Here is a 115,343-nt window from a genome sequence, read left to right as displayed (position 1 = left end):
TCTATGGAGTATGTTTTTTCAACTAAAGTAGATTAATTTTTTAAGATAACTGCACGCTTATACGCAAGCATACTTGCTATTGTTTCACGTGCAGCATAGCAGTAACTAAAGCTGCTTCTACTTCCCCGGTCGTCAATTTCGATATTCCTCCAAAGACTTTACCACTCTATGACAAGCCTAATTAAGCATTCTCTATCACTTCTAATCATTCTCGATCAAGAAATATAAATTTCTCTTTACCATACGATTACCTCGCTTTTCAAGTCATAAAGGAGTTGCAGATAATTTATTCTCTACTTGTTGAATTGCTTGGTCTAATAGATTTAATAAATCTCTTAATTCCGCTTGGCTTATGGATAAAGGAGGTGAAAATACAACAACATCCTGACCATCTAGTACCACAGCACGGCATATTAAGCCTACCTTAGCTGCCTCTAAAACTATTTGAGGGGCTAGTAAAGTTCCTTCTGAGGTGATTTCAAGACCCGCCATTAAACCTAAGCCTCTTGTATTTGTAATAAATGGATACTTAGACTGCAATGCTTCTAACCCTTCTAAAAGCTCTTTACCTCGAGCAGCTGAATTTGCTACTAAGTTTTCTTTTTCTATAATTTCAATATTTTTCAATCCAACTGCACAAGCCATTGGATGTCCACTATACGTGTATCCATGCAATATTATCCCTTCTGAGAGTTCGGAAAAATCTTTGTGCATTCTCTCTGTTATCATCACACCGCCCAATTGTGCATATCCACTAGTAACTCCTTTTGCAAAGCACATCATATCTGGTACTACATTATAATGTTCCATCGCGAAAAACTTACCTGTTCTACCAAAACCAGTAATAACTTCATCTGTTATCATTAAAATTCCATATTCATCGCAAATTTCACGGATTTCTTTGAAGTAATTTTCCGGGGCAACATGCACTCCCCCTGCACCTTGGACTGGCTCCGTTATGAAAGCAGCAATTGTTTCAGGACCTTCAGCTTCTATTAAGTTTCGTAATGCCTGTGTTGAGAAATTGTCTGCATATAAAAAATCCGGTGCATTCGAATTGGTAAAATCTCGAAATGCTTTTAAACCCGTTGCACTTGTAGCTCCCATTGCTACCCCGTGATAAGATCTTGACCTTGAAATTATTTTCTTACGAGACGCTTCTCCTTTTAGTATCCAATAATGACGTGCCAATTTATAGGCACTATCATTCGATTCAGATCCACCAGACGTAAAGAAAGTTGTACTTAAATCTCCCGGCGCTAGTTCTGCTAACTTTTCTGCTAATAGAATTGCAGGTTCATTACTAAACGTTGCAAAACAAGAGCTGTAAGCGAGTTTATCCATTTGTTCTTTTGCTACTTCACCAAGTTCTTTTCTGCCATGACCGATATTCACATTCCAAAGGGATGACATCCCGTCAATGACTTTTTTACCAGTAATATCATACAGATAAATACCTTTTCCTTCTGTAAAGATGAAAGCTGGTCCATTTTCCGTCTTTACTGGTGAAGTAGGGTGTAGAAAATGCTTTTGATCTAACGCTCTAAGTTCTTCGATAGAATAATTTTTTTTCATAAAATCCATCCTCTCAGCTAATTGTTGTTGAACTATACACATAAGTAATAAGCAAGAAGCATGCCAACTTTTAAAATACGACTTACATGTATTAAAAATATAAATTAATTTAATTTTTAATCAATTCATAATTTTAAGTTGATTTAATTCTTAATCTTAATTAAGATATTGATTAAGATTATTCAACATCTAAGGAGACCAAATGATGGAAGAATTAATTTTAGATAAGATTATTGAAACATCAAATAATAATATTACAGTTATCAATAGGGAAGGAATAATTATCCATTCTAATCCAGAGCATTGGGTGAACTATGGTATGCAGCCTGGAACATATAAAGGTACATCTATTTATGATCTTGAAAAAGAAGGGTTATTAGCTCCCTCTATTGGTGCAATTGTATTAAATGAAAAAATAAAAAAAACCATTTTACAACATACTAAAACTGATCGAGTAATCATGTCTACAGGTTACCCCGTCTTTAATGAAAAAGAAGAATTATTATTCGTTTTAATTTATAGTCATGATCAGACTGAGATCTTAGAGTTACAGCAACAATATGAAAAAATGGAAAGGAAAGTGAAGGGTTATCAAACCGAAGTGGAAGAATTGCGTGAGAAGGAATTTGAGCAAAATGGTATTATCGCCCGGAGTAGTGCAGCACAACATATTTTAAAAACAATCTATAACATTTCCAAAACAGATGCAACAGTGCTTCTCTTAGGTCCATCAGGTGTTGGAAAAAGTACGTTTGCGCGTATTTTGCATAGCCATAGCAATCGTAAAAAAGAGCAATTTATTGAAGTGAACTGCAGTACGATCCCTGAAGGGCTATTTGAATCTGAAATTTTCGGCTATGAAACTGGAGCTTTTACAGGTGCGAATAAACAAGGAAGCGAGGGATTAATTGAACAAGCGGATGGTGGAACATTGTTTTTAGATGAAATTGGAGAACTACCGTTATCTATGCAGGCGAAACTATTAAAAGTATTACAAGAAAAAAAAATAAAACGGCTTGGCGGTAAAAAAGAACGCACAATCAATTTTCGTTTAGTTACGGCGACAAATCAAGATTTAGAAAAAATGGTACAAGAAGGACGTTTTCGTTTAGATTTATACTATCGTCTAAATGTCATCCCATTACAAATTCCATCTTTAGAAGAACGAAAAGAAGATATTTCTTATTTGATTCAAGATTGTCTGCAAAAATTTAACAACACCTATAATGTAAATAAAAGAATTCATCCATCAACCTATGATGTCTTAATCAACTATAACTGGCCAGGTAATATAAGAGAGTTAGAGAACTTGATGGAACGCCTAATTCTTACTATTGAAGATGAAGTTTTATATCCTTCTCAACTACCTGCAAACTTTAACACTTTACAAGCAAATAGTGATTTCTCTTTAGTTAATATAGAACTGCCATTAACAGAAACAATTAATTTAAAGGAAACATTAGAAAACACCGAAATGCAAATCATTCTAAAAGCTTTTAAAAAATGCAAAACAACGTATGAAATGGCTACTTATTTAGGAATTAGTCAGCCAACAGTTATCTATAAGTTAAAAAAATATAAAAATAAATTTTGATCAATCTTAGACCAATTTAAAATACCTCCGAATTGTGTATTCAATTACAATGGGATGGTATTTGGGCTTAGTCTTACTTCAACGGCGTAAATCTTAGGAAAATATAAAAGATCCCGTTGAAACTTTGATCAAAGTTTAACGGGATCAAAAAAACTTTCTACATTTAAGAATGCTCTTACCCTTCCTAACTACTAAAAAAATGAAACGTCTATTTATCTTTTCGTTTCTTTCCTTTGTCTTCATAAAAAATACTAAAATCCGGATCAATGGTGCCAATATTTAAATACCTTGCTTTATAATCTCGAAGTAATTCAAAAAACTTTTTACTCAGTATTAATATCACGACTAAGTTGATGAATGTGGGAATCGCCGTTGTGATATCTGCAAAATACCAGACTGCTTTTCCAGGAAGATTATACATAACTGCATAAACTACCATTAATAAACCAGGAATCGGATATAGCCACTTGAATAAAGAAAGTATTTTATATTTTAACGTGATTTTCTTTTCATTTTTAAACAAATGCCTTAGCAAAATTTCATAATACGTATACCATCCGGTAGAAGTTGTAAGACCGAATAAGAAGATGGAAACTGTTATAATGTAGCGCCCGATTTCTCCAATACCTATTTCAAATGCAGATAATGTCAATGCTGCTCCGTCTAAACCGGATGACCAAACGCCAGTGATAATAATTGTAAAAGCGGTAATAGAGCACACGATTATTGTATCAACAAAAACTTCGACAGCTCCCCACATTCCTTGTTTAATAGGGTGATTCGTTTTGGCAGTAGAGTGAATCATTGGAGAAGTTCCCCAGCCAGCCTCATTGCTATACACAGCTCGTGCTACACCCATGCGAATTACTTGGGCAATAACTGCTCCTGTGAAGCCTCCAACAGCTGCCATCCCAGAAAATGCACTATCAAAAATTAATGAAAATACTGGAATAATTTCAGAGTAATTTTTGAAAATGATAAATAATCCTGCTAAAACATAAAACATACACATAAAAGGAACTAGTCTACTTGCTATTTCACCAATCCGTTTAATCCCACCATAGATAATGATATAAATGAGCGTTAAATAAATAAAAGATGCGGGTATCATTCCAATATCAAATGTGGAACTTAATGCCTCGGAAATTGTATAGTTTTGTAGAGTGATGAAAAACGTCGTAAAGATTCCGAATCCAAAAAGAATTGCAGGGACTTTCCAATATTTAAAATTCTTTTCCTCACCGAGCCCTTTTTCCATATAGTAGGTAGGTCCGCCATATGGATTTCCTTGTTCATCTGTATTTCGATAGTAAACGGACAACGTTACTTCTACGGTTTTAGTAATCATACCTAGAAACGCTGTAAGCCACATCCAAAATACAGCACCAGGGCCACCAATTGCAATGGCAGTTGCTACACCGCCGATATTTCCAACACCAACACTGCCTCCAATTGCTGTACTCACTGCCTGAAATGGTGTTAATATTCCTTTTGAATCCTCTGATTTGTCTCTTTTGGAAAACACTTTTCCAAAAGTCTGTTTAAAAATATGTGGTAAATAACCGAACTGAAATAACTTGCTACCTATTGTGAAATATAAACCGACGAATAAAACAGTGAAAATAAGTGGTAATCCCCATAACCAGCCGACAATCGTTTCAAGTATGGCATCCACCTTTCTCTTCCTCCTTTATTTATTGTTGTCACCGCTTTCATTAATCTCTTCTCATCCTCTTCGGTACTTCAATTCTCCACCAATCACTGTCATCTCTGCGTTCGTATTCAAAAGTTCATCTGCATCCTCCATTATAAAAGGATTTTGGGACAATACCGTCATATCACACAGCTTCCCTCTTTCAAGAGTACCTTTTTCTTTCTCCTCGTTTGTTGCATAAGCACCTCCTAACGTAAATAGTTGAATTGCTTCGTACATCGATAATCTCTCTTGTTCATTGTATCCATTATGTGTTTCACCGTTTTTTCTACGTGTAACAGCTGCATGAATACCAAGGAGAGGGTTTAATGGCTCGATTGGTGCATCTGAACCACCTGCACACCATACACCAGCCCGCAAAAGTTTTTTAAATGGATAAGAGAAATCAGCTCTCTCTTCTCCTAATCTCTCCGTAATCCAAGGGTAATCACTAGAGACAAACTTCGGTTGCACATCCGCAATGCGATGAGGGGTTTTCAATCTGCCGATTAGCTCCTCATTCAACACGGATACATGTATAAGACGATCGCGGATTTTCGCAGGTTGGAATTGGTCTAGATTGTCTAAAACATTTATTAATGCTTGATCTCCAATAGTATGAACAGCAACTGGCATATCATTTTTTCTAATATCAGCAAAAATACCGTAGAGCTCATCGTTATCGTACATTGCATTTCCTGAATTATGAGGAGCGTCTTCATATGGACGTGAAAGTAGTGCTGTCCTTCCCCCTAAAGCACCATCTGCGAAAAGTTTTATAGCACCAATCATTACTTTATTATTTCCGTATCCCGCATACATACCTGATGCAATCAGTTCCTCTAAATAATCGTAGTCGATCAACAGGTTACTTCTCGGACCAATACCTTCTTTATTCACGAGTTCATCAAAAAGCGTATATGTCTGAAACGCACCACCTAAATAATTCGGATCATTTGTATGTATTCCCGTCAATCCTAAAGATACTGCATCATGCAACGCAGTTTTTAAAGCATGTTTTAACTGGCTATAGCTTTTTTTAGGTATATGTCTTGTTATAATTGTTGAAGCGGTTTCTAGCAACAGTCCAGTTGGTCTTTTAGTAGAAGGATCTAATACGACAGTGCCACCATAAGGAATTGTCGTTTCGGAATGATAGCCACTCTGCGTAAAGGCTCTACTATTAGCTAAGGATGCATGTCCACATATTCTAGGCAAAAAAAGCGGGGAAAATGGGGCTACATGATCCAGTTCTTGTATAGTAGGTATTTGTCTATCCGGGAAAATATTTTCATCCCATCCTCGACCTAATATCCACTCACCTGGTTGCAATGAAATCGCCTTCTCTTTAATTGCTTCCAAAAGGGCATCCTTTGACTTTACTCCAGTAAGATCTAACTCTTGCGAATTTATGCCAACACTAGAAATGTGAAGATGACTATCTATCAATCCTGGAATTACCGTTTTACCTTCCAAATCGATAATATTTGTCTCATTTCTCCCCCATTGGAGATTCATGTTCTCATACGTGCCCATGTCTATAATTCTTCCACCCTGTGCAACAATTGACTGTACTACAGGTTCGTTAGGATTCATCGTATAAATATTGCCGTTAGTATAAATTGTCTTCATTGTAAGATAGGTCCCCTTTCCTTTTTCTTTAAAAAGTAGAATGACTATGTTTCATGTTGTACAAAATGGATATTAGATTTCCATGTCTATATTATAAAGGAAATTTTAGCTACCTCACAATATATTTTGAATTTTCTAACCTTTTGTGTTTTAAAAGAATATGAGGAATAAAATAGGAATAGAACCAATTGAGTTGGGTAGAGGGACTATGAACATTTACCAAAATAAAAAAAGCAGTTAATGTTGAATTACAACATTTACTGCTTTTTCTTTTACGTCCCAGGAGAGAGTATAATAAACGCTCCTACTAACTGAAATATCAATATTATCACACTTCCATGTGTAAAATTTGTGTAAAACAGAATGGAACTTGGTAATAATATAAAAATTAGCCCTTCCACAGATAATTGTGGTTGGGCATTTTTTATTTAGTTTCATTCACTAGCGTCGCATAAACTCATTTTGAATATTCCGTTATTTATTCTTCTTGATTTTGAGTAAAAACGAAGACACTTAAGTATAGGTAGTAAACATCCATTTTTTTGACTATACCCAAGACTGGTGTGGCAGAGACTCGTTCACTTTATGGGACAGTGCTTCCCGTGATTTTACGCAACCAGATTTTTGCTGGTTTCCATAAAGCTGCTTTTAAATATCGACTAATTTGTAAATACGTCCGCTTGCTTTGGGTGTTTAACTGTGCGAACACATTCAAACACAATCATCGCGATATACACTTGGTTGTGTACAGCTTGCTCACTGTGACCTTTTTAATGTTTAGATGTTGCTTCATCCATTTAAAGAAAAGCTCAAAAGCCCCAGCATGATTTATACAATTCTGCGATTTCATCTGCACTCAAATCAAAGCGATTTGTTAGTAAGTGAAGCTCATTTCTCTTCGAATCTAGCACTTTGATGAGACGAAAGACGTTTTCAGCACGATTCTGAATCGTACCCATGACCACCATTTCATCTGATAGAACAGATGAATCTACCGGTAATGCGAAGGTTTCCAGTACTCGTGTGACGGCGTTTTACGCAAGCGGGACGCGAAGAAATAGCCTTCATCTGTCATCCGGTCAAAACGTTCATAATCCAGGTAACCATAGTAAAATACGTACATGCATTCCTTGTCGTCAATTAGCACTTCCAATTGGCCACGATCATGTTCTATCGCATTCGTCAGGATGGCTTTATCCGGGTAGGAACACCCTTTTCCATGAACACGAGCCGTAAGTGAAGCTTGACGCCGGATTTGTTTTTTCGGAATTTCGCCCACTTGTGATTCGTTAAATTTAACGATAAGGTGGTCGAATCAATGATTTGGAGTGGGGTGATTGTTTTACGTCTTGTTTGAAAGTCTATCTTCTTGTGAATTTGAGTAACTAAATCAAGAAATATAGATTGTAAGAACTCTGTCGGCACTTGATTTAAACGACGGCCTAGTTGAGAAAAACTAATGGAATCTAGGTTCGTTAGGCGTTGCAGTTCTTCTGAAAATACACAGTCACTTAAAGCGCGTAAACTCTCTGTTTCATGAAGCTGTGCAAATAACAGTAATTTTATAAAGGAAGCCATGTAAAGCTTCTTTGTATAGTAATCTAAATGAAGGTTTTTCACTAGTTCCTTAAATAATTCGTTGGAAATCGGTGAAAACCATTGTTCAATAGCTGTTTTTAGTGTAATCTTATCCATGAGATTGATCCTTTTTAGTGGATTTGGATAGGTTACTATCACCAACCCATTATAAAGGATATTTTTATGGAAAAATTATATTTCAGAAAATTCAGTTTTTTTATCTAGTATTGATTTATTTTAATGCGACGCTAGTGAGTTTCATTCTTAAAAACAATTTTATTTCAATTTCACGGTCCACTACGCACCCTCCATTTTACGTTTAATGTGAAATTTCTCGTTGTATAAGATATATTTCCACGTTAGGCGTAATAAAGATATAACATACCAACCGAAATGCCTAACCAACTACTAAACTAAATGCTACCCTAGTAGTTCGACCTAGCATATCTAAAATCCTTTAATATCAATAGCCAACAATAGGATTCAAAAATGCTAGTTTCGTGCAACTCTTACTACGTAAGAGAACCCTATGTGGCGTTATAGTCTTTAGATTGGAGGTGTTTTTAAATTGAAGAGAAAAATGAAAAAACAAATTTAGAAATTAATCATGTTATTAAAACTATAGAACGTATTTTTTCTTTAACTCCTTAAAGCAGAATCAATTTTCCCCTTAAGTCTGGCGAAATTCACAATTAATGTATTAATACTGTCCGTCATTTTTTAAATTAACTTATTTTAGTACTTTCCTCCACTGTTTGTATCTTCCCACCTCTATTTGGCGCAAATAAAAAGAACGCTCCGATTGGAACGCTCTCATTATTAAAAATCCCACCAAAAGGTGAGGTTTCGGTATTAATTAAACTGAACTGCACTTATAAAATCAAAAACTTTCAGTTGAACCGGCAGCATTTTTTAGAACTGCTGTAAAATGATATTCCTTCTCCATACAGTCATTTTTTCCCATTTGTTTTCATTATAAAATAATTCTGGCTCTGAAATTGTTTCTGGAATATCTGTCCACGTTACAGATTCTACAGTTGTATTGCCAAAAAGCTCATTTAAACGGTACCAATTCGGTACAGTATAAGTTAGCATAAAGTTTTCGACCTCATGACTAAACTTAATTCTTCATCTTGTACATCGTAATTCTCGCCTTATACTTCCTAAGTTTTATAACGCCCCTACACCATACGAGCGACTTTCATCGCATACAGTGTGCCGTCAACAGTTATTCTTCTTGCTTATTTCCCGGAAAGTTATCCTAAGATAATCCACTAGGCAAATTTTGTAGAAATTCGACAGAAGAAGATTGGTATCATTCTTACTTAGCAAAATACATTAAGACACTTTCGGTTCCAAATGAATATACTATACTAGTGAAACGATGTAAAATAATACAATTATGTTATTTAAACTTTAATCCTGCTCAGGTTGAATAATAGGAACTCCAAATAGTTTCGATATCTTTTATTGTTTGAATATCATATTGATTTATTTACCTCGTTTTAACTAGGCCCGATAACAAACATAGTTTATCTTCAATTTTATTCAGAGCTCTAGGCTCTTCTAAAGTATAGTTAGTTTTTGAATCCATCTTCCCTTTGGCAATAAAAAGAAATTCCATTTTTTCTTTGCATTTTTAAGAATCGATACGGTGCTTTTTTCTCCGGAACGAACTGCAGACGGATATCTCCACCCATCAAAGTTTTTGCATTTATAATCATAAAAAAATTTTCCGATTAAATTGGACACTCTATATCTAGCATTTTCTTCATCTGTTACTAATACGGAAAATTCATTTATCAAAAAACTACTTACTATTTCTTCAACTTCTTTATACTGAGAGTTAATTCCTTTGCTATGGGATATATCGATTAATTTAATTGGATCTATAACCTTAAAAAATAATAAATAAAATTCTTGTCCAACCTCTATTCTCATTTCTGCTAATGCAGTGCCGATATCCTCAGCGGCGTATAAAACTGGTTCATTTTTTTCGTTCAATCGTCCACGTTTTGATATATATTCTGATGGAGGGTACCATAAATCGCTTTCACATTTTATTGAAGAATCTATAGTTCTAATTCGATATAATAGAGAATTTCCTGGAATTTCTATAAACGGAATGTTCATAGGCATAAAATATGCGCCATTCCCATTATCAAAAAATAATATTTTTATAAGAATAGACCTTATTTCATCATCAGATATTGTATTAAAGTCAGAATCAGTTAACTTTTTTATACTTTTTTTCTCTTTCTTTTAGTTGCTGCAAATAGGATGTGCGAGAAGGAGGGTCATACCAATCGTTATTTTTAAGTTTTTATTTGCTTCTCTCATACTTTATCCTCCTGTATATCTGTTTAAAATAGATATGTCCTTATTTTATTTACATTTCGACAAAAGAGGAAGAAATCTTTCTACACTAATGAATATTTCTTACAATGCATTAAGTTCCAAAGAAATAAAATCACCATACTTAATCACTTTAATTAACCGATTGACTTTTGGGGTTATCTAAAGGTATTCTAAAAGTACAACTAAAGGAAGTAATAAGTATGGCACAAACTTTTTTTCCTAAAAAACACATTTCAATACCAGCAAGCCCGCCACCCCCCCCTAATACTGAATATAAAATATCTATCGGTTACGAAAAATGGGATAACAACATGAACAAGGTTATCAAAGTTCAAATGGTTTATGATGGCGTAATTGCTGGAAGAAGAAGCCCTTCTTATCCCCTTCATACAGACGATTATGAAAGGGTATATAAAGAGATAGAGAAACTTTATGCTGAAGATACTGCTGCAATAACTAGTGTATGGTAACAATAACGAAATAGTAATTATTAATGAGACCTTTGTATTGGTCTCTTTTATTTTCCGATAAATCGCATTTAAATAAACGCAAGCTGATGCTGCATTTTCGAGTTTTTTTCAAACCGAAAAGAACGCCCAGGCTGATGTAGCCAAAGTTATTTTTGTTGTTTCCCACTCTACTCTGATTTTACTCCAGTTCTTCTACATGACACCTACCTCCAAATATTAATAAGGATACGAGTTTCGAAACTCCCAAAAAAATTAGTCTTTTCATAAAGATAATTATGGTGTACTTTGATATTAAGTAAAAAGGCGGTGATAATTATGATTAACGGCTGTGTTGTTGAAAATCTTAATGGTGAATGGAAAATCACTAAAGGCTTTCCGAATGCAGGGATGATTTCTAAGGAATCCTTCACTTCTCAGGAAGAAGCTCTCAAGGCACTTAAAGAAGGGAACTATAGTTTTTATTAATCACTGCGCGTTTTATGGCCGCGCCCCTTTCGTTCCTTTGTATTCGCCTCTCAATAAGCATGTCATATCACTTGTCAAATCCATACTTAGATATATTAAAAGAACCTACCTCAACTTCTGCTTAACTTGACTATATAATGAGGGTTCAATGCGAACATTGCCCTAGTAAAAAAAGAATAAACAACATTATTCCCAGACCAAGACAACCTGGCAAGCAACCTGAACTGTCAGGTTGTCTTCCACCTTTCCTGCCTATCATATAACCATTGGCAACTTCTCTTGCAAATCGTCTACCGGAATAATTTATGGGCGAACGCATATCAACACCTCCCATTGAAAATATTCGCTAAAGTTCGGTAAAAGCCTTCTTTATGAAATAAAAAAAAGCCACTTTTTAATTTAATTAGATGCGGCTCTTTAAATATTATATTACTTATCCATACAAATCATCTGGATTATCTCTTCTTTGCTGATGTTCAGTTAAAATATAAATATCCCCTACCAAATTAACTTTTTTTACTGGTAAATTTCTTTTTGCAATTATCTTTAACTTTGATTTGTTAATTTTAGTAATGTAAATCTGATCCTCAGCAGAAAAAACATTATATCCAAAAACATTATACAATGGATTCATAAAAAGTTGATCATTTCTTACGTAAAAGGTACCAATAATAATAAATAGAATGATGTTAATTGCCAAACTTCTTGGACTATGGATATCCATTGTTATCAATGGGACAATATAAGTAACTATATAGCCCAGAGTATCCTCTCTGACAAATTCTGTATCTTTTATTTCACCTATTCTTCCTTCTGTTTTAGTGTAAACTAAGAAAAATAAAAAAACACCAAATAGGGAAAGTAGACTTAATATTAAAAGCCCTAGCCAAAAAAATGAAACAGGTATACTCGTTTGAAAAAACTGGCTAAAAAGTTCCTTTGGAGCAAGAAATTTTCCACTTTGATCACGTATTTGTAAGTTTTGGATAAATAATAATAAATATAGTGGAATAAAAGATGAAAGGTAAAAAAGTATTTTTTGAATTATTCTTTTAACCTTCATACCTTCCCCCCATTCTATTTTTTATTATTGTGAAATATCTTCACCTACACGATTTAATATTAAAGATAGGTAATACGCATCCGCGATACAAAAAAGTATTTGACTTCGCACCTGTCTATTCCGTGTATATATAATCTGTCCCGCTTCATTAAGTTCTATTTCTAAGTCAGCCTCTGCTATAACGTTTGGAAGTAGATGTGCATTTGTCAGAAATCCCTCGATTCGGCCAGGCGTATTAATAATCTTTGTAATTCTCTTGGACGCTTGCCTGTCGTTTAAGCAATCATCTCTGAATTCTTCAAAATTAGAGATAACATTTCCATCCTCGATGTGATTCAAAGCCTCTGTTGCTCTATTAGTGAAATAATCCTGCAGATTAAAAATTGTTTGCAATGCGAACCTGTTAACAATCAACATTTCCTCTTGATATACTAATATATCAATGTCTCGGTCTAAACCTATGAAGAGATCGTTATCAAATTTACGCAAAGTATTATCTTCTATAAAAGTTGCAATTCCTCGTCTGATCTTTTTCATCTTCGTGAATCGTCTGAATATATAAACAGACTCCTCGTTATGAGTAAATCTTATGCAGTAAAAATTTATGTCGTCTAAATTCATTTCATTCATATCCCCATGAATGTTTTCCTCTGATTCTATTTTTTCTAAAGTGTCGTTAACATGAGCCACATATAATGGGGCAACTGATAGATATCCGTCTTGGCCAACATTGGGATTATATTCTTCTTGTGGAAGGTCATATAATCTAGTCCGGAGTACCTCTGTATACAAATCTTTTAAATCTTCTTGCATTTGCTCTCGTACTAGAGGCTCATAAACCTCATATTCTCCCTCTATTTTTTGTACAAGTTTCACAGAAATATTTCCTGTTTCTAAATTGAAATCTTCAATAAATTGTCGAAGTGTTGCAATATTCATTTCTATTATCCCCTTTAAAATATGAATTTAATAAAACTATCATACAATATTTGGGGATACTGGTAAACATATTAACTCCCTCAGGAACATTTGTTCTGTATATATTTTATCATCATTTCGACAAAATGCAATGAAAAACTACCACAAACTATAAAGGGGATTAAAGAATTTTTGGTAGCTTTTTAGAGGAAAAATTTCACACTATCATCATAATCTGAAACAAATGACAAAACAATGACTCGTTTTGGACATTAGTCACCATCCAATCAATCTTATTCGGTCTACTCCAAAATCAATACTGACAAGCTTTCTATCGCTTCTCTCAGGTCTCTGTTGACTGTACGAACATGTACATAATGACATTCAGCAACCTGTTCAAAAGTTTTTTTGTTTCCTGAAATATACAAAAGGCCAATTGTTTTATACTATCGATATCGCTCGGAATTTTGAGACTGTTCTCACATCACTTTATAAATATGAAGCATTCTGTCGATGAACATGACCATTGCTATTGTTCGTTCTTTAGAACGCTTAATGGATCTTATCGCGAATTCATCCGTTTCCAACTCATCTAGTTCTAACTTTTACTCCAAGTCTATTATATCTGATTTGATATCTGCCGTATTCGCTACAAACGATCGATAGTTTTGTAATAGCAGTTCCGCATTTCGTAATCTCCTGTCGTGCTTTTGTTTTTCTTGCTTTTCAATTTCCTGCTTGTGAATTTCCAATACGGTCTTTGTAATTACCTCAAGGTGTTTTTCACATAACCTCATTCTTCATCCCTCCGCTTACTTTTTCACAATTCCAAGCGTTTGGAAATTTATTAGTCGCCTTTTATCCATTCGAATCTTGCTTTCAAGGCATTCATCAAGAGGTCTTGCGTACTCATTTTATTTAGAAATGCTGCAATGACATCTTCATCTACTCCTCTCCTTACTGTTAAGTGGTGAATGATCACCTTCTCCGTTTATCCTTGTCTATGCAGACGTTTATTCATAGCTGGTGTAATTCCAAACTCCAGGCGTTATCATGGACGGAAAAAATGAGACCAAAAGTTTCAGAAAAGTTTACTCACTAAGAAGAATCACAACGATGGTTAACTTATATAGAAAGTAAGTAAGATGAAGGATTAGAATATTGGATGTCGTTACTTGGATTTGTGACAGGCATGCGATATGCGGAACTAGCTGGGTTAACGGAAGATGCTTTTAATTTTTTTTAATAACACTATATACGTCTATCAATCATGGAAGTACAAAGAAGGTGGCGTTTTTGGAGATTTTAAAAAAACACAATCTGAACGAACTATTGAGATGGACAAGATTACAATGGACAAATTTAAAAATTTCTTTAGGAAGCGTCCACATCAACTAGCAAATGAACATAAACTTGTGTTTTTCGAACCAGCAAATAAGATCAAAGTAGTTACCAATGATCGTTTAAATGATGTACTCCGAAATTCTTTAAAAGAGCTAGATATTAAACCTTCAATTACTGCACACGGATTACGACATACTCATGCGAGTTTATTAATTTTGAAGGATGTGTCGATCTATTATATTTCTGAACGTCTCGGTCATGCAGATATAGAAACAACCATCGGTTATTATGCTCACTTGTTAAAAGAACTACGAAAACAGGAGATAACCAAAACAAGAGACGTTTTTTTAAACATGCGTAAAAAGGTTGTGTAAAAAAATGTGTAAAACGAATAAATATTCTATAACAAAAACCATCAATTTCGGCTTCGGCGAAAAGAAAAACCGCTTAGAATGTTGGTGCAACAACATTTCCAAGCGATTTATCCTTCTTTTAAAACAAGTATAATTTTTAAGTGAACGTCCCAGGAGAGATTCGAACTCCCGACCGACGCCTTAGAAGGGCGTTGCTCTATCCAGCTGAGCTACTGAGACTTATGTATTGCGAAAGTAATTGAACGGATAACCAAAATTACCTTCTTTTTTATTATAAAGGAAATTCATCAAATTTCAACCTTTAAATGAAATTTTTTATACTCGTCATAAAGTTTCTGTAATAGGTACTAACAATAGACATTTATGACGCGTCGCAAAATGTTAAAACACTGAATGACTGAAATTTTCCTTTATCTAAAAATCCCTTCTAATATGAATATTAGAAGGGATTTTCTAATACGTCCCAGGAGAGATTCGAACTCCCGACCGACGCCTTAGAAGGGCGTTGCTCTATCCAGCTGAGCTACTGAGACAAGTACTCCCCCACCACACAGATAGGAAAGACAAGATTTATTATATAATTATATTTGAACAAAGTCAACGTTTTCTAAAAAAATTATATAATTTTTTTAATTAAACGTAAGTCAAATTTATTCAAGAACTTTCGCGTCATTTTTCTTAGGGGTATCCCCCTGTTCAATAATATCAAAAACGGATACTTTCTAGAATCTCATGCTCCGCAGAGTAAAAGTTTACAAGCCATGTATCTTCGACTTTTTCTACAATTGCATAACTTTTCTCTTTACGTCCACGAGGCATATGTAAGCTTCCTGGATTAATATATAAAAGGCCGTTTTGCAACTCTGCTCCAAGTAAATGAGAATGTCCGAAGCAGACAACAGTGGCTTGCACTTCTTCACCACGATATTTAAGCGGCATGAGCGTTGTTTTTACTTGATGCTTATGACCATGCACAACTAATATTCTTTCGTTCCCAAGTTCAATTATTACTTCCTCCGGAAACTCCTCATCAAAATCACAATTTCCTCGTACAATATGAATTGGCTTACTTTCAAAATAAGAAGCAGGTAATTCACTATCTCCGCAATGAATTACGGCGTCCACTTCTTTCCAATGTTCTATTACTTGTTCCATTGTTGCTGTGTCACGATGCGTGTCACTCATCACTAATATTTTCATCGGTATATCTTACGCTTTCCCGACTAACTCATCTAAATTTGCTGCCAGTAATTGGAGCGCATTACCTCGGTGAGAAATAGCCCCTTTTTCTTCCGCTGTCAGTTCAGCCATCATCTTGTTTTCAGAAGGAACAAAAAAGATTGGATCGTAACCAAATCCATTCGTGCCTTTTCTTTCTGAAGCAATAACTCCTTCACAAGCTCCCCTTACAGTAAATAGTTCACTTGTTGGAGATACTACCGCAATGGCACAAACGAATCTTGCTGTTCTTTCTGATTCTTTGATGTCTCTAAGCTCTTCTAGTACTTTATCGATATTTGCCTCATCGCTCTTCTCTTCACCCGCATATCTCGCAGAATAGATGCCTGGGCGTCCGTCTAGGGCGTCGATTTCAAGTCCACTGTCATCTGCTATAACCATTGTTTTTAAACGGTTAGCTAGGGCCGTTGCCTTTAGTAATGCGTTTTCTTCAAAAGTGGTTCCCGTTTCTTCTACATCCATGTCATCTGCCACATCATGAAGCGTTAGTACCTCGTATCCAAGTGGACCAAAGAGTGCTTCAAAATCTTTTGCTTTTCCTTTGTTTTTCGTTGCAATAATTATTTTTTTCATGCTTTTTCCGTATCTCCCTTTCCAATTTTAGCTGCTAATTCGCCAAGTGCTGCTTGTTGGATGTCCATTAATTGTTTAATACCGATTTCTCCTAAATCCAACATTTCCATTAATTGTTTCCGAGAAAATGTTGCTTCTTCTCCAGTACCTTGCAGTTCCACATATTCACCACTACTCGTTTGAACGATATTCATATCAACGGAAGCAGTAGAGTCTTCTTCGTAATTCAAATCTAGTACACCACCAACGTTTTCCAAAACCCCAACACTTGTTGCAGCTAAATATTCACGAACAGGAAAATAGGCTAGCTGCTTTTGTTCATATAGTTTTCCTAGCGCAATCGTTAGTGCAACAAATGCACCTGTAATACTTGCAGTTCTTGTACCGCCATCTGCTTGAATAACGTCACAATCAATCCAAATTGTCTTTTCCCCAATTACTTCTAGATCGACAACCGAGCGGAGTGCTCGTCCAATTAGACGTTGGATTTCCATCGTACGGCCCGTCACTTTCCCTTTAGATGACTCTCTTTGGTTACGTGATTCTGTTGCGCGTGGCAGCATGGAATACTCTGCAGTAATCCATCCTTTCCCTTGTCCTCTTAAAAACGGTGGCACTCGGTCTTCAATAGTCGCATTACAAATGACTTTTGTGCGGCCGACCGTTATTAATACAGAGCCTTCCGGATGGATTAAATAGTCAGTTTCTATTTTTACATCTCTTAGTTCATTTACTTTTCTTCCATCAGTTCTAATCATAAATATCTCCTTTAGTTCATTCCTTACGCAAAAGAAGACCCCGTTATTTAAGTTGTCTCAAGCTAACAGGGTCATTTGAATGAAATTGTTCGTACATCTGCATTTTGTACCTCTAACCATTTTTCCACAATTGTTTTAAAAATCGGGACAGATCCCGTCGTATAAAAAATAGGTGTTTTTTTCTCCTCAATTGGATGATGCATATGATGATAATCCAAATACTCCATAACATCTTGAGCGGTTTCTTCGGCAGAGGAAAGCACTTTTACATTCTGACCAACTGCATCTTCAATATGCTTTTGTAGTAACGGATAATGTGTACACCCGAGAATAACTGTATCGAATTGTTCCTTTTTTAACGGCGATAATGTCTCGATCACCATGTTCCTAGCAAACTCGCCTTCATATTCATTACTTTCAACGAGTGGAACAAAGGTAGGGCAAGCAAGTGGAATAACTTTGCTGGATGTGTTTAAAGCTGCTATCGCTTCTTCATACGCTCCACTTTTAATCGTACCGCTTGTACCCAGCACTACGATTTCATTTTTCTTTGTTGCTTTAATCGCAGCCCTTGCTCCTGGAAAAATTACACCTATAACAGGAAAAGGCATTTTTTTACTTAATGAATTAAGTGCCACAGCCGTTGCCGTATTACAAGCAATAACGAGCATTTTTATATTCATTTTAGCAAGCGCCGTAGCGAGTTGCCATGTAAATTTTCGCACCTCTTCGCTTGACCTTGGTCCATATGGACATCTTGCTGTATCTCCTATATAAATAATTTCTTCATTAGGTAGATGTCGCATAATTTCTTTTGCAACAGTTAATCCACCTACTCCAGAGTCTATAACACCAATTGGGGCTTTCACGTTAATTCCTCAGTTCTTTTTCATCTCTTGATGCAATTTTTCTAATAAAATCGATAAATTTGCTACTTCTTTTTCGTCAAACTGACCAAGGATATCTTTTAAGTATTGCTGTCTTTTATCAATAACCTCTTCAATAATACGTTCGCCTTCCGCAAGTAAATGTATACGCACTACACGGCGATCTTGTTCATCTCTCACTCGTTGAACTAGTTCACTTCTTTCCATACGATCGATTAAATCAGTCGTTGTACTAAAAGCTAGATACATTTTAGTGGAAAGATCACCGATAGTCATGTCTCCAAGCTCTAGCAGCCACTGAAGGGCCACAAACTGCGGTGGCGTTATTGTATATGCATTTAAAATTTGACGGCCTCTTTGCTTAATAATTCCCGATATATGTCGAAGCTCTTTTTCTAAAAAAGCAACATTTTCTTGATTATGTTCCGTATTCATTCTATCATCTGCCATATAATCCTTCACTCCTCAAAACAATTCTACATATTTATTATTGTGACGTGTTCTGAGGAAAATGGCAAGGATTCAGGTTAGTTCAACGATAGTTCGCCTAGTCTTAATAGTTCCACAATTGCTTGTGACCTTCCCGATACTCCTAATTTTTGTATCGTGTTAGAAATGTGATTTCTGACCGTCTTTTCACTAATTGATAACTGAATTGAAATTTCTTTTGTAGAATTATCTTCTACAAGTAACTGAAAAATTTGACGTTCTCTGTTCGTCAAGATTGATCGATGCTGATTGTTATCGTACAATGCCTTAGCCCCCTATCCACTCTCCTTCTAACGTATGTAGCACCGGGATAGTAGGTGACGGCTAGTTAGCACTGTTTTTGAAAAACTTCTCGTACTTTTTCATTCCACTTTGAAGCTTTACCTGTTTTTTTGTCAATTTGGACGATGGAACCCCTGCCAGTAAAGACAATTTCGCCTTTTTCATTTTTCGCCATATAATGTAGATCAACGGACGAAGAACCAATTGTATTTGCTTTTACATAGATCTTTAGTTTTTCATCGAAGAATACCTGTTTAACATAATCACATTGCAAATCCGCCACAACCGGGATTTTCTCTCCATTTGGATTCAACCAGTCACTCATGAGAGTGATATGTTTAAAATATTCAATACGTGCATATTCAAAATAAGCAAACGTTACTGTGTTATTCAAATGTCCATACATATCCGTTTCCGAAAAACGCACACTTACTTCCACAAAAAAAGAAAAATCCTGTTCCCAACTCGCAACATCTTCTATGTAACTAGCTCGCATAAAAACATTCCCCCATAAATGAATTTTTATTCATTTATTGTAACAGAGAAAGAAAAAATCTGCATAGAACATTTCATTCTACGCAGATTTCCACATTATATATTAGTCAACCATATGGTCGCTTCCGAAGAAGTTTTTAAACATTTGAACTGTTGTATCACGGTTCAATGCAGCAATAGAAGTAGTTAAAGGAATACCTTTTGGACATGCAACCACACAGTTTTGTGCGTTACCGCAGTTTGCAAGGCCTCCATCTCCCATAATAGCATTTAAGCGTTCATCTTTGTTCATCGAACCAGTTGGATGTGCATTAAATAAACGTACTTGTGATAGTGGAGCTGGTCCCATGAAAGATGCACCACTATTTACGTTTGGACAAGCTTCCAAACAAACACCACAAGTCATACATTTAGATAATTCATATGCCCATTGACGTTTACGTTCTGGCATACGTGGTCCTTCACCAAGATCATAAGATCCATCGATAGGAACCCAAGCTTTAACTTTTTTCAATGAATCAAACATACGAGTTCTGTCTACTTGTAGATCACGAACAACAGGGAATGTTTTCATTGGCGCTAGTTTAATCGGTTGAACCAGTTGATCGATTAATGCAGAACAAGATTGACGTGGTTTTCCGTTGATAACCATCGAACAAGCTCCACACACTTCTTCTAAACAACTCATATCCCACGCTACTGGTGTAGTCGCTTTCCCGTCAGCATTGACAGGATTTCGACGAATTTCCATTAGGGCAGAAATAACGTTCATATTAGGGCGATAATTCACTTCGAATTTTTCCCAATATGGAGTAGATTCCGGAGTATCTTGACGAAAAATTTCAATTTGAACTTTTTTAGTTTCAGTTGCTGTTACCATGATTAATTTTCTCCCTTCGTAGAATAATCACGTTTACGAGGTGCAACAAGCGATACATCGATTTCTTCATAATGGATAACTGGAGCTCCAGTTGCTGGATCAAATTTTGCCATAGTTGTTTTCATGAACTCTTCATCATTACGCTCAGGAAATTCAGGTTTGTAATGAGCTCCACGGCTTTCATTACGTTGAAGAGCACCTAGTGTAATTACACGAGCTAACACAAGCATATTTTTCAACTGGCGAGTAAAAGATGCACCTTGGTTAGACCATTGTTGTGTATCATCCATGTTAATATTTTCATATCGTTCAAGCAATTCTTGGATTTTTTTGTCTGTTTCTTCTAATTTATCATTGTAACGTACTACCGTTACGTTGTCAGTCATCCACTCACCTAATTCTTTATGAATTAAGTAAGCATTTTCTGTACCTTTCATCGCAAGCGTCTTATCCCATTTTTCTTGCTCAAGTTTCACTTCAGCTTCGAAAATGGAGTCGTCCATATCGATCGCATGAGTTTTTAATTTACTCATGTAATTAACTGCATTTGGTCCAGCAACGCTTCCGCCGAATACAGCTGATAGTAGAGAGTTTGCTCCTAGACGGTTCGCACCATGTTGAGAATAATCACATTCACCTGCAGCAAATAGACCTGGAATATTCGTCATTTGATCTTCATCTACCCAAAGTCCACCCATTGAATAGTGAACAGCAGGGAAAATCTTCATCGGAACTTTACGAGGGTCATCACCAGTGAACTTCTCATAGATTTCGATAATTCCACCTAGTTTAATGTCCAGTTCGTGTGGATCTTTATGTGAAAGATCCAGGTAAACCATGTTTTCCCCGTTAATACCAAGTTTTTGGTTAACACATACGTCGAAAATTTCACGTGTTGCAATATCACGTGGCACTAGGTTACCGTATGCAGGATATTTTTCTTCTAGGAAGTACCAAGGTTTTCCGTCTTTGTATGTCCAAATACGTCCACCTTCTCCACGTGCAGATTCTGACATTAAGCGTAGTTTATCGTCCCCAGGGATTGCAGTTGGGTGAATTTGAATAAATTCTCCATTTGCATAGTAAGCACCTTGTTGATAAACGATAGAAGCTGCAGAACCAGTATTGATAATAGAGTTAGTCGTTTTTCCGAAAATAATTCCAGGGCCACCAGTTGCCATAATAACAGCATCTCCGCGGAATGCACGGATTTCCATTGTTTGAAGGTTCTGTGCTTTAATACCGCGACAAACCCCTTCGCTATCTTTTATAATTCCAAGGAATTCCCATCCTTCGAACTTCGTAACTAGACCATCTACTTCAAAACGACGCACTTGCTCGTCTAAAGCATATAGTAATTGTTGACCAGTCGTTGCACCAGAGAATGCTGTGCGGTGCATTAATGTACCACCGAAACGACGGAAATCTAATAAACCTTCTGGCGTACGGTTGAACATAACACCCATACGGTCAAATAAGCTAATAATTCCAGGAGCAGCATCAGTCATTGCTTTTACTGGTCTCTGGTTTGCTAGGAAGTCTCCACCATATACAGTATCATCTAAGTGTACTGCCGGTGAATCCCCTTCCCCTTTTGTATTTACAGCCCCGTTAATACCGCCTTGTGCACAAACAGAGTGTGAGCGTTTTACAGGAACTAATGAAAATAGATCTACGTGCGTGCCATCTTCGGCTGCTTTCATTGTTGCCATTAATCCAGCTAGACCACCGCCGACAACAATAAGTTTACTTTTTGCCATGCTATTCTCACTCCTCGATTTTATGGTAGTTGAATGTGTAAAAAGTTCTTATACAAATGCTAGAAGAGCTTGTACACCAACTACAGATAACGCTAAGAAGATTACTAATGTTACATATGTAGCAATTCGTTGTGATTGTGGTGATTGTGTAATTCCCCAACTAACTAAGAATGACCAAATACCGTTAGCTAAATGGAATGTTGCAGAAATAACCCCTACGATATAGAAGCCTAACATCCATGGATTTGATAAAATCTCAGCCATCATGTTAAAATTAACTTCTTTCGCACCAATCGCTGCTTGAAACCTTGTCTCAAAAACATGCCATGCGATGAAAACAACAAGAAAAATTCCAGTAATTCTTTGTAAAATAAATAAATAGTTTCGTAGCGTCCCGTATCTCTGTGGATTGTTTTTTGCGGTAAACGCAATATATATACCGTAAAAAGCATGGAACATTAATGGTAAATAAATGATGAAAATCTCCAATAAAATAACAAACGGAAGACTTCCCATAAAACCAGATGCTTTATTAAAAGCCTCTTCTCCTCTAGTAGCAAAATGATTTACTACTAAATGCTGCGCCACAAATAATCCAACTGGAATTATTCCTAATAGAGAATGTAAGCGGCGCCAATAAAATTCGCGATCTTTCGACAAAACAGTTACCCCCCTCAAATTTACATTTGCTCTGCATAAAACTATTCTAATAGAGTAGTTTTTATACGTGGTTCACATCATCATGTTACGAATTTATGACATATCTATTGTACTCTCATCATTTTAGAGCGTCAAGGCATCTTTAGACTTTTCAATAATCTTCTTGATTCATTTTTGAATAATAATTCGTTTATTTTTTCACAAACTATTCCATTACCACCAAGAAATTATTTATGATAAAATAGACGAGGACAAATGATACTCACTTTTTGAAAGAAGGGTTGCTACTTGAATGATAAGGAACATTCACATGTAACTTCCTTTGGATATGAATTACTAAGAGACCACGTGCTTGCTTCTATTCTCGGAAAACATGAAAAAGATATTTTATATTGGGCTGGAAAAGATCTTGCTCGCAAGTTTCCACTTTACTCGATGGAAGAAGCCATTACATTCTTTCAACAAGCAGGTTGGGGAACACTAGAGTTAGAGAAAACAACAAAAGACTCTGCATTTTATACCTTACATACGTTCAATTTACCTCAAAGTGGAAAAATAAGAAGCCACCGATTAGAAGCAGGCTTTTTAGCCGAGCAACAACAGAAAATTGGCGGTTATTTAACAGAATGCTACGACGAAGAACCAAATAAAAACGGAACTGTTTCCTTTCAAGTAAAATGGGATGTAAAAGTTACTAAATAAGCATTGAATGGCTATCAAGCCATCCAATGCTTTTCTTTTTAAATGTGAATACATGGTTAAAACTGACGGCGCTTCGCTTTCTGCGGGCGAGCGACGAATCTTCTCGCAAGAATCTACCGTGTTAAACGCTAAAATTTCGTAGTCGCTGAATAAATAATCCCTGAAAATGGCTAAGGGCAACTAAACTGCAGTTGAAAGCAACCATTTCTATACTGAGAGCAACCAAATTAGCACAAGGGCAACCAAAATACAGATGAACGCAACCAATTTTTCATATAACAAGTTTACTTGAAGTGAGACGTTAATGATTTTGTCATGTTCGAGACGAAATTAATAGCGACTCTTTGAATCCGAGCGGACACTCCAAGCAAAGCAAACAAGGGTCGTAACAATGTCACGACCCTTACCCTCCTGGTTGCCTGATCAGTTATTGCTTGATCGCCAAATCGAATTCATCGTGCAGGGCATTGGCTGCTTGAATCATCTCGTCTTGAGGGACAACAACAGAAACTTTTATCTCGGATGTACTTACCATCTTCACCGGAATATTTTCTTTTCGAAGTCGATCAAACATTTGCGCGGCAACTCCCGGATTGGAGACCATTCCTGAACCAACGATGGAAACTTTCGCTAAGCCTACCTCAAAGTCCGCAAATGTAAAGCCGAGCGTTTTTTTGTGGGTTTCAAGAACCGTAATTGCTTCTGCTAACGACTCTTTTTTGATAGAGAATGAAACAGCAGGTCTAACACCATCTACAATGGATTGTACAATAATATCAACATTAATATGATTTTCTGCAAGAGTCGTAAAAATGGATGCTAGTGAACCATTAAATGGTACATCATACTCAATTGTTAATCGCACTATATCCGATTCAAATGCTACCCCACGTACTACTAAATTATTTTCCACATCTACTTCCTCCTTTAAAATTGTTCCTTCATTTTCTGAAGAGCTTGAACGTACTCTTAATGGTATTTTATAGTTTTTTGCAAATTCGACTGCTCTTGGATGAAGTACTCCAGCACCTAGATTAGCAAGCTCAAGCATTTCATCGTATTCTAATTGTTCTAGCTTTCTAGCATTTGTAACGTATCTTGGGTCCGATGTATATACCCCTTCTACATCTGTATAAATATCACATACATCCGCTTCAATCGTTACTGCAATGGCAACTGCGGTTGTATCTGACCCACCTCTTCCCAGAGTTGTGATTTCTCCATTATTTGAAACCCCTTGAAAGCCAGCAACAATTACGATCTTATCTTCTTTCAATAAGTCGCTTATTTTAGAGCCATCCATTTTCTCTACTCTTGCATTTTTATGTACATTATCTGTCACGAGGCCTGCTTGCCAACCAGTTAGAGAAACGGCGTCTAGACCTAGTGCATTTAATTGGATCGCTAGTAATGACATAGTCACTTGTTCACCAGTCGAGAGTAGCATGTCCATTTCGCGTTTAGATGGATTTTCTGTTATTTCATTCGCTAAATTTACCAACTCATCTGTTGCTTTGCCCATTGCTGATACGACTACAACAATATCATGTCCTTTTTCTTTCTCTTTACTGATTCTGTTTGCTACGCTCGCAATTTTTTCTGTAGTTGCTACAGAAGTACCACCGAATTTCATCACAATTTTACTCATGGATATTCTCTCCCTTGTTTATCTGTAAGGATTAAAAAATGCTTTCCACATATTGTGAAAAGCATTGTCTCATACACGGTCAAATAATGTCCATGTGAGATAGCCCTCCAGAATACTGAATTCTGACAATCCTACATTTCTTCAATGCAGAACCAACCTAGAACAGGAAAAGCTATACTAGGTTTCGGCAAATGACCCTTTCCTTTAGCGATTGACGGATCTTTTCATCCTCCCGCTAAGTACTCTTGTCAGTTTGCACCTCTATCTTCACTTCATGATAGTGAATATTAAATTGTATCAACCATAACACAAGAAAATTCAGAAGACAATTACTTTTTCTGAAAATGTTCCACCATTGTCTCTGCTAGCTTTCTAGAAAGCCCTGCTTCTATAAATTCTTCCTTCGTCGCTACCTGCATTTTCTTGATTGATCCGAAATGCTTTAATAGTGCTTTTTTTCGTTTCGGACCTATTCCTTCAATACCATCTAAAGAAGAAGCGATTGTATGTTTCCCTCTTTGTTGGCGATGGAATGTAATAGCAAAGCGGTGTACTTCGTCTTGAATACGCTGTAACAAATAAAATCCTTCACTCGTCCGCTTCATTGGAATTATATCAATAGGATTTCCATATAGTAGCTGCGAAGTTTGGTGCTTGCCATCTTTTGCAAGTCCAGCAATAGGAATTTCCAAGCCTAACTCATCCTCTAAAATTTCTCGAGCAGCTTCTATTTGTCCTTTTCCTCCATCGATAATAATGAGATCTGGTAAAGGTAAATTTTCTTTCAATACTCGTGTGTATCTTCTGCGAATGACCTCTCGCATCGCTCCGTAATCATCATGTTTGGCAGCAGTTCTCGTCTTATATTTTCGATAGTCCTTTTTATATGCTTTGCCATCTACAAAGACAACCATCGCTGAAACAGCGTCGGTTCCATGTATATGAGAATTATCAAATGCTTCAATTCGGTTTGGAGTGGCAATCCCCATTACATTACCTAATTCCTCCACTGCTCCTATCGTACGCTCTTCTTGTCTTTCAATCAGCTGGAACTTCTCACTTAAGGCCAGTACAGCATTTTTCTTCGCAAGATCTACTAAGTTTTTTTTCAAGCCTTTTTGAGGAGTGAACACTTTCATCTCTAACAATTCAGAAGCTAAATGGACATCTGTATCATGAGGAACGAACACCTCTTTAGGTTTAATATGCTCTGGCTTTGCATAAAACTGACCTAAAAACGTTAAAAACTCTTCTTCCGGATCACGATATAAAGGAAAAAGCGATACATCTCGTTCGATTAGTTTTCCTTGTCGGATAAAAAATACTTGGACACACATCCAGCCTTTATCAACAGCATAACCAAATATATCGCGGCTCGTAAAATCGTTGATCGTAATTTTTTGTTTCTCCATCACCATTTCAATATTAGATATTTGGTCTCTATACTCTTTTGCACGTTCGAATTCTAAGTTTTCTGCTGCCTCCGTCATTTTCTCCGTTAATTCTTTTTTTACATCTGTATAACCACCGTTTAAAAAGCTCGTAATTTCATCCGTTAACTTTTTATAAGTGGAATCCTCTATTTCCTTTACACATGGAGCTAGACATTGCCCTAAGTGATAGTATAAGCAAACACGGTCTGGTAATTTTGCACACTTTCTTAATGGGTATATTCGATCTAATAGTTTTTTTGTCTCAAAAGCTGCATGTGCATTTGGATAGGGACCAAAATATTTCCCTTTATCCTTTTTCACTTGTCTTGTAATGATTAATTTGGGATTTTTTTCTGCAGTTATTTTAATGTATGGGTACGTTTTATCGTCCTTTAGCATAATATTATATTTTGGATCATGCTTTTTTATGAGATGAAGCTCTAGAATAAGGGCTTCTAACTCTGACGATGTGACGATATATTCAAAATCAACTATTTCTTGTACTAATCTTTGCGTTTTCCCATCATGTGAACCTGTAAAATAGGAACGTACACGATTTTTCAATACTTTTGCTTTGCCGACATAAATGATGGTTCCTTGCCGATCTTTCATCAAATAACACCCAGGATCACCTGGTAATATGGCACATTTTTGTTGTATCAAATCATTCATTTTATCACCCGTTTAAAAAAACCGGGCACCTTAGGGGACCCGGTTTTATATTATGCGTTTTTTTCTACAAATTGAACTAGTGCTTCTTTCGGTTGGAAACCAACAGCTTTGTCTACTGGTTGACCATCTTTGAATAATACTAGAGTCGGGATGGACATAATACCAAATTGACTAGCAGTTGCTTGGTTTTCATCTACATCTACTTTAACTATTTTTACTTTATCGCTCATTTCAGCGTCCATTTCTTCAAGTACAGGAGCAATCATTTTACAAGGCCCACACCATGTTGCCCAAAAATCTACTAATACTAAACCTTTCTCAATCTCTTGTGAAAAAGTCTGATCTGTTCCATGAACTATTGCCATTAAAAATTCCTCCTTTAGTTACCTATAAATAGATTATAGCAGACTCATATTGCTACATCTACATATTAGCTTACACGAAAAGTGAAAGCGCCTATGTCTGCCTCTGAGGGGCAAGGTGCTAGAGCTTTATCAATACAAGCAAAAACTCGGCTCCAAAAAAGAGCCGAGTCACTTATTAAGCATTTACTTTCAATTGTTTGAATTCTTCCGTAAGTAACGGGATAACTTCGAATAGATCGCCGACAATGCCGTAGTCTGCCACTTTGAAAATGTTTGCTTCTGGATCTTTGTTGATCGCCACAATAATTTTCGAGTTCGACATACCAGCCAAATGCTGTATAGCACCTGAAATACCTGCCGCTATATAGAGATCCGGTGTTACTACTTTACCAGTTTGCCCAATTTGTAGGGAGTAATCACAGTAATCAGCGTCACAAGCTCCACGAGAAGCCCCAACCGCTCCACCAAGTACGTCTGCAAGCTCTTTTAATGGAGCAAAACCTTCTTCGCTCTTCACTCCACGTCCACCAGCAATGACAACTTTTGCTTCGGATAAATCTACACCTTCAGATGATTTACGTACTACTTCTTTTATAATCGTGCGAAGGTTTGTAATATCTACCGATAACGAAGACACGTCTGCTGATTTGCTGTCATCTTTTGCAAGTGGTGCAATATTGTTTGGACGAATCGTGATGAATTCGATACCATCCTTTACTTTCACCTTCTCAAATGCTTTACCAGAGTAGATTGGGCGGATGTAAACCGCCGCGTCTCCTTCTCCTTCAATAGCTGTCACATCTGATACTAAACCGATTTGCAATTTACTTGCGATTTTTGGAGAGATGTCTTTCCCTAAAGCAGTATGTCCGAATACGATTGCTTGTGGGTTCTCTTGTTCAATAACAGCAAGCAATGCTTGTCCATAACCGTCTGATGTATATTGTTTTAAATGTGGATGTTCTACCGTGATTACACGATCTGCGCCATATTTACCAAGTTCAGCTGTCAAACCTTGCACTGAATCTCCTAATAGAACACTAACAACTTCCCCGCCATTTGAAATTTGTTTCCCAGCAGCGATCGCTTCATAAGAAACATTACGTAGAGCACCTTCACGCGCTTCCGCAAGTACTAATACTTTTTTAGACATATTCTTTTCCTCCCGTTTTGTTGAGTATTAATTCAAATAACATTAAACGACTTTTGCTTCCGAATGAAGTAATTGAACTAACTCTTTTACTTGGTCAGCTAGCTCCCCTTCTAATACTTTTCCAGCTTCCTTTTTAGGAGGTAAATAAATTTCTAATGTTTCTGTTTTCGCTTCTACATCATCTTCGTCTATATCTAAATCATCTAGCTCTACTTCTTCTAAAGGCTTTTTCTTCGCTTTCATGATTCCTGGTAAGGACGGATAACGAGGCTCGTTCAATCCTTGTTGTGCTGTAACAAGAAGTGGTAAGGAAGTTTCTAGAACCTCCGTATCTCCTTCTACATCACGCTTGATCGAAACAGTTGTCCCATCGATTTCAAGATTCGTGATAGTTGTTACGTAGTTGATGCCTAGTAACTCTGCAACACGTGGTCCAACTTGTCCAGACCCACCGTCAATTGCAACATTTCCTGCTAAGATTAAATCAGGATTTTTATCTTTTAAGTATTCCGAAATGATTTGAGCAGCTGTAAACTGATCCAGCTCTTCTACATCATCTTCTATATTAATAAGAACAGCTTTGTCGGCTCCCATAGCAAGTGCTGTACGAAGTTGTTTTTCCGCATCTTCTCCGCCCAAAGTAAGAACCGTTACTTCTCCACCTTGTGCGTCGCGAACTTGAATTGCTTCTTCAATCGCATATTCATCATAAGGATTGATGATGAACTCTGCTCCGTCTTCTTGGATTTTACCGCCACTCACTACGATTTTTTCTTCTGTGTCAAATGTGCGTTTCACTAAAACATAAATATTCATTTAGTTATCCTCCCTTAGCATCTAATTACTTGCCTTTAAAAACAGGTTCTCTTTTTTCTAAAAATGCAGAAATACCTTCTTTTGCATCATCTGAAACAAAAACGCTTCCAAAAACATTCGCTTCTGCTCGCACGCCTTCATAATAAGAGGCTGGCTTAACATATTGGAGCATGTCTAGGGCTGCTTTTACAGCAATCGGGCTTTTCTTTGCAACTTTGACTGCAAGTTCCTGCGCACGACTAAATAGCTCTTCTTCGGGATATGCATGATTAGCTAAACCAATTTTAGCTGCTTCTGTCCCGCTGATTGGGTCACTGGTTAACAGCATTTCTGCCGCTTTCGCAAATCCAACATAGCGTGGAAGACGCTGAGTTCCAGCAAATCCAGGTATTAAACCTAATTGTAATTCTGGAAGTCCAAGTTTAGCATTTTCTGAAACTAGTCGTATATGACAGCTCATCGCTAATTCTAGTCCACCACCGAGAGCGGCACCATGAATCGCTGCGATAACCGGCTTCGAAAATCTTTCTAATCTTTCAAAGATCATCTGTCCGCTTTCAGCCAACTCGGAAAATTCTTCTCCTGTAGAAACAGAAGTAAATTCTTTAATATCCGCACCAGCAGAAAAGAATCTACCTTCCCCTTGAAGCAAAAGAACACGAACTGCGTCATCATTTTCAACTGCATCTAAAAGGTCATTAATTTCTAGAATTACCCCTCTTGCAAGTGCATTTGCTGGTGGACGATTTAGTGTAACTGCAGCTACACCTTCTTCTATTTCCCATGACAAAAATCCCATTCAATCACTTCCCCTTTGTTATACTTTTATAGCATTTAATAATAGACGATGTACTTTAGGAGTTAAGTCTATAAGATTATATTTATATTCATTCATCACCCAAGTTGTTGTCGTCTCATCTATTGTACCAAAAATCATTTGTCTTGCTAACCGAATATCTATCTTTTCATTAAATTCTCCATTTTCAATACCTTCTTTTAAAATGGAATCTAGTAGCACTAAATAATTTTTTAATATGGCATTAATCCGTAAACGTAGGGCCAAATTCGACTGCCTTAACTCTAATTGAGTAACGGTTGCTAAATGATGATCACTTGCAAGTACACTAAAATGATTTTCAATCATCTTGAATAATTTCTCTGAAGCACTCGCATCTATTTCAATTATTTGCTGTAGATTTTCTGCGAATACCTCCATCTTCTCTTCAAATACGGAGATTAATATGTCTTCTTTATTCTTAAAATATAAGTAGATCGTTCCATCTGCCACGCCTGCCTGTTTAGCAATTTTCGAAACCTGTGACTGATGATATCCATTTTCAGCAATAACGATTATGGCAGCATCTATAATTTGCTTATATTTCGGCTTATCTTTTTTCAATATATTCACCACCAATACTCAATTACGTCGATAGGCAATACTTTTTTCGACCAAGGTTTTTAACATTCAAAAAAAATAAAAATATGAATGATTATTCATTCATATTTTTATATTATATTTAATTTTCAGTAATGTCAATATGTGAATCTCTACTTTCATAATATATCTAGGATGTTTGCTCTTGCGCTACTTGTTTTAATTTTTCTTCCTCTATTAAAGTTCTTCTTAATATTTTTCCAACCGCTGTTTTTGGTAGTTCTTTTCTAAACTCATAAATTCTTGGTACTTTAAATGAGGCCAAATTTTCACGACAGAATGTATTTAATTCTTCTTCTGTGGCGGACGCTCCCTCTTTTAACACGATGTACGCTTTTACTGTCTCTCCACGATATGCATCAGGTACTCCCGCAACCACACATTCTTGTATCGCAGGATGTTCATACAGAACTTCTTCCACATCACGCGGATATATATTATAGCCACCAGCTATAATCATATCTTTTTTCCGGTCTACGACATAAAAGTAACCGCTTTCATCCATATATCCTAAATCCCCTGTTAAAAGCCAACCATCACGCATTGTCATCTCCGTTTCTTCCGGACGATTCCAATAACCTTTCATGACCTGAGGACCTTTAACTGCTATTTCTCCAATTTCCCCAGGAGGAAGTGGAGTTGTGGACTCTAAACTGAAAATGGCCGCATCTGTATCTGGCCACGGTATACCAACTGAACCCTTCACTCGATTCTCGCTATAAATTAAATTCGCATGAGATACAGGGGAAGTTTCTGTTAATCCATAGCCCTCTACTAATCTACCACCCGTAACTTTTTCAAACTTTTCTTGCACTTCTAAAGGTAGCGCAGCAGATCCACTCAAGCAAGCTACAATAGAAGATAAATCATATTTTTCTACATCCGGATGATTTAGAATGCCAATGTAAATGGTTGGCGCACCAGGAAATAGAGTCGGCTTTTGCTTATCGATCGTTTTAAGAGCTGTTTCCACGTCAAACTTTGGCAATAATATCATTCTATTACCTAACATAACAGCTAATATTAAGACAGTCGTCATCCCATAAACATGAAAAAATGGCAAAATGCCTAGTATACTTTCTTCACCTTTCTTGCATTTATACAGCCATGCATCACACATCGATGCATTCGATATTAAATTTTTATGCGTTAGCATAACTCCTTTTGGAAATCCGGTAGTTCCACCTGTATATTGTAAAAGGGCAATGTCCTCATCAAAGTTAAAAGGCATATCGATTGGATTTGCTTTTGCTACTTTCATTATTTCAGGGAATAAATGGTTGATCCCCCTATGCTCTACCTTTACACTAAATCCATATTGCTTCTTTTGGATAAAAGGATACACGATATTTTTGGGGAAAGGAAGATAATCTTTAATGCCCGTCAGAATAATATTTTCGAGATTCGTATCTTTTATTACTTTAGAAATCCGAGGATATAGTATATCCAATGCTAAAATTACTTTCGCACCCGAATCTTTCATTTGGTATGAAATTTCTCGCTCTGTATATAACGGATTTGTTTGCACTACTATTGCCCCTGCATACAAAGCACCATAATAGCCAATAACCGCTTGCGGGCAATTTGGTAGCATAATAGCTACTCTGTCCCCTTTTTGAATGCCAAGCATTTGTAAATAGTTCGCAAATTTCAAGGAAGATTCATAGAGTTCCTTATAGGTCACATCTTTTCCCATGAAATGAATAGCTATTTTTTCTGGAAATTTGTGATACGTTCTTGTTAAGTATTCTTGGACTGGAATAGATTCGTAGGTAAGCGTATGTGGGATCTCAGGTGGATATTGGGAAAGCCAAATCTTCTCTGTCATTCTTATGCCCCCTTATTTCATAATCGTTCGAACATTCATACTTTCATTATAAAGAAAAATGAATGACAATTCAATTTATTTAGTATCAAAAAAAGACTGTTGTGATTATTTTATCTCAACAGTCTCTAAAATGAGCTGTTCACTCATTCTATTAATCCATTACTACATATATTATTCCGACAAGGACAAAAAGTATGCCTACAGCAATTAAAACTTTCGACAATTTTTCCATTACAATCGCTCCTATGAAATGCTCGCTCCTATAACAAATGATAGGCCAACGGAAATAATAAGGGAAATAAATCCGACGGAGCGATTATCATTTTCTATTTCTTTATCCACATTAAAACTTGGGGTTAAGAATTCAAATAGCCAGTATGCGATGATTAGCAAAGTAAAACCAAATAATCCCCAACCAATCATTTGAAAAAATGAATTGTGCTGTTCTATTGAATATTTAAAAATATTACATACTCCAAAGATTTTTCCGCCAGTTGCCATTGCAACAGCGACATTCCCTTTTTTAATTTCTTCCCAGTTTTTATACTTTGTAACAAGTTCAAATATAACCATGGAAACAACTAAACATAAAATAACGACACTAAAATAACCAGCTGACTCCACTAGTGGGTTTGCCCAAAAACCAGAAAGCAACATGCTAAAAACCCCTTTAAATTTTCCTTACTATACGTGTGAATAGATAAGAAGTTTCAAATTCTTTATACTTTATTTTAATTCGACTACTGTAACCCCGTGACCGCCTTCTCCAGCTTCACCAAAACGGTAGTTTTTCACCCGCGAATGGTTTTTCAAATACTGCTGAATGGCTTGTCTTAATACGCCTGTTCCTTTTCCGTGAATAATAGAAACACGAGGATAATTTGCTAAAATGGCATCATCTAAATATTTTTCTGTTCGAATAAGCGCATCCTCATATCGTTCTCCACGAAGGTCAAGCTCCAATTTCACATGAGAATCTCTGCCACGAACTGCATTGACAGAAACAGTTTGTTTTTGCTTTTCCGGTTTAATATATTCTAAATCAGATTCATCTAACTTCATCTTTAGCATACCTATTTGCACTGACCATTCAGACTTAGAAAGTTTTTCTAATAAGGTACCTTTTTGTCCAAAGCTTAGTACTTTTACTTCGTCTCCAGCTTTTAACTCTTTTGCACGCTCGTTTAATTTCTTTTGTTTTTTTAATACCGGATTGGAAGGAAGTGCTGCGTCCAATCTTTTTTTAGCATCGATTAGTTCATGATCTTTTACTAATTTATGCGTATTCGCTTGCATTTTGCGAAGGTCACTGATAATTTCATCTGCTTCGCGTCTAGCGTCTTCTATAATCTTTTTGGCTTTGTCTTTTGCTTTTTGCTCTAATTGCTCTTTCTTTTGTTCTAGCTCTGCTAGCCTTTGTTCTAAATCCTCTTTTACTTGCTTTGCTTCTTCTAGCTGCTCTTCTGTTTCTTCTGCATCTCTTTCGGCTTGTCTTCTACTTGCTTCTAAAGAGGCAATCATCGAATTGACTTCACCACGATCTGCTCCCGTGTATGTTTGCGCTTGAGAAATAATATACGACGGTAGACCAAGTCGTTCGGAAATTTCAAAAGCATTACTACGTCCAGGAACCCCTATTAGCAATTTATAAGTCGGGCTTAACGTTTCCACATCGAACTCAACGCTGGCATTCACAACACCTGGTCGGTTATATCCATACGCTTTTAGTTCAGGATAATGAGTTGTAGCCATCACTCGTGCTCCAGTTCCATGCACTGCATCTAAAATAGATATAGCAAGGGCTGCTCCTTCTTGTGGGTCAGTTCCTGCACCAAGCTCATCAAAAATAATTAAGGATTTTTCATCATATTTTTTCAAAATGTCTACGATATTCACCATATGAGATGAAAAAGTACTTAAGCTTTGCTCAATCGACTGCTCATCACCAATGTCTGCAAATACCGATTCAAATAACGCTACTTCAGATCCATCTAGCGCAGGAATCGGAATTCCACTTTGCGCCATTAATGTACAAAGTCCAACCGTTTTTAACGTTACTGTTTTACCACCAGTATTTGGTCCAGTTATAACGATTGAGGTGATATCCTTTCCAAATTCAATCGTATTCGTAACAGCAGTGTCCATTGGGATAAGTGGATGTCTTGCTTTTACTAAACGAATATAGCCCTCGTTATTAATCATTGGCATCGTACATTTCTCTGCTTGTCCATATTTAGCTTTTGCCAAAACAACGTCTATTTCACCTAAAATATTGACTAATAAGAAGATGTCATGGCCGACTATTTCTACTTCTGCTGTCAACTTGATCAATATGCGTTCGATCTCTTCTTGTTCTTTTACCTTTAAACTACGGATTTCATTATTTATTTGTACAACAGCTGACGGTTCGATAAATAAAGTTTGACCTGATGATGATTGGTCATGAATAATCCCACCATAATGACTGCGGTACTCTGACTTCACCGGGATTACATATCGATCATTTCGAATCGTTATGATAGAATCCGAAAGCATTTTCGATGCATTTGCACCTCTTGTATAGCTTTCTAATTTTTCTCGTACGCGACTTACTTGAATACGCAATTGTTGACGAATCGAACGCAGGCTACTACTTGCACTATCTAATACAGCACCGTTTTCATCGATACAATCATTTATCTCATGCTCTAGCGCGGTCAGTATAGGCATCGATTCTTTTTTCTCTAGAAAATGGGGAATCGCTACATCTTCTGACTCTGCTACATTTTCTATAAACTGACGTAAAATTTTACTGGCACGAATAGTACTTGCCGTTTCCATTAACTCGATTGGGCTTAACATACCACCTATTTGCGCTCGTTTTGCATGTGGGCGGATATCTGTTATTCCTCCCATCGGTACATTGCCTCTAAGACGAAGAATAGACAATCCTTCATCCATTTCTTCTAAAAGCTTCGTTACTTCAGCAAAATCGACAGAAGGCACTAGCTTGTCTATATGGTCTTTACCTACAGAAGAAGTACAATATTTCGCCACTTCTTCTCGTATTTTATAATATTCTAACGTTTTCAGTGCTCTTTCAGCTATCACTGTGGCACCTCCTCATTATTTCTTTATAAATTGTTTAAACTTCTCTAACGTCCAAGTATTTACAATTGTTTCTTTGTGTAACCATGCTTTTTGTGCATAGCGTACACCAATATCCATATATTTTAATTGAGCGATATGATGGGCGTCTGTATTGATCGCGATAGGCACGCCTTTTTCTTGTGCTAGCTTTAAATATTCTGTTTGCAAGTCAAGTCGATACGGGTTTGCATTTAATTCTAATACTTTTCCGTTTTCCCTTGCCCATTCGATTAATGTCGGTACATCTGGATTATATCCATTTCGTTGCTCGATAATTCTTCCAGTTGGATGAGCAATCATGTGGACATATGGATTTGTGATTGCATTATATAGTCGTTCCATAATTTTTTCTTGCGGCTGACTAAAGCTTGAATGAATGGAAGCAATGACAAAATCCAATTGTTTTAATAACTCATCCTCAAAATCGAGCGATCCATCTGGAAGAATATCCATTTCAGTTCCAGCAAAAATTTCAATATCCGAGTATTTATTCTTTAATTCGTGAATCGTTTCGATTTGTTTCAATAACCGCTCTTTGGACAATCCATTAGCTACTTTTAAATAATCGGAGTGATCCGTAATTACGATATGCGAATATCCTTTTGCTCGACTAGCTTCCACCATTTCTTCGATAGAATGGGCACCATCCGACCAAGTGGAGTGCATATGAAAATCGCCTTTTATATCCTCTAATGTAACGAGTAATGGTAATTGGTCCAATTTTGAAAACTCCGATCCATCTTCTCGAACAGTAGGTGGGATAAATGGCAAGTCGAAATATGCATAAAATTCCTCTTCAGAATGGAAATGCTGCATGGAACCATCTTCAAGTTCCACACCATATTCACTTATTTTCTTACCATGTTCTTTTGCAATTTGTCTCATTTTAATATTATGGTCTTTCGAGCCTGTAAAATGATTTAATGCAGAAGCATATTGATGCAGTTGGACTAAGCGGAAATCCACGTCGATTTCGTTTTCTCCATCTAGTGTAACAGAAACCTTTGTATCTCCCGCTGCAATTACTTTTAACACTGGTAGTTCGTTTAAAAGTACTTCTCTTACCTCTTGTGGGGATTTTGTAGCTATGATAAAGTCAATATCTTTACTTGCTTCCTTAACTCTTCGGTATGAACCAGCAACCGAATATCGTTCAATCGCCTGTATAGCAGCTAGCTTGCTTTCGATCATTTCTACAATTGGTTCTAGTTGCCATACTGCAGTACGCTCTGGTTTAGATTGTAAGTTCTCAATTTCTGCGAGAATTTTCTTTTCCGTTTTCGCTGCAAATCCTGCTAATGTTTGCACTTTACATGCTTCACATGCTAATTTTAACGCATCCATCGAATCGATTTGTAATTCTTTGTATAACTTCGCAATTTTTTTGCCACCAAGCCCTGGAATTTTCAGCATCGGTAACAAACCACTAGGTACTGTTTGTTGAAGCTCTACTAGCAGGGAGGAAACTCCTGTATTTAATAAATCTTCAATAACTGCACCAGTGGAGGCACCGATTCCTTTTAGCTTTAATATGTTATCCATCTCTGATAGGCTACGCGGATCTAGTTCTAACACTTGTGCTGCTTTTCGGAAAGCGGACACTTTAAAAGAATTTTCTCCTTGTAATTCCATATATAATGCAATTTTTTCTAATGTTTTAATGATTGTTTTTTTATCCATGACAATAGCTCCTTTTGAAAATCTATTACATCTACTGAATGAAGCTAAAAAAACTTCCCTCTAGTGAGAGAAGTCATTTTTCAATATAGATATACCACCAATTCTTCACTAATTCCGATAAAATCGGCGTGTGTTCCAACATCCACCCAGTTAAGATGGACTTCGATATTAAGTTTTGAATAAAATCGATTGGTAACAGGGCACATACATATAATAGAACAAACAAGATAAAGTAAAATTCGATAAAACCTAATACAGCCCCAACAAGATTACTGACAAAGCCAAGAATTGGCAAATATTTCAAGAAATCAAACATAGACGCAATCAACTGAAGAACCAGTTTCACTGCTATAAAAATAAGAACAAAAGCAATAACACGATAAAAAGTTTGGTCCAATTCCAAATTCTCTACTGCAATTGTCAGCTTCGATCCAGCCGTAATTGCTGGAAATGGAATCCATAGAACAAATTTGTCTGCCAGTGGTTTATAATAAGTGTACGCAACGATAAGTGCGATGATAAAACCAGTCATATGAATGAGTTGGACAATTAGCCCACGTTTTGCACCGGTGATCAAACCGGCAACTAATAAAATTAATATAAGAATATCTAACATTTTTTCAGTCCTTTAATTTTTTCAATTCAGCTTCTAGTAATTCTAATTGCTCTTTTACTTTTATGTAATCGTTTACGGCATTCACAGCAGTAAGCACCGCAAGTTTTGGAATATCTAGCTGCCTATTATGTGCTTGTATCTCTCGCATTTTATCATCTACCATGGAGGCTACAAGACGCATATGACCAGTAGTTTCGGAGCCTACCATTTTATAAGTTTGCCCATATATTTCAACAGAAATTCTCGTTTTTTGCTGTTCTGACAAAGTCATACCCTCCCCGCAAAAATCCTAATTACAATAATAACACGAAATAGATTACGATGTGAAGAAAGGAACAACCGAATGTCAAACGAAGTATTATTGATGAAACCCGAAGAAATCCAAAAAGTCAAAGCGCATTATGCCAAATATAAAGTAGAAAGATCAGCTCCTGGAGTTGTTTTTGCTGCTAAGTTAGCAGATACCGCAGTCACCGTCTATAAATCTGGTAAAGTCATGTTCCAAGGAAATGGTGCAGCTAGAGAGGCTTCGCTTTGGAGTGGAGTTTCAAATAAACAAGTAGAAAAAGTGTTCAGCGGCAATACAAAAGGAGATACATTACCTGAGCAATTTGAGAACGCTTCTGTCGTTGGTTCCGACGAAACAGGAACTGGTGACTATTTCGGTCCCATTACTGTTGCGGCTTGTTATGTTCGAGAAGATCAAGTAGAGCTAGTAAAAGAACTAGGTGTGAAAGATTCCAAAATGCTGACAGATGATATTATGCGGAAAATGGCTCCCGATTTAATGGCCACACTCACACATAGTGTTTTAGTATTAAAAAACGAAAAATATAATGACATACAAAGTCGTGGATGGTCCCAAGGGAAAATAAAAGCACTTATGCATAACCAAGCGCTAAAACATGTATTAAAAAAAATGGCCCCCGAAAAACCAGCCTATATATTAATCGATCAGTTTGCAGAACGCGGTATTTACTATAATCATATTAAAGCGGAAAAAGAAATTATTCGTGAAAATGTACTATTTTCTACAAAAGCTGAGCAATTACATGTTTCCGTTGCAGCTGCTTCCATTATTGCAAGATATGCATTCTTAAAAGAAATGGATCGTCTGACAGAAATAGCTGGCACGACCATCCCTAAAGGAGCGAGCAGCAAAGTCGATGAAATTGCAGCGAAAATTTATTTGAAACATGGAGCCGATTTTTTGAAATCGATTACCAAATGGCATTTTGCTAATACTGGGAAAGCGATGAAACTCGCGAATAAGAGAAGGTTTTAGTTGTCTAAGGGAGAGTGTTATGCATTATAGCATAAAAGTGCCTCTCTACGATACAGGAAATTTTGCAAGGCGGCGCTTCGCTTTCCGCCGGGCGAGTGACTCGCCGCTTCGGCGCACTAAATCCCGCCAATTAGTTAGTTGTAGAATAAATATACCCAATAAATGGTTAAGGGCAATCAAACAGTTGTCGAAAGCAACCAAATTACCCGTGAGAGCAACCAATTTTCATAAAACTAGTTTACTTGGAGTGAGACGCCGATATGGATGAACGTTATTTGGGATTACTTTACAAAAAGCTTTCGCTTGCTTGGTTTTGTCACGTTCGCACTCTGTTTTGTCGCTTTCAAGTATGACTTTGTCGTGTTCAGAGGCTAGTTTGTCGTGTTAAACTATTTATTGGAATTTAATAGTTAGGAAACCTATGAATAAGTTTGATTTATCCCGCAGGAGCGCAAGCGACGAGGAGGCTGAAGCATGGTGACATTATATTCAAGAAAAAACGCCTGAAGAAAATGACTTATTTTACTTCAGGCGTTTTCTTAATAGATTTATTTGTTTTTCATTACTTTGCTAAGCCAGTTCTTAATGTACTCACACCAGACTCCAAAAAGCCCTTTAAACAGGTTAGCATAAATACCCAACCTTCTTTATTGTCAATAAGCTGGTTGAGAAAATCTGAATCATCTTCTTTGAAACCTTCCTCGCTTACTTCCACTATCGTACTCAAGCCATCTTGATCTGTTAGCAAAATCGTTACAGTACGTTCTTGTCCTGGTTCACCCCATTGAAACACGATTTTTTTGTTGGCCATGATTTCCATTACTAGAATTTCAACAATTGCATCATATTCTTTATACTCTAGCGTAATTGTTCTGTCTTGTTTCCATCTTTCTGAGCTTGAGGAGAACCAAAAGTTCCCGATTTTTGTTGGATCTACGAATGCTTCAAATACTTCACTTGCTGGCTTTGCTATCTTCATTTTTGTAAGGTTGTTAACCATCTAAATCATCCTTTTTCGGCGTGTTTAATAATTCGTTGTATGAGCATTTCTACTGTTTCATTTTTTGCTAGTGTTGGACTTTGACCTGACCAAAGCGACATAAAATCTTTATTATTTTGTGAGGATGAAGCTTTTCGAATCGATTGAGTGAATGTATTTTGGACTGGGAATGGCAGGATATCCGCCTCGAGCTTTTGCATTTCGGTTGTAAATTTGTTTTGAATACCTCTTGCCCATTTACCAGAGAATGCACGGGTAAAAATTGTATCTTCATCTTTCGCTTGTAAAATTGCTTCTTTGTGAACTGGATGCGCACCACTTTCCTCACAAGTTAAAAAGGCCGTACCCATTTGAACTGCTTTTGCTCCTAAGGATAAAGAAGCTAATAACCCTCTTCCATCCATTATACCTCCAGCCGCAATTACTGGTATTGAGACATGGTCTGAAACTTGTGGAATCAACGACATTAAACCAACTAAGCTTTCCTCATGATTACTTATAAAGTTACCCCTATGTCCCCCTGCTTCACTTCCTTGCACTACAACCGCATCCATCCCTAATTTTTCAATAGCTTTTGCCTCCACAACTGATGTAGCAGTACCTATTAAAATGATTCCATGTTGCTTTAATTGTGAAATAATTTCAATAGAAGGAACACCGAAAGTAAAGGAACAAATGGGTACTTTTTCTTCCATGATGACTTTAATTTGCTCATTGTATTCTTCGAATGCATCATCCTTATTGGGAATCACGCTTTGTTCATTTTCAATGTTTAATTGGGCTTGGAATTTATGCAATAGCTTACTTGCTTTATCTATTTCATCTTCCATTACCTGAAAATCGTTCGGCACAAATAAGTTAACTCCAAAGCATTTGGATGTCAGTTCCTTTACTTCCCGAATTTGTTCCTGTAATTGGGTAGGACTTAAATATCCGGCCCCAATCATCCCAAGTGCACCATTATTTGAAACAGCGGCTACTAATTTGGAAGTAGTAATTCCTCCTGCCATTGGCGCTTGAATGATCGGATAGTCTATCTTTAACAGTTTTGTGAGTAGATTCGTTAACATATTTACCTCCCGTTTAGCAATTTAATTGATAACTCGATTTCTTTTGATACTAAAAACATACGAACAAAAAATTATTGTGTCCGCTCACTTTTATCAGCAGCTTTATACCATCTAAGTGCATCTCGTTCAATTCCCGATGCTAGTTGCTCTTTTCCATTAATATACGATTCAATATTGTATGGAAACTGCCTAGCTAACGATTCTTTTAAATCACCATACTTCTTTTTAACATTTGGATGTGTATTCAAGTAATCTCGAAAAGCAAGATGTCTTTCAATCCCGGGATTGCCAACTTCATACATGTGGACATGATGCGTCCGATCATTACCTCCCTTTTGAAAATACCTTCTGCCAGGAAGACCGTTTTCACCTTTTGGTTCATACCCATTAGCAATCATTGCCTTATTAAAGTGATCAATTTTTGAAATATCCCGAACTACTGGCATCATATCAATAATTGGTTTGGCACTCAATCCATCAACCGAAGTGCTTCCAATATGATGAATCCGTTGAATTTCGGTTCCAAAAATCGTTTTAAGCAATACTGCTTCTTCCTCAAATCTATCCTTCCAATCTGCTAAATACGCTTCTACCACTACTTTACGCATGCCCATTTTCCGCCTTTTTCAACTGTCCTTCTAAAACTTTTCTATGAATTTTTGAAAGGTCAAGTAGATTAAATTGTTCTTCCTTTAAACAAGTAGTAATCCTAGCAGCTTCATACTTTGCTAAATCATACATCTTCTGATTGATACTACCGCTTTCAAGCGCTTCCTCTAATTCCTCTTCATCTAATTGAAATACTTCTCCGGAAGGTAAAACAACAATATCTAGAATTAAATCATCCATCCACGGAATATTATTCTCTAAACCTACCTCATGGCAGATATCGATATACCATTGCACGATTTCCCCCCTAGCATCAAACATCGTAGTGACAGAATAATTTCTCCCCAACGGAAAATGCTGTAGCCATGTATAATCATTATCTACTATACAAATTTTCTTTTCTTCGTATTGCACCCAAAGCGGCTCAGTAACTTGAAGTAGATTTAAAAGAGAAATGTATCCTGTAAAATCTTTTGACACAACGTAAGATTGTGCATACTCCCTTTGAATAATTCGTTTCCAATCTGAACGATTCCCATATTTTCTCAACATTCTATTCTACATCCTCTACTTTCTTCGCTCATTTCCACGTTTAAAGTTCCCAGTAATTTTCGCTATAACTAATTGCTCTTCTTTTTTGTCTGCGGCCTCTTCAATTCTTTCTAAAAATTTTTCTGCCTCCTTGCCTTTTAAGGTTTTCACTCGTTTTCCGTGAAATAAGATGAAAACTGTATCATCTTTTGTAATTTGATAACTAAATGGTTTTTCATCCAAACGATTTCTTTTATCTATATTACTCATCATGTGACCTCCAAATTTGCTTATTATTCATTTTCTCTATAAGGAAGGATTTTTCCTCTTTACGATTCTATAAGTTAGTTAAATATGCTATGATATCCCTTCTGAATATTTTATTCACTACCATAGTCAGATACAATTAAAGGAATCATTTCCGTACTAAGTAAGGAGAATTCATTTGAAAGTACATGTTTTATTAAAAGGATATAACTTTTTATTTTTCGGCTTGCTTGCACTCTTTATTCCTTTTTTACCAGTATATTTAGGACAACAAGGATTATCGGCTAGTGAGATAGGTTTAATCGTTGGAACTGGTGGTTTTGTGACTCTAATTGCACAACCGCTATGGGGCTTTATAAGTGATAAAACGAAAACAATTCGTAAAGTAATGCTAGTGCTCGTTTGTTTTACTGCTGTTTCGGGTTATTTTTTGTTTAACGTAGATAGCTATGTATTGCTTGTTGTTTTGGCATTGTTCGTTTATTTTTTCCTTATGCCTCTCGATCCATTGACGGAGAGCTTGAATTTCACGGTTTCCGAAATGGCTCGCATCAGCTATGGCTCCATTCGTACATATGGGGCACTCGGTTATGCTGTTTTGTCATTAATCGCTGGCTTTGCTATGGATCATTTTGGTATGAGCAGCATTGCGATACTATTTGTTTTGCTAGGCCTTATATCATTCGGCATTATTTGGTTTATGCCAAACGTTCAAGCTTCATCGAAACCAATCACAATGGCCGGACTTAAACGAGTATTATCAAATAAAGAAATGCTATTATTTTTACTCTTAGTATTTATTAGTTCCGTTCCAGCACGTATGAATGATACATTTTTAGGAATTCATATGCTAGCACTCGGTGGTGACGCTTCATTAGTAGGGGTTACTTTCTTCCTATCTGCCACTAGTGAAATTGTTATTTTTGCTTTAAGTTTCTGGTGGCTTCGAAAAGGTAAAGAGCTTGAGATGATTACGATTGCGACATTTTTCTATTTTGTCCGTTTCCTAGCATCTGCCTTTGTCGACAGTCCGCTGCTGCTAACCGCGGTTCAAATATTGCAAATGGTGACATTCCCTATTTTTTATACTGCCGCAATCCAATATTTATACCAAATCATGCCGAAAGAATGGAGAGCTACAGGCCAAACCGTTCTTGCGCTTTTGTTCTTTGGATTGTCCGGTATAATCGCGTCGTACGCTGGAGGATATATCTATCATGAACTAGGTGGCCATTCGTTTTATTTCATTATTTCCATCATGTCATTTATAGGCGTTTTGTTTGGTATTTTCTTAATGGTTCGTAAGCGTAAAAGAGGTTAATATGATTCTAATGGAGCTAGGCAAACAAAATCGCCTCGCTCCATTTTCTTTTTATACTCTCTTTCAAATAAAATAAACTATATCATACTATTAAAAATATTCTATTTTTGGATCGCCAATCAAATAATTCCGTAGTATAATAGGTAATAAATAAAAGAAAACGCTTTCAAACCAATAAGATTTTATGAGGGGGATAACTATGGAACTCGTTCTCAATCAAAGACAAGAACAAAGTTTAACGATGACTTTTCAGTTAAGGCAAGCCATTGAATTATTACAATACTCCACTTATGATCTTTATCAATATATAAAAGAAAAGGAATTAGAAAATCCACTAATAGAGCTTGAAGAACATTCGAAGGATTTTTCATCGGTTGAAAAGTCCACTAGAAACGTATCCTCCAGTTCAACTAAACAACTTATTGACTATGTAAAAGGTCGAGATATATGTAAGAGAGAAAAGCTATACCAGGAAGCTAAGTTATATTATAAAAAGAAAGAGGATCAGCAACTTCTTTACCATATCATTTATAATTTAGACGATAACGGCTATTTTCATATAACAGATCAAGACCCTTTTAACGAGAAAGCAATAGAAAGAGGTATTCATCTTCTCCAACAGATAGGACCAGTTGGAATTGGAGCTAGAAGCTTGCAAGAATGCTTGATCTTACAAGTAATGTATGAGTTTCCAGAAGAAAAATTAGTTCAAGCTTTACTTGAAGATCATTTTGATTTATTAGCAAATAGAAAATGGAATGAAATTGCACGGCTTATGAAAATTTCTTTGGCAGATGTAAAGGAAATGTACGATTTCATTCAAGCACTTGATCCAAAACCAAGTTTCAGTTGCTCTAATGATTCCATAGAATATGTAAATCCAGATATCATTGTGGAATATAAAGAAGGCAATTTCACGTATTATTTAAATGATGGTTACTTACCTGAGATTCACTTTAACAATGAATATGCAGGATTGCTTCAAGAAAAGGATGAAACATCCAAATACATAAACAATCAATACACTCAATATAAATGGTTGTTAAGTAGTATTGAGCAACGGCGTTCTACGATATTGAAAATAGTGAAAGTCTTGCTAGAAAAGCAAAGAAAGTTTTTTACAGAAGGGTATAGTTCCTTAAAGCCACTGACCTTAAAAGAAGTCGCAATGGAAATTGATATGCATGAATCCACCATAAGTCGAGCAACGATGCACAAAGTCATCCAGACACCACGTGGCTCATTTGATCTCAAGTCATTATTTACATCCAAGTTAGAAACAGCAGACGGAAGCTCTATTTCCCAAACTGAGGTAAAGGAGCTTTTAGCCAATTTCATAAAAAATGAAAACAAAACAAAGCCATTATCCGATCAAAAAATAGCCGATTATTTAAATACAGAAAATGGAATCAATATATCTAGACGAACAATCAGTAAATATCGTGAAGAACTCAATATTCCATCCTCTAGTTTGCGGAAGGAAATAAGTATTTGAGTTTCATAAATATAGGGGCAGCGGAAAGAAATCCGTTGCCCCTTCTTTTTAAATTGCAAACTTTCCTATCAATCTATTTCTAACTCTAACAAAGCAAAGCTTAACGACTTCCCGTGTGTATCTAGTGTTAAAGAAGTAGTGACCCCTGTTACCAGAGCTTCGGAACAGACGAACTGGAGCGCCTGAATGTTCTCAACGTCGTATCTTTTTACTTCCCCTTCTACAATTCCTTTTAAATGCTGCTTTACAACATCTGCAGTCAATCTCTCTTTTAAAAATTCATAATTAGACTCTTCATAAGGGATGACAGATAACGTAATAGAGTTCCCTTTATCCCCTGTTCGACAATGTGCAATATCATAAAGTTTCATTTGCTACATACTCCTTCAACTGGGTTTGGTAGCGGACTTGGTCTCGATCTATAAAAGTAGAAACTACACCAATCACTTCATTTACCACTTTCCTCGCACCGCCACCACCTGCTGGACCATTCGTATAAAGTGCTTCTACTTCTTCTCCTATTATCGCAGCTTCTGCCATCGATTTTGCTTTTCCGGCAACCCTTAAACGCACTTCATAAGGATCTGACTCTCGAAAGCTATTTCGGTGACAAGCATTCACTCCAATTAAATCAACCCGAAATTCACCAAATAAGTGACCAATTCTTTCTTGAATAATGTCGCCTGCTAGACTAGCCCTTGCCGTTGCATTGGGACCTGCGTAAGAGATTTCTCCTTCTCCAATATATCCAGCTTCATAGCCGATACTTACTTTTAACTTTTGTGGCATAGGAAGTCCTACTGCACCATCTACTTTTATCAGCCCCTCAGATATTTCCTCTAGTTTTACCGAAGTAAAATCTGCGATAACATCGGGGGTTATATAGGCATTTGGATCAACCACTTCATATAGTAATTGCTCTTTAGCTGTACGAAGCGTGATTTGTCCGCCGGTACTCTCTACTTTACTGAACGTCGCCGAGCCGTCAGCTAATATATCCGCAAAAGGAAATCCTAAATTCGCCATATCCTTTATATCTTTTTTTCCTGGATCTGCAAAATATCCACCTGTTAGTTGGCCAGCACATTCCAATAAATGTCCGATTACCGTTCCTTTAGCTAGTAAGTCATAATCATCTACTGACCAGTTAAATTCATGAATCATGGGTGCCAAAAACAAGGACGGATCTGCAATTCGACCTGCGATAATAATTTGTGCATCGGATGTTAAGGCGTCCAATAGAGCATCTACACCTATATACGCATTAGCCGAAACTATTTGTCCATGGTCTTTTAATGGTTTTTCCGTTTCCCAAGCTAAATCATCAGGAGAAATTTTAGTCAAAGTATCGTCTCCTGTTACAGCGGCAACTTTTAAGGTTATATTCAACTCTTTTGCAATTTCAATTATTTTATTTGCTCCGGCTATAGGATTTGCCGCGCCCATATTCGTAATAATCCTCACTTTTTTCCCAGAAATCTTTGGTATCAAGGATCTCATTCGTTTTTCTAACAGCACGTCATATCCAGTATGTGCATCTTGTTTTTTCCTTTTTTGCGCCAAAGCAATGGTTCTTTCTGCCAAACATTCTAATACTAAATAGTCTAAATTTGCTTGCTCCACTAATATTTCTGCTGGCTCAATACGATCTCCTGCAAAACCAGCTCCTGATCCAATTCGTATCATTTCATTCACCTCAAATTGATATTGCGCCTGTAAGTAAAGCAACAATTGTCATAACAATCGTCGTACCAAACGCCCATTTAAATATAAATTTCTGATGCTCAAACAAGTCAACCTTCGTTAAACCAATTAAAATAAATGTCGCTGCTGTTAAAGGACTTAATGGAAAACCAACGGTCATTTGACCAAGAATTGCTGCACGACCAATCTCATGTGGATTAATCCCTAAATTTGAAGCAGTTTCACTTATGATTGGCAATACGCCAAAATAGTACGCATCCGGTGTGAAAACTAAACTTAAAGGCATGCTCGTAATAGCTACAATAGTAGGCAAATAATTACCTAATGACTCTGGTATTAAACGAACAAGTGCCGAAGCCATCTCACCAATCATGCCAGTTCCATTTAATATTCCAGTAAAAATCCCTGCTGCAAAAATCATTGATGCAACTAATAAAACATTGCCTGCATGACTTAAAATACGTGCTTGCTGATCTGCATTTTTTGGATAGTTCACCATTAACGCGACAATAAAACCTACGATAAATACAACTGGCATCGGAAGCCAAACAAGTAGCAATGCACAAAGCATTAATAATGTAAGCAATAGGTTAAAGTAAAATAGTTTAGGTCGACGAATCTTTTTCGTTTCTTCATCTAACTCCAAATCAAAATCTATATTTTCTATATCAATAATACCTAAACGTTTCCGCTCTTTTCGCCCGATTAAATAACTCGCAACTAACACCCAAGCAATCCCGGCAACCATCGCTGGTATGACAGGATTAAATATATCTACTGCTTCCGCATTTAATGTAGTCATCGCACGTGCGGTTGGTCCACCCCACGGAATTATATTCATAACTCCAGCCCCAAGTGCAACTACTCCTGCCAAAATAAGTCGATTCATTCCCAGCTTTTCATATATAGGCAGCATGGCTGTGATAGTAATCATAAAAGTGGCAGATCCATTACCGTCAAGATGAACAATCATTGATAAAAATACTGTACCCATTACTACTTTTAGGGGGTCACCTTTTACGATTTGAATAATCTTTTTTATCATGGGATCAAATAATCCTACATCCATCATTAAACCAAAATACATAATTGCAAAAACTAACATAATTCCCGTTGGAGCTACTTGTATCAATCCATCAAGCATTAACCCTCCAATTTCTGCTCCAAATCCGCCAATAAGTCCGAAAATGATTGGGATAATAACTAACGATACGATGACAGATAGTTTTTTTGTAAAAATAGCTAATAAAAATACACCAATCGTCAAAAATCCTAATAAAGCTAACATCTAATTTCTCACTCCCTTATGTAATACACCCCTTCGTGCAATTTAGTGATATGCAAGTTCTGTGCCAACTCAGAAAACCTTTCGTCTTTGCTATTTTTCAATTTTTTGTCGTCTCGATATTCTAGTTTTTTAGAATGAAAGAATCACTTTATTGTCTCATCATAATAAAAGCGCAATTTCACTATGGAAATTACGCTTTTAAAACATCATTCTAGAATAATAGAATGATTACTATTTATTCTATTATTTTGGAATGAACTTTTATTCAAGTTCATATTTACGTATTTTATTATATAAACTCGCTAAGGAAATGCCTAAATTATTTGCTGCTAATTTTCTACCTTCAATATTCTTTTCATATCGCTTAAGCATGTGCTTTATGTACCTAGCTTCCACTGATGCAACTACTGATTTTAATGTCCCATCAGTTTGAATGTTATCTTCTATTATTTGATTTTTCATAACTTCAGGCAAATGATCCATTTCTATTATTCCATTATCCGCTAAGCAGGAAGCATAACTTAACATATTTTTTAATTCACGTACATTCCCCGGCCAACTATAGGACTGTAAAAACTGCATAACATCCTTACTTAAACGATAGTTGGGCGGTAAAAAGCGTTCTACTAGAAATGGGATATCTTCTCTTCGGTTACGTAAAGGAGGTATCGTTAAATGAGCAACATTTAATCGAAAATATAAATCTTGTCTAAATTTATTTTTCTGTGCCATTTGATTTAAGTCTTGATGTGTTGCGGCGATAATTCGAACATCTACATCTATCTCCGTTGAAGCCCCTATTCTTCGTACGGTTCCTTCCTGTAATACGCGAAGTAAATTTGCTTGTACATTATAGGATAAGTCACCAATCTCATCTAGAAACAGTGTGCCTTTATTAGCCATTTCAAATAATCCCACTTTACCGCCTTTTTTCGCGCTAGTAAATGCCCCATCTACATATCCAAACAGTTCACTTTCAATAAGCGTGTCTGGAATGGTAGCACAGTTTACAGCAATGAAGGGATGATTTCTTCTATCACTGGCTTCATGGATAGATTGGGAAAACAGCTCTTTTCCTGTACCACTTTCTCCAATTAGTAATACCGGCAAATTTGAATCCGCTATCTTTTTTGCAATATTTTTATTGTCGATCATCTCTGCACTTTGCGTAATAATTTGGTCAAATGTATATTTTACACTGGAAAGCGTTGAAATCTTTTCTTGTAATTCGATAACTTGCTTTACCTTCTTATTTAGCTCGTTGGATAGATCCTTTACTTCATTAATGCTTTTACAAACTGATACTGCTCCAATAATTTTACCGCTTTCTTCAATAGGAGCCATATCCACTACGTATGCTCGACCATTAATTTCACGATAAACACCAACTCTCGTTTTCCCGTCCTTCAACGTTTCCGGTAATTGAGCGCCTGGTCTATATGCAGAAAGTAGCTTTCCTATTATTTCTTTCCCTACCCCTGTGATCCTGGAATATTCCGGGTTAATAAATAGAACTTTTTCAAACTCATCGATGACTAATATTCCATCATTTATCGATGTGATCACTTGTTCCCACCATTTGTTTGAATAAATTCTCATGGCTCCCCTCCTGACTGCTGTTAGATACTAGATAACTATAATATAGCATCTTTTTAGTATACCCGTTATTGCTTAGCCCCAGTTATTCGGGTAAAAAAACAGTACCAGTTTCTAACACACTTCCGATTTGTGTTAGAAACTGGTACCTAAAATTAATCACGTAAAAAACATCTCTCCTGTAGCAAAAATCCTACTGGAGAGATGTTTCATATCCTATAGTAAAAATTTCTTATGATAAAGAGAAATAAAAAGATTATGAATATTCATTTAAAAAAGTACGTTATTGGGATATTTAGATGGATAATTCAAATTATACTACTCTTTTATTTTTAGTCTCCACATCTGTTGATTCCTTATAATGTGGTTCATCTACATATGATAAATCAATTTTTGTAATATCTAAATCATAATTCCATCTAGGATTATCGTTGCCTTTTTCAACTTCTCTAAAATAATGTTGATAAATGAATCTAACATATTTAAAAAGAAGCAGTAAAGATATAACGTTGATAAATACGATCATTCCTATGATTAGATCGACGGCTGCCCAAATGACATTCAATTCTACAACACTTGCAATAACAAGAATAACAGCTAGTACGACTCTGTATGATAAAATAGGATACTTCTTCTTTTCTTTAAAAATATAAGTTAAATTGGATTCACCATAACGCATATCTGCTAATAGTGTCGTAAATCCGAATAAAAACATTGCCAAAAATACAATCCAACTACCTAAATTTCCTAAAACAGAACCAAAAGCAGTTTGCAATAATAATATACCATCCTGTCCTGATTCTAATGATCCCGTCATCAAAATTGCCAATGCAGTAGCTGTACAAATAATAATGGTGGTGATAAAAGTACCAATCATCGCTAAAAATCCTTGGTCGACTGGATGTTTAACATCAGCAGAAGCATGCATCATTGCAGCAGAACCATTCCCTGCATCATTAGAAAACATTCCCCTAGCAACACCACTTCTAAATGCCTCTGCAACAGTCCACCCGACTACTCCACCAACTGCTGACTTCCCTGTGAATGCGCTTTCAAATATAGCACCAAAGATAGTTGGGATATAAGTAATGTTAATGATCACTATAAAAAGTACAACAGAAAAGTAAACAAATACCATGAAAGGGACAATGAAAGTCGATACATTTACTAATCTTTTCATTCCCCCGATGGTTACTAAAAATGCCAAAATCACAACAAATATTCCCGGAATAATAGGATTAATATTAACGACGCCCGTAAAAGCGTTTGCAATTGAATTCGTCTGAATAGAAGCGATGGCAATACCAATACCAAACACATAAAGAAGTGAAATTAGAATAGCCAATGGCTTATTTCTCAAGCCTTTTTCAATGTAATAAGCCGGTCCACCTTCGTAATTTCCGTCTTTATCTTTAATTCGAAAAGCTTGCCCTAGAACCGTTTCACTAAAACTTACTATCATACCAAACAACGCAGTCATCCACATCCAAAAAATGGCGCCGGGACCGCCTATAAATAATGCGCTACTCACCCCCACTAGACTCCCTGTACCTAATTGCCCGCCGAGTGCAGCCATTAAAGTACCAAATCCAGATAGTCCACCTTCGTCACCTTTTAAACTCTTTTTCATGGTACTAAAAGCCCGAATAAAATGTTTAATCTGAGGGAAACCTAGTTTAATAGTGAAGTATAAACCAACACCTAGTAAAGTGTATCCGATTACATTTGCCCATAGCCAATCTGTTATAGTATAGATTATTTGCATAATTAACACCCCTTCTATTTTCTACTCTATAGGACACAGAAACAAATGAAGATACAGCGTTGTACACTTGCTGCATCACTTGTCATTGTCATAACAGTTATTAACAATACTTCTTTCATACACTTGAGATACTGCAATAATACTGAATCTCGATGTGTAGGTTTATACTCCCCATTATATTGATCATCTAGAGTTTTCCAATATTTTCAAATTAGTTATTCCCACAGTTTTAATACAAGTATATTTGAATCCTTCCCTTTCATTTCAAAATGCGGACAAGTAATACGATAACCTTCAAAGAATGAAAGAGGGTTTCATGATAGAATCTAATTTGCAACCCCCTTATATTTGTGTACAACGATACCTCAAATTGGTAATTTCAAACGAACGATCTCTGCAAAAAATTCTGCTCCACGAACTAAATTTTCATCTTTATAATCAAACTTTGCATGGTGAAGCGGATATACTTCTTCTCCCTCACGCTTCCCACCTAGGAAGACATAGCATCCTGGAATTTTATCAATAAAATGCCCAAAATCCTCTGAACCCATCATCGGTTGTGCATGATCAACGACATTTGCTTCCCCAAGTACATTTGTAGCTGCTTGCACGGCTGTATGATGACACTCCTCCCAATTAATAGTTGTTGAAAAGGAGTTTCTATAAGTGAATTCGCAGGTTGCCCCGTTAGCTTCACAAATATTTTCACAAATGGCTTGCATTCTCTCTTTAATAAGAGATTGAACTTCTGGATTATAGCTTCTACAGTCACCGGTTATGACCACATTAGTAGGTATTACATTAACTGTACCGTCAGTATGAATTTCCGTACAAGAAACAACTGCGGTGTCGATCGGATCTATATTTCTTGCTACAATGGTTTGTAATGCCAGTATTATTTGAGAAGCGGTCACCAATGAGTCTACCCCCATGTTCGGAGCAGAAGCGTGTCCTCCTTTCCCTTTTATACGAATTTCAAAGTTATCCTCACTTGCACAAATTCCTCCAACTTTAGAATGGATTTGCCCCTCTGGTAAACCAGGCATATTGTGTAATCCATAAAATTCATCAATCGGGAATCGTTCGAATAAGCCATCTTTTAGCATTGCAAGTGCCCCTTCGCCATGTTCCTCTGCCGGTTGGAAAATGAAACGAACGGTTCCGTTAAAATTTTTGCGTTCAGCAAGTAATTTGGCCGCACCAAGTGCGGTAGTAACATGCCCATCATGCCCGCAAGCATGCATCTTACCAGGATATTTTGAAGCATATGGTAGATTGGTTTCTTCCTGAATGTTTAAAGCATCCATATCCGCACGAATTCCTATAATTCCTGAACCATCGCCATTTTTTAATGTACCAACTACTCCCGTTTTTCCTATTCCAGTAACCACTTCATAACCCATTTCTAGTAATTTTTCTGCAACAAATCGAGATGTATTTTCTTCTTCAAAAGCAGTTTCAGGATGTGAGTGAAGATAGTGCCTCCAATCGGTAAGCTGATTCTTCAAATTTTCATTGCTCATATTAACTACTCTCCCCCGTGACATAATTTGGTGATATCTTTTACTATATAAAGTAGCTCTGTCTTTACTTATACGGATGGAAATGCTCCATCCCATATTACTTTTCTATAATGATCTGGATCCGTATCACCTTCCGTGCTGATAATGAGAATTTTCGAATCCTTATTCAAATTCAATGCATTTTTCATGTCATGGAGCATATCATTTTCAGCCAGTAGACTAACTAATCCCACACCAACTGCACCAGACTCGCCTGAAATAATAGGATGATCATTGCCTAATGGATTTGCAAGAATTCTCATACCTCGAGCAGCTACGTAATCTGGACAAGAAACAAAGATCTCAGCGTAATCCTTTAAAATACCCCAAGAAGTTGTACTTGGTTCCCCACATGCTAAACCTGCCATAATCGTTGTCAAATCGCCCGTTACTGAATGCGGCTCTCCATCACCGACATCAATGGATTTGTACAAGCATGCTGCTCCATCCGGTTCAACTATAACCGTAGTGGGACGTTCATCTCCGAATCTATCTACTAAGTATCCAAGCATGCTACCAGCGAAAGACCCAACTCCAGCTTGTAAAAACACATGCGTAGGTTTATCAACGCCCGATTCAGCAATCTGCTCTATAGCTTCATCCAGTAGAGTTACATACCCCTGCATTATCCAAGCTGGCACCTTTTCATATCCATCCCAAGCCGTGTCCTGTAGCAAAACCCAGCCATTTTCTTCAGCCTGCTGACTTGCTAGCCGTACAGTATCATCATAGTTAAGATCTGTTATAGAAGCTTCCGATCCTTCTTTTCGTATATTGTTCAACCTTATTTCTGAAGACCCTTTCGGCATATATACGACTGATTTTTGTCCTAATTGGTTTGCAGCCCAAGCTATTCCCCTTCCATGATTTCCATCAGTTGCTGTTACAAAAGTAATCTCTCCAAGTTTCTCTTTCACTTCTTTGCTTCTTAGTTTTTCAAATGAAAGAGTAGAAATATCAACGTTTAATATTTCTGCCAAGTATTTTCCAACAGCAAATGAACCTCCTAATACTTTAAAAGCATTCAGTCCAAATCGATAAGATTCATCTTTCACCCATATATGGCTAACTCCGAATTGTTTAGACAACTTATCTAAACTGTGAAGTGGGGTTACTTTATACTCTGGAAAGCTTTTGTGAAAGTTTCTCACCTTTTCAGCTATTTCACTATTCATAAATTCAACCGATGCTTTCTCGCTATCTCTTCTTTCAGCACTTTTATTGATAATATAGTTAATTTCCATTAAATTTTTCATTTATAATCTCCTCGTAATTTATTCTAAAATGGCGATGACTTCTATTTCTACACCAACATCTTTAGGCAACCTGGATACTTCTACACAGCTTCTAGCAGGAAAATCTCCTGTAAAATATCTCCCATATATTTCATTGACATCCGAAAAATTAGATAGGTCTGTCAAAAACACTGTCGTTTTCACAACATCTTCCAAAGAGGCTCCAGCTGCCTCTACTACTTTTTTCACATTATTTAAAGATTGGATTGTTTGTTCTTTTATATCCTCTGAAATTTCACCAGTTTGAGGATTTACGGGTAGTTGACCTGAAACAAAAATAAATTTACCCTTTTTAATTGCTTGGGAATACGGTCCAATAGCTCCCGGTGCATTTTCTGTAGAAATTACTTCTTTTACCATAATTGAATTCCTCCTGAGGGTTTCTTATTTCGTCTTATCAAATTAAGCTTCTGCCAAATTTCACACTCGTCTCAGAAAAAATGTACTCCTGTCAAAAGAGTTGATGAATGTATACGCTTCCAAACCTAGTATTGCATCTCTAACGTTTACAATCTTCCAACTAGACTTTGCGTATTTTGACCTCAAGCAATAATTTTATTTTATAAGAGTAATATATCACACTTCACATACTAGTCAATATAATTTTTTCATTCGATATAATATTTAAATAATTCCTTCTTTTCGTCTTCCCTTTGTGCCTATTCTCCTTAAAGCTTATAATTAGAAAGCAAATTGTGGTATATTACATATTAAGAATGATTTTCCCAGTGAGGTGTTAGAAGGTGACGATTGAAAAGAGTGACACTAAGTTAAAGCGGACGTTTATGAAGGATGAGGTTTATAATAAGCTACGAACTTGGATTGTAACTGGAGAACTTGAACCGGGCACAAAATTAAGAGATCAGGATTTATCTGAGCAGCTAGGCATTAGCCGCACCCCGATTCGAGAAGCTTTACTGAGGTTAGAAAGTGATGGTCTTGTGGTGACCAAGGCTAATAGGTGGACGTTAGTATCTCCAATTGACTTGAATGGGGCTAAAAATATCTACTCTATTGTTTGGACACTAGAGCGCTTAGCATTGGAGCAAGCCTTTCCTCATATTTCTTCAAAAGACATCGAAGAATTGGAGCATCTTAATGAAAATTTTAAAACAGCCATTGCAACCGAAGATATTTATGCAATACTTCAGGCGGATAACAAATTTCATCATAGAATTATTCAACTATCAAGTAATTTAGAATTACCTCCCTTACTTTCAAGTTTAAAAGTAAGAATTCAAAGAATTGAAATACATTATTTCAGTCATATTGATACCAAATACACATCCTATTATGAACATCAACAAATAATTGATGCCATTAAAAAACAAGATTTACATCTTGCAATAGATACGATTAAAGCAAACTGGAAAAATAGTTTAGATCGTATTCAACTAGATAACTAGATATGAAAAGCAACTCGAAATTAGTTTCACTTCCTCTTTTTACTTAACAGGCTCTGTTTAAGAAAATTTTTGAAGACAAAAAGAGTGTGGATACCTTCCATATGTTTATTGACACATGGTAAGATCCTCACTCATTTGCACTATCGATTATTAATTTTAGAGTTTTTATATGCTAGTGGAGTCATGTTTATAGAAGCTTTGAATTTATTAATAAAATAGCTTGTGCTATTAAATCCAACTTGGTAAGCAACTTCAGTAATAGTAGCATCATCTTGCTGCAATAAATATAGACTTTTTTGAATACGATAATCTATAACATAATTTAATGGAGTAGTTTTTAATATCCGCTTAAAATACCGACAGCATTCAGAACGGCTCAGCTGACCAGCCTTCGCAATATCCTCTAACATCATTTTTTCTCCATAATTCTGGTGTATCCAACTTAACATTTGTTTCATTCGTTGATTTTTTAATATTTCCGTTTGAATATATTCTAATTTACAACCATTATCGATTAATTGTTTCCAAATGAAGGCCAGTTGAATCGTTATATCAATTTCATAGTTTTGGGTTTTTTGCTCAATAAATTGATAGATTTCTAAAACAGCATCTAATATATTTTTCCCCCATATTTCATTTACCCCAATATATAAGTAAGATAAATTAGTTGCTTGAATATAAGGTTTAACATAAGTAGTATAGAGTTCTTGTGATAAAACAAAAAAAGGAGAAAGATTTAAACAAATATAGACACAGCCCGACTGCTCCTTATCCTGGGCCATATGCAGGCTTCCGCTATTTATAAACAGTCCATCACCTTCTCGCACCTCTATCCAATCCTCATTTACTTGAAAGATTGCTTCTCCCTTTACGACTAAAACAAATTGAATTTCGTCATGCCAATGAAGTGGAATATAGCCATGAATATTTTGATTAATGGTGATTTTATAACATGCAAGTGGCATCACAACTGTATTATGGCTCGTTAGATCTTTTAAACTATCGTCAATCACAAAGTCTTTCATTTGCATCATGAGCACCTCAATATATTTTTATTATTCTATTCAATAATCGTATTATTCAAATAAATATTCCATTACTATAACATTATCATTTGATTTATTAAAGGAGACTTGAACATGACAAATACTCAATTCAATCTATCCATCAACTCCAATCGTCTACTCGGCCGCCTTCAAGAGCTTGGTCAAATGGGGGTAGATAATGACAAGAAACGAACCAGATTAGCTGCATCAGATACGGATAAAGCCGGACGTGACCTACTCGTCATTTGGATGAAGGAAGCAGGATTGGAAGTTGAAATCGACAGAATCGGTAATATTTTGGGGGTCTGGTATGGTGCTGAAAATAGAAAGGAAGCACCACTTTTGTTAGGCTCGCATATCGATACAGTCATTAACGCTGGTATGTATGATGGTTGCTATGGAGTACTTGCTGGTCTTGAAGTTATAACTACTTTGAAGGAGAAAGATTTTATGCCAACCCGTCCAATTGCAGTTGCAGCATTTACTAATGAGGAGGGAGTGCGCTATCAGCCTGACATGATGGGTTCCCTCGTGTATGCTGGTGGGCTCTCAGTTGACGATGCACTTTCGGCAATAGGAACGGATGGCACACGATTAGGTAAGGAGCTCGAACGTATTGGATATGCTGGTACGAAGGAGCCCGGCTTTTTAAAGCCACATGCTTATATTGAGCTTCATATCGAACAAGGTCCGATTCTTGACAAAATGGGTATTCCAATTGGAGCTGTTGAGAATCTTCAAGGCATTACTTGGCAGCGTATTACGATTGAGGGTGTTGCAAATCACGCTGGTACTACACCAACTGATATGCGACGTGATGCAGGACTTGCTGCTGCGCGGGTAATAACATATTTACGAGATCGTGCGAACAATTCAAATGGATCGACGGTTGCAACAGTTGGAACTATTGAGTTTAAGCCCAATGCTGTTAATGTCATCCCCTCTATGGCAACATTCACGGTTGATTTGCGTAATCCAAACGAGCAGAGATTGCAGGAGGAAGAGCAAGCACTTGCAGGCTACTTGAAAGAACTAGCGGCATCAGAAGGAGTATCCATAACATCCGAACAACTAGTACGTTTCAATCCTGTTACTTTTGACCAAACAATTGTTAAATTAATAGAGCAAGTTGCTAGCGACCACGGGCTCCAATCAATCCGAATGACATCTGGTGCAGGGCATGATGCTCAAATGATCGCTCGTATTTGCCCAACAGCTATGATTTTCGTCCCAAGTATTGATGGGATTAGTCATAACCCTAAGGAATTTACAACAGATTCAGACTTAATAGTTGGAGCAAACGTATTACTCAACGTAGTTAGCCAGCTTACAGGCAAATAATCAATTACGTCCAGATTTTTCGAGCACTCTTGAAAAGTCTGGACGTCTTCTGCTAAAAAATAAATCTGAATGTGTTTTAGTATTCGATGGGCAATTACCAGGTCTGAATGAATGCAAAAAAGGAACAACACCATTATTGGTGCTGCTCCTTTTTGTATTATCCTCTAAGTTCTGCCCCTGCTTGTTCTGCAAGTGCAAGTGCTTCTAATACTAATCGTGGCAGTTTTAAACTTATATTCTTCTTTTAAAATATTTTATTGACTTACGAGTAGACTTACTCCAATCTCTCAATAATGGTGGCGTTCGCCATTCCCATTCCCTCACAGATTGCAAGCAAACCGAATCGTTCGTTTTTTCGTTCTAAACGATTTAACAACGTAACAAGTAATTTTGTTCCCGTCGCACCGAGTGGATGTCCTAAAGCAATAGCACCCCCGTCAACATTTAACTTTTCATATTCAGCATCAACATCTTTTAACCACGCTAAAGGAACTTGTGCAAAAGCCTCATTCACTTCATAGGTATCGATGTCCTTTATAGAAAGACCCGCTTTTTTTAACACTTTTCTAGTTGCTTCGATTGGACCAGTCAGCATAAGCGTCGGGTCAGAACCCACAGCGGAGCGTGCAACGATACGAGCTCGTGGCTTTAATCCCAATTGTTCTGCTTTTTCACGAGACATTAGCAGTACAGCTGAAGCTCCATCACTAATTTGACTTGCATTCCCAGCAGTGATAACACCGTTCTCATCGAAAACTGTTTTCAATCCGCCCAGAACCTCCAAAGTCGTCCCGGTACGTGGTCCTTCATCTACAGCAAACAAAGTTGTTGTACCATCTTCTTGCTCCACTTCCACTGGTACAATTTCATTTTCAAAATGTCCTTTTTCAATTGCTTCGAATGCCCGTAAATGACTGTTCACAGAGTACTGATCCAATTCTTCTCTCGTTAATTCCCATTTTTTCACCATTCTCTCAGATGATAGCCCTTGGTTTAGAATTTCATATTGATCTGTCAATTTCTTACTCGGACCTTTACCGAGTCCACTCGAAAACATTGGCTCACGTGTCATGCTTTCAACTCCACCTGCAATGACGATATCCATATCACCGGATGCAATCGCCTGTGCGGCAAAATGCAAAGCCTGTTGACTCGATCCACATTGGCGATCGATTGTCACTCCCGGTACATGGATCGGAAACCCAGCAATTAATAATGAAGTTCTGGCAATATTCATAGCTTGCTCGCCCACTTGGGAGACGCAACCTAATATAACATCTTCGACTTCGCCTTTATCTATCCCAGCACGTTTCACAACTTCATCTAATACGACCGCTGCCAAATCATCTGGTCGCACATTGGCCAAAGCCCCTTTTCGTCTCCCTACTGCAGTTCGAACCCCTTCAACAATGACTACTTCTCTCATTCTATAAACCCCCTTGAATTAAAATAATTTCATTGTGCGTTTTTTATTAAATTTTGTTGCTAGATCAAGAAAAAACTTAAGTGAATCGGGATTTCCCATTGAATCCGTGTTAATCACTTTTTCAGCATCAAATCCGAGAAGCAACTTACGAATTGGCACTTCCATCTTCTTCCCATTCAGTGTTTTCGGAATATCCTTCACTGCATAAATTTCATCTGGAATAAATCGAGGTGATAAATGTTCCCGGATTTGTTTTTTTAACTTACTACGTAATTCATCATTCAATGAATAACCCTCTTTTAATACGACAAAGAGAATGAGAGATGCACTTTTACCCCTAATCTCCAAGTCAATGACTAAACTATCCATCACTTCATCCAATGTGGCAATGATGCGATACAAATCACTAGTTCCCATTCTTACGCCAGAACGGTTAATCGTGGAATCGGAGCGGCCGTAAATGACACAACGTCCTTTTTCATCAATCTTTATCCAATCCCCATGCTTCCAAATGCCTGGATACTCCTCAAAATAGCTTTCATGATACCTTTTATTTTCCTTGTCATTCCAGAAATAAAGTGGCATAGAGGGCATTGGCTTTGTAATGACCAATTCACCGACTTCATTAGTCAATGCATTCCCTTCTTCATCAAACGCTTCCGCTGCAACACCCAATGATCGACCTTGAATCTCACCGATACGGACGGGGTCTATTGGGACTCCCCCTACAAATGCGGAACATACATCTGTACCCCCACTTGCGGAAACCAACCAAATATCCGATTTCACATGTTCGTAAACCCATCTATAACCATCACCAGTCAATGGAGCACCAGTAGAAAATAGAGATTTCAGCTTAGATAAATCATATTTTTCTTGAGGTCGTACATTCATTTTCATCGAATTTAAGATAAACGGCGCACTTGTACCGAAAAAAGTTATACCTACTTCTTCAGCAAGCTCCCAAAGAATGTCCATACTTGGATAAGAGGGACTGCCATCATAAATAACAATGGTTGAACCCGTCAATAAGCAACCAACTAACATATTCCACATAACCCAGCCGGTTGAAGAAAACCAATAGACAACGTCTTCGGGCTTGTAACCATGTTGAATCATCATTGTTTTCTTATATTCTATAATAATACCACCATGACTCTGCACAATTGGCTTAGGTAATCCAGTCGTTCCGGATGAATAAACGATCCAAAGAGGATGTTCAAATGGAAGAGCTTGGAATGTCAAGGGTACGTCATGCCTTAAAATTGTTTGCCATGGAATGCACCCTTCCAAATTTTCCTCCTGGATATAAGGTATAAAAATGGTATGCTTCAATGAAGTTAAAGACTTTTGAATCGTTTGCACTTCATCCCTTTTATCGAACTTTTTACCATTATATGAGTAACCATCCACCGCTAATAGAATGACCGGTTCAATTTGCTGAAAGCGATCTACGACACTTCTGGAGCCAAAGTCTGGAGAGCAGATTGACCATATTGCACCAATGCTCGCTGTTGCCAAAAATGCAACAACCGCTTCCGGTATATTTGGCAAATAGGCAGCAACACGATCACCCGGTTCTACACCTAATTCCTTTAATCCTTTTGCGACAGATGCAACTTGCGCCTTCAATTCCGACCAACTTGTTTCTTGTGTTGAAATGAATTCGGAACGGAAATAAAGAGCTGGTTGATTATCCCTGCTTTGCGCAAAAATATTCTCAGCGAAATTCAAGGTCGATCCTGGAAACCATTCCGCCCCCGGCATCGCCGTTTTCCCTAAAACTTTCGAATAAGATGAACTTGAAATTATACCTGAATATTCCCACACACTTTCCCAAAATGATTCTAGTTCATCCACAGACCACTTCCACATCTGAGCGTAATTGGCCACCTCTACACCTTTTTCACTCTTTAACCAGGACATAAAGTTCCACAAAACGGTATCTTTGATTCTATCTTCCGAAGGACTCCAAATGACATCTCCTTCTACTAATGTCTTCATTTCACTTCCCCCTCGTAAATTGGATTTACAGGCTCCAATTGTACGGCTTGGCTGACCTCTTTTTTAGCAATGTTTTTCTCGAGCTTTAACGTCATTAAAGCGAGTATCCCAATTACTAATAAGAACGACAGGATAAACATCCCTTGTTGTAAGTTTACCAATCCTAAAATCATCGGTCCTACGAATCCACCTAATGCCGCAAATGAATTGACCAAAGCTATGCCGACTGGCGCCGTAGATTCGGAAAAGAAGAAGGTCAAATAAGCAAAGAAACAACCCGTAAATCCATATAAACCGAATGAAGTGATGGTTAACATCAATACCACCATGAAAACTGACTCTGAGAGACCACATCCAATGAACCCGATGATTGCTACTAAAAAACAAAAAAGCAAGTGAGTTTTATGTGCACCCGTTCGATCTGCATTCCATCCAAAGAAAATAATTGCCGGTATACCAACTATTGAAGGAATCATTGCTAGCCAGCCTATTTCCATATTAGAAGTCGTACTGACAGATAAAGATTTAATAATAGTCGGCAACCAAAAAGACAAGCCATACACCGCACAATATCCCGAAAAATATAGTAATGACAACTTCCAGACACGTAAATCCTTAATCATCTCTAGTTTTGATACTTTATTTATGGAAGAGGTAATCTTTCTTTCAGTTGCCAGCTCACTTTCCAACCATTCTCTCTCATCATGCGTAAGCCACTTTGCATCAGCAGGTCTGTTCGTTAAGTAGAATATAACGATAACACCTAATATCAAAGCTGGTATCCCTTCTAAAATGAACATCCAACGCCAACCTTCCATGCCTGCCCACGTTATATTGTCAATGATCCATGTGGATAATGGAGCACCTATTATTCCTCCTATGGGGAGGGCCAATACAAGAGCGGCCGTTGCTTTCCCACGTTCTGATGCTCTAAACCAATAGGTTAAATATAGGATTATTCCAGGGAAGAAACCTGCTTCCGCAACACCAAGTAAAAATCGCAAAATATAAAGATGCATGGCAGATTGTGCAAAACCAGTTAAGATTACAACAACACCCCAACTGAGCATAATTCGTGCTATCCAAATTCTTGCACCCACTTTACTCATGATCATATTACTAGGTACCTCAAAGAAGAAATATCCAATAAAAAAGATTCCTGACAGTAGACCAAAAACTTCTGCAGTCAACGCCAAATCGGCATTCATTTCCAAGGCTGCATAGCCTAAATTGACTCGATCCAAATAAGCAATAACATACAATAATAGAATAAAAGGTAGAATACGTTTCATTGTTTTGGAGATTGTACTCTTTTCAATTGATTGATTAGTATCGACCATTGCACTCCCTCTTCCCCATGTGTCATATTATTTTAAATCTATACGCGGACGAGCTTTACACATTAAGTTATATGTCATCTCCATCACATTTATCACGATTTACTTCTTGTTATAATCCAAGATTCTTTGCAATAATGGTTTTCATAATTTCATTTGACCCAGCATAAATGGGAACAACGGCAATATCGCGGTAACGTCTAGCAATTTTGTATTCTTCCATATATCCATATCCACCATGAAGTTGCATACACTCAGGTGCCATTTTTCTCGCATTATCGGAGATCCACCATTTGGCCATGGACACTTCTTTTTGGATATCTTTTCCCAACATATGTTTTACAATTAAATCTTCCAAAAATGTTCGACCTAATTGAACATGCGTTGCCATTTCCGCTAGTTTAAATTGAGTGTTCTGGAATTTACTAATTGGTTGTCCAAAAGCCGTACGTTCCTTCACATAATCAATTGTCATACTCAGCATATCCTCCGCTGCAACCTGAGCACTTACGACCGAAAGAATTCTTTCTTGTTGCAATTCTTTCATTAAGTGATAGAATCCCTTCCCTTCTTCCCCTAGTAAATTAGCTGCTGGAACTTTGACGTTCTCAAAAACTAATTCTGCTGTATCCTGACTGTGCATTCCAACTTTATCCAGCTTTCTTCCACGGGAGAAACCGGGCATATCTTTCTCCACTAAAAATAAGCTAATTCCCTTATGTGCTGGTACTGCTTTTGGATTTGTTTTAGCAACAACGACAATCAAATCAGATTGAATTCCATTGGAAATAAAGGTTTTTTGACCGTTTAATATATAGCTATCACCATCTTTAATAGCAGTTGTACTAATGGCTGCCAAATCGGAACCAGCACCCGGCTCAGTCATAGCGATGGCGGTAATGATCTCTCCATTCATGCATCCGGGCAAATACTTTCGCTTTTGTTGTTCCGTACCAAAATTATTAATATAGGGAACTACAATGCTACTATGAAGATCAATTCCCCCCAAGCCTAACCCGATGCGGGATAGCTCCTCGTTTAAAATAACAGTAAAGATAAAATCTGCTCCAAGACCCCCATATTCCTCATCTATCCAGGGACACAGAAACCCATTATCGCCCATCTTTCTCCAAAAATGACGTGGCACAATTCGTTCTTCTTCCCACTGATTAAAATAAGGGATCGCTTCTTTTTCAAGAAACTTTCTCAAAGAGTCCCTAAATATGGAATGTTCTTCCGTAAAATAATCATGCTTGCTATTTGCAGTTTCCATAATAGCCGCTTTTTCCATTATTCCCACCCCTTTGTAGATGAAAAATTAACAAAATTCACTTTAAGTAAACATCCATATCTGTATAAGCTTCCCTTAGCTGATATTTCATCAGCTTTCCAGAGGCGTTCCTAGGCAAAGTATCTACAAAAATCACTTTCTTAGGAGCTTTGAAACGTGCAATATTGGCTTGAGTGAAATCAATAATTTCTTTTTCAGTAACTTCTTCAGAAGGTTTTTTCACTACTATTGCCGTAACAAGTTCTCCCCATTTCGAGTCAGGGCTTCCAATGACTGCCACATCAGCAACTTTAGTATGCATGCCAATTGTATTCTCCACTTCAATGGAATAGACATTTTCTCCACCTGAAATGATCATATCTTTATTCCGATCGACCAGTTGAATATATCCATCTTGGTCTTTCATTGCTAAATCTCCGGTATGAAGCCAGCCGTTAATAATCGCCTTCACTGTTGCTTCGGAGTTGTTATAATACCCTTTCATAATAGTTGGACCTTTGAGTATGAGTTCACCGACTACACCTGGCTCTACAGATTTCCCCTGCTCATTCACAATATCCACTAAAGTAAACAACGAGGAACCTTTTCCTGCCATTCCAGCATGCTTTTGGTGATCTTTCGGATATAAGACAATTCCGTTGGGACCTCCCTCGGTCTGGCCACATAAACTATACATTTGGTCGGTACCGTAATAGTCTATGCACTTACGAACCACATCCTCGGACATAGGTGCAGCACCATAAACCACTTTTTCTACTGTCGAGAAATCAAAATTCTCATCTTTTGGTGTGTTAATAAATGCAATATGCATCGTCGGGACAGCTAAAAAGCTAGTAATTCGATACTTTTTGATGTCCGCGAGTATCACACGTGGATCAAAATCACGATAGACGACCGTCGTACCACCAATATAAAACCCACTAAGCATACCAATCGTCAATTGTGCACAATGGAACAAGGGTGCAAAATTCATAATTCGTTCATCTGTATGGTAATTCAACGTTAAGACAAACTGTAATGCCACATATTTGACGCGATCATGATCAAACAATGCACCTTTCGGGAACCCTGTTGTCCCTGAAGTATAAAGCAAATGTAAATCGTCTGTACCATTTAACGGAATACTTGGGTTTTCCTTATTCTCCATAAAAACGTTTGAGAAGGACGTAAAATATTCGTTTACTGCATAAGGTACAGAGAATTGCTTTCGAATTGATGGGATTTCTTTTATTGCTTCCAAAACAATATCTTCATACGCTTGATCTGCAACAATAAAACTTGAATTGGACTGATTCACAATATAGTTAATTTCCTTGGATAACAATCGGAAGTTTATCGGAACGAGCACAGCCCCAATTTTGGCACCTGCATAGTATGTGAAAACAAAATCAGCAGAGTTTTTCATGAACATCGCGATTTTATCACCTTTTTTAACACCTGCTTTTACGAAACCATGAGCTAGTTGATTCACTTTTGCATTAAATTCATCGTAAGAGTACGTTCTATTTTGATAAATTAACGCCTCTTTTTTGGGGTGTCTAAGCGCATTCACTTCTAGCATTTCTACAATATTCATTTACCTTCCCCTTTTCAAATAAAATAAGATGAAAATTACTTAATCAATGAACATTCCGAGCTGTTTCTTTCCAATACTTATCACGAACAAACCTTCTAAGCACTTTTCCAACTGTCGTGACAGGTAGCTCGTTAACAATGCTGATTGTTTTAGGAATTTTATAAGAACCGATTTTGCCTTTCATAAATTCGATCAATTCCATATCGGTTACATTCTGGCCATCTTTCAGCACCACTTCAGCTACAACGGTTTCCCCCCATTCTTCATGCGGGATGCCGACAACGACTGATTGAAATACAGCCGGGTGTGAATTAATGACATTTTCCACTTCTACAGCGTAGACATTGAAGCCACCTGTAATGATCATATCTTTTTTACGGTCCACAATGTAAACAAAGCCGGATTCATCCATATAACCCAGATCCCCCGATTTCCAGTGACCCTCTTCGGAAAAACCAGCTGCCGTCTCTTCTGGTGCACGATAGTATCCTTGAATGACTGATTCACTGCGAATCCAGATCTCCCCGATTTCACCAAATGCCATTTCTTTGCCTTCCTCGTCCATGATGGATAATTCAACACCTGGAAGAGGTCGCCCGGCCGAATTCAATCTGTTCCGCTCCTCGTCCGTCTCGATAATATGATCTTTACGACCTAGCACCATTATTAATGGCCATGCTTCAGTAGATCCATATCCTTGGATGAAAATATTGCTGAACTTGCTTTGAAGATCTTCTAGCTTAGATGGACTCATAGGAGAAGCTCCATAAAACACTCTTTCCAGACTGGTTAGATCGTATTTACTTTCTAAACCTAGCTCCAATAGCCTGTAGAGCAAAGTCGGAACTACAAATGTACTAGTCAATTTGTTTATTTGAATAGCTTCACATAACAACTCCAAGTCCGGAAGATTAATAGTATAATTTGTTCCACCTTTAAAATAGATAGGTAGAACAATTAAGGAACTCGCATGACTTAAAGGTGTCACGTGAAGAAACTTTGAGTTTTCATGAAACAACTCTTCAGCATAGGCATAAGCCTGTTGCATAGCTCCCAACTTATTTCGCAACGTATACATGGCACATTTCCCTCTACCTGTCGTTCCTCCAGTGAATCTATATAAAACGATATGGTGATCTTTGTCATACTCAACATTCGTTTCCGCATCGCTTTCATTTTCAAGTAAGTCCCATAAGTAATGTACCCCTGGCAACTCCTCTTCTAGTTCATCCATCACAATCATTGCGATGTTCCTTTCTTTGAATGCCTCATAATAATGTTCCTTCTTCAAAACGGCATTCTCGATGAAAACGATTTTAGGTTTCACATAATCTACCTGATAAATATGCTCTTCGAATGAATCACGATAATTCAACCACGCTCCAGTGGCTGCCCCCTTCCAAAGCCAGTGACTTAAGAGACTATTATTATCGTTTTCAAGCAAATTAACATAAACATCACCAAATCCCATATCAAATTGGTTTTTCATCATATGACAGACTTTATTCGTAATGGAATGCAATTCTTTAAAGGTAAAGCTACGATTCCGTTCGATATTGACAAGTGCGGTTTTATTTCCATTTTGTTGTACTTGATTGAATAACAATCTCCCGAAGTTCACGATCATATCTAAATTCCCCTTAATTATAGTTTTGCATGACACTTCTCAGGTCTTATCGGGCATTAATATCTCCACTGAGCTAAGTTCGTTTTATCTAGGTGACATGCGGATGCTGCCATCTATCCGAACAACTTCCCCGTTGATATACTCATTTTCAATCATGAATGACACTAAGCTTGCATATTCTGATGGTTTTCCCAAACGTTTCGGGAACTCCACGGATTTCTCCAATTTCTCTACTACATGATCATCCAATGTATCAGCTAATGGTGTGCGAAAAAGCCCTGGTGCAATCGTATTCACTCGGATACCGAACGAGGACAGATCCCGAGCAGCAGGCAATGTCAATCCGACCACCCCAGCTTTACTTGCACCGTAAGCCGCTTGTCCCATTTGTCCTTCATAAGCCGCAACGGATGCGGTATTGATGATAATACCTCGCTCGCCAGAATCTGTAAGTGGCTCGTTTTTGGCAATCTGCTCTGCCGCTAACCGAAGTACATTAAATGTCCCGTACAAATTGATATCAACGACTCTTTTAAAATTCTCAAAGGGAATCACACCTGAACGGCCGAGTATCTTTTGTGGTGTCCCAACTCCTGCACAATTGACACAAATATGGAGTGCGCCATGTTGTTCTATTGTTTTCTCGATTCCAGCTTGAACGGAAGCCTCATCTGACACGTTTACTACTGCATATGAAACACTTTCTCCAAGTTCATCGCATGCTTGTTGCGCTTTTTCTTCATTCAAATCGAAAATGACCACATTTGCTCCTTTTTCTGCCAATGCTTTTACGGTTGCTAACCCTAAACCGGAAGCCCCTCCTGTTACGATAGCCACTTTGTTTTCAATATTCATTTTGCATATCCCCCTTTTAATATCCTTTAAATTCCGGTTTTCTTTTTTCAGCGAACGCTTTTAATCCTTCTAGCATGTCATAGGATTGTGTATGTGCTTTCAAACTCAACAGCTCTTGTTTTAATGCAAGTTCCAAAGGCTGTTCCAAACCATCGTGTACAAGTTGTTTCATCTTCTTCAAAACGAGGGGACTTTTCTCCCCAATCTTCTCGGCAATCGATTGTACAATCGACTCAAGCTCTTCTTGACTTACCACATCATGAACAAGTCCATATTCTTTCATCTCGTTGGCTGATATGAAATCACCCGTAAACAATAAATACTTTGCCCGATTCACACCGATGATGCGAGGTAGTTTAGCAGAACCACCAGCCCCAGGCAATACACCGAAGTTCGAATGGGCATCCCCGATTTTAGCCTTTTCAGATGCAATAACAATATCTGCAGACATCGCAAGCTCCAGACCACCCGCCAATGTAATGCCGTTTAATGCCGCTATTAACGGTTTACTTAAATTTGACAATTTCCCAAAAATAGAATCAACCTCATCCAAAAGATTCTTTTGTCCAGGTCTATTATTCTCTAAATCCCGCATCAATTCTTTCAAGTCTGCACCAGCGCAAAAAGCTTTCCCTGTTCCAGTCAATACAACAACCCGTATCTCCTCATCAGCCTCCACAGCTATGATTGCTTCCTTTAATCCTTTTAAAATTTCTTTTGATATGGCATTCATGTCATTCGGACGGTTTAAATAAATCCAAGCGACCCGATTTCTTTTTTCTATTAAAACTGCCTGTTCATTCATACTGATGCCCCCTATTTTCGATTCCTTTATAAAGGATTTTTTAATTGACTATATTCGCGTAATATTGCCTCATTGTGTTCACCCACTTGCCCTCCTGTATGTCGATAAACAGCCGTGTTCTTGGAAAATTTGATTGGGAAGGCGATCTGTTTTTGTAGAGTCCCATTTTCATTTGGCACTTCAACGACCATTTCCCTAGCTTTAATTTGAGGATGTTCTATTGCCTCCGCAAACGTCAGTACTGGCTCCACACAGCCATCAAACTCATCGTTGAAAATTTCCAACCATTCATGGAAGTCTTTCGTTAAAAATTTTGCCGTTAATTTCTGTTTGAACTTTGCTTTATCTTCTTGCTTCTCACTAAACGCTATTTCCATTAATTCAATTGCTCCGAGTGACTCGCAAAGCATCTTCCGGAATGAAGGTTCAAGACTTCCGACTGAAAAATAACGTCCATCTTTCGTTTCGTAATAGTCATAGAACTCTCCACCGTTTAGCATCAGATTTTCAGCCTTTGGTTCCACACCGTGTGCCAAATAACCTGAACCGAAAAGAGCATTCAAAGAAAAGCTCGTATCCGTCATACTAATATCTATATATTGACCTTCACCTGTCTTTTCACGATGATAAACAGCAGCCAATATACCGATAACCGAGTGCAAAGACCCCCCTGCAATATCCGCCACTTGGACGCCTAATACCGGAGGACGTTCCCCCTTGCGACGTGAATAATTCATTACACCTGCAAGGGATAAGTAATTCGTATCATGCCCAGCTCGATTGGTATAAGGTCCGGTCTGTCCATAGCCTGTTATTGAACAATAGATGATTCTTGGATTGATTTTCTTAAGTGCTTCATAGTCCAACCCCAACCGAGTCATAACGCCAGGTCTGAATTGTTCTATCACGATGTCATAGTCTTGAAGTAAAGAATGGATAACTTCGATTGATTCCGAATCTTTCAAATCAAGAGCCAAAGATTTCTTCGACCGGTTCAAATGACGATGAGCTGCTGAAATCCCTTCTTGATCTACCGGTTCTATTGTTCTTACCAAATCTATCCGAGTTGGCGACTCCACATGAATAATGTCTGCCCCCATATCCGCTAACATCAATGTAGCAAAAGGTCCTGGCAATAGTGTCGAAAAATCCAATACCTTCAGTCCTTGTAAAATTCCCATTCCATTTCCCCTATACATTTTTTTATTTTCCGAAAATACCCCGGCCAATGATTTCTTTCATGATTTCCGATGTTCCGCCATAAATCCGTTGGATCCTTGCATCTACAAAAGCACGGCCGATTGGATATTCACGCATATAGCCGTATCCACCAAATAATTGCAAACATTGATCGGTGATTTTTCCTTGCGCCTCTGTGCAAGAGAGCTTTGCCATACTCGCTGTCTCGGTATCCAATTCCCCTTTTTCAAGAAGATCAAGGCATTCTTGGACAAATGCACGATTCACTCTTGCTTCCGTCATCATTTCAGCAATTTTAAAACGTGTATTTTGGAAATCACTGATTGATTTACCAAAGACTTTCCGTTCCTTGACATACTCTATTGTTAGCTCTAAAGCTCCCTCTACTGCTCCTAAGGCACCTATTGCAATAGTGAGCCGCTCTCTTGGCAATTCTTTCATTAACGTGATGAAACCCTGATTCACCTCACCTAAAACAGCCTGTTTCGACACTTTTACATTCTCTAAAAACATTTCCGATGTATCACAAGATAAAAGTCCTATTTTATCAAGATTTTTCCCACGTTCAAGCCCATCAGCAGGAATATCTACAATGAATAACGTAGTACCCCTAGAAGCTGGAACCTCCAAATCTGTCCGTGCAACCACTATTGTAAAATCACAATGCTGACCATTGCTGACGAAGGTCTTGGAACCATTTAGAAGATATCCAGATTCATCCTTCATGAGGCTTGCTTTCGTTTTTATCCCTTGGAGATCGCTTCCTGCATCTGGCTCTGTCATCGCAATCGCACCGACCATTTCTCCAGAAGCCATTTTCGGTAAGTATTTGTTCTTTTGTTCTTCCCTGCCTGAGCCTAGAATGTAATGGGCAATAATATTGGAATGTACAGACAGGTTGATGGCAATCGATGCATAGCCTAACCGATTAAGCTCTTCCACAATTAAGGAAGAAAATACATTTGGAGCCCCTAAACCGCCGTATTTCTCAGGGATATCTACACAAAGAAATCCTTCTTCACCCAACTTCCTCCAAAGTTCTCTTGGAATATTTCCTTCCTCTTCCCACTTCAAATAATCGGCTTCTATATATTTCTTCGCAAATGCTTGTATAGATTTACGAAATAATAATAATTCATTCTCTTGTTTCACTTGACATTCCTCATTTCTTAAACTCGTATAAGTCCTATTACTTCTGTTTCAAGTACCAATTTTTCCTCTTGGTTATATGTTGCTAAATTAATTGTGATGGTCCCGCGATCTTCCTTCGTCTGCTCCATATCTATGATTTCCACTTTGACAGTCAATCGATCGTCAGGAAAAACAGGTCTCCGGAATCTCACATTCTGTATACTCACTCCGGCTATGACATCATCTCCGAAAAGTCCAAGTTGCACCCATGCATTCCATGTAACCGATAATGTATGCATACCGGAAGCAATGATTCCACCGAACATGCTCTCTTTTGCTTTAGCTTCATCAATATGCATGTATTGCGGATCATACTTTGATGCGAAATCTAATATCTCTTCATTAGTTATTGTCGTGATTTCTGTTTCAAATGTCTGTGCAACTTGAAATTCGTTGTATTTCACCTTCTATCACAAGCCTCTCATGTTATTTTCCAGCTATACTTTACTTATTTGCAAGATTCATGCCAATAAACAAATGACCGATAACTATGATATCTTGTTGATTTGTACATGCGGATGTGTAAACAAATTCTAACAATTAACGTAAAGTGTAAACTATCGCTAACACAAAAATGTAAAGTGATATTTCTGATTATTTGGTATACTAATAAATAATCAATAAAGTTGAAAGGATGAAATCTATGTTAATGCAAGATGTCATGACGAAAGTTTTTCCTATATGCAGAAATACGGACACCATACAGCAGGCACTCGAAAATTTTGCCCTCACTAAGTTGCATATTATTCCAGTGGTCCTTAGCAACGGACAGTTTTGCGGTATTCTAACAAAAAATAGATTAATCCAAGCACTGGCTAGTGGGTATGTATTTGAACATTCCATTAGTTCCTTTATCATTGAAAAACCAATCTGTTTATCGCCTGAAAATACGATTCCGGAAACACGTACAATTCTGCTAGAAAATCAGATAGGACATGCACCTGTCCTGAATGATAAAAAAGAACCTGTTGGTATCATGTCCACTTCTGAAATCCTTTATTTGTACGATAAAGTTTATGATCGTATGGAAACGGAATTGGAGTTGATCTTCCAAAATTTGAATTTCGGCCTTTTTTCGGTCGACAAAAATCTGAATATCATCTCCATCAATCCAATGGCCCATTTGTTTCTACAATTATCTTCTGATAACTATACATTTGGGAAGCGGGAAATTGACGAACCAATTCTTACTTTATTGAATGGCATATTGTTGAACCAAGAAACGGGGACCAAAACCAAACTCCAACTAAACAATCATAGCCTATATGTTAAATGTTATCCTATCTTGGAAAACAATGAGTTGGTAGGATCCATGGTACTGATGGAGGACATGACCATGCTTGAAGAAACCGTTAAGGAATTAGAATTCTCTAAGGAATGGGAGGACAAATTACGCTCCGTCGTGGAATTGGCGTATGATGGCATTATTTTAGTGGATGAACAGTTGAAAATCACGATGGCCAATAAGGGTTTCTGTGATTTATATGAAATGGATGAAAAGGCCCTATTAGGAAATTCCATCATTAAGACCTTTCCGGAACTTGATATAGAAGAAACTCTCCGAATGGGAGTGAAAATGATTAATGTACCAAAACTAATCCGGGATACTCAATCCCTCATTACGGTATTGCCGATAAAAGACGGAGAAGTCATTGTAGGAGCTATTTGCAAAATCACATACCAAGGACTAACTCAATTACAAACCGCCCTACAAAAAGTGAGTAAACTCGAGCAACAACTCTCTTATTATCAAAATGAACTAAAAGAAATAAGAGGCACGAAGTACTCATTAGCCGACATCGTAGGAGAGTCAGAATCAATCCGGCAAGCAAAAAAGGAAGCTTTGGCGGCATCACGTAGCCGTTCGACAGTGCTATTGCTGGGAGAAAGCGGTACTGGGAAAGAGCTGTTTGCACATGGGATCCATGCAGCGTCCCAACAAACCGGCATGTTTGTCCAAGTGAACTGTGCCGCTATTCCTAGTGAATTACTCGAATCGGAATTTTTCGGTTATGCAGAAGGTTCATTCACTGGGGCAAAAAAAGGCGGGAAAAAAGGGAAACTAGAAATGGCGCAAAATGGCACTTTATTCCTCGATGAAATTGGAGATATGCCATTGCAGCTACAAACAAAACTTTTACGGGTGCTACAAGAAAAAGAATTCGAACCAGTGGGCAGTAATCGTATCATCCAGTTAGATACAAAAATTATAGCTGCGACAAATAAAAATCTGGAAAAGTTAATTTCAGAAGGGAAATTCAGAGAGGATCTTTATTACCGATTAAATATCATGCGGATTGAAATTCCACCTTTACGAGAGCGGATGGAAGATATTCCAGATATCGTCAACTCCATCATTACCGAACTGAACCGATCTGGTTTCCAACTAAGCGGGATTACACATTCTGCATTAACCAGACTGTTAAACTATGATTGGCCTGGTAATATTCGCGAACTTCAAAACCTATTGGAAAGGGCTGCCAATTTGACGCAGGATCATTACATTAAAGTTGTGCAACTGCCCAACCCACTCTCCACGCGAGTCCAGCAGAATACAGATGAACATGTGAGACCTTTTCCATCCCCCAAAACCCTTTCCCAAGATTCCTTCATCAGTTCAATGGAAAGAACGGAAAAAGAACTCATTTTGACAGCTTTACGAGAGGCAAATGGCAATAAAGCACAAGCGAGCAGGAGCCTCGGCATCAGTAGAACTTGGTTATATGCAAAAATGAAAAAATATCAGTTGACGTGAAAAACATCTCACCAGCTTATGCCTTGCTGGAGAGATGTTCCATTATAGTCCATTACTCATGACTAATTTGATTGCGTTTATTTATCACTCTCTATTTTTTCCTACCAAAACGAAAAGAACAGTATCAGTATATCGGCACTGCTCCATTTTGACTGCAGAAGAATGCACTTTTTTATTGGAAAGTTTCCCAGTTGTCGAATTGGACAACAATGAGAAGAAGTTGGACCATGACACACGAAATTTGGACAATCCTATGCTCTCTCTATGTAAGATAGGGAACTAAAAAAGAGCAGTACCATTATATCGGCACTGCTCCCTTCTATCTTATCCTCTTAACTCCGCCCCTGCTTGTTCTGCAAGTGCTTTTAATACTTTGTTATGGGCATTTACTACTTCTTCATCCGTTAATGTACGTTCTGGATCGAAATAAGTTAGAGAGAATGCAACCGATTTTTTGCCTGGCTCCATTTTTTCTCCTTCGTATAAATCGAATAGATGTACAGCTTTTAATAGTCGTCCACCAGATAGTTGGATAATTGCTTGTAGTTCTCCAGCTGCTTTTTCGCTGTCTACTACTAATGCAATATCACGAGTGATTGATGGGAATTTAGAAACTGGTGCATAGTATAATGTTTCCACTTCTTTGTTCAATACTTGTGCTAAGTTTAGTTCCATTACATACGTATCTTTTAAGTCACGTACTTTTTGTTCAGATGGATGCAATTGTCCGATTAAACCAATTTCTTCTCCAGCAAGTTTAATCGATGCAGTACGTCCCGGATGTAATCCGTCTACTACTGCACGTTCAAAAGTAAGTTCTTTTGAATGACCAAGTAGCTCCATTAATCCTTCGACGATTCCTTTTAGTACGAAGAAATCGACTGCTTTTTTCTCACCTTGCCAGCTGTGGTCCACCCATTTACCAGCAATTACTGCTGCTAAATGTTCTTGTTCATGAGGCAGACCCGATTCTGTTTCACCTAAGAAAACAGAACCAACTTCATAAAGAGCCACTGTATCTGCTTGGCGAGCAGTGTTATACGATACGGCATCTAGTAAATGCGGGATTAAACTTTGGCGAAGTGTGCTGCGTTCTTCACTCATAGGCATTAATAGCTCTGTAACTGGTGCTGTTTCTAATGCAAATTTTTGAGACATTTCTTTAGAAGTTAAAGAATAAGTGATTGCTTGATATAGGCCTGCACCTTCCAAGTAAGCACGAACTTGACGGCGTTTTGCTTGATAGGATGTTAGTCCACCTGGTTTAGATTCTTCCACTGGAAGCGTCATTGGGATTTCATCGTATCCATACATACGCGCGATTTCTTCTACGATGTCTTCTGGAATTTTAATATCTTGACGACGAGTCGGTGCATTAATGTATAAATAACCATTTGCCGCTTGGTGATCAAATTTTAATCTCGTTAGAATAGAAGTCATATCTTCTAATGAAATTTTCATCCCTAAACGATTGTTGATAAAGTCTGGAGATACAACAACTTCCACAGGTGCTTTGTCTAATTCATCTACGACAACAGATCCTGCTAGCACTTCTCCACCAGCTAGTTCAGCAAGTAGACTTGCCGCACGCTCTGCCGCTAAAATAACGCGATTCGGATCTACACCCTTTTCAAATCGAGCACTTGCATCACTGCGTAAATTTTGGTCTTTTGATGTTTGACGAACAGATCCACCTGCAAAATATGCTGACTCAATTACAACCGTTGTTGTACCGTCATGCACTTCTGAATTTGCTCCACCCATAACTCCAGCAATTGCAACTGGCTCTTTGCCATTTGTAATAACTAAATTATTCGATTTAAGTGTACGTTCTTGATCATCGAGTGTAACAATCTTTTCCCCTTCATTTGCAAGACGAATGACAAGTTCTTTTGTTTCTAAACGGTCATAGTCAAATGCATGAAGTGGTTGGCCGTATTCCATTAACACATAGTTTGTAATATCGACTACATTATTATGTGGACGAACACCAGCTGCCATTAGACGATGTTGTAACCAAAGTGGTGATTCTTTAATTTGCACGTTTTTTACTACTTTTGCTACGTACATCGGATTTTCTTCGATTGCATCAACACGTAAGTTTAAGTAGTCAGAAGCTTTTTCGCTACTTTCTGTGTATGTTGCTTCTGGGTATTTCATATCTTCCGATAAAATAGCTCCAACTTCGTAAGCAACTCCAAGCATGCTTAGCGCATCCGACCGGTTTGGTGTTAACCCAAGTTCAAGGATAATGTCATCTAACCCTAGTAGTGGAAGTGCACTTTCACCCGGATTCGCTGTTTCTGGAAGTACATAAATACCTTCAGCGTACGCTTTTGGTACTAGTCTTCCTTCAATACCAAGTTCTTGTAGTGAACAGATCATACCATTCGATTCTTCACCGCGTAGTTTTGCTTTTTTTATTTTTATTCCACCAGGAAGTACTGCTCCTGGACGAGCAACGATTACTTTTTGCCCTTCTGCTACGTTTGGAGCTCCACAAATTATTTGTGTTGTTTCTTCTCCAACGTCTACTTGGCAAATATTTAATTTATCAGCTTCCGGATGCTTGACGCATTCCTTCACATAACCAACTACCACATTCGTCATTCCTTGAGAACGATCTATAACTGCATCCACTTCAATTCCTGAACGAGTAATTTTTTCCCCTAAATCTTTTGGATCAAGTCCTTGTGTATTTACATATTCCGCTAACCATTTCGTAGAAACTAACATATCATTTCCTCCTTACACTTCTGTTCGGTGGAATTGCGATAAGAAACGCACATCATTTGTATAGAAATGACGAATATCTTCCACTCCATATTTCAACATTGCAATACGTTCTGGCCCCATACCAAATGCAAAGCCAGAAAGTTTTTTCGAATCATATCCAGCCATTTCTAAAACATTTGGATGCACCATACCAGCACCTAAAATTTCAATCCACCCTGTTTTCTTACAAACGTTACAGCCACTGCCGCCACATTTGAAACAAGAAATATCCATTTCAACAGATGGTTCTGTGAATGGGAAGAAGCTTGGACGTAGACGGATTTCACGATCTTCGCCGAACATTTTCTTCGCAAAAACTGAAAGCGTTCCTTTTAAATCACTCATACGAATGTTTTCCCCAATAACAAGCCCTTCAATTTGTGTAAATTGGTGAGAATGCGTCGCATCGTCATTGTCACGGCGATATACTTTACCAGGGCAAATAATTTTAATCGGCTTTCCTTCTTTTGCTTCCATCGTACGAGCTTGCACTGGTGATGTATGTGTACGAAGCAGAATATCTTCTGAGATGTAGAATGAGTCTTGCATATCACGAGCTGGGTGACCTTTTGGTAAGTTCAACGCCTCGAAATTGTAGTAATCTTTTTCTACTTCTGGACCTTCTGCGATTTCATAGCCCATGCTAATGAACAAATCTTCAATTTCTTCTACCACACGAGTTAGTGGATGATGATTTCCTGTTTTCACAGGGCGACCTGGTAATGTCACATCAATTGATTCTTTTTCTAATTGCGCTTGAATCGCTTGTTCTTGTAGAAGAGTCATGCGAGCTTCTAGCACTTCTGTTACCTCTTCACGAACTACATTTACAAGAGCTCCCATTTTAGGACGTTCTTCTGCAGGAAGTTTACCCATTCCTTTTAATAAATCCGTAATAGGTCCTTTTTTCCCTAAATATGCAACACGCACATCATTTAATTCTTTGACATTCTGAGAAGCTTCAATTTTTTGTAATGCTTCTTCTTTTAACTGTTGAAGTTGTGCTTCCATGTTTAAATACTCTCCTTTTTGACAAAATAAAAACCCCGCCCCTATAAAAGGGACGAGGACTAATTTCGCGGTACCACCCTGATTATTGCACGACAAAAATGTGCAATCACTCAATTCGACTAACGGCTCTACACCGGCACACCTTTACAGTCAATGACTGGTCCCGGTGGCAGCTAGCGGGGTGAACTTCTATATGCATTCTCAATTTACACTTTCAGTCAAGGTGTAAAATTCCTTTTTTCGAATCGGCATATATACTTTTCCCGATGACAGCTTTTATATATCAAATTATATTCATTATACGAAGTTTTAAACGTTACTTCAAGTGTGATTTATTTTTATGCGTATAATGGGGAAACTGCGACGTAAAGCTTTATTAGGTGTCTGCCGTGATTTTCACTCCAGTCGGGCGCTTTCCGTGGGGGGAACGATGAGCCATCCCCTCCGCTTTGGGCGTCGTTGGGATGTCTCATTAGCCCACTCGTCTCACAGGAGTCGCCGACTGTAGCGAAAATCAATGGTAATTTCGTTTTTATTTATGATCGACTTGCTAAAAACAAAAACATCTACAGTTTTTTGACTAAGTAAATCCAATAAATGGCTAAGGGCAACCAACTGCTGTTGAAAGCAACCAGTTCTAGTCTGAGAGCAACCAAAAGTCTGTTGAGAGCAACTAGTCTAGTCTGAAAGCAACCAAATTACCCCTGAGAGCAATCAATTTTCATTAAACAAGTTTACTTGGAGTGAGACGTCGATGACTACTTCGCAGTTTCCCTAAACTACGTAATACGACATCTCTAATTCCAACTATTATAATGCTAAACCATATAACAAAATCCCTGTTGCTACCGCTACATTTAATGACTCAGCTTGTCCTAAAAGAGGCACTATAATATTTTGATCGGTCTGCTCTAGTAGCTCTTTATGGATGCCACTTCCTTCATTTCCTACAATTAACGCAAAAGAATCGCTTTTCTCCACTTGATGGAATGGCGTAGAGTTTTCAAATGCGGTTCCGAAAACAGTTACTTGTCGATTTTTCAATGCAATGATCCATTCATGTAAATCTCCTTTTACAATAGGGATATGAAAATGGGAACCTTGTGCTGAACGCAATGTTTTAGGGTTATATGCATCCGCGGAACCTTTACCGAGAATCACTGCATCGATTCCTGCAGCATCTGCTGTGCGAATCATTGTACCAATATTGCCAGGATCTTGGACAGCATCTATTAATAACAAACGTTTCCACTTTGTTTGTACTTGCTCTTCTACAGTTTGCTGTTTGCAATGCGCAAATATTCCTTGTGTGTGTTCTGTTTCAGCAAGTTCCTTTTTGATGACATCATTTATTTCTACGATTTCTAAATTGTCTACATCCCAATTTGCTGGAATCTCGCTCGTATCACTTAGCATAATTGTAAGCACCTGTTCTTTTTGTTTAATCGCTTCTTCGACTAAGTGGTAGCCTTCGATAATGAATTCACCTGTTTTGTCTCGTTCTTTTCGAACACTTAACAGTTTTTTCCAATGCTTCACAAGGGAATTTTGGGGAGATTCGATTCGTTTCATTTATATGTACCGCCTTTTTTATTTAATAGTAACAAATTCGTGTATACCTTGCGAGAGTTTGGAAAAGATAATTACGAGGAGTGATAAAAATGGATTTTCAAATTCGAGAAGCAATTTCAAACAATTTAAAAGGGAATTCTGCAACAGATATTCGTAACGTAGTTGAAGATGCTATTCAAAGAGGCGAAGAACATCTTCTACCTGGGCTTGGAGTTATCTTCGAAAAATGGTGGAAGATGGCCGATGATACAAAACGAAGCTCCGTATTAAATGAAATCTCTGCAGCATTCAAATAAAAATAATCCGTGAAGAAATAATACTCTTCACGGATTATTTTTATTATTCCTCTTCTTCTGTCACATGCTTTCGTACATGAATATAAAAAATGAGATATTGCACTAATGATAGAACGACAATATTTAAAATAATTAGGAACTTAGAGGTAGGAATTAGTAAATGAAAAACGGCTGAAAGAGGTAATGACCATGTGAAGAAAGTATAAACTTTCTGAGTCGCTACTCTTGTAATCATTTGCCACGCTTCGTCATCTTCCATGTATTCAAGCGGCTTAGTTCGCCATACCGATAATTTTTTAGTTGGGTGTTCTTTATTATATTTCTTTAATTTACTAGATAACATAATTGCCATGATAAGAAACACCGGAATTAGCAGAAAGACAATACCACCTTCTAATGCTTCAAGTTGGATCGTATATGAAAATGAGGTTTTATTGTTAACGTAAGTGGTGACTGCACCGGTAATCACGAAAACCAATGCCATAAATATTAACATAAAACCAATTTGCCAAAGTGGATACTGTACCCGAAAATCTTTTTTCATCGTTATTCCTCCTCTTCTAGCCAAAATAGTTCGTCTACCTTACATTCCAAAACATGTGCAAGCTTTAAAGAAAGTGTAATAGAAGGAGAAAATTCTCCTTTTTCGATAAAACCAATAGTCTGTCTTGTCACACCTACTTTTTCTCCTAAAATCCCTTGCGTATAACTAAATCTAGCGCGTAATTCTTTCACACGATTTTTAAGCATTTTTCTCCTTCTCTCAAAAGGTTAACTATTATATACATAATGTAATGTATACTTAACATAATGTCAATGATAATTAACTTCTTTGTTCTAACTAAAATGTTAATCCCTAATTTTTTAGTAGCTCAACAATTGGAGAAAATAAAGATTGTGAAAAAATTCATAAAGATTCAATTGCAATTTGTCGAATTATCTGTATAATTACTCTATTAGAATTAACAGAAAAATTCTAATAAAACATATACTTATATTTTTATAAAGAGGCGATTTAACATGACTATATTAACAGAAGAAATAGTAGAAACATTAAAAGAGTTTTTAGACGAAAGCCTAGTGTCTGTCAATCAAACAGTACGAGAGCTACATAGTAAAGACGAATCTTACCATCATATCAGTCTTCCTGATATCGTTGTTTTTCCTAAAACAGCAAATGACGTGAGCCAAATTATGAAAATAGCAAACAATTTCAAAGTAGCAGTTGTTCCTTTTGGACGTGGCTCCAGCTTAGAAGGACATATTATTCCATATGATAAAGGAATTACGATTGATTTTTCATTGATGGATAAAATTATAGAAGTTCGTGAAAATGATTTATTAGTAAAAGTCCAACCAGGTGTGACGAGAACGCAACTAAATAAAGAACTAAAGAAATACGGTCTTTTCTTTTCCGTAGATCCCGGAGCAGATGCAACCTTAGGTGGAATGGCTGCTACAAACGCTAGTGGTACAACTACTGTTAAATACGGTGTGATGCGAGATCAAGTTCGTGATTTAGAAGTAGTACTTGCAGACGGTACGATTATACATACAGGAAATTTGGCTGCCAAATCGGCATCGGGTTATCATTTGAACGGACTTTTTGTAGGTTCGGAAGGAACGCTCGGCTGCTTTACAGAATTGACTTTAAAAGTGTACGGAATCCCAGAGTTTACAACAGCAGCAAGAGCAGTGTTCCCGACTGTTCAAAACGCAGTAGAGGCCGTTACTTCCATTTTGCAGGCAGGCATACCAATCGCACGGGTAGAGCTAGTGGATGAAAGCTCCATACGTCAAGTAAATCGATTTAGTGAAACAAATTATGCAGAAAAGCCTACTCTTTTCTTAGAATTTGACGGAAACGAAGCAGGATTACAGCAAGATGTAGAATTTACAAAAGAAATAATGGAAGATCATCTTTGTGAGGAAGTTCAATTCGAAACAGATAATACTGCACGCACAAAGCTTTGGGATGCCAGACATAACCTTGCGTATGCGTATATTCACGGAAACGTAGGGAAAAAAATGATGGTAACCGATGTTTGTGTACCTATTTCAGAGCTAGCGGACGCTGTCATATATGCAAGAAAAGAACTGGATACAATTGGTCTTGTCGGAGGAGTTCTAGGACATGTCGGAGACGGAAACTTCCACGCGTTATTGATGATTGATATGAATAATCCAGAAGAAGTAGCTAAAGCAGAAGCATTCAATGAAAAAATCGTTCACTATGCTCTAGAGCGAGACGGTACTTGTACTGGCGAGCATGGTGTAGGGGTAGGAAAACAAAAGTATCAAGCTACTGAACATGGAGCAGCTTTACTAGTAATGGAAAAAATTAAAGTCGCACTTGATCCGAACAATATATTAAATCCAAACAAAATCGTAAAAATAGAAAGCTTAGGTGAATAATTTGAAAATATTAGAGTCTATTAGTAATTTTGCAGGAAAGTATTTTGCATTTTTAGTAATCGCAGTAGCGGTCATTGCATTTTTAATACCTGATACGTTTCTTCCATTTGGTAAGTATATTACGATTTTGCTTGGAATTGTTATGTTTGGGATGGGTCTTACGCTAAAGGCTGTAGATTTTAAATTGATTTTAACGCATCCGAAACCTGTTATAATCGGGGTTTTAGCCCAGTTCATCATTATGCCCTTAACTGCATTTGCAATTGCTTATCTTTTACAATTACCAGGTGAGTTAGCAGCCGGTCTAGTTCTTTTAGGTTCTGTACCAGGTGGAACCGCATCAAACGTTATGGTTTATTTAGCCAAAGGAAATGTTCCATTGTCTATTACAATGACTTCTTTCTCGACTATCTTGGCACCTCTTTTAACACCATTATTGCTGCTTTTACTTGCAGGACAATGGATGCCAGTCGATGCGGTTGATATGTTCATGTCTATTGTCCAAGTAATTATTATACCGATTATTCTTGGATTATTTTTGAAAAAATTATTACCGAACGTAGTGGAAAAAAGCTTAAGTATTTTACCACTTATATCAGTACTAGCCATTATTACAATTGTTTCTGCAGTTGTTGCAGGTAACGTAAATAACATTGCTTCTGCTGGTTTCTTAGTGTTTGTAGGAGTATTCCTGCATAATGGTGCAGGGTTATTATTAGGTTATTTTGCTGCAAAGCTAATGGGTCTTTCCGAATTAGATCAGCGAGCAATTTCTATTGAAGTAGGTATGCAAAACTCTGGTTTAGGTGTGGCACTAGCAAGCGCTCACTTAGGTCCGTTAGCTGCTCTTCCAAGTGCACTAGGAGCAGTTTGGCATAATATTTCCGGTCCAATTTTAGCGACTTATTGGTCCAAACGCCCAGTAAAAGAAAGCACTGAAACCACAACAACTAAAATACCAAATAAAGTTTCAAAAGCTTAATCATTTACTTTACTAAAGACCTATCTTAAGGATAGGTTCTTTTTTTGTAAAAATGATAAAGAGTGATTCAGCGTCTCCCGAATCACTCTTCGTATGTAGCGATGAAGCCGTCCATCTTGACGATCGACATCGCATGTATTGGAATAGCCTGGTGACAAACCCTGTCTTCCCAGTCTATTGTTCCTAAAATCCGATTAAGCCATTAGAGAAGCTAACACTGCTTTTTGTGCGTGCAAACGATTTTCAGCTTGCTGGAAAATGTATGAGTTCGGTCCATCAATTACAGCAGTGGAGACTTCTTCTTCACGATGGGCAGGCAGACAGTGTAAGAATATATAATCATTCTTTGCATTCGCCACTAGCGCTTCATTGATCTGAAACTCTTTAAAGTCTGCTAAACGGTTCTGCATTTCCTCTTCTTGCCCCATAGATGTCCAAACATCTGTATAAATAACATCTGCATTCACCACTGCTTCTACTGGATCATTCGATACGAACAACGATCCACCATTTTGTAAAGCAATCGCTTTTGCTTTTTCCATAATTTCTGGATTTGGTTCATAACCAACCGGTGTTGCAACGGCAATATGCATCCCCATGTATGCTGAAGCTATAACTAGAGAGTGTGCCACATTATTCCCATCTCCAATATACGCAATCTTTAAACCCTGTGTATATCCTTTCACTTCATGAATCGTTAGAATGTCTGCCAGCGCTTGGCAGGGATGATACATATCTGTTAATCCATTAATGACAGGTATGCTCGCATGCTCGGCTAATTCTTTCACCATTTCATGCGAATTTGCACGAATCATAATGCCATCTAAATAACCAGACAATACATGGCCCGTATCATAAACTGATTCACCTCGACCGATTTGCAAATCACGTGAATGCATAAACATACCATTTCCACCTAATTGTTTCATACCGACTTCAAAAGAAATTCTAGTTCTTGTTGAGTGTTTTTCAAAAATCATCCCTAATGTTTTACCTTCTAAAAGTGGGGGACATTTCCCCGCCTTTGTTAGCTTTTTCAATTCAACTGCTAGCTGAATTATATCTACTATCTCCTCTTTTGAGTAATCAAAAAGAGTTAATAGATCCTTACCTTTTAAACTATCTACCATTTTTAAGTTCGCCCATTCTAAAAGTTTCATTTATAAAAACACTCCTTTACGTATATTTATGTAATTATCATTATAAATATGAATAATCATAAAGTCAACTGAATTTATATGCAAAACTGAAAATTAAAAAACGTCTAGAATGGCATTCATTATGCTCTTCTAGACGATTTTTATTAATCAAACGTAATTTTATTTACTGCATCGCGGTCTAATTTTTTTATTACTTCTACAATCAATTTGACTATGTTTTCATAATCATCGCGATGAAGAATTCCAGCATGTGAATGGATATAACGCGTTGCAATTCCAATTGATAATGCTGGTACACCATTCAAAGAAATATGCATAGAGCCTGCATCTGTTCCTCCACCAGGGATCGTTTCAAATTGATATGGAATATTATTTTCTTCTGCCGTATCAATTACAAAATCACGCAATCCTTTATGTGATACCATCGATGCATCGAACAATACAATTTGTGGACCCGCTCCCATTTTGCTTGTCGATTCTTTCGCAGTAATACCAGGTGTATCTCCTGCAATACCAACGTCAACTGCAAAACCGATATCTGGATTTACTTTTACTGTAGAAGTTTTAGCACCACGAAGTCCAACTTCTTCTTGAACAGTTCCTACACCATATACAATGTTCGGATGTTGTACATCTTGCAAACCTTTTAATACGTCGATTGCAATAGCACAGCCAATACGATTATCCCATGCTTTTGCAAGTAATAATTTTTCATTGTTCATCACCGAGAATTCAAAATATGGTACGACCATATCTCCCGGTAATACTCCCCACTCCATCGCCTCTTCTTTTGAGGAAGCACCGATATCGATGAACATATCTTTTACGTCCACTGCTTTTTTTCGTGCATCCGCTGTTAAAATATGAGGAGGTTTTGATCCGATCACACCGGTAATAGTATCACCTTTACGAGTCACGATTGTCACTCGTTGTGCAAGCATTACTTGAGACCACCAGCCACCGACTGTTTGAAAGCTTAAAAATCCTTTGTCATCAATTTTAGAAATCATAAACCCGACTTCATCTAAATGCCCTGCTACCATTATCTTGGGACCATTTGCGTCCCCCACTTTTTCAGCGATCAAGCTTCCTAGATTATCATATTCTATTTTATCTACAAAGGGCTTTATATACTTTTCCATTACTTGACGAGGTTCACGCTCATTCCCTGGGATTCCTTTTGCATCGGTTAACTCTTTAAGCATTGTCAATGTCTCATCTAACTTTGTCATTATTTCGCCCTCCTAAATATAACTGCCATATCAATTATATTCTAAACTCAACCTATTTTCAAAATTAAGTGATAGATTTTAATCGGCTCCTGCTCCGCCGCCTCCTCCGTCACCACCGCCACCACCACTGTCTCCGCCGAAAAATCCTCCTGAATCGGATGAACCTCCGCTAGAGGTAGCACCCGGTGTCCAGTACCATGTTTTTGCCACATAGTCCATTGGGTCTGTTCCAGCTATTAATAGTGCTGCCAAGGGAATCGTTTCATCCACAACTGGTATGTGCACATTTTTTCTACCAAATAGATATGTCCGAATCGTCCACTTCTCCTGCTCTGTTTTCGAAAGATCGGCAGGCATTCCACTTTTTATACTTTTTTGGAAAGAGCGAATACTATCTTTTACACGTACTGCATTCATCGAAAGAATATTTATCGGCACAGCGATATATAAAAGAATAACCGCTAAGATTAAACCAAAGATTTCACTCATCAATTCATCATTTACTATGTTCCCTACCATTAAACTAATCACAATCATATAAAGAGCAAAATACCAGTGAGCAGTTAGTTTAACCCAATTAATAATGAGAACAAGTATCGTAATAATCCCAATGAATACAATACTTCCGCTGCTTCTGAAATCTGCATAATAGCTTATGGCAACGAAAGTCGCTAACAATATTATTGCTAAACTAATAATGATCTTTGGTAGTTTGTGATGGAAAGTTCCCGCTTCTTCTAATTCATCCTGCACTTTTTTATGCCAAGTTTTTTGATTCTTTTTAAAGACTTTTGTCCTAGTATGATAGTAATTGGCCATCCCATTATCTCTTTCTTTTCTTGGCGCTCCCGCTGCATCATGCAAATGGAATGCCCATTTACTAGAACCACTTTTGGTGCTAAATAGCCATTGGATTAAATAAGCTTCGGATAAGCCCTTTGCAATTCCTCCGTTTTTCAAGCGAAACAATAAAGTTTCTTTAGGCGCTTTCGGGTCATTTTTAAAACGTATTGCCGCTCGTGAAGGTTTGACTATTGCAGCTTCTTTTTCAACTAACGAAAATAAACCGGCTAAAAAAGTTTTCTTATCCCGTTTTCCTGTCTTATATACAGAAAACAAGTATAAAATATCAATGTTAAGTATGTGCTCTTCATTTCCCTTTCGCCAAAAATGTCTTTGAGGTAAAACAATTATAAAAAGTACAGCAAGGATCACTAATACAACCGAAACTTTTGGTAAAATTTTTATAAGTACAGGAATTTCTGATAGCCTCTTTTTCATCGCATCCGCTTGTTTCTTGTCGTTTGCAAATGCTTCTTCCATCGAGCTAGTACTTTTCGTTTTCTCTATACTTGTCAGAACAGATGAAGGAAAAAAGAAGGATGTTTTTGTGAAGGTAAATGCCTCCGAAATCGGTGTTTTAAACCGAATTCCATGTTCAGACTTCCCATTTTTCTTCGCATTTCGATCGAACAAAACTCCATCGAATTTAACAGGATCCATTGTTTGAGGGAGAATAAAATCTATTGTTACATTATGAAAATCTTGATCATGTGCATCTCCATCTCCAAAATATGTAACATCGGCAACACTATATGTATCATATGCTTTCACTGCATTCTTAAGAGTATATACATACAAAAAAGAAACTTTTTCGTTTGTTTTGTTAATATTTGTTCGATATACTCCATTCTCTTTCTTAACATGCAATGTTTTTAATGTATTATCTTCGATGAAACCTGGTTCTGGACTTAAAGTAGTTATTTCATGAGCGTAAAAATTCACCACATTTTTATCATGTTCTTTTGGAAAGGATCGCTTTAGACTTGTATAATTCCCATCAAAATTATAGGTAAATACTTCATTCACTAAAAGATCGCCATTTGGTTGAATCCAGGATTTAATATGTATTGTGTCTATTGAGTAGGATCTCTCTTCTGCAACTACACTAGATGAAAAAGCTAACAAAAATAATACAAACAAAAAGAGGAACTTTTTCATTAACTTCACCTCCACATTAATAAGTTAATATGTTTACGGTTTACAGTAGAAAAAGTTCCAATTATTTGAGATTTTCATATCGTAATATAGTCTTCTTATATAAAACGCTCATTTCTAAAAAAAAGCTATTATGAATAACTTTCTTCTCTTTTGCTATAAACTTCATAAGCAAAATAACCAAATAATAAACCTAACCCAGGTCCCCAAGCAATTGCCGATAGTAAAGAAATTTGGAAGAATATGCTTAAAAGTATAGCAATAGCAAATCCAATCATCATTCCAAATGGGATTAAACTATCTAATAAACTTTGAGCACTTTTTGATTTTTTCTTACCAAGTGCGCCTTTCTTATATTTATATTGCATTCTTAAAACTACAAATACTGCAATTCCTCCTACTATTACAAGCGGGATTAATGTACGCACAATTTCCAAAGTTAAGCCCATTTTTTACCCCTCCTTTCTTTTGGTTTTAAATTGATTCCATTTTAACATATTTTATTCCATTAACGTTTGTATTATAGGACTTCGGAAGAATTATTGGCATACGTTTAACAAACAAAATGGAGGAAGAATGCGTCTTAGTCACATTCCTCCCCCCAAAAAATCATGGTAATAGTATAGAACTGATTTAGCTCAAAGTATTAATAACCACTCTTCTGTCTTTCATAATTTGTTTCATTTTTAGAAATATACGCTTGCAATACATCTTCACTAGTAAAGCCTAGCTTTTCTGCAATGGCACCATACAAAACCCAAATTTCTTCATATGTACTTTTCGTCGATTCATGTAAAAATGCAATGATTGCCTCGTTTGTTAAAAGAAATAGTGTAGTTAAGTCTTCCTCTTTATCTTCCATTGGCCAATCTGTTAAATCATCCAAGCCTTTTTCAATTCCCAATGACAATAAAAAATGAATAGAGTCGACATACTCTTCTAAAATAACATTCTGTTCAGACGGTCCCTTATCACTCCAGAACTTAAAACAACGTGTTTCATTCGCTAATTCTGCAAGTTCTACAACAAGGGCTAATCCTTTCTTTACAAATACATCTTCATCTACTCGCTTATTTGTTTGAATATATTCGTCCAATGCTTGTTGCATTTTAAAAAGTTTTGTTAAATTCATCATTTCCTCCAATTATTTTAAATTATTTTGAAACCAAACTACCTCTTCTATCGTATAGCAATTACTATGTATTTTACAAGGAGGACATTTTTGATGATTGTATTACTACGACTGCTAATAATTGTTATAATCATATATGCATTTTATAAAATTCTTCGTTATTTGTTTGATCCGAAGAGAAAGTTAGATGAATCCTATGAGAAAGAACAGTACTATTTTTATGATGATATAAAAAATGTCCGTAAGAATTTTTTCATAACGTATAAAGGTGCATTATTTGAAGGTGAAAAGTATTTAGGTACGACGGAACAAGCATTTGAAGTAGTATCTATTTTCGTTTGGATAAAAGATCCTTCCAAACTACAAGGGTTTTCAAAAGAGGATTTTCGTTTTTTACAAAATGAAATACGGATGAATTACCCATCTGCCAAAATCAATTGGAAGAGCCCGATAGAGCAGCTCATGAAAGATGAAGCATAACAAAATCACCTGATGGGATGTCGCACATAATAGGGAAACTGCGACTTAGAGAGCTTGAAGAAAGTGAACGCTTGGATTTAGCACGGCGGCGCTTCGCTTTCCGCGGGCGAGCAACGAGCCGCTTCGTCGCAAGCGACTGCAGGGTCTCGTCTGCCTCGCTTTCCCCCAGGAGTCTCGCGCCGCCGCACTAAATCCCTCCAATTATATATTGCAGTATATGTAACTCCAGAAATTGGATAAGGGCAACCAACCAGCTGTTGAAAGCAACCAGTTCTAGTCTGAGAGCACCCAAACGTCTGTTAAGAGCAACTAGCTCTAGTCTGAAAGCAACCAAATTACTCTGAAGAGCAACCAATTGTCAAAAACAAGTTTACTTGGTGTGAGACACCGACGACTATCGCGCAGTTTCCCTATACTATGTGCAATTTAGAAAAGTGATATAACTTACTTAAGTTACTCTTAAAAAAGTTCAATATATATTGAACTTTATAGTTTTTGAACACAAAAAAGCGAACCCCCCTAGATCATACTTGGGTTGTTCGCTTTTACTAACCAAAAAAGTATAAATACATAGACGATGAGCAGCATCAAAAAACCTACACGAAAATTCGTATGCTTTGTTTTATGTCGGAACAACTGCATTCCTAAGTAAGCACCAATGCCCCCGCCAAAGATAGCAAGCGACCATAATGTACGCTCTGAAACTCTTTGTTTATGGTTTTTCGCCTGTGATTTGTCATAGCCCATGACGACAAACGAAATAACGGACATGATCAATATAAAAAAGGGAATAATTTCAGTCATATTTCTACCCCTTGTACAAAAAAAGCTGATAGAATCTCTATCAGCTTTTTATCGTTTATTATTTAGCGATTGCTTTTTTTGCTGCATCTGCAAGTTGTGTAAATGCTGTTGCATCAGTTACAGCTAGATCAGCTAACATTTTACGGTTTACTTCGATTTCAGCTAATTTTAATCCGTGCATTAAACGGCTGTAAGAAAGACCGTTTAGACGTGCTGCCGCATTGATACGTGTGATCCATAATTTACGGAATTCACGTTTTTTGTTACGACGGTCACGGTATGCATACATTAGAGATTTCATAACCTGTTGGTTTGCTACTTTATATAATGTATGTTTTGAACCGTAATAACCTTTAGCTAATTTTAATACTTTTTTACGACGCTTTTTTGTTACTGGTGTGCTTTTTACGCGTGGCATGATTCATTACCTCCTGCTATTCTTTCAAGATTTAAATTTCTTATTATTTCATGTAAGTAAGTAGTGTTTTGATACGTTTGTAATCGCCTGAAGAAGCTACTTTAGTTTTACGTAGTTTACGTTTAGCTTTAGTAGATTTGTTAGCGAATAAGTGGCTTCCAAAAGCACGGTCATGTTTTAATTTTCCTGTACCCGTCTTTTTGAAACGCTTTGCAGCTCCACGGTGAGTTTTCATTTTCGGCATGTCGAATTCCTCCTAAACAATTGTACTCTATTACTGTTTTTCGTTCTTTGGTGCAAGCACTAAGAACATACTGCGGCCATCCATTTTCGGTTTTGATTCAACCGTAGATACTTCCGCACAAGCTTCGGCAAATCTATCTAAAACGCGTTGACCAATCTCTTTATGAGTAATCGCACGACCTTTAAAACGAATAGATGCTTTCACTTTATCTCCTTTTTCAAGGAACTTGATCGCGTTTTTAAGTTTCGTTTGGAAATCATGTTCATCGATTGTTGGGCTCAAACGAACCTCTTTCATCACGATGATTTTTTGATTTTTACGGACTTCACGATCCTTTTTTTGCTGCTCAAATTTGAATTTACCATAGTCCATGATACGAGCGACTGGCGGCTTGGCTTGAGGAGCCACAAGGACAAGATCCAAATTTACACGACCTGCGATTTCAAGTGCTTCGTTACGTGTTTTCAATCCTAACTGATCGCCATTTTGATCAATAACGCGTAGTTCGCGTGCTCGAATGCCATCGTTCACATACATGTCTTTGCTAATAACAATCCACCTCCAAATAGTGTCGCGAATACATGGTTTGGGCATAAATTTCGTAGAAACGAATTACTTACGCCGTTTTCGATCAAATAAAAAAACGAGCAGACATAAGATGTATGTCTGCCCGCCGATATAAGAACATGCAGATGCCTACATGTTACAGTCGATCGTGTGCTTACCAGTCAACAACAAAAAGTGTCAAACAGGTGAGAAGCGGGCAGCCTCTTCTTATACCACAAACTTGTATTCAATAACCTAAATAACTATACCATGTAGATTCGTACATGTCAACAGTATTTATGATCTAAGAAAATAAAAAAATTCTACACAGTAATTGTCTAGCTCCAGCGCCTTGCCCCTCGGGGTCAAATGTGAAAAAGCTGTGGTGGCTGGAGAGCTGCCTCCTCGCTTTTCCCCATTTGCCTGTCGGGACAGACATAGGCGCTTGCGCTTTTCTTATTAATGTTTTGTTTCTTCTTGAATGCGAGTTAAAAACTCTTCAAATGGAATACTTTCTGATTGCTGTTCTCCGTATTTACGTACGTTCACGTTACCTGCTTCTAGCTCTTTATCACCTAATACAAGCATGTACGGAATTTTTTGCATTTGTGCTTCTCGAATTTTATAACCAAGTTTTTCTTCACGGTCATCCATTTCTACTCGGAAGCCTGCTGCTACTAATTGCTCTTCGATTTGTTTAGCATAATCGAAGTGTACTTCATTGGATACTGGAATGATTTCTACTTGGACTGGAGCTAACCAAGTTGGGAAAGCACCTTTGTACTCTTCGATTAAGAATGCAACAAAACGTTCCATTGTAGAAACTACCCCACGGTGAATTACAACTGGACGATGCGGCTTTCCATCTTCTCCAACATACGTTAAGTCAAAACGCTCTGGTAATAGGAAGTCCAATTGAACAGTAGATAGTGTTTCTTCTTTTCCAATGGCAGTTTTCACTTGAACGTCTAATTTTGGTCCGTAGAATGCTGCTTCGCCTTCTGCTTCGAAATAATCTAAGCCGAGCTCGTCCATTGCTTCTTTTAACATTGCTTGTGCTTTTTCCCACATTGCGTCGTCATCGAAGTATTTTTCTGTATCTTGCGGATCACGGTAAGATAGACGGAAAGTATAATCTTTTAGATCAAAATCTTTATAAACAGATATGATAAGCTCTACAACTTTTTGGAACTCTGCTTTAATTTGATCTGGACGCACGAAAAGATGCGCATCATTCAATGTCATCCCGCGAACACGTTGTAAACCAGAAAGTGCTCCAGACATTTCATAACGATGCATTGTACCAAGCTCCGCAATACGTAAAGGAAGGTTACGATAAGAGTGCATACCGTTTTTGAAAACCATCATATGATGTGGACAGTTCATCGGGCGTAAAACTAATGTCTCGTTATCCATTTCCATTGGTGGGAACATAGAATCTTGGTAGTGATCCCAGTGACCGGAAGTTTCGTATAAATCTTTTGAACCAAGTACTGGTGTATATACATGTTTGTAGCCAAGTTTAAGCTCTTTGTCTACGATATAACGCTCAATAACACGACGAATCGTTGCACCATTCGGTAACCAAAGTGGTAACCCTTGTCCTACTTTTTGAGAATTCGTAAACAATGCTAGCTCTTTCCCTATTTTACGATGGTCACGCTCTTTAGCTTCTTCTAGCATATCTAAATGGTGCTTAAGCTCTTCTTTTTTAAAGAATGCAGTACCGTAAATACGTTGAAGCATTTTATTGTCGCTATTCCCACGCCAATATGCACCAGCAATGCTTAATAATTTGAATTCTTTTAGTTTTCCTGTAGATGGTACATGTACTCCGCGGCAAAGGTCAAAAAATTCTCCTTGCTCATAAATGGATACTTGCTCTCCTTCTGGAATTGCTTCAAGAAGCTCTACTTTATACTCATCTTCCTTGAACTTTTCAAAAGCTTGTTCGCGGGAAACATCGTGTCGAATGATTTCAATATTCTCATTAATAATTTTTTTCATTTCTTTTTCGATTGCTGGGAAGTCTTCTGCCGTAATCGGTTCCGGCGAATCAATATCATAATAAAAACCATTTTCGATTACTGGCCCAATTCCAAGTTTTACATCTTTAAACAAGCGCTTAACAGCTTGCGCAAGCAAGTGTGCAGAACTGTGACGAAGAATTTCCAACGCTTCATCGGATTCAGGTGTAATAATTGCAATTTCTCCGTCTGTTGTAATTGGTGTCTTAAGATCAATTAGCTGTCCACTAAGTTTACCTGCTAACGCTTTTTTACGTAATCCAGGGCTAATGGATTGCGCGATTTCTTCGGTAGTTGTCGAAACAGGGAATTCCTTTACTGCTCCATCTGGAAATTTTAACTTAATAACTTCTGCCATGTTGAACACTCCTTTTAAATTATGTATCGGAAAACGCAAAAAAACCTCATCCCTATAAAGGGACGAGGTTCAAATCGTGGTTCCACCCTTCTTCTGTCTACTAAAAACAAAAGTAGACGAAGCTCTGCATCGGCTAACGGGCCGGTGACCGGTAAACTGCTAGTATATGTATTCACAGTTACTGCTCGGAGGTGGTAAATCGATTGCCGGTACTTAAGAAGCTTTCAGCCAAGGCTTCTCTCTCTAAAAAGTCGTACAAACTGATTGTTGTCCTCTTCAATGCATTTACTTATTCTTATGAAAATGATTATACTCCACACCATGTGCATTTGCAAGTCATTGTAGGAGGTTATTCTTCTCTCCAATTCTTTCCTTGTAGAGAAATGGGAATCGTAAGAGCACGAATTCGCTCCATTATTCGTCCAGCTTTCACCACTTCTTTTTCTCCTCGTTGCGTAACAGATAGATGGTGCTCTAACTCGGAGTAATTGAAATTAGACGTTATAAAAGTAGGTAGCTGTTCTGACATTCGATAATGTAGGATTGTTCCTATTATCTCATCTCTCGTCCAACTGGACATTACTTCAGCACCAAGATCATCTAGCATTAAAACAGGAGCTTTTTTTACAAACTCTATTTTTTCAGAAAGCGATTGATCTTGAATCGCTTGTTTCATTTCTCGTAAAAATTCAGGAACGTAAACTACTACAGAATGAATATGTTTTACTGCTAGCTCATTTGCTAGGGCTCCAAGAAGATAGGATTTCCCAACACCAAACTTACCGTGAATATAAAGCCCTTTCTTCGGTAATGTATTAGTTCGATTTAGTTCCTCTAAAAAGTCAACTGCTGCACGAACAGCAACCACTCTACTTCCATCATTCACATCAACATCGCTAAGACGCGCTTCCATAACCTCTTTTGGCATATGTATGCTATTAATCATAGAAGTCACTTTTCTGCGTTCATCCTCTATTATCCCTCGTTGACAACGAATATATTCTAAACCAATTAGACCACGCTCTAAAACTAATTTGGGTTCGTAGCCTTTCATAACATTCATGCAAAGCTCGAGGGATTCACAAGAACGACAGTCATGGGACTGCGACTTGTATTCATATAATTTACTCAAGCCCCGATCTACGATTCGTTTAGATATATCCCCCGCGTTTTCTTCTAAAAACTTTTGCACGCCTGGATCTTCTAACACTTCTTTTTTCATTTCATCTAGCCTTGATGAGAATTCTGGTGTTTGAACCATTCTTTTTAACGTTTCATTAATACGCTCCATTATTTCCACCTACCTCTTCAATGCATTCAAATCCGCTAATAGCTTTTGTCTTTCTTGATCTATGTTTTGAATACCATTTGTTGTTTCTCCGGATTGTTTCGTTTCCCCATCTTTTTTATAAAACCAATCCGGCACTTTTTCTTCGCGTACTGGTTTTTTCGTATAAGATTTTTGTTTGGATCCTTCACTTTTCCACTTAATATATTGTTCATGTTCGCTTCTGGCAAGCTCCATCGCCTGTTTTGCTGTTTTTACATCTTTTCTCATCCAGTGGGAAGCAATTTTCTCAGCATAACTTTTTGTTAGTTTCATATCCGTACGAAGCAACACATATTGCAATAGCACATTCACAACACCAATGGGCATTTTAAAATGGGTAACAAAATGATTAGCTAATTGTACATCTGCTAAAATTGGGTCTTTGCCGTTCGCAATATCCTTTAATACGACTGCTGGAGCTGTCGTTTCTAAATAATGGATAAGTTCTTCCTCTTTCGATAATGGCTGGCTCTTTTCAGGTACTGCTTTAGCTGATTGCTCGATTTTCTCCATAACGGGAGCAGTTTTAGAAACAGTTAGTTTATAGTAATCAGCGCACGCTTTTTTTAATCTTGCTTCAGAGAGATGTAATTCATCATCTAACGCAAGTATGACTACTTTTTGCATCTCTACTGGATGTAAATTGTATAAAAAAGCTAGTTTAGCGATTACTTCTTTTGCTTCTATCGTCATCGCTGACTTTGGAACAAGTTGTTCCGACAGCCCTTCCTGTAATAAAGCAAAATCAAATTGATCGAAGTAAAAAGGCAAAGAATCCATTCTTTTCTTAGATTGAAAATTATCTTCATAAGACAAGGCATTCCCTGTTTTGGAAGATGGTTTAAATACGTCCATAAAGGTTCGAGAAACATCCGTAAATCCGTCATTCCAGTTTGGAGGTTGGATAAAGCGATTCCGTAATTGTTTATATGCATTTTCCCCAATTTTACCTAACAGAAACATCGACAATAATGGATCTTTTAAAAAAGACTCTGCATCAAGTGGAGCAGTTAATTCATAATAAAAGACACGGCCATCATTCTCTGATTTTTGCCAAGTACGAAGCAGCCCAATTGCTTCTAACGCAATTCTCGCTTGAAAAATTTTACCGATAGAAACACCTAATACATTCATTAGCTGATAATGGGGCAATTGCTCATTATTTTGTGCTTCTCCATCTGCCCATAGTGTTAAATACAGGCTAATACTTTCCGCACCAACTAATGGTTGATACAATAATGTTAATAACTGGCGATCATAATCCGAAAAAGAATATGGCAAGCGAATCATATACATGTCTGCTGGCTGAAGCTCTTTATATAACATCAACAGTTGCACCTACTCTCTTGCTGCTTATAATGTTGGATTCTTTTTTATGATTTCTTTTAATTCTTCTATAAAGACTGTTATATCTTTGAATTGACGATAGACAGAAGCAAATCGAACATAGGCCACTTCATCTACTTCTGCAAGCTTGTCCATCACTTTTTCGCCAACTTCCTCGGATTTCACTTCGGAATTTCCTGCTCTTCGCAATTCTTTTTCAATGGAAAACACGATATCTTCTAGTTGATCAAGTGCAACTGGTCTCTTCTCACATGCACGTATGAGTCCTCGAAGTATTTTTTCACGACTAAATTCTTCTCGTGAACCATCCTTTTTCACGACGATCAAAGGGGTTTCTTCCACCTTTTCAAATGTGGTAAATCTAAACCCACAATCCTCGCACTCTCGTCTTCTTCTTATCGCCTTATTATCGTCAACAGGCCTTGAATCGACTACTTTCGTGCCATTAAACTGACAAGTTGGACATCTCATAATTGTCTCACCTAATTCCTTACATTAATTTGTATATCTATTATAACAATATTATCGTATAAAATCGAAAAAGCAGAGGAATCGCTTCCTCTGCTAAGTCATCTCGGCTAAGTTATTACGCTTGAACTGTCATGCGCGACTTAGGTACATTAACTGGACCCATACCACGAGGCATTTCAATCGTTTCGCGTATTCCAGCATTAAGAGCATCTGCAATATAATTAGCTGCAATTGACGGGTCTAAATCACCACATGTATACACATCAATGCTCGCATAACCATGCTCTGGAAAGCTGTGAATCGTTAAATGTGATTCGGAAATTATAACGACTCCACTTACACCTTGTGGTGCAAATTTGTGAAATGCAACTTCTCTGACTTCCGCACCAGACTTAAGTGCAGCATCAACAAATGTTTGCTCGATAAATTGCATATCGTTAAGTTTGTCGAAATCGCATTCCCATAGTTCTGCAATAATGTGACGTCCCATTGTTTCCAATGTCCGTTTCCCCCTTTGATAAGTTTTAGTTTAAAAATTAACAATCAAAGTTGACTACCACGGGGGAAAGTTAGTCCAAAGAGGTCCTAACCCTTTAAGTAGTCCATGTACGTGAAGTACACGATTATCATTATATGATGTATTGATAAAATAAGCAACAAATAAAAAAATCCTCTTTCTAAAAATATAGAAAGAGGACTAATTATTTTAAAGACTTGAACCTACTTTAAGACCAGACGCTACTTTTTTCGTCAAATCAACTACACGTGCAGAATAACCCCACTCGTTATCATACCATGCAAGTACTTTTACTTTACGATCACCAATAACCATTGTAGTTAATCCATCTACTGTAGAGGAAAGAGTAGACGTATTAAAGTCAATTGAAACTAGTGGCTCAGTTGTAAAGCCTAAAATCCCTTTCATGGATTCTTCAGAAGCTTTTATAAATGCCGCATTTACTTCTTCAACAGTTACATCTCTTTGCACATCTACGACTAAGTCTACTAAAGAAACATTTGGAGTAGGTACACGAAGTGCCATACCATGAATTTTCCCTTCTAACTCTGGCAGCACCAATGTAAGCGCTTTTGCTGCACCAGTAGATGTTGGGATGATAGATTGCCCACATGAACGTGCACGTCTTAGATCCTTATGTGGATTATCTAAATTATTTTGATCGTTTGTATATGCGTGAACCGTTGTCATTAAACCATTCTCAATACCAAAAGTATCATTTAATACTTTTGCAACAGGTGCTAAACAATTGGTCGTACAACTTGCGTTAGAAATAATATCCTGGCTTTCTAAATCTAATTTATCATCATTAACACCCATTACAATAGTTGCATCTTCATTTTTGGCAGGAGCAGTGATGATTACTTTTTTCGCACCTGCTGCTAAATGAGCACTAGCTTTTTCACCATCATTGAATTTTCCCGTTGACTCGATTACGATGTCGACATTTAATTCTTTCCAAGGGAGATTCGCTGGATCACGATCATTCACAATTTGAACTCGTTTGCCATTTACAAGAAGCGCATTTTCTTCTATTTTTACTTCTCCTGAAAAAGTACCATGTGTAGAGTCATATTTTATTAAGTGCGCTAAAGTTTCTAAAGGGTATCTTGCATTAATTGCGACAACATTTAACTCTTCCTGTACTATCGCTTGGCGAAACACCATTCGTCCAATACGTCCAAAACCATTAATTGCAATTGAAGCTGTCATGTGAAAAATCCTCCTGTAACTGTGTGATACTTTATATTTACAACTTGTAATTAGTATAACACATTATCCGAATCATGTAGCCCTAAATTAGAAGAAAGATATTTTTATTTGTAATTGGGTTATTTATCCCTGTTCAATAAGTGGTGTGTCTAAAAATTTTCTCAAAAAAAACCGAAAACAGCTCTATTTTCGAGTCGTCTTCGGTCTTTTATGCTACACGATTAACACATTCCAATCGCTTAAGATTTTTTTTAGTTGTTGTTCTGTGGATTCCAATGTTCCATTATTATAAATAACTGCATCTGCTTCTTTTTCTTTAAGAGATAACGGAAGCTGTGATTGGATTCTTGCCTTTGCTTCTTCTAGCGTAAAATTATTTCGCGCCATTAATCGTTCCAATTGCGTTTCTTCTGTAACTGTTACGACTAATATTTTCTCTACATACGATTGCAGTCTGCTTTCAAATAATAATGGGATATCCATAATTATGGATGGATGACCCGCTTTTTGAAGCTCTTCTTTTTGACGAAGCATTTCTGTACGAATTGCTGGATGGATAATATCATTAAGTTGTTTCCGCTTAGAGGGACTTGAAAAAATAATGTCACCTAGTTTTCCGCGGTTTAAGGAACCATCTTCTGCAATTACTTCTTGGCCAAATACTTCCTTTATCTTCCCAAGTGTTTCCGTTCCTTTTTCAACGACGACTCGAGCTACAACATCTGCATCTACAATTGGGTAGCCTAATTCCTTTAGCATATTGGAAACAGTACTTTTCCCACTTGCAATACTTCCAGTTAAACCAATGATCATAACTATCCTCCTTTATTTCTGACATGTACCACAATAAGTGGAGGTTCTACCACCTATCGTTTTTTGCAGCGTTTTTCGACCACAAATTGGACAATTCTTCTTTCCATACATTTGTAATCTGTTTTGCATATTGCCTGCTTCTCCATTAATAGAACGATAATCGGAGATCGTACTTCCTCCATTTTCAATACTATCAAGAAGCACAATGACAATCTCATTGAATAATTGTATTTTTCTTTCCTTACTGATACGTTTCACTTTTCGCGCGGGATGCATTCGTAATCGAAATAATGCCTCTGTTGCATATATATTGCCGCACCCTGAAACGACATGACCATCCATGATAAATTCTTTTATCGCTTTATTTTCATATTTTGGTAAAATACTCATCGCCAAATAATGATCTAAAGCATCCTGATCGAAGGGCTCTGGAGCCATTAACAATAATGGTGGATGATCTGCTTCACTTTCTAATAAACGAAGCTCACCGAATCGTCTAATATCAGCATATACCAGCATGTCACCTTCCTCCAAATGGAATATGACATGAGAATGCCGTTTAAATTTTTCTTCTTCAATTTCATGCAAGTTACGAACGTAGAACCAAGCCCCAGACATTCCTAAATGTGAAACGAGTAAATGAGGGATTCCATCCTTCATTAGATGAAAATAAATATATTTAGAACGTCTATCTATTCTTTCAATCATCATTTGAGGTAGTGCTTCTTTGAAAACATCTACATCTGCCCCTTTAATGATAGCCTCTTTGCCATTGGCTTTAGATGTAATAATTGTTTCAGAAACGTCTACAGATTGAATTGTTTTGCCCGTCGCAATTGGTCTTAACGACCGAACAACCCCTTCTACCTCTGGTAATTCAGGCATATTCAAAACTCCTTACTTCGTTTCGTACCAAGAAGCACCGAATGCATAATCGACTTTCAATGGTACGAGCAATTTAATCGCAGTATCCATTACTTCGGGTACAATTTTTTCAAGTAATGCAATTTCCTCTTTTGGTGCCTCGAAAATTAACTCATCATGCACTTGTAGAAGCATCTTCGTTTGCATTTTCTCATCTTTCAAACGCTGTGCCATATCAATCATCGCTTTTTTAATAATATCAGCTGCACTTCCTTGAATAGGAGTGTTCATCGCAGTTCTCTCCGCAAAGCTTCTTAGGTTAAAATTAGAACTCGTAATTTCTGGTAAATATCTTCTTCTATTTAATATCGTCGTAACAAATCCTTTTTGCTTTGCTTCTCGGACAATATCATCCATATATTCTTTTACACCAGGAAAACTATTTAAATATTGCTCGATAAATATGGCTGCTTCTTTTCTCGTTATATCCAAGCTTTGCGATAAACCATAATCACTAATCCCGTACACAATACCGAAGTTTACTGCTTTTGCAGCACGGCGCATGTCCGATGTCACATTTTCTGCATCTACATGGAAAACATCCATTGCAGTCTTTGTATGAATATCCAAATCGTTATTAAAAGCTTCTACTAAGTTTTTATCTTCCGACATATGCGCAAGCACACGAAGCTCGATTTGTGAATAATCGGCTGCAAACATCACCCAATCAGGTTGCGATGGGACAAATGCTTTTCGAATTTTTCTACCTTCTTCTAAACGAACCGGTATATTTTGCAGGTTTGGGTTAATCGAGCTTAGTCGTCCTGTTGAAGTTAGTGCTTGCTGGTAGCGTGTATGGATTTTCCCATCTTTTTCATGAATTTCTTTTAATAATCCTTCAATGTATGTTGAATTTAATTTTCCTAATTGGCGATAAAGAAGAATTTGTTCAATAATTTCATGCTCTCCAGCTAATTTTTCTAATACATCCGCTGCTGTGGAATAACCTGTTTTTGTTTTCTTTATAGGTGTTAATCCTATTTTTTCAAACAATATTACGCCCAATTGTTTAGGAGAATTAATATTAAATTTCTCCCCTGCCAGCGCGAATATATCTTGCTCAATGGATTGCAGCTTTACTTCTAAGTCATGTCCCATCTCGACGAGTATTTGTTTATCCACTTTTACTCCGTCTGATTCCATTGTTCCGAGAATAGATGCAAGTGGTAATTCTAAATCTTTGTAGAGCTCGTACTGTTCATTTTCTTTTAACTTTTCTTCTAAAGTCGGCTTTAGTTGCCATATCGCTTGCGCTTTTCGTGCCGCATGTTCAGCGAGCTTTTCAAGTTCTGGCGTTGATTTTTTCGCACCTTTTCCATAGACGCTCTCATCTGTCAAAACATTAAAATTCCCGAATTCTTTTGCGAGTGTTGATACATCTCCAGAAGAAATAGATTGGTTGACAATATAAGCTGCCAATAGCAGATCAAATTCTGCTCCTTGGATACTAATGCCGTGTTTTCTACTTACTGCTTGGGTTGCTTTCGAATCCGATAAAAATTTATGTTTTTCGTTATCCTCTAGCCATGCGCAAAATGCATCGGATTGAAATGCTTTAGTCCCTTGGATAAAATACGAGTCCTCACCGTTTGAAAAAGCGATTCCTAATAATTCACTTGTATGATATTGTTCATCATACATTTCAAAATGAACAGCCATTTGGTCTTTTAATATGGAAGTATCTACTTCTTCTAACACTTGATAATTCATTTCTGCAGTTTCTTGCTCTTCCGCGACGAAATCCGATTTCTCTAAAAGTGTTTTAAACGAAAGCTCTTTCCAAATCTCCACAACCTCTTCCATATTAGGTCCATTGTATGTTAGATCATCTAGTGTTACTTCAATTGGAGCACTCGTTTCAATGGTCGCAAGTATTTTACTCATTTTCGCTTGTTCTTCGTTTGCAACTAGCTTTTCTTTTAATTTCGCACCACTAACAGCGTCTAATGCTTCATAAAGCTTTTCTACAGAACCATGTTCTTTTAATAGTTTGATCGCTGTTTTTTCTCCGACACCCGGTACACCTGGAATATTATCGGAAGCATCTCCCATGAGCCCTTTCATATCAATAATTTGTTGCGGAGTAAGTCCGTACTTCTCTTCTATATGTGCAGGTGTATATTTTTCAATGTCTGTAATACCTTTTCGTGTAATATAGACAGTCGTACGATCCGTTGCTAGCTGTGTCAAATCTTTGTCTCCAGAAACAATGACAACCTGTTGACCTTTTGCATCAGCTTGTTTACTTAGTGTCCCAATGATATCGTCCGCTTCATACATTTCCAATTCATATCGTTTAATCCCGTATGCATCGATTAGTTTACGAACGTAAGGGAATTGTTCAGAAAGCTCGGGCGGTGTTTTCTGTCTTCCACCTTTATATTCTCCAAAAGTAGAGTGACGGAAAGTCGTTTTACCTGCGTCAAACGCCACAAGCATATGCGTCGGATTTTCCTCGTCCATAATTTTTTGTAGCATTAATGTAAAACCATATACAGCATTTGTATGTATGCCGTGTTCATTTGATAATAATGGTAAAGCAAAGAAAGCTCGGTATGCGAGACTATTCCCATCCAATAAAAGTATTTTTTCGTTGGACATTCCATTCACTCCCTCAAAATAAAAAATATAATCATTTAATAAATAAAATCGTCATTCCCTATATCTTACCATGAGAGTAAGGGGAATGACGATTCATATACTATTCTAAGTAACCTGAAAGAATTTTCGCATAAGGAGAATCAGATGGAATGATAATCATCGAATCCTCACCAATTGTTCGCTTATAAGATTCTAATGTCCGATAAAGAGAATAGAACTCTGGATCTTTAGAGAAACTTTGATTGTAAATTTTCGCCGCCTCTGCATCCCCTTCTGCAGCAATCATTGCAGCATCTTTTTTGGCAGTCGCAAGCATCTCTTTTACTTTACGATCTGTATCAGCTTCAATACGACGTTTGTCTGCATCACCTGTAGATAAAAACTTTTGTGCAATACTTTGTCTTTCTGAAATCATTTCATTATAAACGGATTGTTCATTTTCTTCCGGTAAGTCTGTGCGTTTAATACGTACATCTATTACTTCGATACCGTATTTATCTTTTTTAAGCAATTCATTTACATGTGTTGTAATTTGATCATTTAAACTTCCTCGGGAAGAATTTTCATCGTTAATAATCTCGCTATATTCTAGTTGACCAAGCTCTGAACGTACGACTGAATAGATGAATTCTTCCATACGAGATCCTGCATTTACCAAGTTACCAGCATTCGAAATCATTTCTTTCGCATTTACAACACGCCAAACAGCATAATTGTCAATAATAATTCGACGTTTATCTCTCGTGTTAATCTCTGCTTCTGATAATTTATAGTTCATTTGATGTTTTGGAATGGTTGTAACACTTTGTATGAATGGTATTTTCATATGCAGACCTGGTGCATCTTTAATATCTTTAATCTCTCCAAACTGGCGAACTACTCTAAATTCGCCTTCTTTCACGACATAGATATTTGCAAGTGCGATAATAATAACAACGAACGTTATAAAAATACCGATAAATGGCTTTGTATATTTTTTGTAATCGACCGGTGTTTTTTCTTTTTGTGGCTTCTTTTTCTTTTGCATCGCATTAAATTTTTCTTCTAGATTGGAAAATGGATTATTATTATCCGCCATTATTGCCCACTCCCTTCTTCTGTTTCGGTAGCCGCTGGTGGTGGCGTTTGTTTATTTGATTCCAGTGGTTGGAGCGGTAAATACTTCATCGTGCCACCATCATCATTCATAATATAAAGTTGGGCGTTCGGTAATACAGCATCGAGTGTCTCCATTACAAGTCGCTGTCTCGTAATCTCTTTATTGTCTGCATATTCTACATAAAGTTTGTTAAATAACTCCACATCTCCTAGTGCTTGCTGGATACGAGCCGTTTTATATCCAGTTGCTTCCGAAATGATTGCATCCTTTTCCCCTTCTGCTTCACTCATCTTTTGGTTCATATATTTTTCTGCTTGGTTAACTTTTGTATTTTTCGTTTCCTCTGCGTCCGTTACAGCAGTAAATGCAGCTCGGACTTCCGCATTAGGTAGCTCTACATCTTGCAGTTTCACAGTAAGTACGGTTATTCCAATGTCATATTTGTCTATTAAAGAACCTAATAGTTCAACAGTATCTGCTTCGATTTGTGCTTTTCCGGATGTTAAGGCATCGTCGATTTTGGAGTTCCCAATAATCGAGCGAATAGAGGCGGACGTTGCATCATGCAGTAGATCTTGCGGACTTTCGGAGTTAAATAGGTAAGCTTTTGGGTCAGTAATTTTCCATTGTACAACTAAATCCGTTAAGACAATATTATCGTCTCCCGTGATCATTTTTGTATCTTTATCAAAAGATTCTATTTCCCCGTTGGCTGCTTGTTTATATCCAAATTGCAAACTGAACGTTTCTTTAGATAGTTTTTCTACTTTTTGAATCGGCCAAGGCATTTTAAATTTCAACCCTGATTCTGTAATTGGGTCGCCTGCTTCTCCGAATGTAATAACGATTGCTTGTTCTGATTCATCTACTGTGTACCAGGATGTAAATACAGCAGATAATAAAATAATTCCTAGGATTGAAGCAACAATGATGGATATTAATCTCTTTGTACTCATCATAATTCCCCTTTCTATATGTATAATCCTTTTACGGAATAACAGTCCATTTGGTTTCAAAAATAAAAAAACTCTGTTTAAAAAGGAACGTTTGAGGAAGCTAGGGAACACTGCATGGTAATAAGTTGAAGAACCGGTCCACAGGGATTTCCACTGCATTCTGCACCATTATTTTTGCTTTTGCGACACCGGGAATTAATGATTTGCCAAAGATACTTCATTATAATTCGCTAAAATTTAGCTCTAAATCATGAGCAATATTGAATAATGTTTTTTGACTTTATTCTATTATTCATCTTATTAAAACTAAGGAGAGTTAAACATGAAATATTTATTACAAGTAGATTTTAAAATGAATGGTCCATTCGGTGAAGAGATGTCAAAGGCGTTCGTTGATTTAGCAAAAAGTATTAATGATGAGTCAGGTGTGATTTGGAAGATTTGGACTGAGGATGCGGCTGCTAAGGAAGCTGGTGGGATATACTTGTTCGAAACAAAGGAAGATGCTGAAAAATATTTAGTAATACATTCAGCTCGTTTGACAAATTTTGGTATCACTAATATTCGCGGTAAAATATTTGAAGTGAACAAAGCTTTATCACTTATTAATAACGCACCGATTAAATAATCAAGGTGATTATTTCGATTGTTTGCAGGAGTTTTTAGGTTTGCAGATAAATCAGGGGTTGCAATTTAATATTAATTTAAACTTTGGTGTTTCCTATAAAAATACTTTTAAGTTTCTAACATTTGAAAAAAGCTAGCCGAGAAGCTAGCTTTTTCAGGTAAATCGTTTGGAAAAGGGGTCTATTTAAATGTAACAGACGATTGTAAATCTTTAATGAATATATTGTAAATTTTACTTTACCAATTATTATTTTTGTATTTTTTATAATAATTAAACTGACGAGCAATTAAATACAACTTTCTCATAAAATTCGTATCATTTTTATAAAACATTGGATTTCCCCATTTTCCCGTTCTTAACAGATGTCTTATTTCTCGTTGAATTTCATTATTATCAACAAACTTCTTTAATACAATCTTAGGGACTACAGTAAACAAATAATGCTCATTTAACAATGTTAACGGCTTTGCTTTGTTGTAAATGACGTCGTCCACAAAATATCTCGCCATATTATGTCCAAGAGCTGTCGTATAATAACTAGAGCGTCCTTGACGAATATTCACTTCGAATACTTTAAATTTACCATCGCGTTCATCATACTTCAAATCGAAATTAGCAAATCCTACATACCCTACTGCTTCTAAAAAATGTTGAAGCTTAAGCATCAATTCTTCGTTATACCTAGTGATTAGCGCCGTATAGTTTCCAATTGCAGTAACCGTATGTTCTTGCAACACAACCTGTGCGAGCGTACTTAACTGGGCTTTTCCCTTTGAATTCATATAAAAAACTGAATCCCACATATACGTGTCGTCGCCAGGAATATAATCTTGAATGATTAGATCTTCCTTATAGCCACTTGCATTCACTTTGTTAATGACATCATTTAATTCTTCGCGTGATTCTACACGATATACTTTTTGTTGCCCAGGAAATTTATTTTTGTAATATTGAACTCCATTACTTGGTTTAATGATTAATGGAAATAATACCTCTTCTGTAAAAAGCTCCTTATTGGCACAAGAATAATAGTATGTTTTTGGTGCATCAATGCCATGCTCCTCGCAAAGCTTATAAAAATTAGATTTGACGAGAAGATTATTCATTAACTCCTCTGACATATAGTTAAATACATACATTTCTTTTAGTGCTTTTGCATTCTCAATTATTAGGCGGACATAGAAATCATTTGTACCGATTAACAGCAATTGCTTTCCAGCCGTTTTATATTTCATCGCTACTTCCGTTAAAACTGTGACAAAAGCAGCTTTATCCCATAAATTCGGATGAATTTCAATATGATCAATGACACTGCTCCATTTAGTAAAGGACATTTCTTCCTTTCCGACTAAAATTGGCTTTATATTATATTCCTCATGAAATGAAATAGCCATATTATAAGCATTCATATCAGTCCCCACAATAATTGGGATAAAAGGTTCTTTGTTCATATTTACCTCCATTAACTTTGCACAAGTGGAATGTACACTGTAAAACATGTACCTTTTCCTACTTCACTTTCTACTTTTATCAACCCATGATGTGCTTCTACTAGATGCTTTACGATGGCCAGACCTAGGCCGGTACCACCTGAGTTTCTACTTCTTGCACGATCCACTCGATAAAAGCGTTCAAATATTCGGCTAATCTCTTTCTTACTAATTCCAATACCTTCATCTTGAATTCGGAATATGCCATACTTCTCATCCTTGAAAATGGAAATATGTAAAGTCGTATGATCAGGCGAATACGTAATTGCATTTGTCACTAAATTCATCAAAATTTGCATTAAACGATTGGAGTCTCCTAATACTTTCACGGAGTCTTCTACTGCTAATGCCAATTCTATATCTTTTTCTTCCAAAAGATGTGTAGACATCTCGATGCATCGATCCAATACATCCCTCAATTTTATATTATTCAAATTCACTTCATACCCAACTTGCTCCACTTTGGAAAGGTCCAACAAATCGGTAATAAGCATTTGCAATCGATTGCTTTCTTTATGAATAATCTCAAGAAAAGATAATAATGTATCCTCATTTTTGTATGCCCCATAAAGTAATGTCTCCGAAAATCCTTTAATAGAAGTTACCGGTGTTTTGAGTTCGTGGGACACATTTGCAACAAAATCTTTTCGTACTTGCTCTAACTTAATAAGTTCTGTGATATCATGCATTACCACTACGATACCTAGCCATCTTCCGTGTTCTCCAATTACAGGTGCCCCATAAGCATCCATATAATAAGTATGTAAATTTCGCTTAATCTGAATTTGTTCACGGGATGAGGATTCCGTTAAAAAAAGTTTATCGATAAAAGCTTCTATCTTATCTGGAAGACCGATTTTACGAAAAAGTTTTCCATCTATATTTTCAAAAGAAATTTGTAATTGCTTCAAAAAGGATCGATTCACAATCGTTACTAATCCATTTCGGTCAATCATGATCAAGGCACTACCCATGTTCTCAATTAATGTTTTTAACCGTTCTTTCTCCGTTTCACGCATAACTGAAATATCATGTAAATTGCGTGCTAATATATTGATGGAATTGCTTAATGTAGACATACCAGAAAAATCATCTTCAAATGCCCGAATACGATAGTTACCTCTTGCAAGTTCCATCGCGGTTTCGGTTAAATGTTCAATTGGTTGAGCATATTTTTTAAATATGTTGGCTCCCAAAAATAAAGCAACAAGAAAAGTGATGAACAAAATAAAAAATAAAAACAACCAGAGTGATTGTTGTTCATTCGCCATTTCATTATTTTGAAGCGCTGAACTTAGTGTTTGCTTTATAGACGATTGCTCTTCTTTTGAAAGTTCGGTTGCAGCTAAATCTGTAGCTATTTGCTCCATTTTGGAGTCTATTAAAACAACAGTGGAATGATGAACAAAAATAGGATAAAGTTGCCCAAGAACGAGACCAAGACTAGCTAAAATTAATCCAATTACTATAGAATACGTTCGTAATATTTTGGATTGGAATCTTTTCATTACAATTTAGGTTCCTCGAATTTATAGCCTAGACCTCTGATCGTTTTAATGAAAATTGGCTTTCTACTATTTTCTTCAATTTTATCTCGTAAATGACTAACATGAACATCTACAATCCGCGTATCCCCGGCAAAATCGTAGTTCCATACAGCACTTAATAATTGGTCGCGTGTAAGTACTCTATTTTTGTTTTCAATTAAGTAAACAAGTAATTCAAATTCTTTCGGTGTAAACTCGATTGGTTCTTCATTTAAAAGCACTTCAAATCGATCCGGATAAATTTGTAATGGTCCAAACGAATATATTTCTTCTTTTTGTTTTATTTCATTCATTTGATGCTCTGATGAAATATTAGAACGTCGTAGCATTGCTTTTACACGAGCAGTAACTTCACGAGGGCTAAACGGTTTGGTCATATAATCATCCGCACCCAATTCAAGACCGAGCACTTTATCAAATTCTTCGTCTTTTGCAGTAAGCATAATAATCGGTGTTTGAATTTTTTTTAGGCGTAGTTCCTTGCATACTTCCATTCCGTCCATACGCGGCAACATCCAATCTAACACAATGACATCCGGATTTTCTTCCACTGCTCGATTCAGACCTTCTAAACCGTCATATGCAGTAATGACCTCAAAACCTGCATCCTCCAGATTGTATTTTAATAATGTTACAATTGAGCTTTCATCATCCACAACTAATACTTTTTTCATTTTTTTTGCCTCCAAAGTTGATTTGAAACCCCCATTCCAAATCATTTGACCTCAAATGTAGACTTACTGTTCGATTGCTGGTGGATTAACATAAAAAGTACCAGCCAATACTGCATTCTTTTGTTCATTATTAGCAATAACTGAAATTACTATTTCATTTGAACTTATATCAATCTCCATTACTTCGAACGTAAACTTTAAAGTTGAATAGTGATAAGCAGGTGCTAAAAAGCTGATGTTTTGCTTTGTTATATAAGCTCCTGGACCGGGTAAGTATTTAGAGATAGCAGCTGTAATAATACCCATTAACATAATTGGTGGGACAATAGGTTTTTCATAGATTGTTTTGGAAGCAAAATCGTGCTGAATATATAAAGGATTATTATCATTTGTTAACCCTAAGTATAGAAGTAAATCCTTATCTTCTATTTTCTCAGTAATTGTTAATTTTTCACCAATAAATAAATCATTTATATTCTTACCCTTTTTCTGTATCTTTCCCAATAACAAGATTTCATCCTCCCATCAATTAGCTATATCTATCTTAACAATAAGTACAAAAAAAATCGAGCGGGTTTCCCACACTCGATTAATATTATCGTGAATTATGCTAAAACATTCATAACTGCTTTAACAGAATCAGCAGATTTACTTAGTAAACCCTTTTCTTCCTCCGTTAGTTCAAGCTCAACAATCTTCTCAATACCGCCTATACCCAGTACAGTCGGAACGCCAAGATATATACCATCCATACCATATTCACCCTCTAAATAAGCAATAGATGGTAGTACACGCTTTTGGTCTTTAAGGATCGCTTCAGCCATTTCCACTAATGATGCTGCGGGCGCATAATAAGCAGAGCCATTTCCTAAAAGATTAACGATTTCAGCTCCTCCTTTTCGAGTGCGGTCCACGATTTCTTCTAGACGGCTAGCGTCGATAAGATTTTCTAATGGAATACCACCTGCATAGGAGTATCTCACTAATGGAACCATATCATCTCCATGTCCGCCAAGAACAAAACCAGTAACATCTTTAACAGATAAGTTTAACTCTTGTGCCACAAACGTACGGAAACGAGCTGTATCAAGTACACCAGATTGTCCGATTACGCGTTCTTTTGGAAGACCTGACTCTTTATAAACCGTATAGGTCATTGCATCAACTGGATTGGTTAATACGATGATAGTAGTATTTGGTGAATACTTTATAATTTCACTTGTTACTGCTTTCATTACTTTTTGGTTTGTTTGAACTAAATCGTCACGGCTCATTCCAGGTTTACGTGCAATACCCGCCGTAATAATTACTAAATCCGAGTTTTTTGTATCTTCATAGTTAGAAGTACCAATGATCTCTGCGTCAAATCCTTGTACTGGTCCAGCTTGTGCCATATCTAATGCTTTCCCTTTAGTAGCATTTTCTGCTTGTGGAATATCTACTAAGACAATATCACCAAGTTCTTTTTGAGCAAGTAGAAAAGCAGTTGTTGCTCCTGTAAATCCGCCACCGATTACTGAGATTTTACTTCTTTTCAATGTCATTAGAAAACTCTCCTTTTGTTTAAATCAATTACGCCTTGGCATAGTTGCCTACAGATTTTGATTCGAACATGAGGCCTACAGGATGTCGCGAACTTAGACTGCCTTCCCTGACTTCTTTCAAAATCTGTGGCATCCGCCGAAGGCTTTATCTTCGCTCAGTAGGCTTTTGAGCATCTACTGAACAGTAAACAAAACCGAATTCATCTCACCACCCAAATAAGTGGGGGTCTTCTACTGAATGAAGATAAAAGGAAGGGAAAAATCCCTTCCTTTTAGACCAAAATTCATTTCAAATTACATGTTTTTGATAAGTTCATCACCGAACTCTGAACATTTAACTTCCGTTGCTCCGTCCATTAGACGAGCAAAGTCGTAAGTTACTACTTTAGATGCAATTGTTTTTTCCATAGAATCCATGATTAATTTTGCTGCTTCAGTCCAACCAAGGTGTTCAAGCATTAATACACCAGAAAGGATTACAGATGATGGATTTACTTTATCAAGACCAGCATATTTTGGAGCTGTTCCGTGAGTTGCTTCGAAGATAGCATGTCCAGTTACATAGTTAATGTTAGCTCCTGGAGCGATACCAATACCACCAACTTGAGCAGCTAATGCATCAGAAATATAATCTCCGTTTAAGTTCATTGTAGCAACTACATCGAACTCTTTCGGACGAGTTAAGATTTGTTGTAAGAAGATATCAGCGATTGAATCTTTTACTAAGATTTTACCAGCTGCAAGTGCGTCTGCTTGTGCTTTGTCAGCAGCTTCAGTTCCTTGCTCTTCTTTAATTTGATCGTATTGGTTCCAAGTGAATACTTTATCACCGAATTCTGATTCAGCAACTTCATAGCCCCAATTTTTGAAAGCTCCTTCAGTGAACTTCATGATATTTCCTTTATGAACAAGTGTTAAAGATTCGCGACCTTCTTTAATAGCATAGTTAAGTGCAGCGCGAACTAAACGTTTCGTACCTTCTTCAGAAACTGGTTTAATACCAATACCTGAAGTTTCAGGGAAACGGATTTTATTAACGCCCATTTCGTTTTGAAGGAAACTGATTAACTTTTTCACTTCATCCGAACCTTTAGCATATTCAATACCTGCATAGATATCTTCTGTGTTTTCACGGAAGATCACCATATCAGTATCTTCAGGACGTTTTACTGGAGAAGGAACACCAGTGAAATAACGAACTGGACGTAAGCAAGTATATAAATCAAGTTCTTGACGTAATGCTACGTTTAAAGAACGAATACCACCACCGATTGGTGTTGTAAGTGGTCCTTTAATAGCGATTAAATATTCATTGATTACGTCAAGTGTTTCTTGTGGTAACCATTCGCCAGTTTGATCAAACGCTTTTTGACCAGCAAGTACTTCTTTCCATTCAATTTTCTTTTCACCGTTATATGCTTTTTCAACTGCTGCTTCTAGAACGCGTGAAGCAGAAGCCCAAATGTCAGGACCAGTCCCGTCTCCTTCGATGAAAGGAATAATTGCTGTGTTTGGTACGTTAAGTACTCCGTTTTCTACAGTGATTTTACCAGTTGTCATGTTATTATTTCCTCCTACTATATCTATAATGCTATCAACTCATATTAAGTTGTTGAACAAAAATTTTTTAGGGCAATAAAATTATCTTTCTTCAATCGGAATATATGTTTGCAAACCAGGTCCAACATAATCTGCACGAGGGCGGATTAAGCGGTTGTTAGCGTATTGCTCGAGAATATGTGCAGTCCAACCAGACACACGTGAAACTGCAAAAATAGGTGTAAATAAATCATGGTCAATATTTAATGAATGATACACAGAAGCAGAGTAGAAATCTACGTTAGGTGGTAAATTCTTTTGTCCAGTAACGATTTCTTCAATGCGAACAGACATATCATATAATTTTGACTCACCGCGAAGAGTAGTTAATTTTTTAGACATCTCTCGTAAGTGTTTCGCACGTGGATCTCCTTTACGATATACACGGTGACCGAAGCCCATAATTTTTACTTTGTTATCTAGTTTTTCATTAATATACTTGTCCACATTATCTAGTGAACCAATTTCTGTCAACATTTTCATAACTTGTTCGTTTGCACCACCGTGCAGTGGACCTTTTAAGGCACCTAGTGCTGCTACTACACCTGAATACATATCTGATAGCGTAGCTACACAAACACGTGCAGTAAATGTAGATGCATTTAACTCATGATCTGCATGAAGTACAAGTGCTTTGTCAAAAGCTTCTATTTCAATGTCGTCTGGAAGATCACCAGATAACATGTACAAGAAGTTTGCAGCATACCCTAGATCTGTTTTAGGTGCAATTGGTTCCAAGCCTTTACGAACACGTGAAAATGCTGTTACTAATGTCGGAAGTTTTGCTTGTAATTGAATTGCTTTTAAGTAATTAGCCTCGTCGGACATATCTTCTGCAGCATCATCATATAATGCTAGCATAGATACTGCTGTTCTTAGAGCAGACATGGGGTGAACATTATTAATTGGATACGTTTTGAAATGATTTAAAACTTCTTGAGGAACAGCCATATTATCAGCTAATTGTTGTTTTAGTTCTGCTAGCTCATCTGCTTTTGGAAGGCGTTTATGCCATAGTAAATATACTACTTCTTCAAAACTTGCATTTGTTGCTAAATCGTCAATATTGTAGCCAACGTATGTAAGTGTGTCATCAATGATAGAACTGATGGCAGTCTCCGCAGCTACAACACCTTCTAAACCACGAGTTGTTGTCATTTCGAAATCTCCCCTTCTACAGTATAATAATTCGCTCCACTTAATCGCCGGACGAAAGATTATCTGTATATATTATGTACCTTTTAAGCCTTACAATTCTAGTATAATCATATTTGGCGATTTTGTGAATGAAAACGCTTAAAATTATTAAAAAATAATGTGTGTATATCCTAATTTTTTGAAAAGAATGGATGAAAATGATTACTCTACAAATAAATAAGAAAGAATTTTTGTCACTTTGGATACCATTTGGAATTATTATACTTATTTCGCTTGTTGCTTATCCTTTATCTTTAGCAATTTTATGTGGTTATTTTTTATACCCTATCACAAATTTCTTTTATAAAAATATTAAGCTGCCTGTTACTGTTAGTGTCCTGTTAACAGAAGCAGTTATATTGTCTAGTTTTATATTATTTTTGTTTGTAATAGTACAAGCTCTTCTAGATATTCTTCCACTTATTCATGAACATATTTTATTATTACCATTTGTCGAATTGAAGCAGCATCCTATTTTCATTTTTTTTGAAGGAAAGTTTCAAAATCTATTAAACAAACTACTGAATGATTTATTATTAAATCTGACAAATTTACCTTCTTATTTTTTTGAAGTTTTTTTATTTAGTATTGGTTTATTTTTTTCTTTATACGAATCTACGAAAGATCGTCTGTGGTTTCTCGTTTACTTTCCTAAAAAAGCACGAAATTTTTCTCAAAGAGCGCTAAGAAAATCATCTGGCGTCATGAATAAATTTATCTCTGTAGAGTTAA

Annotated in this window: 106 protein-coding genes, 2 tRNA genes, 1 pseudogene, 1 riboswitch and 2 other annotated features (1 of these 112 cut by a window edge); of the genes and pseudogenes, 17 read left to right on the top strand and 92 right to left on the bottom strand. The window is 37.1% G+C overall.

The window, feature by feature from the left end; genetic code table 11:
• Window positions 1-264 precede the first annotated feature (264 nt).
• A complete protein-coding gene (locus ACIP9W_RS01195) occupies window positions 265-1,575 on the bottom strand; it encodes an aminotransferase family protein (RefSeq protein WP_400785257.1) in 1,311 nt (436 codons plus the stop codon).
• 202 nt (window positions 1,576-1,777) lie between these two features.
• On the opposite strand from ACIP9W_RS01195, the gene ACIP9W_RS01190 reads away from it, so the two are divergent.
• Window positions 1,778-3,169, top strand: a complete 1,392-nt coding sequence (locus ACIP9W_RS01190) for a sigma-54 interaction domain-containing protein (RefSeq protein ID WP_400785255.1) — start codon at window positions 1,778-1,780, stop codon at window positions 3,167-3,169.
• A gap of 208 nt (window positions 3,170-3,377) precedes the next feature.
• On the opposite strand, the gene ACIP9W_RS01185 is transcribed toward ACIP9W_RS01190, so the two are convergent.
• From ACIP9W_RS01185 to ACIP9W_RS01165, 5 genes and pseudogenes are all read right to left on the bottom strand, one after another.
• The gene (locus tag ACIP9W_RS01185; RefSeq protein WP_400785253.1) at window positions 3,378-4,844 is read right to left on the bottom strand and encodes an alanine/glycine:cation symporter family protein; all 1,467 of its coding nucleotides are present in this window, start codon (window positions 4,842-4,844) and stop codon (window positions 3,378-3,380) included.
• Between the two features lie 51 nt (window positions 4,845-4,895).
• Window positions 4,896-6,494, bottom strand: a complete 1,599-nt coding sequence (locus tag ACIP9W_RS01180; protein ID WP_400785251.1) for an amidohydrolase — start codon at window positions 6,492-6,494, stop codon at window positions 4,896-4,898.
• A 583-nt stretch (window positions 6,495-7,077) separates the two neighbouring features.
• Window positions 7,078-8,189, bottom strand: a pseudogene (locus ACIP9W_RS01175) (IS4 family transposase).
• A gap of 795 nt (window positions 8,190-8,984) precedes the next feature.
• Window positions 8,985-9,167, bottom strand: a complete 183-nt coding sequence (locus tag ACIP9W_RS01170; RefSeq protein WP_400785249.1) for a hypothetical protein — start codon at window positions 9,165-9,167, stop codon at window positions 8,985-8,987.
• A gap of 471 nt (window positions 9,168-9,638) precedes the next feature.
• Complete coding sequence (locus tag ACIP9W_RS01165) at window positions 9,639-10,211, bottom strand: RES domain-containing protein (RefSeq protein WP_400785247.1); 573 nt, start codon at window positions 10,209-10,211, stop codon at window positions 9,639-9,641.
• 419 nt (window positions 10,212-10,630) lie between these two features.
• Between ACIP9W_RS01165 and ACIP9W_RS01160 the strand changes: the two genes are divergently transcribed.
• On the top strand, window positions 10,631-10,900 hold the full coding sequence (locus ACIP9W_RS01160) for a hypothetical protein (RefSeq protein WP_400785246.1): 270 nt from the start codon (window positions 10,631-10,633) through the stop codon (window positions 10,898-10,900).
• Window positions 10,901-11,215: 315 nt separating this feature from the next.
• A complete protein-coding gene (locus ACIP9W_RS01155) occupies window positions 11,216-11,365 on the top strand; it encodes a hypothetical protein (protein ID WP_400785244.1) in 150 nt (49 codons plus the stop codon).
• Window positions 11,366-11,798: 433 nt separating this feature from the next.
• Here ACIP9W_RS01155 and ACIP9W_RS01150 read toward each other — a convergent pair whose 3' ends face one another.
• From ACIP9W_RS01150 to ACIP9W_RS01135, 4 genes are all read right to left on the bottom strand, one after another.
• On the bottom strand, window positions 11,799-12,428 hold the full coding sequence (locus ACIP9W_RS01150; RefSeq protein ID WP_400785242.1) for a hypothetical protein: 630 nt from the start codon (window positions 12,426-12,428) through the stop codon (window positions 11,799-11,801).
• Between the two features lie 24 nt (window positions 12,429-12,452).
• Window positions 12,453-13,367, bottom strand: a complete 915-nt coding sequence (locus tag ACIP9W_RS01145; RefSeq protein WP_400785240.1) for a Kiwa anti-phage protein KwaB-like domain-containing protein — start codon at window positions 13,365-13,367, stop codon at window positions 12,453-12,455.
• Between the two features lie 584 nt (window positions 13,368-13,951).
• Complete coding sequence (locus ACIP9W_RS01140) at window positions 13,952-14,143, bottom strand: hypothetical protein (RefSeq protein WP_400785238.1); 192 nt, start codon at window positions 14,141-14,143, stop codon at window positions 13,952-13,954.
• Window positions 14,144-14,193: 50 nt separating this feature from the next.
• The gene (locus ACIP9W_RS01135) at window positions 14,194-14,328 is read right to left on the bottom strand and encodes a hypothetical protein (RefSeq protein WP_400785236.1); all 135 of its coding nucleotides are present in this window, start codon (window positions 14,326-14,328) and stop codon (window positions 14,194-14,196) included.
• 244 nt (window positions 14,329-14,572) lie between these two features.
• Between ACIP9W_RS01135 and ACIP9W_RS01130 the strand changes: the two genes are divergently transcribed.
• Entirely contained in the window at window positions 14,573-15,064 is a 492-nt protein-coding gene (locus ACIP9W_RS01130; RefSeq protein WP_400785234.1) for a tyrosine-type recombinase/integrase, read from the top strand.
• A 145-nt stretch (window positions 15,065-15,209) separates the two neighbouring features.
• Here the strand turns inward: ACIP9W_RS01130 and ACIP9W_RS01125 are convergent.
• The 12 genes from ACIP9W_RS01125 to ACIP9W_RS01070 all read right to left on the bottom strand — a co-directional run bounded on the left by ACIP9W_RS01125 (window position 15,210) and on the right by ACIP9W_RS01070 (window position 23,087).
• Window positions 15,210-15,283 (bottom strand) — tRNA-Arg (locus ACIP9W_RS01125).
• Window positions 15,284-15,523: 240 nt separating this feature from the next.
• Window positions 15,524-15,597, bottom strand: a tRNA-Arg gene (locus ACIP9W_RS01120).
• Between the two features lie 172 nt (window positions 15,598-15,769).
• Window positions 15,770-16,264, bottom strand: a complete 495-nt coding sequence (locus ACIP9W_RS01115; protein WP_400785232.1) for a metallophosphoesterase family protein — start codon at window positions 16,262-16,264, stop codon at window positions 15,770-15,772.
• A 9-nt stretch (window positions 16,265-16,273) separates the two neighbouring features.
• Window positions 16,274-16,876: an XTP/dITP diphosphatase gene (locus tag ACIP9W_RS01110; RefSeq protein WP_400785230.1), complete on the bottom strand. Its 603-nt coding sequence runs from the start codon at window positions 16,874-16,876 to the stop codon at window positions 16,274-16,276.
• Window positions 16,873-17,631 (bottom strand): ribonuclease PH, encoded by a 759-nt coding sequence (gene rph / locus ACIP9W_RS01105; RefSeq protein WP_400785934.1) that lies wholly within the window; start codon window positions 17,629-17,631, stop codon window positions 16,873-16,875. The genes ACIP9W_RS01110 and rph overlap by 4 nt, the downstream gene beginning before the upstream one ends.
• 74 nt (window positions 17,632-17,705) lie before the next feature.
• Window positions 17,706-18,503, bottom strand: a complete 798-nt coding sequence (gene racE / locus ACIP9W_RS01100) for a glutamate racemase (protein WP_400785228.1) — start codon at window positions 18,501-18,503, stop codon at window positions 17,706-17,708.
• Window positions 18,504-18,512: 9 nt separating this feature from the next.
• The gene (locus ACIP9W_RS01095) at window positions 18,513-18,971 is read right to left on the bottom strand and encodes a MarR family winged helix-turn-helix transcriptional regulator (RefSeq protein WP_400785226.1); all 459 of its coding nucleotides are present in this window, start codon (window positions 18,969-18,971) and stop codon (window positions 18,513-18,515) included.
• 77 nt (window positions 18,972-19,048) lie between these two features.
• Complete coding sequence (locus tag ACIP9W_RS01090; RefSeq protein ID WP_093266715.1) at window positions 19,049-19,273, bottom strand: helix-turn-helix domain-containing protein; 225 nt, start codon at window positions 19,271-19,273, stop codon at window positions 19,049-19,051.
• Window positions 19,274-19,338: 65 nt separating this feature from the next.
• A complete protein-coding gene (locus ACIP9W_RS01085; RefSeq protein ID WP_400785224.1) occupies window positions 19,339-19,788 on the bottom strand; it encodes an acyl-CoA thioesterase in 450 nt (149 codons plus the stop codon).
• A 102-nt stretch (window positions 19,789-19,890) separates the two neighbouring features.
• On the bottom strand, window positions 19,891-20,667 hold the full coding sequence (gene sdhB, locus ACIP9W_RS01080) for a succinate dehydrogenase iron-sulfur subunit (protein ID WP_142538703.1): 777 nt from the start codon (window positions 20,665-20,667) through the stop codon (window positions 19,891-19,893).
• A gap of 2 nt (window positions 20,668-20,669) precedes the next feature.
• Window positions 20,670-22,427: a succinate dehydrogenase flavoprotein subunit gene (gene sdhA, locus ACIP9W_RS01075; protein ID WP_282243809.1), complete on the bottom strand. Its 1,758-nt coding sequence runs from the start codon at window positions 22,425-22,427 to the stop codon at window positions 20,670-20,672.
• 48 nt (window positions 22,428-22,475) lie between these two features.
• Window positions 22,476-23,087: a succinate dehydrogenase cytochrome b558 subunit gene (locus ACIP9W_RS01070; RefSeq protein ID WP_142538705.1), complete on the bottom strand. Its 612-nt coding sequence runs from the start codon at window positions 23,085-23,087 to the stop codon at window positions 22,476-22,478.
• Between the two features lie 288 nt (window positions 23,088-23,375).
• On the opposite strand from ACIP9W_RS01070, the gene ACIP9W_RS01065 reads away from it, so the two are divergent.
• Window positions 23,376-23,789 (top strand): YslB family protein, encoded by a 414-nt coding sequence (locus ACIP9W_RS01065; RefSeq protein ID WP_282243812.1) that lies wholly within the window; start codon window positions 23,376-23,378, stop codon window positions 23,787-23,789.
• Between the two features lie 427 nt (window positions 23,790-24,216).
• Here the strand turns inward: ACIP9W_RS01065 and ACIP9W_RS01060 are convergent, their stop codons facing one another.
• The 13 genes from ACIP9W_RS01060 to zapA all read right to left on the bottom strand — a co-directional run bounded on the left by ACIP9W_RS01060 (window position 24,217) and on the right by zapA (window position 38,829).
• Window positions 24,217-25,437 carry an aspartate kinase gene (locus ACIP9W_RS01060; RefSeq protein WP_400785221.1) on the bottom strand — a complete coding sequence of 407 codons (1,221 nt, stop codon included), beginning with the start codon at window positions 25,435-25,437 and terminating at the stop codon, window positions 24,217-24,219.
• Window positions 25,438-25,529: 92 nt separating this feature from the next.
• Window positions 25,530-25,709, bottom strand: a riboswitch (Lysine riboswitch).
• 57 nt (window positions 25,710-25,766) lie between these two features.
• The gene (gene uvrC / locus ACIP9W_RS01055; RefSeq protein ID WP_400785219.1) at window positions 25,767-27,542 is read right to left on the bottom strand and encodes an excinuclease ABC subunit UvrC; all 1,776 of its coding nucleotides are present in this window, start codon (window positions 27,540-27,542) and stop codon (window positions 25,767-25,769) included.
• Window positions 27,543-27,592: 50 nt separating this feature from the next.
• A complete protein-coding gene (gene trxA, locus ACIP9W_RS01050; protein ID WP_142538709.1) occupies window positions 27,593-27,907 on the bottom strand; it encodes a thioredoxin in 315 nt (104 codons plus the stop codon).
• 175 nt (window positions 27,908-28,082) lie between these two features.
• Window positions 28,083-29,060 carry an electron transfer flavoprotein subunit alpha/FixB family protein gene (locus tag ACIP9W_RS01045; protein WP_400785216.1) on the bottom strand — a complete coding sequence of 326 codons (978 nt, stop codon included), beginning with the start codon at window positions 29,058-29,060 and terminating at the stop codon, window positions 28,083-28,085.
• A gap of 42 nt (window positions 29,061-29,102) precedes the next feature.
• Window positions 29,103-29,876 carry an electron transfer flavoprotein subunit beta/FixA family protein gene (locus tag ACIP9W_RS01040; RefSeq protein ID WP_282243817.1) on the bottom strand — a complete coding sequence of 258 codons (774 nt, stop codon included), beginning with the start codon at window positions 29,874-29,876 and terminating at the stop codon, window positions 29,103-29,105.
• 25 nt (window positions 29,877-29,901) lie between these two features.
• Window positions 29,902-30,675: an enoyl-CoA hydratase gene (locus tag ACIP9W_RS01035; RefSeq protein WP_400785214.1), complete on the bottom strand. Its 774-nt coding sequence runs from the start codon at window positions 30,673-30,675 to the stop codon at window positions 29,902-29,904.
• An 18-nt stretch (window positions 30,676-30,693) separates the two neighbouring features.
• Window positions 30,694-31,275, bottom strand: a complete 582-nt coding sequence (locus ACIP9W_RS01030; protein ID WP_282243819.1) for a fatty acid metabolism transcriptional regulator FadR — start codon at window positions 31,273-31,275, stop codon at window positions 30,694-30,696.
• A gap of 166 nt (window positions 31,276-31,441) precedes the next feature.
• On the bottom strand, window positions 31,442-33,139 hold the full coding sequence (locus tag ACIP9W_RS01025; protein WP_400785212.1) for a long-chain-fatty-acid--CoA ligase: 1,698 nt from the start codon (window positions 33,137-33,139) through the stop codon (window positions 31,442-31,444).
• A 243-nt stretch (window positions 33,140-33,382) separates the two neighbouring features.
• Window positions 33,383-33,796, bottom strand: coding sequence for a DUF350 domain-containing protein (locus ACIP9W_RS01020; RefSeq protein ID WP_093266761.1), 414 nt, complete (start codon window positions 33,794-33,796; stop codon window positions 33,383-33,385).
• Between the two features lie 69 nt (window positions 33,797-33,865).
• Window positions 33,866-36,229, bottom strand: a complete 2,364-nt coding sequence (locus ACIP9W_RS01015; protein ID WP_400785210.1) for an endonuclease MutS2 — start codon at window positions 36,227-36,229, stop codon at window positions 33,866-33,868.
• A gap of 15 nt (window positions 36,230-36,244) precedes the next feature.
• Window positions 36,245-37,948: a DNA polymerase/3'-5' exonuclease PolX gene (gene polX, locus ACIP9W_RS01010; RefSeq protein WP_400785208.1), complete on the bottom strand. Its 1,704-nt coding sequence runs from the start codon at window positions 37,946-37,948 to the stop codon at window positions 36,245-36,247.
• A 73-nt stretch (window positions 37,949-38,021) separates the two neighbouring features.
• Window positions 38,022-38,564 carry a CvpA family protein gene (locus tag ACIP9W_RS01005; RefSeq protein WP_400785206.1) on the bottom strand — a complete coding sequence of 181 codons (543 nt, stop codon included), beginning with the start codon at window positions 38,562-38,564 and terminating at the stop codon, window positions 38,022-38,024.
• A gap of 4 nt (window positions 38,565-38,568) precedes the next feature.
• On the bottom strand, window positions 38,569-38,829 hold the full coding sequence (gene zapA, locus ACIP9W_RS01000) for a cell division protein ZapA (RefSeq protein WP_282243823.1): 261 nt from the start codon (window positions 38,827-38,829) through the stop codon (window positions 38,569-38,571).
• A 78-nt stretch (window positions 38,830-38,907) separates the two neighbouring features.
• Here zapA and rnhC point away from each other — a divergent pair, with 78 nt between their 5' ends.
• Window positions 38,908-39,849, top strand: coding sequence for a ribonuclease HIII (gene rnhC, locus ACIP9W_RS00995; protein ID WP_400785204.1), 942 nt, complete (start codon window positions 38,908-38,910; stop codon window positions 39,847-39,849).
• Between the two features lie 562 nt (window positions 39,850-40,411).
• On the opposite strand, the gene ACIP9W_RS00990 is transcribed toward rnhC, so the two are convergent.
• Genes ACIP9W_RS00990 through ACIP9W_RS00970 form a run of 5 tightly spaced genes read right to left on the bottom strand, consistent with a single transcriptional unit; the run spans window position 40,412 to window position 43,329 of the window.
• The gene (locus tag ACIP9W_RS00990; RefSeq protein WP_400785203.1) at window positions 40,412-40,849 is read right to left on the bottom strand and encodes an SRPBCC family protein; all 438 of its coding nucleotides are present in this window, start codon (window positions 40,847-40,849) and stop codon (window positions 40,412-40,414) included.
• 5 nt (window positions 40,850-40,854) lie between these two features.
• Window positions 40,855-41,940, bottom strand: a complete 1,086-nt coding sequence (locus ACIP9W_RS00985) for an NAD(P)H-dependent flavin oxidoreductase (protein WP_400785931.1) — start codon at window positions 41,938-41,940, stop codon at window positions 40,855-40,857.
• A 50-nt stretch (window positions 41,941-41,990) separates the two neighbouring features.
• Complete coding sequence (locus ACIP9W_RS00980) at window positions 41,991-42,527, bottom strand: GrpB family protein (protein ID WP_400785201.1); 537 nt, start codon at window positions 42,525-42,527, stop codon at window positions 41,991-41,993.
• A complete protein-coding gene (locus tag ACIP9W_RS00975; protein ID WP_400785199.1) occupies window positions 42,520-43,080 on the bottom strand; it encodes a ribonuclease FAU-1 family protein in 561 nt (186 codons plus the stop codon). The genes ACIP9W_RS00980 and ACIP9W_RS00975 overlap by 8 nt, the downstream gene beginning before the upstream one ends.
• A gap of 15 nt (window positions 43,081-43,095) precedes the next feature.
• Entirely contained in the window at window positions 43,096-43,329 is a 234-nt protein-coding gene (locus tag ACIP9W_RS00970) for a hypothetical protein (protein WP_400785929.1), read from the bottom strand.
• Window positions 43,330-43,504: 175 nt separating this feature from the next.
• On the opposite strand from ACIP9W_RS00970, the gene ACIP9W_RS00965 reads away from it, so the two are divergent.
• Both ACIP9W_RS00965 and rpoN read left to right on the top strand, forming a co-directional pair.
• Window positions 43,505-44,647, top strand: coding sequence for an MFS transporter (locus ACIP9W_RS00965; protein ID WP_400785197.1), 1,143 nt, complete (start codon window positions 43,505-43,507; stop codon window positions 44,645-44,647).
• 199 nt (window positions 44,648-44,846) lie between these two features.
• Window positions 44,847-46,142, top strand: coding sequence for an RNA polymerase factor sigma-54 (gene rpoN, locus ACIP9W_RS00960; RefSeq protein WP_400785195.1), 1,296 nt, complete (start codon window positions 44,847-44,849; stop codon window positions 46,140-46,142).
• Window positions 46,143-46,210: 68 nt separating this feature from the next.
• On the opposite strand, the gene ACIP9W_RS00955 is transcribed toward rpoN, so the two are convergent.
• From ACIP9W_RS00955 to ACIP9W_RS00920, 8 genes are all read right to left on the bottom strand, one after another.
• Window positions 46,211-46,513, bottom strand: a complete 303-nt coding sequence (locus ACIP9W_RS00955) for an AtuA-related protein (RefSeq protein ID WP_400785193.1) — start codon at window positions 46,511-46,513, stop codon at window positions 46,211-46,213.
• Window positions 46,500-47,828 carry an acyclic terpene utilization AtuA family protein gene (locus ACIP9W_RS00950; protein WP_400785192.1) on the bottom strand — a complete coding sequence of 443 codons (1,329 nt, stop codon included), beginning with the start codon at window positions 47,826-47,828 and terminating at the stop codon, window positions 46,500-46,502. The genes ACIP9W_RS00955 and ACIP9W_RS00950 overlap by 14 nt, the downstream gene beginning before the upstream one ends.
• 10 nt (window positions 47,829-47,838) lie before the next feature.
• Window positions 47,839-49,134, bottom strand: a complete 1,296-nt coding sequence (locus tag ACIP9W_RS00945; RefSeq protein ID WP_400785190.1) for a CitMHS family transporter — start codon at window positions 49,132-49,134, stop codon at window positions 47,839-47,841.
• Window positions 49,135-49,395: 261 nt separating this feature from the next.
• A complete protein-coding gene (locus tag ACIP9W_RS00940) occupies window positions 49,396-50,733 on the bottom strand; it encodes a sigma-54 interaction domain-containing protein (RefSeq protein WP_400785188.1) in 1,338 nt (445 codons plus the stop codon).
• Window positions 50,734-51,043: 310 nt separating this feature from the next.
• Window positions 51,044-52,495: an alanine/glycine:cation symporter family protein gene (locus tag ACIP9W_RS00935; RefSeq protein ID WP_400785186.1), complete on the bottom strand. Its 1,452-nt coding sequence runs from the start codon at window positions 52,493-52,495 to the stop codon at window positions 51,044-51,046.
• Window positions 52,496-52,860: 365 nt separating this feature from the next.
• Entirely contained in the window at window positions 52,861-54,018 is a 1,158-nt protein-coding gene (locus ACIP9W_RS00930) for a M20 aminoacylase family protein (protein ID WP_400785184.1), read from the bottom strand.
• 68 nt (window positions 54,019-54,086) lie between these two features.
• Window positions 54,087-55,313 carry a diaminopropionate ammonia-lyase gene (dpaL, locus tag ACIP9W_RS00925; RefSeq protein ID WP_400785182.1) on the bottom strand — a complete coding sequence of 409 codons (1,227 nt, stop codon included), beginning with the start codon at window positions 55,311-55,313 and terminating at the stop codon, window positions 54,087-54,089.
• An 18-nt stretch (window positions 55,314-55,331) separates the two neighbouring features.
• A complete protein-coding gene (locus tag ACIP9W_RS00920) occupies window positions 55,332-55,712 on the bottom strand; it encodes a RidA family protein (RefSeq protein ID WP_400785180.1) in 381 nt (126 codons plus the stop codon).
• 383 nt (window positions 55,713-56,095) lie between these two features.
• On the opposite strand from ACIP9W_RS00920, the gene ACIP9W_RS00915 reads away from it, so the two are divergent.
• On the top strand, window positions 56,096-56,758 hold the full coding sequence (locus ACIP9W_RS00915) for a GntR family transcriptional regulator (protein WP_373287620.1): 663 nt from the start codon (window positions 56,096-56,098) through the stop codon (window positions 56,756-56,758).
• A 140-nt stretch (window positions 56,759-56,898) separates the two neighbouring features.
• Here the strand turns inward: ACIP9W_RS00915 and ACIP9W_RS00910 are convergent, their stop codons facing one another.
• The gene (locus ACIP9W_RS00910) at window positions 56,899-57,783 is read right to left on the bottom strand and encodes an AraC family transcriptional regulator (RefSeq protein WP_400785927.1); all 885 of its coding nucleotides are present in this window, start codon (window positions 57,781-57,783) and stop codon (window positions 56,899-56,901) included.
• A gap of 114 nt (window positions 57,784-57,897) precedes the next feature.
• Here ACIP9W_RS00910 and ACIP9W_RS00905 point away from each other — a divergent pair, with 114 nt between their 5' ends.
• On the top strand, window positions 57,898-59,145 hold the full coding sequence (locus ACIP9W_RS00905) for a Zn-dependent hydrolase (RefSeq protein ID WP_400785178.1): 1,248 nt from the start codon (window positions 57,898-57,900) through the stop codon (window positions 59,143-59,145).
• Window positions 59,146-59,419: 274 nt separating this feature from the next.
• On the opposite strand, the gene ACIP9W_RS00900 is transcribed toward ACIP9W_RS00905, so the two are convergent.
• The 11 genes from ACIP9W_RS00900 to ACIP9W_RS00850 form a co-directional block, all read right to left on the bottom strand.
• On the bottom strand, window positions 59,420-60,571 hold the full coding sequence (locus tag ACIP9W_RS00900) for a thiolase family protein (protein ID WP_400785176.1): 1,152 nt from the start codon (window positions 60,569-60,571) through the stop codon (window positions 59,420-59,422).
• Window positions 60,572-60,589: 18 nt separating this feature from the next.
• Window positions 60,590-62,575, bottom strand: coding sequence for an acetoacetate--CoA ligase (locus ACIP9W_RS00895; RefSeq protein ID WP_400785174.1), 1,986 nt, complete (start codon window positions 62,573-62,575; stop codon window positions 60,590-60,592).
• The gene (locus ACIP9W_RS00890) at window positions 62,572-63,915 is read right to left on the bottom strand and encodes an MFS transporter (protein ID WP_400785172.1); all 1,344 of its coding nucleotides are present in this window, start codon (window positions 63,913-63,915) and stop codon (window positions 62,572-62,574) included. The genes ACIP9W_RS00895 and ACIP9W_RS00890 overlap by 4 nt, the downstream gene beginning before the upstream one ends.
• Window positions 63,916-64,024: 109 nt before the next feature.
• The gene (locus tag ACIP9W_RS00885) at window positions 64,025-65,203 is read right to left on the bottom strand and encodes an acyl-CoA dehydrogenase family protein (RefSeq protein WP_400785170.1); all 1,179 of its coding nucleotides are present in this window, start codon (window positions 65,201-65,203) and stop codon (window positions 64,025-64,027) included.
• 37 nt (window positions 65,204-65,240) lie between these two features.
• The gene (locus ACIP9W_RS00880; protein ID WP_400785168.1) at window positions 65,241-66,779 is read right to left on the bottom strand and encodes a class I adenylate-forming enzyme family protein; all 1,539 of its coding nucleotides are present in this window, start codon (window positions 66,777-66,779) and stop codon (window positions 65,241-65,243) included.
• Between the two features lie 43 nt (window positions 66,780-66,822).
• The gene (locus tag ACIP9W_RS00875) at window positions 66,823-68,406 is read right to left on the bottom strand and encodes a class I adenylate-forming enzyme family protein (RefSeq protein ID WP_400785166.1); all 1,584 of its coding nucleotides are present in this window, start codon (window positions 68,404-68,406) and stop codon (window positions 66,823-66,825) included.
• 84 nt (window positions 68,407-68,490) lie between these two features.
• Entirely contained in the window at window positions 68,491-69,261 is a 771-nt protein-coding gene (locus ACIP9W_RS00870) for an SDR family NAD(P)-dependent oxidoreductase (RefSeq protein WP_400785164.1), read from the bottom strand.
• A 16-nt stretch (window positions 69,262-69,277) separates the two neighbouring features.
• Window positions 69,278-70,066: an enoyl-CoA hydratase/isomerase family protein gene (locus tag ACIP9W_RS00865; protein WP_400785162.1), complete on the bottom strand. Its 789-nt coding sequence runs from the start codon at window positions 70,064-70,066 to the stop codon at window positions 69,278-69,280.
• 26 nt (window positions 70,067-70,092) lie between these two features.
• Window positions 70,093-71,247: a CaiB/BaiF CoA transferase family protein gene (locus ACIP9W_RS00860; protein ID WP_400785160.1), complete on the bottom strand. Its 1,155-nt coding sequence runs from the start codon at window positions 71,245-71,247 to the stop codon at window positions 70,093-70,095.
• Window positions 71,248-71,269: 22 nt separating this feature from the next.
• On the bottom strand, window positions 71,270-72,418 hold the full coding sequence (locus tag ACIP9W_RS00855; RefSeq protein ID WP_400785158.1) for an acyl-CoA dehydrogenase family protein: 1,149 nt from the start codon (window positions 72,416-72,418) through the stop codon (window positions 71,270-71,272).
• A 17-nt stretch (window positions 72,419-72,435) separates the two neighbouring features.
• On the bottom strand, window positions 72,436-72,861 hold the full coding sequence (locus ACIP9W_RS00850) for a MaoC/PaaZ C-terminal domain-containing protein (RefSeq protein ID WP_400785157.1): 426 nt from the start codon (window positions 72,859-72,861) through the stop codon (window positions 72,436-72,438).
• A gap of 239 nt (window positions 72,862-73,100) precedes the next feature.
• Here ACIP9W_RS00850 and ACIP9W_RS00845 point away from each other — a divergent pair, with 239 nt between their 5' ends.
• Window positions 73,101-75,212 (top strand): sigma 54-interacting transcriptional regulator, encoded by a 2,112-nt coding sequence (locus ACIP9W_RS00845; RefSeq protein WP_400785155.1) that lies wholly within the window; start codon window positions 73,101-73,103, stop codon window positions 75,210-75,212.
• 324 nt (window positions 75,213-75,536) lie between these two features.
• Here ACIP9W_RS00845 and pheT read toward each other — a convergent pair whose 3' ends face one another.
• The 3 genes from pheT to ACIP9W_RS00830 form a co-directional block, all read right to left on the bottom strand.
• Window positions 75,537-77,948, bottom strand: a complete 2,412-nt coding sequence (gene pheT / locus ACIP9W_RS00840; RefSeq protein ID WP_400785153.1) for a phenylalanine--tRNA ligase subunit beta — start codon at window positions 77,946-77,948, stop codon at window positions 75,537-75,539.
• A 12-nt stretch (window positions 77,949-77,960) separates the two neighbouring features.
• Window positions 77,961-78,998: a phenylalanine--tRNA ligase subunit alpha gene (pheS, locus tag ACIP9W_RS00835; protein WP_400785151.1), complete on the bottom strand. Its 1,038-nt coding sequence runs from the start codon at window positions 78,996-78,998 to the stop codon at window positions 77,961-77,963.
• A gap of 45 nt (window positions 78,999-79,043) precedes the next feature.
• Window positions 79,044-79,278, bottom strand: a binding site (T-box leader).
• A 530-nt stretch (window positions 79,279-79,808) separates the two neighbouring features.
• A complete protein-coding gene (locus ACIP9W_RS00830; RefSeq protein ID WP_400785149.1) occupies window positions 79,809-80,570 on the bottom strand; it encodes a TrmH family RNA methyltransferase in 762 nt (253 codons plus the stop codon).
• Window positions 80,571-80,659: 89 nt separating this feature from the next.
• Between ACIP9W_RS00830 and sspI the strand changes: the two genes are divergently transcribed.
• Window positions 80,660-80,866, top strand: a complete 207-nt coding sequence (gene sspI, locus ACIP9W_RS00825) for a small acid-soluble spore protein SspI (RefSeq protein WP_142538750.1) — start codon at window positions 80,660-80,662, stop codon at window positions 80,864-80,866.
• Window positions 80,867-80,909: 43 nt separating this feature from the next.
• Here sspI and ACIP9W_RS00820 read toward each other — a convergent pair whose 3' ends face one another.
• Both ACIP9W_RS00820 and ACIP9W_RS00815 read right to left on the bottom strand, forming a co-directional pair.
• Window positions 80,910-81,410, bottom strand: a complete 501-nt coding sequence (locus tag ACIP9W_RS00820; RefSeq protein WP_400785147.1) for a hypothetical protein — start codon at window positions 81,408-81,410, stop codon at window positions 80,910-80,912.
• Window positions 81,411-81,412: 2 nt separating this feature from the next.
• The gene (locus tag ACIP9W_RS00815) at window positions 81,413-81,616 is read right to left on the bottom strand and encodes a helix-turn-helix transcriptional regulator (protein WP_400785145.1); all 204 of its coding nucleotides are present in this window, start codon (window positions 81,614-81,616) and stop codon (window positions 81,413-81,415) included.
• A 270-nt stretch (window positions 81,617-81,886) separates the two neighbouring features.
• Between ACIP9W_RS00815 and ACIP9W_RS00810 the strand changes: the two genes are divergently transcribed.
• Together ACIP9W_RS00810 and ACIP9W_RS00805 are read left to right on the top strand one after the other, a co-directional pair.
• A complete protein-coding gene (locus tag ACIP9W_RS00810) occupies window positions 81,887-83,281 on the top strand; it encodes an FAD-binding oxidoreductase (RefSeq protein ID WP_400785143.1) in 1,395 nt (464 codons plus the stop codon).
• Window position 83,282: 1 nt separating this feature from the next.
• On the top strand, window positions 83,283-84,263 hold the full coding sequence (locus tag ACIP9W_RS00805) for a bile acid:sodium symporter family protein (protein ID WP_400785141.1): 981 nt from the start codon (window positions 83,283-83,285) through the stop codon (window positions 84,261-84,263).
• Between the two features lie 194 nt (window positions 84,264-84,457).
• Here ACIP9W_RS00805 and argF read toward each other — a convergent pair whose 3' ends face one another.
• The 5 genes from argF to ACIP9W_RS00780 form a co-directional block, all read right to left on the bottom strand.
• Window positions 84,458-85,423, bottom strand: a complete 966-nt coding sequence (gene argF / locus ACIP9W_RS00800) for an ornithine carbamoyltransferase (protein WP_400785139.1) — start codon at window positions 85,421-85,423, stop codon at window positions 84,458-84,460.
• A 143-nt stretch (window positions 85,424-85,566) separates the two neighbouring features.
• Window positions 85,567-86,655 carry a M42 family metallopeptidase gene (locus ACIP9W_RS00795; protein WP_400785137.1) on the bottom strand — a complete coding sequence of 363 codons (1,089 nt, stop codon included), beginning with the start codon at window positions 86,653-86,655 and terminating at the stop codon, window positions 85,567-85,569.
• A gap of 78 nt (window positions 86,656-86,733) precedes the next feature.
• Window positions 86,734-88,656: a DUF2207 domain-containing protein gene (locus ACIP9W_RS00790; RefSeq protein WP_400785135.1), complete on the bottom strand. Its 1,923-nt coding sequence runs from the start codon at window positions 88,654-88,656 to the stop codon at window positions 86,734-86,736.
• 128 nt (window positions 88,657-88,784) lie between these two features.
• Complete coding sequence (locus ACIP9W_RS00785) at window positions 88,785-89,090, bottom strand: hypothetical protein (RefSeq protein WP_400785925.1); 306 nt, start codon at window positions 89,088-89,090, stop codon at window positions 88,785-88,787.
• A gap of 209 nt (window positions 89,091-89,299) precedes the next feature.
• Window positions 89,300-89,785 (bottom strand): dUTP diphosphatase, encoded by a 486-nt coding sequence (locus tag ACIP9W_RS00780; protein ID WP_400785923.1) that lies wholly within the window; start codon window positions 89,783-89,785, stop codon window positions 89,300-89,302.
• A gap of 93 nt (window positions 89,786-89,878) precedes the next feature.
• Between ACIP9W_RS00780 and ACIP9W_RS00775 the strand changes: the two genes are divergently transcribed.
• Window positions 89,879-90,265, top strand: a complete 387-nt coding sequence (locus ACIP9W_RS00775) for a sigma-w pathway protein ysdB (protein WP_282241418.1) — start codon at window positions 89,879-89,881, stop codon at window positions 90,263-90,265.
• 519 nt (window positions 90,266-90,784) lie between these two features.
• Here ACIP9W_RS00775 and ACIP9W_RS00770 read toward each other — a convergent pair.
• From ACIP9W_RS00770 to hflK, 15 genes are all read right to left on the bottom strand, one after another.
• Window positions 90,785-91,069, bottom strand: a complete 285-nt coding sequence (locus ACIP9W_RS00770; RefSeq protein WP_400785133.1) for a DUF1294 domain-containing protein — start codon at window positions 91,067-91,069, stop codon at window positions 90,785-90,787.
• A 58-nt stretch (window positions 91,070-91,127) separates the two neighbouring features.
• Window positions 91,128-91,487, bottom strand: coding sequence for a 50S ribosomal protein L20 (gene rplT, locus ACIP9W_RS00765; protein ID WP_400785131.1), 360 nt, complete (start codon window positions 91,485-91,487; stop codon window positions 91,128-91,130).
• 43 nt (window positions 91,488-91,530) lie between these two features.
• Window positions 91,531-91,731: a 50S ribosomal protein L35 gene (rpmI, locus tag ACIP9W_RS00760; protein ID WP_053588661.1), complete on the bottom strand. Its 201-nt coding sequence runs from the start codon at window positions 91,729-91,731 to the stop codon at window positions 91,531-91,533.
• 30 nt (window positions 91,732-91,761) lie between these two features.
• On the bottom strand, window positions 91,762-92,325 hold the full coding sequence (gene infC, locus ACIP9W_RS00755; RefSeq protein WP_186321401.1) for a translation initiation factor IF-3: 564 nt from the start codon (window positions 92,323-92,325) through the stop codon (window positions 91,762-91,764).
• 411 nt (window positions 92,326-92,736) lie between these two features.
• Window positions 92,737-94,662, bottom strand: coding sequence for a threonine--tRNA ligase (thrS, locus tag ACIP9W_RS00750; RefSeq protein ID WP_400785128.1), 1,926 nt, complete (start codon window positions 94,660-94,662; stop codon window positions 92,737-92,739).
• A 55-nt stretch (window positions 94,663-94,717) separates the two neighbouring features.
• Window positions 94,718-94,951, bottom strand: a binding site (T-box leader).
• A gap of 60 nt (window positions 94,952-95,011) precedes the next feature.
• On the bottom strand, window positions 95,012-95,953 hold the full coding sequence (gene dnaI, locus ACIP9W_RS00745) for a primosomal protein DnaI (protein ID WP_400785126.1): 942 nt from the start codon (window positions 95,951-95,953) through the stop codon (window positions 95,012-95,014).
• A gap of 9 nt (window positions 95,954-95,962) precedes the next feature.
• Entirely contained in the window at window positions 95,963-97,318 is a 1,356-nt protein-coding gene (locus tag ACIP9W_RS00740) for a replication initiation and membrane attachment family protein (RefSeq protein WP_400785920.1), read from the bottom strand.
• 27 nt (window positions 97,319-97,345) lie between these two features.
• Window positions 97,346-97,810, bottom strand: a complete 465-nt coding sequence (gene nrdR / locus ACIP9W_RS00735) for a transcriptional regulator NrdR (protein WP_282241412.1) — start codon at window positions 97,808-97,810, stop codon at window positions 97,346-97,348.
• A gap of 115 nt (window positions 97,811-97,925) precedes the next feature.
• Window positions 97,926-98,309, bottom strand: coding sequence for an adenosylmethionine decarboxylase (speD, locus tag ACIP9W_RS00730; RefSeq protein WP_282241411.1), 384 nt, complete (start codon window positions 98,307-98,309; stop codon window positions 97,926-97,928).
• A 207-nt stretch (window positions 98,310-98,516) separates the two neighbouring features.
• Window positions 98,517-99,539 (bottom strand): glyceraldehyde-3-phosphate dehydrogenase, encoded by a 1,023-nt coding sequence (locus tag ACIP9W_RS00725; RefSeq protein WP_400785124.1) that lies wholly within the window; start codon window positions 99,537-99,539, stop codon window positions 98,517-98,519.
• A 213-nt stretch (window positions 99,540-99,752) separates the two neighbouring features.
• Window positions 99,753-100,352 carry a dephospho-CoA kinase gene (gene coaE, locus ACIP9W_RS00720; RefSeq protein ID WP_282241409.1) on the bottom strand — a complete coding sequence of 200 codons (600 nt, stop codon included), beginning with the start codon at window positions 100,350-100,352 and terminating at the stop codon, window positions 99,753-99,755.
• Window positions 100,353-100,364: 12 nt separating this feature from the next.
• Window positions 100,365-101,237, bottom strand: a complete 873-nt coding sequence (mutM, locus tag ACIP9W_RS00715) for a bifunctional DNA-formamidopyrimidine glycosylase/DNA-(apurinic or apyrimidinic site) lyase (RefSeq protein WP_400785122.1) — start codon at window positions 101,235-101,237, stop codon at window positions 100,365-100,367.
• A gap of 12 nt (window positions 101,238-101,249) precedes the next feature.
• Window positions 101,250-103,877: a DNA polymerase I gene (polA, locus tag ACIP9W_RS00710; protein ID WP_400785120.1), complete on the bottom strand. Its 2,628-nt coding sequence runs from the start codon at window positions 103,875-103,877 to the stop codon at window positions 101,250-101,252.
• Window positions 103,878-103,977: 100 nt separating this feature from the next.
• On the bottom strand, window positions 103,978-104,955 hold the full coding sequence (gene hflC, locus ACIP9W_RS00705; protein WP_400785118.1) for a protease modulator HflC: 978 nt from the start codon (window positions 104,953-104,955) through the stop codon (window positions 103,978-103,980).
• Complete coding sequence (gene hflK / locus ACIP9W_RS00700; RefSeq protein WP_400785918.1) at window positions 104,955-105,932, bottom strand: FtsH protease activity modulator HflK; 978 nt, start codon at window positions 105,930-105,932, stop codon at window positions 104,955-104,957. Before hflK ends, hflC begins: the two co-directional genes overlap by 1 nt.
• Before the next feature lie 322 nt (window positions 105,933-106,254).
• Here hflK and ACIP9W_RS00695 point away from each other — a divergent pair, with 322 nt between their 5' ends.
• Complete coding sequence (locus ACIP9W_RS00695; RefSeq protein WP_400785116.1) at window positions 106,255-106,560, top strand: monooxygenase; 306 nt, start codon at window positions 106,255-106,257, stop codon at window positions 106,558-106,560.
• A 236-nt stretch (window positions 106,561-106,796) separates the two neighbouring features.
• Here the strand turns inward: ACIP9W_RS00695 and ACIP9W_RS00690 are convergent, their stop codons facing one another.
• From ACIP9W_RS00690 to citZ, 7 genes are all read right to left on the bottom strand, one after another.
• Window positions 106,797-108,011, bottom strand: coding sequence for a carboxylate--amine ligase (locus ACIP9W_RS00690; protein ID WP_400785114.1), 1,215 nt, complete (start codon window positions 108,009-108,011; stop codon window positions 106,797-106,799).
• A gap of 11 nt (window positions 108,012-108,022) precedes the next feature.
• Entirely contained in the window at window positions 108,023-109,558 is a 1,536-nt protein-coding gene (gene pnpS, locus ACIP9W_RS00685; protein WP_400785112.1) for a two-component system histidine kinase PnpS, read from the bottom strand.
• Window positions 109,558-110,271, bottom strand: coding sequence for a response regulator transcription factor (locus tag ACIP9W_RS00680; RefSeq protein ID WP_282241403.1), 714 nt, complete (start codon window positions 110,269-110,271; stop codon window positions 109,558-109,560). Before ACIP9W_RS00680 ends, pnpS begins: the two co-directional genes overlap by 1 nt.
• A gap of 63 nt (window positions 110,272-110,334) precedes the next feature.
• Complete coding sequence (locus ACIP9W_RS00675) at window positions 110,335-110,781, bottom strand: MaoC/PaaZ C-terminal domain-containing protein (protein ID WP_400785110.1); 447 nt, start codon at window positions 110,779-110,781, stop codon at window positions 110,335-110,337.
• Between the two features lie 95 nt (window positions 110,782-110,876).
• Window positions 110,877-111,815, bottom strand: coding sequence for a malate dehydrogenase (gene mdh / locus ACIP9W_RS00670; RefSeq protein ID WP_400785108.1), 939 nt, complete (start codon window positions 111,813-111,815; stop codon window positions 110,877-110,879).
• A 294-nt stretch (window positions 111,816-112,109) separates the two neighbouring features.
• Entirely contained in the window at window positions 112,110-113,375 is a 1,266-nt protein-coding gene (gene icd / locus ACIP9W_RS00665; RefSeq protein ID WP_282241400.1) for an NADP-dependent isocitrate dehydrogenase, read from the bottom strand.
• Between the two features lie 81 nt (window positions 113,376-113,456).
• Complete coding sequence (citZ, locus tag ACIP9W_RS00660; RefSeq protein WP_282241399.1) at window positions 113,457-114,572, bottom strand: citrate synthase; 1,116 nt, start codon at window positions 114,570-114,572, stop codon at window positions 113,457-113,459.
• Between the two features lie 197 nt (window positions 114,573-114,769).
• Between citZ and ACIP9W_RS00655 the strand changes: the two genes are divergently transcribed.
• Window positions 114,770-115,343 carry the 5' portion of an AI-2E family transporter gene (locus ACIP9W_RS00655; RefSeq protein ID WP_400785106.1) on the top strand. The gene runs 395 nt beyond the window's last position, so the window shows 574 of its 969 coding nt (coding positions 1-574); it begins with the start codon at window positions 114,770-114,772; its stop codon lies beyond the right edge, outside the window.

The organism is Psychrobacillus sp. NPDC093180 (assembly GCF_044754065.1).
Classification (GTDB): Bacteria; Bacillota; Bacilli; order Bacillales_A; family Planococcaceae; genus Psychrobacillus.
Note: the sequence above shows the minus strand (reverse complement) of the source record. Positions and strands in the feature narration are given on the sequence as shown.

What these genes read in the sequence shown, in the direction of transcription:
- ACIP9W_RS01130 (WP_400785234.1), top strand. Translation starts at nt 14,573, where the DNA reads ATGCTTTTAATTTTTTTTAATAACACTATATACGTCTATCAATCATGG.
- polA (WP_400785120.1), bottom strand. Translation starts at nt 103,877, where the DNA reads ATGTCCAACGAAAAAATACTTTTATTGGATGGGAATAGTCTCGCATAC.
- ACIP9W_RS00680 (WP_282241403.1), bottom strand. Translation starts at nt 110,271, where the DNA reads ATGAAAAAAGTATTAGTTGTGGATGATGAAAGCTCAATTGTAACATTA.
- ACIP9W_RS00690 (WP_400785114.1), bottom strand. Translation starts at nt 108,011, where the DNA reads ATGAACAAAGAACCTTTTATCCCAATTATTGTGGGGACTGATATGAAT.
- sdhB (WP_142538703.1), bottom strand. Translation starts at nt 20,667, where the DNA reads ATGGTAACAGCAACTGAAACTAAAAAAGTTCAAATTGAAATTTTTCGT.
- citZ (WP_282241399.1), bottom strand. Translation starts at nt 114,572, where the DNA reads ATGACAACAACTCGTGGTTTAGAAGGTGTTGTAGCTGCGGAGACTGCC.
- ACIP9W_RS00725 (WP_400785124.1), bottom strand. Translation starts at nt 99,539, where the DNA reads ATGACAGCTTCAATTGCAATTAATGGTTTTGGACGTATTGGACGAATG.
- pnpS (WP_400785112.1), bottom strand. Translation starts at nt 109,558, where the DNA reads ATGAAAAGATTCCAATCCAAAATATTACGAACGTATTCTATAGTAATT.
- rpoN (WP_400785195.1), top strand. Translation starts at nt 44,847, where the DNA reads ATGGAACTCGTTCTCAATCAAAGACAAGAACAAAGTTTAACGATGACT.
- ACIP9W_RS00950 (WP_400785192.1), bottom strand. Translation starts at nt 47,828, where the DNA reads ATGATACGAATTGGATCAGGAGCTGGTTTTGCAGGAGATCGTATTGAG.
- ACIP9W_RS01060 (WP_400785221.1), bottom strand. Translation starts at nt 25,437, where the DNA reads ATGAGTAAAATTGTGATGAAATTCGGTGGTACTTCTGTAGCAACTACA.
- ACIP9W_RS00820 (WP_400785147.1), bottom strand. Translation starts at nt 81,410, where the DNA reads ATGAAAAAAGATTTTCGGGTACAGTATCCACTTTGGCAAATTGGTTTT.
- coaE (WP_282241409.1), bottom strand. Translation starts at nt 100,352, where the DNA reads ATGATCATTGGTTTAACTGGAAGTATTGCAAGTGGGAAAAGTACTGTT.
- ACIP9W_RS01115 (WP_400785232.1), bottom strand. Translation starts at nt 16,264, where the DNA reads ATGAAAATATTAGTGATGAGTGACACGCATCGTGACACAGCAACAATG.
- ACIP9W_RS00865 (WP_400785162.1), bottom strand. Translation starts at nt 70,066, where the DNA reads ATGAATGAACAGGCAGTTTTAATAGAAAAAAGAAATCGGGTCGCTTGG.
- ACIP9W_RS01140 (WP_400785238.1), bottom strand. Translation starts at nt 14,143, where the DNA reads ATGAGGTTATGTGAAAAACACCTTGAGGTAATTACAAAGACCGTATTG.
- ACIP9W_RS00935 (WP_400785186.1), bottom strand. Translation starts at nt 52,495, where the DNA reads ATGCAAATAATCTATACTATAACAGATTGGCTATGGGCAAATGTAATC.
- ACIP9W_RS01150 (WP_400785242.1), bottom strand. Translation starts at nt 12,428, where the DNA reads ATGAAGGTTAAAAGAATAATTCAAAAAATACTTTTTTACCTTTCATCT.
- ACIP9W_RS00990 (WP_400785203.1), bottom strand. Translation starts at nt 40,849, where the DNA reads ATGGTTAACAACCTTACAAAAATGAAGATAGCAAAGCCAGCAAGTGAA.
- icd (WP_282241400.1), bottom strand. Translation starts at nt 113,375, where the DNA reads ATGACAACTGGTAAAATCACTGTAGAAAACGGAGTACTTAACGTACCA.
- ACIP9W_RS00910 (WP_400785927.1), bottom strand. Translation starts at nt 57,783, where the DNA reads ATGAAAGACTTTGTGATTGACGATAGTTTAAAAGATCTAACGAGCCAT.
- ACIP9W_RS00880 (WP_400785168.1), bottom strand. Translation starts at nt 66,779, where the DNA reads ATGAATATTGTAGAAATGCTAGAAGTGAATGCGCTTAGACACCCCAAA.
- ACIP9W_RS00895 (WP_400785174.1), bottom strand. Translation starts at nt 62,575, where the DNA reads ATGAAGACATTAGTAGAAGGAGATGTCATTTGGAGTCCTTCGGAAGAT.
- ACIP9W_RS01095 (WP_400785226.1), bottom strand. Translation starts at nt 18,971, where the DNA reads ATGGCAGATGATAGAATGAATACGGAACATAATCAAGAAAATGTTGCT.
- ACIP9W_RS00775 (WP_282241418.1), top strand. Translation starts at nt 89,879, where the DNA reads ATGATTGTATTACTACGACTGCTAATAATTGTTATAATCATATATGCA.
- dnaI (WP_400785126.1), bottom strand. Translation starts at nt 95,953, where the DNA reads ATGGAGCGTATTAATGAAACGTTAAAAAGAATGGTTCAAACACCAGAA.
- polX (WP_400785208.1), bottom strand. Translation starts at nt 37,948, where the DNA reads ATGGATAAAAAAACAATCATTAAAACATTAGAAAAAATTGCATTATAT.
- mutM (WP_400785122.1), bottom strand. Translation starts at nt 101,237, where the DNA reads ATGCCTGAATTACCAGAGGTAGAAGGGGTTGTTCGGTCGTTAAGACCA.
- ACIP9W_RS00905 (WP_400785178.1), top strand. Translation starts at nt 57,898, where the DNA reads ATGACAAATACTCAATTCAATCTATCCATCAACTCCAATCGTCTACTC.
- ACIP9W_RS01180 (WP_400785251.1), bottom strand. Translation starts at nt 6,494, where the DNA reads ATGAAGACAATTTATACTAACGGCAATATTTATACGATGAATCCTAAC.
- ACIP9W_RS01190 (WP_400785255.1), top strand. Translation starts at nt 1,778, where the DNA reads ATGATGGAAGAATTAATTTTAGATAAGATTATTGAAACATCAAATAAT.
- ACIP9W_RS00845 (WP_400785155.1), top strand. Translation starts at nt 73,101, where the DNA reads ATGTTAATGCAAGATGTCATGACGAAAGTTTTTCCTATATGCAGAAAT.
- ACIP9W_RS00940 (WP_400785188.1), bottom strand. Translation starts at nt 50,733, where the DNA reads ATGAGAATTTATTCAAACAAATGGTGGGAACAAGTGATCACATCGATA.
- ACIP9W_RS00830 (WP_400785149.1), bottom strand. Translation starts at nt 80,570, where the DNA reads ATGAAACGAATCGAATCTCCCCAAAATTCCCTTGTGAAGCATTGGAAA.
- ACIP9W_RS00900 (WP_400785176.1), bottom strand. Translation starts at nt 60,571, where the DNA reads ATGAGAGAAGTAGTCATTGTTGAAGGGGTTCGAACTGCAGTAGGGAGA.
- ACIP9W_RS00955 (WP_400785193.1), bottom strand. Translation starts at nt 46,513, where the DNA reads ATGAAACTTTATGATATTGCACATTGTCGAACAGGGGATAAAGGGAAC.
- ACIP9W_RS00810 (WP_400785143.1), top strand. Translation starts at nt 81,887, where the DNA reads ATGACTATATTAACAGAAGAAATAGTAGAAACATTAAAAGAGTTTTTA.
- ACIP9W_RS01165 (WP_400785247.1), bottom strand. Translation starts at nt 10,211, where the DNA reads ATGCCTATGAACATTCCGTTTATAGAAATTCCAGGAAATTCTCTATTA.
- ACIP9W_RS00780 (WP_400785923.1), bottom strand. Translation starts at nt 89,785, where the DNA reads ATGAATTTAACAAAACTTTTTAAAATGCAACAAGCATTGGACGAATAT.
- rplT (WP_400785131.1), bottom strand. Translation starts at nt 91,487, where the DNA reads ATGCCACGCGTAAAAAGCACACCAGTAACAAAAAAGCGTCGTAAAAAA.
- ACIP9W_RS01025 (WP_400785212.1), bottom strand. Translation starts at nt 33,139, where the DNA reads ATGACAGAGAAGATTTGGCTTTCCCAATATCCACCTGAGATCCCACAT.
- ACIP9W_RS00695 (WP_400785116.1), top strand. Translation starts at nt 106,255, where the DNA reads ATGAAATATTTATTACAAGTAGATTTTAAAATGAATGGTCCATTCGGT.
- ACIP9W_RS00795 (WP_400785137.1), bottom strand. Translation starts at nt 86,655, where the DNA reads ATGACAAAGTTAGATGAGACATTGACAATGCTTAAAGAGTTAACCGAT.
- ACIP9W_RS00980 (WP_400785201.1), bottom strand. Translation starts at nt 42,527, where the DNA reads ATGCGTAAAGTAGTGGTAGAAGCGTATTTAGCAGATTGGAAGGATAGA.
- ACIP9W_RS01145 (WP_400785240.1), bottom strand. Translation starts at nt 13,367, where the DNA reads ATGAATATTGCAACACTTCGACAATTTATTGAAGATTTCAATTTAGAA.
- rnhC (WP_400785204.1), top strand. Translation starts at nt 38,908, where the DNA reads ATGTCAAACGAAGTATTATTGATGAAACCCGAAGAAATCCAAAAAGTC.
- ACIP9W_RS01040 (WP_282243817.1), bottom strand. Translation starts at nt 29,876, where the DNA reads ATGAATATTTATGTTTTAGTGAAACGCACATTTGACACAGAAGAAAAA.
- sdhA (WP_282243809.1), bottom strand. Translation starts at nt 22,427, where the DNA reads ATGGCAAAAAGTAAACTTATTGTTGTCGGCGGTGGTCTAGCTGGATTA.
- ACIP9W_RS01035 (WP_400785214.1), bottom strand. Translation starts at nt 30,675, where the DNA reads ATGGGATTTTTGTCATGGGAAATAGAAGAAGGTGTAGCTGCAGTTACA.
- ACIP9W_RS00790 (WP_400785135.1), bottom strand. Translation starts at nt 88,656, where the DNA reads ATGAAAAAGTTCCTCTTTTTGTTTGTATTATTTTTGTTAGCTTTTTCA.
- ACIP9W_RS01085 (WP_400785224.1), bottom strand. Translation starts at nt 19,788, where the DNA reads ATGCGAGCTAGTTACATAGAAGATGTTGCGAGTTGGGAACAGGATTTT.
- ACIP9W_RS01170 (WP_400785249.1), bottom strand. Translation starts at nt 9,167, where the DNA reads ATGCTAACTTATACTGTACCGAATTGGTACCGTTTAAATGAGCTTTTT.
- thrS (WP_400785128.1), bottom strand. Translation starts at nt 94,662, where the DNA reads ATGGCAGAAGTTATTAAGTTAAAATTTCCAGATGGAGCAGTAAAGGAA.
- ACIP9W_RS00890 (WP_400785172.1), bottom strand. Translation starts at nt 63,915, where the DNA reads ATGGTCGATACTAATCAATCAATTGAAAAGAGTACAATCTCCAAAACA.
- ACIP9W_RS01110 (WP_400785230.1), bottom strand. Translation starts at nt 16,876, where the DNA reads ATGAAAAAAATAATTATTGCAACGAAAAACAAAGGAAAAGCAAAAGAT.
- hflC (WP_400785118.1), bottom strand. Translation starts at nt 104,955, where the DNA reads ATGGCGGATAATAATAATCCATTTTCCAATCTAGAAGAAAAATTTAAT.
- mdh (WP_400785108.1), bottom strand. Translation starts at nt 111,815, where the DNA reads ATGACATTGAAAAGAAGTAAAATCTCAGTAATCGGTGGCGGATTTACA.
- ACIP9W_RS00815 (WP_400785145.1), bottom strand. Translation starts at nt 81,616, where the DNA reads ATGCTTAAAAATCGTGTGAAAGAATTACGCGCTAGATTTAGTTATACG.
- sspI (WP_142538750.1), top strand. Translation starts at nt 80,660, where the DNA reads ATGGATTTTCAAATTCGAGAAGCAATTTCAAACAATTTAAAAGGGAAT.
- ACIP9W_RS01045 (WP_400785216.1), bottom strand. Translation starts at nt 29,060, where the DNA reads ATGTCTAAAAAAGTATTAGTACTTGCGGAAGCGCGTGAAGGTGCTCTA.
- ACIP9W_RS00875 (WP_400785166.1), bottom strand. Translation starts at nt 68,406, where the DNA reads ATGATCGTGAACTTCGGGAGATTGTTATTCAATCAAGTACAACAAAAT.
- ACIP9W_RS00860 (WP_400785160.1), bottom strand. Translation starts at nt 71,247, where the DNA reads ATGGGAATTTTACAAGGACTGAAGGTATTGGATTTTTCGACACTATTG.
- infC (WP_186321401.1), bottom strand. Translation starts at nt 92,325, where the DNA reads ATGCCCAAACCATGTATTCGCGACACTATTTGGAGGTGGATTGTTATT.
- dpaL (WP_400785182.1), bottom strand. Translation starts at nt 55,313, where the DNA reads ATGAAAAATTTAATGGAAATTAACTATATTATCAATAAAAGTGCTGAA.
- ACIP9W_RS00920 (WP_400785180.1), bottom strand. Translation starts at nt 55,712, where the DNA reads ATGGTAAAAGAAGTAATTTCTACAGAAAATGCACCGGGAGCTATTGGA.
- pheS (WP_400785151.1), bottom strand. Translation starts at nt 78,998, where the DNA reads ATGGAAGCACAACTTCAACAGTTAAAAGAAGAAGCATTACAAAAAATT.
- ACIP9W_RS00945 (WP_400785190.1), bottom strand. Translation starts at nt 49,134, where the DNA reads ATGTTAGCTTTATTAGGATTTTTGACGATTGGTGTATTTTTATTAGCT.
- ACIP9W_RS00870 (WP_400785164.1), bottom strand. Translation starts at nt 69,261, where the DNA reads ATGAATATTGAAAACAAAGTGGCTATCGTAACAGGAGGGGCTTCCGGT.
- ACIP9W_RS00740 (WP_400785920.1), bottom strand. Translation starts at nt 97,318, where the DNA reads ATGTTATATAAAGAGCTTCAGCCAGCAGACATGTATATGATTCGCTTG.
- ACIP9W_RS00970 (WP_400785929.1), bottom strand. Translation starts at nt 43,329, where the DNA reads ATGAGTAATATAGATAAAAGAAATCGTTTGGATGAAAAACCATTTAGT.
- nrdR (WP_282241412.1), bottom strand. Translation starts at nt 97,810, where the DNA reads ATGAGATGTCCAACTTGTCAGTTTAATGGCACGAAAGTAGTCGATTCA.
- ACIP9W_RS01005 (WP_400785206.1), bottom strand. Translation starts at nt 38,564, where the DNA reads ATGTTAGATATTCTTATATTAATTTTATTAGTTGCCGGTTTGATCACC.
- pheT (WP_400785153.1), bottom strand. Translation starts at nt 77,948, where the DNA reads ATGTTAGTTTCTACGAAATGGTTAGCGGAATATGTAAATACACAAGGA.
- ACIP9W_RS00885 (WP_400785170.1), bottom strand. Translation starts at nt 65,203, where the DNA reads ATGGAAAAAGCGGCTATTATGGAAACTGCAAATAGCAAGCATGATTAT.
- rpmI (WP_053588661.1), bottom strand. Translation starts at nt 91,731, where the DNA reads ATGCCGAAAATGAAAACTCACCGTGGAGCTGCAAAGCGTTTCAAAAAG.
- hflK (WP_400785918.1), bottom strand. Translation starts at nt 105,932, where the DNA reads ATGAGTACAAAGAGATTAATATCCATCATTGTTGCTTCAATCCTAGGA.
- ACIP9W_RS01160 (WP_400785246.1), top strand. Translation starts at nt 10,631, where the DNA reads ATGGCACAAACTTTTTTTCCTAAAAAACACATTTCAATACCAGCAAGC.
- ACIP9W_RS00930 (WP_400785184.1), bottom strand. Translation starts at nt 54,018, where the DNA reads ATGAGCAATGAAAATTTGAAGAATCAGCTTACCGATTGGAGGCACTAT.
- ACIP9W_RS00770 (WP_400785133.1), bottom strand. Translation starts at nt 91,069, where the DNA reads ATGACTGAAATTATTCCCTTTTTTATATTGATCATGTCCGTTATTTCG.
- argF (WP_400785139.1), bottom strand. Translation starts at nt 85,423, where the DNA reads ATGAAACTTTTAGAATGGGCGAACTTAAAAATGGTAGATAGTTTAAAA.
- uvrC (WP_400785219.1), bottom strand. Translation starts at nt 27,542, where the DNA reads ATGAATGATTTGATACAACAAAAATGTGCCATATTACCAGGTGATCCT.
- ACIP9W_RS01020 (WP_093266761.1), bottom strand. Translation starts at nt 33,796, where the DNA reads ATGTTGCTTTCTGGTTTTTGGGCAAACCCACTAGTGGAGTCAGCTGGT.
- ACIP9W_RS00975 (WP_400785199.1), bottom strand. Translation starts at nt 43,080, where the DNA reads ATGTTGAGAAAATATGGGAATCGTTCAGATTGGAAACGAATTATTCAA.
- ACIP9W_RS01195 (WP_400785257.1), bottom strand. Translation starts at nt 1,575, where the DNA reads ATGAAAAAAAATTATTCTATCGAAGAACTTAGAGCGTTAGATCAAAAG.
- ACIP9W_RS01155 (WP_400785244.1), top strand. Translation starts at nt 11,216, where the DNA reads ATGATTAACGGCTGTGTTGTTGAAAATCTTAATGGTGAATGGAAAATC.
- trxA (WP_142538709.1), bottom strand. Translation starts at nt 27,907, where the DNA reads ATGGCAATAGTTCATGGAACAGATCAGACTTTTTCACAAGAGATTGAG.